Annotated in this window: 114 protein-coding genes (1 of these 114 only partly in view); 60 read left to right on the top strand and 54 right to left on the bottom strand. The window is 56.5% G+C overall.

Annotation, left to right across the window (positions count from 1 at the left end):
• Positions 1-342, top strand: the end of a protein-coding gene (locus tag BM069_RS08795) for a YegS/Rv2252/BmrU family lipid kinase (protein ID WP_093323043.1). The gene continues 663 nt to the left of window position 1, outside the view; the window shows 342 of its 1,005 coding nt (coding positions 664-1,005); the start codon falls outside the window, past its left edge; the stop codon is at positions 340-342.
• On the opposite strand, the gene BM069_RS08790 is transcribed toward BM069_RS08795, so the two are convergent.
• The 5 genes from BM069_RS08790 to BM069_RS08770 form a co-directional block, all read right to left on the bottom strand.
• On the bottom strand, positions 343-2,436 hold the full coding sequence (locus BM069_RS08790; RefSeq protein WP_093323041.1) for a molybdopterin oxidoreductase family protein: 2,094 nt from the start codon (positions 2,434-2,436) through the stop codon (positions 343-345). It lies immediately after the preceding gene.
• Positions 2,437-2,553: 117 nt separating this feature from the next.
• The gene (locus tag BM069_RS08785; protein ID WP_093323040.1) at positions 2,554-3,285 is read right to left on the bottom strand and encodes an amino acid ABC transporter ATP-binding protein; all 732 of its coding nucleotides are present in this window, start codon (positions 3,283-3,285) and stop codon (positions 2,554-2,556) included.
• The gene (locus BM069_RS08780; protein WP_093323038.1) at positions 3,285-4,121 is read right to left on the bottom strand and encodes an amino acid ABC transporter permease; all 837 of its coding nucleotides are present in this window, start codon (positions 4,119-4,121) and stop codon (positions 3,285-3,287) included. Before BM069_RS08780 ends, BM069_RS08785 begins: the two co-directional genes overlap by 1 nt.
• 1 nt (position 4,122) lies before the next feature.
• A complete protein-coding gene (locus tag BM069_RS08775; RefSeq protein WP_093323036.1) occupies positions 4,123-4,935 on the bottom strand; it encodes an ABC transporter substrate-binding protein in 813 nt (270 codons plus the stop codon).
• Positions 4,936-5,052: 117 nt separating this feature from the next.
• Positions 5,053-6,093: a LacI family DNA-binding transcriptional regulator gene (locus BM069_RS08770; RefSeq protein WP_093323034.1), complete on the bottom strand. Its 1,041-nt coding sequence runs from the start codon at positions 6,091-6,093 to the stop codon at positions 5,053-5,055.
• Between the two features lie 175 nt (positions 6,094-6,268).
• Here BM069_RS08770 and BM069_RS08765 point away from each other — a divergent pair, with 175 nt between their 5' ends.
• The 8 genes from BM069_RS08765 to BM069_RS08730 all read left to right on the top strand — a co-directional run bounded on the left by BM069_RS08765 (position 6,269) and on the right by BM069_RS08730 (position 14,646).
• Positions 6,269-7,489, top strand: a complete 1,221-nt coding sequence (locus tag BM069_RS08765) for an ABC transporter substrate-binding protein (protein WP_212611533.1) — start codon at positions 6,269-6,271, stop codon at positions 7,487-7,489.
• 112 nt (positions 7,490-7,601) lie between these two features.
• The gene (locus tag BM069_RS08760; protein WP_093323031.1) at positions 7,602-8,534 is read left to right on the top strand and encodes a carbohydrate ABC transporter permease; all 933 of its coding nucleotides are present in this window, start codon (positions 7,602-7,604) and stop codon (positions 8,532-8,534) included.
• Positions 8,527-9,468: a carbohydrate ABC transporter permease gene (locus BM069_RS08755; protein ID WP_244503578.1), complete on the top strand. Its 942-nt coding sequence runs from the start codon at positions 8,527-8,529 to the stop codon at positions 9,466-9,468. Before BM069_RS08760 ends, BM069_RS08755 begins: the two co-directional genes overlap by 8 nt.
• Positions 9,469-9,471: 3 nt before the next feature.
• Positions 9,472-10,554, top strand: a complete 1,083-nt coding sequence (locus BM069_RS08750) for an ABC transporter ATP-binding protein (protein WP_093323030.1) — start codon at positions 9,472-9,474, stop codon at positions 10,552-10,554.
• A 29-nt stretch (positions 10,555-10,583) separates the two neighbouring features.
• Positions 10,584-11,330 carry a sugar phosphate isomerase/epimerase family protein gene (locus BM069_RS08745; RefSeq protein ID WP_093323028.1) on the top strand — a complete coding sequence of 249 codons (747 nt, stop codon included), beginning with the start codon at positions 10,584-10,586 and terminating at the stop codon, positions 11,328-11,330.
• 3 nt (positions 11,331-11,333) lie between these two features.
• Complete coding sequence (locus tag BM069_RS08740) at positions 11,334-12,464, top strand: Gfo/Idh/MocA family protein (RefSeq protein ID WP_093323026.1); 1,131 nt, start codon at positions 11,334-11,336, stop codon at positions 12,462-12,464.
• Entirely contained in the window at positions 12,464-13,522 is a 1,059-nt protein-coding gene (locus BM069_RS08735) for a sugar phosphate isomerase/epimerase family protein (protein WP_093323023.1), read from the top strand. Before BM069_RS08740 ends, BM069_RS08735 begins: the two co-directional genes overlap by 1 nt.
• A complete protein-coding gene (locus BM069_RS08730; RefSeq protein ID WP_093323021.1) occupies positions 13,522-14,646 on the top strand; it encodes a Gfo/Idh/MocA family protein in 1,125 nt (374 codons plus the stop codon). The genes BM069_RS08735 and BM069_RS08730 overlap by 1 nt, the downstream gene beginning before the upstream one ends.
• Before the next feature lie 55 nt (positions 14,647-14,701).
• Here the strand turns inward: BM069_RS08730 and BM069_RS08725 are convergent, their stop codons facing one another.
• Positions 14,702-15,877, bottom strand: coding sequence for an acetyl-CoA C-acyltransferase family protein (locus tag BM069_RS08725; RefSeq protein ID WP_093323019.1), 1,176 nt, complete (start codon positions 15,875-15,877; stop codon positions 14,702-14,704).
• Between the two features lie 131 nt (positions 15,878-16,008).
• On the opposite strand from BM069_RS08725, the gene BM069_RS08720 reads away from it, so the two are divergent.
• The 3 genes from BM069_RS08720 (at position 16,009) to tdh (ending at position 19,097) form a co-directional block, all read left to right on the top strand.
• Positions 16,009-16,566, top strand: coding sequence for a helix-turn-helix domain-containing protein (locus BM069_RS08720; protein ID WP_093323538.1), 558 nt, complete (start codon positions 16,009-16,011; stop codon positions 16,564-16,566).
• Between the two features lie 294 nt (positions 16,567-16,860).
• Positions 16,861-18,048 carry a glycine C-acetyltransferase gene (locus tag BM069_RS08715; protein ID WP_093323018.1) on the top strand — a complete coding sequence of 396 codons (1,188 nt, stop codon included), beginning with the start codon at positions 16,861-16,863 and terminating at the stop codon, positions 18,046-18,048.
• Between the two features lie 14 nt (positions 18,049-18,062).
• Entirely contained in the window at positions 18,063-19,097 is a 1,035-nt protein-coding gene (tdh, locus tag BM069_RS08710) for an L-threonine 3-dehydrogenase (protein ID WP_093323537.1), read from the top strand.
• A 190-nt stretch (positions 19,098-19,287) separates the two neighbouring features.
• On the opposite strand, the gene BM069_RS08705 is transcribed toward tdh, so the two are convergent.
• Entirely contained in the window at positions 19,288-20,514 is a 1,227-nt protein-coding gene (locus BM069_RS08705) for an L-lactate MFS transporter (protein ID WP_093323017.1), read from the bottom strand.
• Positions 20,515-20,807: 293 nt separating this feature from the next.
• On the opposite strand from BM069_RS08705, the gene BM069_RS08700 reads away from it, so the two are divergent.
• Positions 20,808-21,764, top strand: coding sequence for a PLP-dependent cysteine synthase family protein (locus BM069_RS08700; protein WP_093323015.1), 957 nt, complete (start codon positions 20,808-20,810; stop codon positions 21,762-21,764).
• A gap of 29 nt (positions 21,765-21,793) precedes the next feature.
• Here the strand turns inward: BM069_RS08700 and BM069_RS08695 are convergent, their stop codons facing one another.
• Positions 21,794-22,450: a hypothetical protein gene (locus tag BM069_RS08695; protein ID WP_093323014.1), complete on the bottom strand. Its 657-nt coding sequence runs from the start codon at positions 22,448-22,450 to the stop codon at positions 21,794-21,796.
• A 218-nt stretch (positions 22,451-22,668) separates the two neighbouring features.
• Between BM069_RS08695 and BM069_RS08690 the strand changes: the two genes are divergently transcribed.
• Positions 22,669-23,226, top strand: coding sequence for a TetR/AcrR family transcriptional regulator (locus tag BM069_RS08690; protein ID WP_093323012.1), 558 nt, complete (start codon positions 22,669-22,671; stop codon positions 23,224-23,226).
• Here the strand turns inward: BM069_RS08690 and BM069_RS08685 are convergent.
• On the bottom strand, positions 23,220-26,591 hold the full coding sequence (locus BM069_RS08685; RefSeq protein ID WP_212611525.1) for a translocation/assembly module TamB domain-containing protein: 3,372 nt from the start codon (positions 26,589-26,591) through the stop codon (positions 23,220-23,222). The genes BM069_RS08690 and BM069_RS08685 overlap by 7 nt on opposite strands.
• A 32-nt stretch (positions 26,592-26,623) precedes the next feature.
• A complete protein-coding gene (locus BM069_RS08680; RefSeq protein ID WP_093323010.1) occupies positions 26,624-28,438 on the bottom strand; it encodes an autotransporter assembly complex protein TamA in 1,815 nt (604 codons plus the stop codon).
• Positions 28,439-28,614: 176 nt separating this feature from the next.
• Between BM069_RS08680 and BM069_RS08675 the strand changes: the two genes are divergently transcribed.
• The 6 genes from BM069_RS08675 to BM069_RS08650 all read left to right on the top strand — a co-directional run bounded on the left by BM069_RS08675 (position 28,615) and on the right by BM069_RS08650 (position 35,280).
• Positions 28,615-29,346 carry a lysophospholipid acyltransferase family protein gene (locus tag BM069_RS08675; protein WP_093323008.1) on the top strand — a complete coding sequence of 244 codons (732 nt, stop codon included), beginning with the start codon at positions 28,615-28,617 and terminating at the stop codon, positions 29,344-29,346.
• Between the two features lie 52 nt (positions 29,347-29,398).
• A complete protein-coding gene (locus BM069_RS08670; RefSeq protein ID WP_244503577.1) occupies positions 29,399-30,256 on the top strand; it encodes a flagellar motor protein MotB in 858 nt (285 codons plus the stop codon).
• A gap of 106 nt (positions 30,257-30,362) precedes the next feature.
• On the top strand, positions 30,363-31,670 hold the full coding sequence (locus tag BM069_RS08665) for a flagellar hook protein FlgE (protein ID WP_093323007.1): 1,308 nt from the start codon (positions 30,363-30,365) through the stop codon (positions 31,668-31,670).
• A 41-nt stretch (positions 31,671-31,711) separates the two neighbouring features.
• Entirely contained in the window at positions 31,712-33,157 is a 1,446-nt protein-coding gene (gene flgK, locus BM069_RS08660; RefSeq protein WP_139216171.1) for a flagellar hook-associated protein FlgK, read from the top strand.
• 3 nt (positions 33,158-33,160) lie between these two features.
• Positions 33,161-34,171: a flagellin gene (locus BM069_RS08655; protein WP_093323004.1), complete on the top strand. Its 1,011-nt coding sequence runs from the start codon at positions 33,161-33,163 to the stop codon at positions 34,169-34,171.
• The gene (locus BM069_RS08650) at positions 34,168-35,280 is read left to right on the top strand and encodes a flagellar basal body P-ring protein FlgI (protein ID WP_093323002.1); all 1,113 of its coding nucleotides are present in this window, start codon (positions 34,168-34,170) and stop codon (positions 35,278-35,280) included. Before BM069_RS08655 ends, BM069_RS08650 begins: the two co-directional genes overlap by 4 nt.
• A 98-nt stretch (positions 35,281-35,378) precedes the next feature.
• Here BM069_RS08650 and BM069_RS08645 read toward each other — a convergent pair whose 3' ends face one another.
• From BM069_RS08645 to fliF, 5 genes are all read right to left on the bottom strand, one after another.
• Positions 35,379-35,693 (bottom strand): DnaJ family domain-containing protein, encoded by a 315-nt coding sequence (locus BM069_RS08645; protein WP_170846714.1) that lies wholly within the window; start codon positions 35,691-35,693, stop codon positions 35,379-35,381.
• 98 nt (positions 35,694-35,791) lie between these two features.
• Positions 35,792-36,529, bottom strand: a complete 738-nt coding sequence (fliP, locus tag BM069_RS08640; protein ID WP_093322999.1) for a flagellar type III secretion system pore protein FliP — start codon at positions 36,527-36,529, stop codon at positions 35,792-35,794.
• Positions 36,526-36,807, bottom strand: coding sequence for a FliM/FliN family flagellar motor switch protein (locus BM069_RS08635; protein ID WP_093322997.1), 282 nt, complete (start codon positions 36,805-36,807; stop codon positions 36,526-36,528). The genes fliP and BM069_RS08635 overlap by 4 nt, the downstream gene beginning before the upstream one ends.
• Positions 36,800-37,396, bottom strand: coding sequence for a FliH/SctL family protein (locus BM069_RS08630; protein WP_093322996.1), 597 nt, complete (start codon positions 37,394-37,396; stop codon positions 36,800-36,802). The genes BM069_RS08635 and BM069_RS08630 overlap by 8 nt, the downstream gene beginning before the upstream one ends.
• Positions 37,393-39,042 carry a flagellar basal-body MS-ring/collar protein FliF gene (gene fliF / locus BM069_RS08625; protein WP_093323534.1) on the bottom strand — a complete coding sequence of 550 codons (1,650 nt, stop codon included), beginning with the start codon at positions 39,040-39,042 and terminating at the stop codon, positions 37,393-37,395. The genes BM069_RS08630 and fliF overlap by 4 nt, the downstream gene beginning before the upstream one ends.
• Before the next feature lie 126 nt (positions 39,043-39,168).
• Here fliF and BM069_RS08620 point away from each other — a divergent pair, with 126 nt between their 5' ends.
• The 10 genes from BM069_RS08620 (at position 39,169) to BM069_RS08575 (ending at position 49,312) form a co-directional block, all read left to right on the top strand.
• Entirely contained in the window at positions 39,169-39,660 is a 492-nt protein-coding gene (locus tag BM069_RS08620) for a flagellar basal body-associated FliL family protein (protein WP_093322994.1), read from the top strand.
• Positions 39,661-39,675: 15 nt separating this feature from the next.
• Positions 39,676-40,224 (top strand): hypothetical protein, encoded by a 549-nt coding sequence (locus BM069_RS20200; RefSeq protein ID WP_425288673.1) that lies wholly within the window; start codon positions 39,676-39,678, stop codon positions 40,222-40,224.
• Positions 40,225-40,252: 28 nt separating this feature from the next.
• Positions 40,253-40,897, top strand: a complete 645-nt coding sequence (locus BM069_RS08610; RefSeq protein WP_170846713.1) for a MotE family protein — start codon at positions 40,253-40,255, stop codon at positions 40,895-40,897.
• Between the two features lie 59 nt (positions 40,898-40,956).
• Positions 40,957-41,826 carry a flagellar motor stator protein MotA gene (gene motA / locus BM069_RS08605; RefSeq protein ID WP_093322992.1) on the top strand — a complete coding sequence of 290 codons (870 nt, stop codon included), beginning with the start codon at positions 40,957-40,959 and terminating at the stop codon, positions 41,824-41,826.
• On the top strand, positions 41,823-44,117 hold the full coding sequence (locus BM069_RS08600; protein WP_093322990.1) for a hypothetical protein: 2,295 nt from the start codon (positions 41,823-41,825) through the stop codon (positions 44,115-44,117). The genes motA and BM069_RS08600 overlap by 4 nt, the downstream gene beginning before the upstream one ends.
• Positions 44,118-44,311: 194 nt before the next feature.
• Positions 44,312-44,959: a transglycosylase SLT domain-containing protein gene (locus BM069_RS08595; RefSeq protein WP_244503576.1), complete on the top strand. Its 648-nt coding sequence runs from the start codon at positions 44,312-44,314 to the stop codon at positions 44,957-44,959.
• Positions 44,960-45,022: 63 nt separating this feature from the next.
• Positions 45,023-47,047, top strand: coding sequence for a flagellar biosynthesis protein FlhA (gene flhA, locus BM069_RS08590; RefSeq protein WP_425288676.1), 2,025 nt, complete (start codon positions 45,023-45,025; stop codon positions 47,045-47,047).
• Positions 47,047-47,817, top strand: coding sequence for a flagellar biosynthetic protein FliR (locus BM069_RS08585; protein WP_093322986.1), 771 nt, complete (start codon positions 47,047-47,049; stop codon positions 47,815-47,817). Before flhA ends, BM069_RS08585 begins: the two co-directional genes overlap by 1 nt.
• Entirely contained in the window at positions 47,814-48,902 is a 1,089-nt protein-coding gene (locus BM069_RS08580; protein ID WP_093322985.1) for an EscU/YscU/HrcU family type III secretion system export apparatus switch protein, read from the top strand. The genes BM069_RS08585 and BM069_RS08580 overlap by 4 nt, the downstream gene beginning before the upstream one ends.
• Positions 48,899-49,312, top strand: coding sequence for a hypothetical protein (locus BM069_RS08575; protein WP_093322984.1), 414 nt, complete (start codon positions 48,899-48,901; stop codon positions 49,310-49,312). The genes BM069_RS08580 and BM069_RS08575 overlap by 4 nt, the downstream gene beginning before the upstream one ends.
• 9 nt (positions 49,313-49,321) lie before the next feature.
• Here BM069_RS08575 and BM069_RS08570 read toward each other — a convergent pair whose 3' ends face one another.
• The 9 genes from BM069_RS08570 to BM069_RS08530 are packed head-to-tail and all read right to left on the bottom strand — an operon-like array spanning position 49,322 to position 53,900.
• A complete protein-coding gene (locus tag BM069_RS08570) occupies positions 49,322-49,831 on the bottom strand; it encodes a hypothetical protein (RefSeq protein WP_093322983.1) in 510 nt (169 codons plus the stop codon).
• Positions 49,832-49,843: 12 nt separating this feature from the next.
• Positions 49,844-50,542 (bottom strand): flagellar basal body L-ring protein FlgH, encoded by a 699-nt coding sequence (gene flgH / locus BM069_RS08565; RefSeq protein WP_093322981.1) that lies wholly within the window; start codon positions 50,540-50,542, stop codon positions 49,844-49,846.
• Positions 50,543-50,585: 43 nt separating this feature from the next.
• On the bottom strand, positions 50,586-51,008 hold the full coding sequence (flgA, locus tag BM069_RS08560; RefSeq protein ID WP_093322979.1) for a flagellar basal body P-ring formation chaperone FlgA: 423 nt from the start codon (positions 51,006-51,008) through the stop codon (positions 50,586-50,588).
• 1 nt (position 51,009) lies between these two features.
• The gene (gene flgG / locus BM069_RS08555; protein WP_093322978.1) at positions 51,010-51,795 is read right to left on the bottom strand and encodes a flagellar basal-body rod protein FlgG; all 786 of its coding nucleotides are present in this window, start codon (positions 51,793-51,795) and stop codon (positions 51,010-51,012) included.
• A gap of 11 nt (positions 51,796-51,806) precedes the next feature.
• Positions 51,807-52,523 (bottom strand): flagellar hook-basal body complex protein, encoded by a 717-nt coding sequence (locus BM069_RS08550; protein ID WP_093322976.1) that lies wholly within the window; start codon positions 52,521-52,523, stop codon positions 51,807-51,809.
• Between the two features lie 2 nt (positions 52,524-52,525).
• The gene (locus tag BM069_RS08545; protein ID WP_093322974.1) at positions 52,526-52,795 is read right to left on the bottom strand and encodes a flagellar biosynthetic protein FliQ; all 270 of its coding nucleotides are present in this window, start codon (positions 52,793-52,795) and stop codon (positions 52,526-52,528) included.
• Positions 52,795-53,088, bottom strand: a complete 294-nt coding sequence (gene fliE, locus BM069_RS08540; protein ID WP_093322973.1) for a flagellar hook-basal body complex protein FliE — start codon at positions 53,086-53,088, stop codon at positions 52,795-52,797. The genes BM069_RS08545 and fliE overlap by 1 nt, the downstream gene beginning before the upstream one ends.
• 15 nt (positions 53,089-53,103) lie before the next feature.
• Positions 53,104-53,490, bottom strand: coding sequence for a flagellar basal body rod protein FlgC (flgC, locus tag BM069_RS08535; protein WP_093322971.1), 387 nt, complete (start codon positions 53,488-53,490; stop codon positions 53,104-53,106).
• A gap of 26 nt (positions 53,491-53,516) precedes the next feature.
• Positions 53,517-53,900 carry a FlgB family protein gene (locus BM069_RS08530; RefSeq protein WP_093322970.1) on the bottom strand — a complete coding sequence of 128 codons (384 nt, stop codon included), beginning with the start codon at positions 53,898-53,900 and terminating at the stop codon, positions 53,517-53,519.
• Between the two features lie 86 nt (positions 53,901-53,986).
• Here BM069_RS08530 and BM069_RS08525 point away from each other — a divergent pair, with 86 nt between their 5' ends.
• Positions 53,987-55,315 carry a FliI/YscN family ATPase gene (locus tag BM069_RS08525; protein ID WP_093322968.1) on the top strand — a complete coding sequence of 443 codons (1,329 nt, stop codon included), beginning with the start codon at positions 53,987-53,989 and terminating at the stop codon, positions 55,313-55,315.
• A gap of 38 nt (positions 55,316-55,353) precedes the next feature.
• Here the strand turns inward: BM069_RS08525 and BM069_RS08520 are convergent, their stop codons facing one another.
• The 6 genes from BM069_RS08520 to BM069_RS08495 form a co-directional block, all read right to left on the bottom strand.
• Complete coding sequence (locus BM069_RS08520; protein ID WP_093322967.1) at positions 55,354-56,139, bottom strand: DUF1217 domain-containing protein; 786 nt, start codon at positions 56,137-56,139, stop codon at positions 55,354-55,356.
• On the bottom strand, positions 56,139-56,540 hold the full coding sequence (gene flbT / locus BM069_RS08515; protein WP_093322965.1) for a flagellar biosynthesis repressor FlbT: 402 nt from the start codon (positions 56,538-56,540) through the stop codon (positions 56,139-56,141). The genes BM069_RS08520 and flbT overlap by 1 nt, the downstream gene beginning before the upstream one ends.
• Positions 56,537-56,911: a flagellar biosynthesis regulator FlaF gene (gene flaF, locus BM069_RS08510; RefSeq protein ID WP_093322964.1), complete on the bottom strand. Its 375-nt coding sequence runs from the start codon at positions 56,909-56,911 to the stop codon at positions 56,537-56,539. Before flaF ends, flbT begins: the two co-directional genes overlap by 4 nt.
• An 81-nt stretch (positions 56,912-56,992) precedes the next feature.
• Entirely contained in the window at positions 56,993-57,835 is an 843-nt protein-coding gene (locus BM069_RS08505; protein ID WP_093322962.1) for a flagellin N-terminal helical domain-containing protein, read from the bottom strand.
• A gap of 210 nt (positions 57,836-58,045) precedes the next feature.
• On the bottom strand, positions 58,046-58,405 hold the full coding sequence (locus BM069_RS08500; protein WP_093322961.1) for a hypothetical protein: 360 nt from the start codon (positions 58,403-58,405) through the stop codon (positions 58,046-58,048).
• Positions 58,392-58,697: a rod-binding protein gene (locus BM069_RS08495; RefSeq protein WP_093322959.1), complete on the bottom strand. Its 306-nt coding sequence runs from the start codon at positions 58,695-58,697 to the stop codon at positions 58,392-58,394. Before BM069_RS08495 ends, BM069_RS08500 begins: the two co-directional genes overlap by 14 nt.
• Before the next feature lie 113 nt (positions 58,698-58,810).
• Between BM069_RS08495 and BM069_RS08490 the strand changes: the two genes are divergently transcribed.
• The 3 genes from BM069_RS08490 (at position 58,811) to BM069_RS08480 (ending at position 61,841) form a co-directional block, all read left to right on the top strand.
• Positions 58,811-60,214 (top strand): flagellar hook-length control protein FliK, encoded by a 1,404-nt coding sequence (locus tag BM069_RS08490; protein ID WP_093322958.1) that lies wholly within the window; start codon positions 58,811-58,813, stop codon positions 60,212-60,214.
• An 8-nt stretch (positions 60,215-60,222) separates the two neighbouring features.
• Entirely contained in the window at positions 60,223-60,906 is a 684-nt protein-coding gene (locus BM069_RS08485; protein ID WP_093322956.1) for a flagellar hook capping FlgD N-terminal domain-containing protein, read from the top strand.
• 110 nt (positions 60,907-61,016) lie between these two features.
• Complete coding sequence (locus BM069_RS08480) at positions 61,017-61,841, top strand: phosphotransferase family protein (RefSeq protein ID WP_093322955.1); 825 nt, start codon at positions 61,017-61,019, stop codon at positions 61,839-61,841.
• Here BM069_RS08480 and BM069_RS08475 read toward each other — a convergent pair.
• The 5 genes from BM069_RS08475 to BM069_RS08455 all read right to left on the bottom strand — a co-directional run bounded on the left by BM069_RS08475 (position 61,811) and on the right by BM069_RS08455 (position 67,131).
• Positions 61,811-63,136, bottom strand: coding sequence for an NAD(P)/FAD-dependent oxidoreductase (locus tag BM069_RS08475; protein ID WP_093322953.1), 1,326 nt, complete (start codon positions 63,134-63,136; stop codon positions 61,811-61,813). The two genes, BM069_RS08480 and BM069_RS08475, sit on opposite strands and share 31 nt — an antisense overlap.
• Complete coding sequence (locus BM069_RS08470; RefSeq protein WP_093322952.1) at positions 63,133-63,951, bottom strand: ABC transporter permease; 819 nt, start codon at positions 63,949-63,951, stop codon at positions 63,133-63,135. The genes BM069_RS08475 and BM069_RS08470 overlap by 4 nt, the downstream gene beginning before the upstream one ends.
• Entirely contained in the window at positions 63,948-64,838 is an 891-nt protein-coding gene (locus BM069_RS08465) for an ABC transporter permease subunit (RefSeq protein ID WP_093322950.1), read from the bottom strand. Before BM069_RS08465 ends, BM069_RS08470 begins: the two co-directional genes overlap by 4 nt.
• A 3-nt stretch (positions 64,839-64,841) precedes the next feature.
• Entirely contained in the window at positions 64,842-65,966 is a 1,125-nt protein-coding gene (locus BM069_RS08460) for an ABC transporter ATP-binding protein (RefSeq protein ID WP_093322949.1), read from the bottom strand.
• Positions 65,967-66,045: 79 nt separating this feature from the next.
• Positions 66,046-67,131, bottom strand: coding sequence for a polyamine ABC transporter substrate-binding protein (locus BM069_RS08455; RefSeq protein ID WP_093322947.1), 1,086 nt, complete (start codon positions 67,129-67,131; stop codon positions 66,046-66,048).
• Positions 67,132-67,279: 148 nt separating this feature from the next.
• Between BM069_RS08455 and BM069_RS08450 the strand changes: the two genes are divergently transcribed.
• The 3 genes from BM069_RS08450 (at position 67,280) to BM069_RS08440 (ending at position 70,201) form a co-directional block, all read left to right on the top strand.
• Complete coding sequence (locus BM069_RS08450; protein WP_093322945.1) at positions 67,280-68,002, top strand: GntR family transcriptional regulator; 723 nt, start codon at positions 67,280-67,282, stop codon at positions 68,000-68,002.
• A gap of 86 nt (positions 68,003-68,088) precedes the next feature.
• Positions 68,089-69,477 carry an aspartate aminotransferase family protein gene (locus BM069_RS08445; protein WP_093322944.1) on the top strand — a complete coding sequence of 463 codons (1,389 nt, stop codon included), beginning with the start codon at positions 68,089-68,091 and terminating at the stop codon, positions 69,475-69,477.
• 157 nt (positions 69,478-69,634) lie between these two features.
• Positions 69,635-70,201 carry a L,D-transpeptidase gene (locus BM069_RS08440; protein WP_093322942.1) on the top strand — a complete coding sequence of 189 codons (567 nt, stop codon included), beginning with the start codon at positions 69,635-69,637 and terminating at the stop codon, positions 70,199-70,201.
• Here BM069_RS08440 and BM069_RS08435 read toward each other — a convergent pair whose 3' ends face one another.
• Entirely contained in the window at positions 70,202-71,461 is a 1,260-nt protein-coding gene (locus tag BM069_RS08435; RefSeq protein WP_093322941.1) for a lytic murein transglycosylase, read from the bottom strand. It lies immediately after the preceding gene.
• 89 nt (positions 71,462-71,550) lie between these two features.
• A complete protein-coding gene (locus BM069_RS08430) occupies positions 71,551-72,255 on the bottom strand; it encodes a helix-turn-helix transcriptional regulator (RefSeq protein ID WP_093322939.1) in 705 nt (234 codons plus the stop codon).
• An 83-nt stretch (positions 72,256-72,338) separates the two neighbouring features.
• Here BM069_RS08430 and BM069_RS08425 point away from each other — a divergent pair, with 83 nt between their 5' ends.
• Positions 72,339-73,079 carry a glutathione S-transferase family protein gene (locus BM069_RS08425; protein ID WP_093322938.1) on the top strand — a complete coding sequence of 247 codons (741 nt, stop codon included), beginning with the start codon at positions 72,339-72,341 and terminating at the stop codon, positions 73,077-73,079.
• Positions 73,080-73,116: 37 nt separating this feature from the next.
• Here the strand turns inward: BM069_RS08425 and rnr are convergent, their stop codons facing one another.
• The 4 genes from rnr to dapE form a co-directional block, all read right to left on the bottom strand.
• Complete coding sequence (gene rnr, locus BM069_RS08420; protein ID WP_093322936.1) at positions 73,117-75,378, bottom strand: ribonuclease R; 2,262 nt, start codon at positions 75,376-75,378, stop codon at positions 73,117-73,119.
• Between the two features lie 106 nt (positions 75,379-75,484).
• A complete protein-coding gene (locus BM069_RS08415) occupies positions 75,485-76,072 on the bottom strand; it encodes a TIGR04282 family arsenosugar biosynthesis glycosyltransferase (protein ID WP_093323531.1) in 588 nt (195 codons plus the stop codon).
• Positions 76,073-76,092: 20 nt separating this feature from the next.
• Positions 76,093-76,515, bottom strand: a complete 423-nt coding sequence (locus BM069_RS08410; RefSeq protein ID WP_093322935.1) for a GNAT family N-acetyltransferase — start codon at positions 76,513-76,515, stop codon at positions 76,093-76,095.
• Entirely contained in the window at positions 76,512-77,657 is a 1,146-nt protein-coding gene (gene dapE, locus BM069_RS08405; RefSeq protein WP_093322933.1) for a succinyl-diaminopimelate desuccinylase, read from the bottom strand. The genes BM069_RS08410 and dapE overlap by 4 nt, the downstream gene beginning before the upstream one ends.
• A gap of 312 nt (positions 77,658-77,969) precedes the next feature.
• Between dapE and BM069_RS08395 the strand changes: the two genes are divergently transcribed.
• Positions 77,970-79,538, top strand: a complete 1,569-nt coding sequence (locus BM069_RS08395) for a choice-of-anchor L domain-containing protein (protein WP_244503574.1) — start codon at positions 77,970-77,972, stop codon at positions 79,536-79,538.
• Between the two features lie 9 nt (positions 79,539-79,547).
• A complete protein-coding gene (locus tag BM069_RS08390) occupies positions 79,548-80,642 on the top strand; it encodes a Hint domain-containing protein (protein WP_093322929.1) in 1,095 nt (364 codons plus the stop codon).
• Here the strand turns inward: BM069_RS08390 and BM069_RS08385 are convergent.
• Positions 80,639-81,016, bottom strand: a complete 378-nt coding sequence (locus BM069_RS08385; RefSeq protein WP_093322927.1) for a hypothetical protein — start codon at positions 81,014-81,016, stop codon at positions 80,639-80,641. The two genes, BM069_RS08390 and BM069_RS08385, sit on opposite strands and share 4 nt — an antisense overlap.
• Before the next feature lie 286 nt (positions 81,017-81,302).
• Here BM069_RS08385 and BM069_RS08380 point away from each other — a divergent pair, with 286 nt between their 5' ends.
• Complete coding sequence (locus BM069_RS08380; protein WP_170846712.1) at positions 81,303-81,983, top strand: Hint domain-containing protein; 681 nt, start codon at positions 81,303-81,305, stop codon at positions 81,981-81,983.
• A 133-nt stretch (positions 81,984-82,116) separates the two neighbouring features.
• Entirely contained in the window at positions 82,117-83,196 is a 1,080-nt protein-coding gene (locus BM069_RS08375) for a transporter substrate-binding domain-containing protein (RefSeq protein ID WP_093322924.1), read from the top strand.
• Here BM069_RS08375 and dapD read toward each other — a convergent pair whose 3' ends face one another.
• A complete protein-coding gene (gene dapD, locus BM069_RS08370; RefSeq protein ID WP_093322923.1) occupies positions 83,197-84,024 on the bottom strand; it encodes a 2,3,4,5-tetrahydropyridine-2,6-dicarboxylate N-succinyltransferase in 828 nt (275 codons plus the stop codon).
• A 180-nt stretch (positions 84,025-84,204) separates the two neighbouring features.
• Here dapD and BM069_RS08365 point away from each other — a divergent pair, with 180 nt between their 5' ends.
• The gene (locus BM069_RS08365) at positions 84,205-85,038 is read left to right on the top strand and encodes an LOG family protein (RefSeq protein ID WP_093322921.1); all 834 of its coding nucleotides are present in this window, start codon (positions 84,205-84,207) and stop codon (positions 85,036-85,038) included.
• Between the two features lie 63 nt (positions 85,039-85,101).
• On the opposite strand, the gene BM069_RS08360 is transcribed toward BM069_RS08365, so the two are convergent.
• The 3 genes from BM069_RS08360 to rlmN all read right to left on the bottom strand — a co-directional run bounded on the left by BM069_RS08360 (position 85,102) and on the right by rlmN (position 87,047).
• Positions 85,102-85,311 carry a hypothetical protein gene (locus tag BM069_RS08360; RefSeq protein WP_093322920.1) on the bottom strand — a complete coding sequence of 70 codons (210 nt, stop codon included), beginning with the start codon at positions 85,309-85,311 and terminating at the stop codon, positions 85,102-85,104.
• Positions 85,312-85,413: 102 nt separating this feature from the next.
• Positions 85,414-85,797 (bottom strand): phage holin family protein, encoded by a 384-nt coding sequence (locus BM069_RS08355; protein WP_093322918.1) that lies wholly within the window; start codon positions 85,795-85,797, stop codon positions 85,414-85,416.
• A 62-nt stretch (positions 85,798-85,859) separates the two neighbouring features.
• A complete protein-coding gene (gene rlmN, locus BM069_RS08350; protein WP_093323529.1) occupies positions 85,860-87,047 on the bottom strand; it encodes a dual-specificity RNA methyltransferase RlmN in 1,188 nt (395 codons plus the stop codon).
• Positions 87,048-87,199: 152 nt separating this feature from the next.
• Between rlmN and BM069_RS08345 the strand changes: the two genes are divergently transcribed.
• Together BM069_RS08345 and BM069_RS08340 are read left to right on the top strand one after the other, a co-directional pair.
• A complete protein-coding gene (locus BM069_RS08345; RefSeq protein WP_093322916.1) occupies positions 87,200-87,505 on the top strand; it encodes an antibiotic biosynthesis monooxygenase family protein in 306 nt (101 codons plus the stop codon).
• Positions 87,506-87,508: 3 nt separating this feature from the next.
• Positions 87,509-88,204: a helix-turn-helix transcriptional regulator gene (locus BM069_RS08340; protein WP_093322915.1), complete on the top strand. Its 696-nt coding sequence runs from the start codon at positions 87,509-87,511 to the stop codon at positions 88,202-88,204.
• Here the strand turns inward: BM069_RS08340 and BM069_RS08335 are convergent.
• The gene (locus BM069_RS08335) at positions 88,193-89,197 is read right to left on the bottom strand and encodes a Hint domain-containing protein (protein ID WP_093322913.1); all 1,005 of its coding nucleotides are present in this window, start codon (positions 89,195-89,197) and stop codon (positions 88,193-88,195) included. The genes BM069_RS08340 and BM069_RS08335 overlap by 12 nt on opposite strands.
• 117 nt (positions 89,198-89,314) lie before the next feature.
• The gene (locus BM069_RS08330; RefSeq protein ID WP_093322911.1) at positions 89,315-89,851 is read right to left on the bottom strand and encodes an invasion associated locus B family protein; all 537 of its coding nucleotides are present in this window, start codon (positions 89,849-89,851) and stop codon (positions 89,315-89,317) included.
• A gap of 169 nt (positions 89,852-90,020) precedes the next feature.
• On the opposite strand from BM069_RS08330, the gene BM069_RS08325 reads away from it, so the two are divergent.
• Positions 90,021-91,016, top strand: coding sequence for an asparaginase (locus BM069_RS08325; protein ID WP_093322909.1), 996 nt, complete (start codon positions 90,021-90,023; stop codon positions 91,014-91,016).
• A 189-nt stretch (positions 91,017-91,205) separates the two neighbouring features.
• Here the strand turns inward: BM069_RS08325 and BM069_RS08320 are convergent, their stop codons facing one another.
• The 3 genes from BM069_RS08320 to serB form a co-directional block, all read right to left on the bottom strand.
• Entirely contained in the window at positions 91,206-91,520 is a 315-nt protein-coding gene (locus tag BM069_RS08320) for a YciI family protein (RefSeq protein WP_093322907.1), read from the bottom strand.
• Between the two features lie 73 nt (positions 91,521-91,593).
• A complete protein-coding gene (locus tag BM069_RS08315) occupies positions 91,594-92,352 on the bottom strand; it encodes a TSUP family transporter (RefSeq protein ID WP_093322906.1) in 759 nt (252 codons plus the stop codon).
• 3 nt (positions 92,353-92,355) lie between these two features.
• Positions 92,356-93,234, bottom strand: coding sequence for a phosphoserine phosphatase SerB (gene serB, locus BM069_RS08310; RefSeq protein WP_093322904.1), 879 nt, complete (start codon positions 93,232-93,234; stop codon positions 92,356-92,358).
• Positions 93,235-93,353: 119 nt separating this feature from the next.
• Between serB and BM069_RS08305 the strand changes: the two genes are divergently transcribed.
• From BM069_RS08305 to BM069_RS08270, 8 genes are all read left to right on the top strand, one after another.
• Positions 93,354-94,286, top strand: a complete 933-nt coding sequence (locus tag BM069_RS08305) for an L-lactate dehydrogenase (protein ID WP_093322902.1) — start codon at positions 93,354-93,356, stop codon at positions 94,284-94,286.
• Between the two features lie 169 nt (positions 94,287-94,455).
• Positions 94,456-95,604, top strand: a complete 1,149-nt coding sequence (locus BM069_RS08300; RefSeq protein ID WP_093322900.1) for a phosphoserine transaminase — start codon at positions 94,456-94,458, stop codon at positions 95,602-95,604.
• Between the two features lie 82 nt (positions 95,605-95,686).
• Complete coding sequence (gene serA / locus BM069_RS08295; RefSeq protein WP_093322898.1) at positions 95,687-97,282, top strand: phosphoglycerate dehydrogenase; 1,596 nt, start codon at positions 95,687-95,689, stop codon at positions 97,280-97,282.
• Positions 97,283-97,371: 89 nt separating this feature from the next.
• Positions 97,372-98,106 (top strand): metallophosphoesterase family protein, encoded by a 735-nt coding sequence (locus BM069_RS08290; RefSeq protein ID WP_093322896.1) that lies wholly within the window; start codon positions 97,372-97,374, stop codon positions 98,104-98,106.
• A 417-nt stretch (positions 98,107-98,523) separates the two neighbouring features.
• On the top strand, positions 98,524-99,036 hold the full coding sequence (locus BM069_RS08285; RefSeq protein WP_139216169.1) for a hypothetical protein: 513 nt from the start codon (positions 98,524-98,526) through the stop codon (positions 99,034-99,036).
• A gap of 144 nt (positions 99,037-99,180) precedes the next feature.
• A complete protein-coding gene (locus tag BM069_RS08280; protein WP_093322892.1) occupies positions 99,181-100,242 on the top strand; it encodes a polysaccharide biosynthesis/export family protein in 1,062 nt (353 codons plus the stop codon).
• Between the two features lie 11 nt (positions 100,243-100,253).
• Entirely contained in the window at positions 100,254-100,700 is a 447-nt protein-coding gene (locus tag BM069_RS08275) for an arsenate reductase/protein-tyrosine-phosphatase family protein (protein WP_093322890.1), read from the top strand.
• Complete coding sequence (locus tag BM069_RS08270; protein WP_139216168.1) at positions 100,697-102,883, top strand: polysaccharide biosynthesis tyrosine autokinase; 2,187 nt, start codon at positions 100,697-100,699, stop codon at positions 102,881-102,883. The genes BM069_RS08275 and BM069_RS08270 overlap by 4 nt, the downstream gene beginning before the upstream one ends.
• 32 nt (positions 102,884-102,915) lie before the next feature.
• On the opposite strand, the gene BM069_RS08265 is transcribed toward BM069_RS08270, so the two are convergent.
• Positions 102,916-103,209, bottom strand: coding sequence for a hypothetical protein (locus tag BM069_RS08265; protein ID WP_093322886.1), 294 nt, complete (start codon positions 103,207-103,209; stop codon positions 102,916-102,918).
• A gap of 585 nt (positions 103,210-103,794) precedes the next feature.
• Here BM069_RS08265 and BM069_RS08260 point away from each other — a divergent pair.
• A complete protein-coding gene (locus tag BM069_RS08260) occupies positions 103,795-105,081 on the top strand; it encodes an MraY family glycosyltransferase (RefSeq protein ID WP_093322884.1) in 1,287 nt (428 codons plus the stop codon).
• Between the two features lie 52 nt (positions 105,082-105,133).
• Entirely contained in the window at positions 105,134-105,649 is a 516-nt protein-coding gene (gene nusG / locus BM069_RS08255; protein WP_170846711.1) for a transcription termination/antitermination protein NusG, read from the top strand.
• Positions 105,650-106,348: 699 nt separating this feature from the next.
• Here the strand turns inward: nusG and BM069_RS08250 are convergent.
• Positions 106,349-107,392, bottom strand: a complete 1,044-nt coding sequence (locus tag BM069_RS08250; RefSeq protein WP_093322881.1) for a helix-turn-helix transcriptional regulator — start codon at positions 107,390-107,392, stop codon at positions 106,349-106,351.
• Between the two features lie 56 nt (positions 107,393-107,448).
• Between BM069_RS08250 and BM069_RS08245 the strand changes: the two genes are divergently transcribed.
• The 4 genes from BM069_RS08245 to BM069_RS08230 all read left to right on the top strand — a co-directional run bounded on the left by BM069_RS08245 (position 107,449) and on the right by BM069_RS08230 (position 112,615).
• Positions 107,449-109,080, top strand: coding sequence for a metal-dependent hydrolase family protein (locus tag BM069_RS08245; protein WP_212611524.1), 1,632 nt, complete (start codon positions 107,449-107,451; stop codon positions 109,078-109,080).
• Between the two features lie 78 nt (positions 109,081-109,158).
• Positions 109,159-109,989, top strand: a complete 831-nt coding sequence (locus BM069_RS08240; protein ID WP_139216167.1) for an efflux RND transporter periplasmic adaptor subunit — start codon at positions 109,159-109,161, stop codon at positions 109,987-109,989.
• Positions 109,990-110,008: 19 nt separating this feature from the next.
• Positions 110,009-111,262: a dipeptidase gene (locus tag BM069_RS08235; protein WP_093322876.1), complete on the top strand. Its 1,254-nt coding sequence runs from the start codon at positions 110,009-110,011 to the stop codon at positions 111,260-111,262.
• A 153-nt stretch (positions 111,263-111,415) separates the two neighbouring features.
• Positions 111,416-112,615, top strand: a complete 1,200-nt coding sequence (locus tag BM069_RS08230) for an alpha/beta hydrolase (protein ID WP_170846710.1) — start codon at positions 111,416-111,418, stop codon at positions 112,613-112,615.
• A gap of 93 nt (positions 112,616-112,708) precedes the next feature.
• Here the strand turns inward: BM069_RS08230 and BM069_RS08225 are convergent.
• Positions 112,709-113,007, bottom strand: a 299-nt coding sequence (locus BM069_RS08225) for an integrase core domain-containing protein (RefSeq protein ID WP_139216166.1), incomplete at its 5' end; no start/stop codon positions are given.

Raw genomic sequence — 113,007 nt, 5'->3', positions numbered from 1 at the left:
GAGGTGCGCGACCTAGACCTGACGATTATGGCAATCGGCAATAGCAGGTTTGCGGGCGGCGGATTTGATGTGACGCCGTTGGCGGACGTTTCAGACGGCAAGCTCGATTTTGCAATGTTGGCACCGCCTGGTTTGGTGGAGGGACAACCCGATTTGATCTCGATCTTTGAGCGCGACGACCCGACAGAAGCCTTTATGTTCCGCGCACAATTCGAAAAGGCACTGATCGAGACCAACACGCCCTATCACATCAACCTGGATGGTGAACCGATGGTCGACACGCGGTTCGAGGTGGATATTCTGCCCGGTGCACTGCGTCTTGTACCGCCGGGCAAAGGGTGATTATCCAGCCAACCGCACAGCCACCGGCACGCCGTTAAACGCAGCATTGCCGCTGACAGGGTCGATGCGCGCATCATCTGTCAGATCGTTGATTGATACCGTTTGTGTCTTGGTCGCCGCAGCGATGTTGCCGTGGCGCTGGCCCCAGCCCTGCGGGATAGACACCACACCAGGGGCCATGTCCTCGGTGATTTCGGTGGGCATGGTGACTTCGCCAACGCGGCTTGCAACAACCACGTCGGCGTCCTCGGTCAGTCCAAGGCGTTCCGCATCCGTCGGGTGGATTTGCACAGTGCAGCGGTTGCGCCCTTTGACAAGGCGCGGGCTGTTCTGGGTCCAGCTGTTGTGGCTGCGCACCTGACGGCGACCAATCATCATCAGCGGGAAAGCATCAGATGTGGCGGCGCTGAACTCTGCCAGACGGGGAAGATCATCCAGAAACACTTGCGGTGCCAGGTTAATCATGCCGTCCGGTGTTTCGAGGCGCTCCGTGACGTTTGGCACCAGCGGACCGAGGTCGATGGAGCCGCCAGCGGTCAACATTGTTTCGACGGTGACGGTATCTGCGTGATGCCCCTGTGGTAGCATCATCGATAGGACTTGTTCGGGCGACGGACCTATCTTGTTGGCGCCGGTCAGTTTTGCCGCCAGCGTCGCGATGACCTCCCACTCCTGCGGATTGCCATTCGGCGTGTCAAAGATCGGACGCGCATAGGCCGCCGTGTTGTGGACCGCGAAGCTGTGGAAGACCATGTCGTAGACGACTTCTTCGAGCGCCACTGTGGCCGGCAGGATCAGGTCGGCGTGGCGGGTGGTGTCGTTGATGTGGATGTCGATCGACATCATGAAATCAAGTTTCTCCATCGCGCGGTCGATGCGCTGGCCGTTGGGAGCGGTCAGGACGGGATTGCCCGCAACCGTGACCATGGCGCGTATCTGGCCTTCGCCGGGGGTTTCCATTTCCTCGGCCATGACAGAGATCGGGAACTCGCCGTTATAGAGCGGCTGGCCAGAGACGCGGGAGCGTTTTTCGGGATAGCTGCGGACCTTGCCCTTGCGGGAGGTCATGCCGACGTAGTCCAGCGCGGGGGTGGTGAACATGGCACCACCTTCGGCATCAAAATTTCCAGTGATGATGTTGAGCGCGTTGGTGGCCCATTGGCAAAGCGAGCCGAAGGCCTGCGTGCTGGCGCCCATGCGGGAATAGATCGCGCCAGTATTCGACGTGGCAAAGTCCCGCGCCAGTCCGCGGATGGTGTCGGCGTCGATGCCGGTCATCTCGGCAGCCTTGTCGGCCGTGAAGGGCTCGGCGGCGGCGCGCAGGGCGTCCAGGCCGACAACGACATCCGACAATGTGTCGAGATTGACGAGATCAGCGGCGAAGATTTCGTTGATCATCGCCAATAGAAGATAGGCGTCGGTCTCGGGCTTGATGAAGTGATGCTCTGACGCCTTGGCGGCGGTTTCGGTACGGCGCGGATCGATGACGATCACGCGGCCGCCGCGGGCCTTGAGTTCGTCCATGCGTTTGCCAAAGCCCGGCGCGGTCATCATGGAGCCGTTGGACACCAATGGATTGCCTCCCACAATCATCAGGAAATCGGTGCGGGCAATGTCTGCCACAGGGATCAGCATCGGGTGGCCAAGCATGTGGATTGAGGCGACATGATGCGGGATTTGGTCGGCGGTGGCGGAGGAATAACGGTTCTGCGTGCCCAGCGCACGCACGAGTGTCGGCAGGTTCAGAAGGTTGCCAAATTTATGCGCATTGGGGTTGCCGAGATAGACGCCAATCGCGTCTTTGCCGTGTGCCTCCTGCACCAGTTGCAGGCGCTCAACAGCAAAGTCATAAGCCTCATCCCAGCTGATCGGCACGAACTCTCCATCAACCTTTTTCAAAGGCGTGGTGATGCGGTCAGGATCGGTGCGGAAATCCTGAAGCGCGGTGGCCTTGGGGCAGATGTGGCCGCGCGACAGGGGGTCGGCGGGGTCGGCCTTGATCGACAGGACTTCGGTTTCATCGTGGGTGATGATCAGGCCGCACATGGCCTCACAAATGTTGCAGGTGCGGTGATGCGTTTGCGTGTTGCTCACGGGTGGCCTCCTCTGGCTTTCGCCCCATTCCGTTGGCTGAATTCTGGCAATCAGCTTAGGAGATCGGAAGCATGAGAGGCGAAAAAATGTGTGTGTCGCGATTTTCGCGACACCACGTCATTTCAGAGCACGGGCGAGAAAGGCTTGTGTGTCAGGGTGTTGCGGCGCGTCAAAGAGCGTCTTGGCGGGGGCTTCCTCGATGATTTTGCCGTCCTTGAGGAAACAAACCTTGTCGGCTGCCTCGCGAGCGAAGCCCATTTCGTGGGTCGCGAGCACCATGGTCATGCCGCTTCCCTTGAGCAGACGCAGGACATCGAGCACCTCTCCGACAAGCTGAGGGTCAAGCGCCGAAGTGATCTCGTCAAAGAGCATGACCTCGGGTTTCATGGCGAGTGCGCGCACGATGGCGACGCGTTGTTGTTGGCCGCCGGAAAGCTGATCGGGGTAATGGTTCATGTGCTCGGCAAGACCGAAGCGAGTGAAAAGCTCAGTGATCTCGGGACGCAGGTCGTCGCGGCTGCGTTTATAGACGCGGCGCGGGGCGAGCATGACGTTTTCGGCGGCCGTCATATGCGGGAAGAGGTTGAAAGACTGAAACACCATACCGATGCGTCGACGCACCGGCTGCGGGTTGAGGCCAGGAATGGCGATGTCTTCGCCATCGAGAAAAATTTCGCCGTCTTCGATGTTTTCCAAAAGGTTGATGCAGCGCAGGAGCGTGGATTTCCCGCCGCCCGATGCGCCGATCAGGCAAACCATTTGGCCTTCTTCGACGTCGAGCGAAATGCCGTTGCAGACTGTCTTGTCGCCAAAGCGTTTGACCACATTTTTTAGGGAAAGCTTGGGCATCAGGAGCGTTCTCTGTTCTGTTTCGCCATCAGGTAGTCGGCATAGCGTGTGGCCGGAATTGTCACCGCGAGAAAGATTACCGCAGCGCCGACATAGGGCGTGAAATTGGCCAGAAGCGACTTGAACACGCCGGCCTGACGGAAGATTTCGACAGGCCCGATGAAGGACAGAAGCGCGACATCTTTTTGTAGCGCAATGAACATGTTCATCTGCGACGGGACCACGCGGCGAATGGCTTGAGGCAGGATCACGAAGCGCATGGTGTCAGCGTCGGAGAGCCCCAGTGATTGCGCGGCGGACCGTTGGGAGGCATGCACGCTTTCGATGCCAGAGCGGAAGATTTCAGCGACATAGGCCGCATAGGTCAGGATCAGCGCCAGAGAGCCCCAGATATAAGGCGAATTCCAAGGGCGCGGCAGGCCGAGACCCGGGATGCCGAAGCCGATCAGATAAACGGTCAGCACCACGGGGATGCCGCGGAAAATGTCGGTATAGGCTGCGCCGAGGATGCGCAGTGGAAAGAGCGCAGGGCTGCGTACGTCGCGGGCAAGTGCGATCAGCAAGCCGAGGATCACGATGGCCGGTGCCGACCACAGGAAAATCATCACGTCGAGCTTGAAGGCCGTGAGCAGCTTGGGGAAGGTTTTGGCAAAGACCTCCCAGTTGAAGAAGCTGGCTTTGACCTTTTCCCAGCCGGGGGCCATTGGCACGAGGATGATCACGGCCAGAAACACCGCGAGCGTAGAGCTGGCGGCGATGATGGCGGAACGGCGGCGGAGGCGGTCTTCGTAAAGTTGGCGGCGGGTTTTGCCCGCCGTCGGTTTTTTGTCAGTCATCTTATTTGATCAGCGGTACGCCGGTGGTCTGTTGCAGCCACTCGGCTTCGATTGCGTCGAGTTTGCCGGAGCCCTTGAGGGACATGATGGCTTCATCCACACAGGCCTTCAGCGGGTTGCCCTCTTCCATGAGCATGCCGAATTCATCGGGGTTTTCGCTGCGATCCGCAGGGAATTGGCCAATGACGGCAGAACCTTCAACAACCACAGCGGACAGGTACAGCGCGGTGGGAAGGTCAAAGAGCGCGGCGTCGATCTGGTTGGCCTGCATGGCGGCGGTCACGTCGGCGTTGTCACCGTAGAGCAGCGGGTCTTTGTTCGGGCCAATGGCGTCCATCAGCATCGGAACGGCGGTGGTGCCGCCCATCGCACCCCAAAGGAGGCCTTTCATCGCGTCAGCTTCGGCGGGGGTATCCGCGACGCTGCCAGACACCAAAACGGCCATCGGTGCGGCGTAGTATGGCACGGAGAAGTCGACAACTTTCTCGCGCTCTTCGGTGATCGAGAACTGTTGCAGGTTCACGTCGAAGTTTTTCGGTCCAGGCTGGATCGCTTCGTCAAAGGACGAACGCACCCAAGTCACGGCGTCTGCGGCGAAACCCATTTCCTCGGCGACGGCGAAGGCTACTGCGGCCTCAAAGCCTTTGCCGCTTTCGGGCGCGTCATCCATGACCCACGGGTAATAGGCAGGGTTGCCTGTGGCGACGGTTAATGTGCCCTCGGTCAAGGTTTTGCCGTCGGCGCAGTGACCTGCGGCAAACGCAGTGGATGCAGAAAGCGCCAGAATGGCGGCTGTGGTGATTAGATTGGTCATGGACGTCCCCTCTCAAAGTGGCGTACGACACACTAGGAAGCGGCGGCGGGCCTTGTCCAGCGGCGGGGCGCATTTTCCTGACGGTTTGGTCAGGAAAATGTGTCTTTGTGCGGAACTTTAGCGCGGCGCTGGTCCCGTGCTCTCGCGGTTGACCAATTGGACTGGCAGGATGTGAACTTGGGCGCGGTTTTCTTGGCCTCGGATCAACTCAAGGATCGACTGCGCTGCCTGATGGCCCATCTTGTTCCGAGGCTGATGTATGGTGGTCAGAGGCGGGTTGAAGACCTCGGTCATTTCGATGTTGTCAAAACCCGCTACGGACGCGTCGTCCGGCACATTGATGCCTGCGCGCGTGAGACCGGAGATCAGCCCGAATGCGATCTGGTCAGAGGCGCAGATCCAAGCGGTTGGTCGGTCCGACATCGCACTTATTGCCTCGGCCGCTGCGCGACCCGCGTCTATGGAGAAGGTGCCCTGCAAAATCCACGGATTGCGGGTTTCGCCGCCCAGCTCGGAAACACGCGTGACAAAGGCGTCGCGTCGCACAGTGGAGAGAACATTGCTTGTCGGACCCATCACGTGCCCGAATCGCCGATGACCATTTTCCCAAAGATGATCCACAAGAGTCGCCACACCGCCCACGTTGTCTGCCCGCACGGACGGGCAGTTCACGTCGTTCACCCACTCGCAGGCGAATACAATCGGACAGGACGGGTTGTTGGCCTGTACCTCTGCAAAATCAGCCTGAGAGATGCTGCCGTCGAGCACAATAAGTCCGTCAGCCTGACCCGCGGCGATCAGGCGGTCCATTTGATCCGGTGTCAGAGGCGCATCGCCACTGTCGGTGACAAGAAGACTGTAGTCTTCGGCGTTCAGCGCACGCTCCAAGCCGGACAAAATGTTGGAAAAGAACGGGTTAGAAAGATTAGGCACAAGCGCCAGAATGGACCGAGTGCTGTTGGTGCGCAGATTTCTTGCCGCGCGGTTGATCCGATAGCCCGTCTCTTTCACCGCAGCAAGCACCGCTTCTCGGGTGTTTTGCGATACTTTTTCGGGATCATTTAGGACACGGCTCACTGTGGCCGTGGACACGCCAGCCAAACGGGCCACATCGACAACTTTCGGGGCGCGGTTCGTCGGTTTTGCTTTTTGCACCATTTAATTCTTGACTCAAATTAAGAGCAGGCTACCATTTTGTAATCGATTACAACAAAACAGCGGTCCAAAAGGCGACCCCAAGAGGAGGGGGAAGCTGGGTGGACATACAGTTTGAAAGAAGATGTAATCGATTACAAGGGCAATCAGGCCCACTAGGGAGGAAGAAATGAATTTCATGAAAGCGACCACCGCTGGCATTGCGTTTTGCGCAGCTGGCGCCGTTTCGGCGGCAGATCTGGAAGTCACCCATTGGTGGACTTCGGGCGGCGAAGCAGCCGCTGTTGCAGAATTTGCCAAGGCGCTCGACGCCACTGGCCACACATGGATTGACGGCGCGATCGCCGGTTCGGGCGGCACAGCGCGCCCCATCATTATCAGCCGCATCATCGGCGGAGATCCGATGCACGCGACCCAGCTGAACCACGGCCGTCAGGCGGAGGAGCTGATTGAAGCTGGTCTCTTGTTGGACATCACAGACGTCGCCGAGGCGCAGGGCTGGAAAGACATTATCAACCCGTCCTCACTGCTGGACAGCTGCACTGTGGATGGCAAGATTTACTGCGCCCCTGTGAACATTCACAGCTGGCAATGGATTTGGCTGAGCCACAAAGCCTATGAAGACGCAGGCGTGCCGGTGCCGTCCAACTGGGACGAGTATGTGGCCTCTGCGGCGGCACTTGAAGCGGCCGGTAAAATCCCGCTGGCAATGGGTCAGCAGGCTTGGCAGTCGTCCGGAGCGTTTGGCGTGATCAACGTGGCCGTAGGCGGCGTTGAGCTGTGGAACAAAATCAACGTTGAAAAAGATGCTGAAGCTGCCGGTGGCGCTGAGATGGCCAAAGTGTTTGAAGCGGCAGCCGCTGCACGCGCAATGGCAGCCAACAGCAATGTTCAGGACTGGAACCAGGCGACCAACCTCGTGATCACCGGTCAGGCCGGTGCGCAGATCATGGGTGACTGGGCACAGGGTGAATTCCAGGTTGCCGGTCAGGTTGCCGGTGAAGATTATACCTGTCTGCCAGGTCTGGGTGTGAACGAAGTGATCTCCACCGGTGGTGACGCGTTCTACTTCCCGAAACAAGGCGACGCGGACATCGAAGCGGCACAAAAAGAGCTGGCCGCATTGCTGGTGAGCCCAGAGGTTCAGGTGAACTTCAACCTGAAAAAAGGCTCTCTGCCAGTACGTGGCGACATTGATCTGTCGTCGGCCAACGATTGCATGAAGAAGGGTCTGGAGATCCTTGCGGCGGGCAACATCCTGCTGTCGGGTGATCAGGTTCTGTCAGCGGACACATCGGGTCAGATCGAAGACCTGATGGTCGAGTTCTGGAACGATCCGTCCTATTCGGCGGCAGATGCTCAGGCGAAGTACGCCGAGATCATCGGCGACGCGGACTAATCGCGGATTGGCAGGGGCCGGCTTGCGCTGGCCCCTGCCCTCTTCGCACCTTTCCTGACACAGATTTCAGCTTGTTTCCGGCACATGCGGACACAAGCGGGGGACGCTCACAATGGCTGTGACTGACAGCGGGGGGACGGAGTCCGCAAGGACACCCGCCAAAAAACCCAACCGCCTTTTCAAGAACTTAACGGCAAAACTCGCCTCTGTTCCGATGATTTTGACCGCCATCGTGGTGTTCATCGGATGTACCGGTTGGACGATCTATCATTCGTTCACCAAATCACGGCTTTTGCCCGCGCCAGACAAGTGGGTCGGGCTGGACCAGTATGAGCGCCTTTGGAGCACACGACGGTGGTTGGTCAGCATTGAGAATTTGGCGATCTACGGGATTTGCTCGCTGGTTTTGAGTCTTGTGATTGGCTTTACCTTGGCAGCCTTGCTGGATCGGAAAATTCGCGGCGAGAGCGTATTTCGCACCATCTTTCTTTACCCATTTGCCCTGAGCTTTATCGTCACCGGACTTGTGTGGCAGTGGGTTCTGAACCCGGACTTCGGCATTCAAAGCGTCGTGCAGAGGTGGGGCTGGGAGAGTTTCACGTTTGATCCGCTCAACAACGCAGACATTGTGATTTACGGCATCCTGATCGCCGGTATCTGGCAGGGATCCGGATTTATCATGGTGATCATGCTGGCCGGTCTGCGTGGCATCGACGAAGACATCTGGAAGGCAACCCGCGTTGAAGGCATTCCGGTGTGGAAAACCTATATCGTGGTGATCATTCCAATGATGCGACCGGTTTTTGTGACGGCTTTGGTGCTGATCGCTGCGGGGATCATCAAAGTTTACGACCTTGTGGTGGCGCAAACCTCGGGGGGGCCGGGGATATCCTCGGAAGTGCCTGCGAAATACGTCATCGAGAAGATGTTCCAATCCCAAAACCTCGGTCAGGGCTTTGCAGCCTCCACCATGATGCTTGTGAGCGTGCTGGTGGTGCTGATCCCGTGGGCCTATCTTGAATTCGGAGGCAAGCGCCGTGACTGATGCAACCGCCAACAAAGGCGTCACGCCGCGCGGGGCCAAGCCACGTCGCCGTTTGTCGCCGACCAATATCATGCTGTACGGCACGCTGTTTGTGGCCTCGGTTTACTACCTTCTGCCTTTGTACGTGATGATCGTAACCTCGCTGAAAGGCATGCCGGAGATCCGGTTGGGCAATGTGTTCTCGCCACCCGTTGAGGTGACGTTTGAACCGTGGGTGAAAGCCTGGGCAGAGGCTTGCACCGGTATCAACTGTGACGGCCTGAGCCGCGGGTTCTGGAACTCGGTGCAGATTCTGGTGCCATCTGTGGTGATCTCGATCGCGATTGCCTCGGTCAACGGCTACGCACTGTCCTTGTGGAAGTTCAAAGGCTCGGAAGTTTTCTTCACCATCCTGATCTTTGGCGCGTTCATCCCATACCAGGTGATGATCTATCCCATCGTGATTTTGCTGCGGGAAGCGGGCGACGTTCTGTCGGCCATGACCGGCACGAAAATCCGCCTTATGGGCAGCGTCTGGGGGCTGGTGATTGTACATACGATCTTTGGCATGCCGATCCTGACGCTTCTGTTCCGAAACTATTTCGCCTCTGTACCCGAGGAGTTGTTCAAAGCCGCTCGCGTGGATGGAGCAGGTTTCTGGGGGATCTATTTCCGGATCATGCTGCCGATGGCGCTGCCGATCTTTGTGGTGGCAATGATCCTTCAGGTCACTGGCATCTGGAACGACTTCCTTTTCGGGGTGATTTTCACCAAGCCCGAGACCTATCCGATGACGGTTCAGCTCAACAACATCGTCAACTCGGTTCAAGGCGTGAAGGAATACAACGTCAACATGGCTGCGACCCTTCTGACCGGCCTTGTTCCCCTCATCATCTATTTTGCCTCTGGCAAACTCTTCGTGCGCGGCATCGCGGCTGGCGCAGTAAAGGGCTGACTTATGACCAATGTAACTGTGAAAGACCTCACGCTTGAATTCGGCGCGGTGCGCGTTCTGGACAAGCTCAATCTGGAGATCGAGGAAGGCGAGTTTCTTGTGCTCCTCGGGGCTTCGGGCTGTGGCAAGTCCACGCTTTTGAACTGTATCGCCGGACTGCTGGACATCACTGATGGGGAAATCCACATCGGTGGGCGCAATGTGACATGGGAAGAGCCCAGCGAGCGCGGCATCGGCATGGTGTTTCAGTCCTATGCGCTTTATCCGCAGATGACGGTCGAGGGGAACCTGTCCTTTGGCCTGAAAAATGCGAAGGTGCCCAAGCCCGAGATTGCCGAGCGCGTGGCACGGGCGGCGGAGATTTTGCAGATCGAGCCGCTTTTGAAACGCAAGCCTGCCGCCCTGTCTGGCGGTCAAAGGCAGCGGGTGGCGATCGGTCGTGCGCTGGTGCGGGACGTTGATGTTTTCCTGTTTGACGAGCCGTTGTCGAATTTGGACGCCAAGTTGCGGGCGGATTTGCGGGTGGAGTTGAAGCTGCTGCACCAAAGACTGCAAAACACCATGATTTACGTAACCCACGATCAGGTCGAGGCGATGACGCTGGCGGACCGGATCGCGATCATGCGCGGCGGTGTGGTGCAGCAGATCGCCAGCCCTGCGGAAGTCTATAACCGCCCGTCCAACAAATACGTCGCCGGCTTTATCGGCTCGCCAACGATCAACTTCTTTGAAGGAGACATCGCGGAGGGCGGCGTCGAATTTGCGACTGCGGACACCAAGATGCCACTCACGGGCTATGAGGCCTCGCAGGGTGCGTTGTCGGCGCGTCCTGCCTGGCTGGGCATTCGGCCGGAATCTGTGATCACCGGTACGGATGTCGACACACAGCCGTTCACCACAGAAATCACGGTGGAATTGTTTGAAGCCATGGGCGCGGACACGCTGGTTTACACGACTTTGGCAGGCACGCCGTTCCGGTTCCGCATGAGCGGACAGGCACGAGTGGCTGCTGGTGACACGCTGCGCATCGGGTTTGATCCGGCGCAGGGCTCTCTTTTTGACAAGACAACCGAGGAGCGTCTTTGACGTCCCTCTCAGAATTTTCGGAGACTAAAATGGGTTTTTCATTCCAACTGTATTCCTCGCGCGATGTGGCAAGCCAAGAGGCCTTTCTCGGGCGTTTGGCGGAGCTGGGATACAGTTCTGTTGAGGGCTATGGCGGCGTTTACGGCGATGCGGACAGTTTTGCGGAGGCGATGCGCGCCAATGGGCTGACGATGCCAAGCGGCCATTTCGGCATCGACGATCTGCGCGACAATTTCGACGGTGTCATGGCGCTGGCGGATGCACTGGGGATCGAGCATGTGATCGTGCCTTATCTGAATGCCGAGGTGCGCCCGACAGACACGGCAGGCTGGCAGGCCTTGGCGCAGGAATTGGCGGCGATCGGCGAGAAGGTTCAAGCAGAGGGCAAATCGTTCAGCTGGCACAACCATGATTTCGAATTCGAGACACTGCCTGATGGCAGCTATCCTATGGAGGTGATGCTTGAGGCGGCACCGAAAATCGGCTGGGAAGCCGATTTGGGTTGGGTTGCACGGGCCGGGCTTGATCCTGCACCGTTCGTGGAAAAATGGGCGGATCGTCTGGTGGCCGTTCATGTGAAGGACATTGCCAAAGAGGGTGAAGGACTGGATGAGGACGGCTGGTCCGACATCGGCGAAGGGGTCGTGGATTGGGCCGGATTGCTGAAGCTGATCCGCGCAAAAGCCCCTAACGCCATTTTGGTGGCGGAGCAGGACAAGCCAAGCGATGCGGACCGGTTTGCCACCGTGTCGATGACCAATCTGAAGGGAATGTAAGTGATGAGTAAAGCGGTCAAAGTCGGCATCATTGGATGCGGCAATATTTCGACGACCTACATGCGCATGGGGCGGTTTTTCCGCGACTATAAGGTTGTGGCCTGTGCGGACCTGAACATGGACGCGGCAGAGGCTCGTGCGGCGGAATTTGGTTTGCGGGCACTGAGCATTGAAGCTCTGTTGACCGATCCGGAGATTGAGGTAGTGGTGAACCTGACCATCCCGAACGCGCACTATGAGGTGTCGAGCAACATCCTGAAGGCCGGCAAGCACGTCTATTCCGAAAAGCCGTTTGTGTTGACCGCCGAGGAAGGCGCGGCCCTGAAGGCTTTGGCGGCGGAGAAAGGCCTGCGGATCGGATCGGCACCGGATACGTTCATGGGCGGTTCCCACCAGAAAGCGCGCGAGATGATCGACGCGGGTGAGATCGGTGCGGTGACTTCGGGCACGATCCACGTGATGAGCGGCGGCATGGAGCATTGGCATCCGAACCCCGATTTCTTCTTTGAACCGGGCGCGGGCCCGATCTTTGATCTGGCGCCTTATTATCTGTCCAATCTGGTGCAGCTTCTGGGGCCAGTGTCGCGTGTGGTTGCGATGAGCAGCACACCCAACAGCCACCGCACGATCGGCTGCGGGCCGAGGAATGGTGAGAAGATCCCTGTCACGACGCCGACCACCGTGCATTCGATCCTGCAATTCGCCAACGGGGCTGTGATTTCTTATGGCACCAGCTGGGATGTGAAGGATCACGGACATTCCAACATGGAGCTTTATGGCGAAGAAGGCACTTTGTACGTGCCGGATCCAAACTTCTTTGGTGGGCAGTTGCGCATGGCCAAGGGCGACGGGTCGGAGGTGCTGATTTCGACGGGGCATCCGTTCAGTCAGGCCAACGACGGCGATCAGGCGAACTATCGCGGCGCGGGTCTGGCGGACATGGCGAAGGCGATCCGCGAAGGGCGGCCGCATCGCTGCAACGATGATCTCGCCGGTCACGTAGTCGAGGTCATGGGGGCCATTCTGCAAGCAGGCGAAACCGGCGCCATGGTGGAGATGAAAACCACCTGCGAGCGCCCTGCCCCGTTCAGCGCGGATGATGCGTTCGCGATCATGGAACTGGAGGAGACCTGATGCCGAGTTTGATCAAGGGACCCGCGCTTTTTCTGGCGCAGTTTGCAGATGACGTCGCGCCGTTCAATTCGCTTGATACGATTGCAGATTGGGCGTCGGGGCTGGGCTATAAGGGGCTGCAAATCCCGTCGGGCGATGCACGGCTGATGGATTTGGACAAGGCCGCGGAAAGTCAGGACTACTGCGACGACCTGAAGGGGATGTTGGCGGAGCGCGGGATCCAAGTAACAGAGCTGTCGACGCATATTCAGGGGCAGTTGTTGGCGGTACACCCTGCATACGACAAACAGTTTGACGGGTTTGCGCCTGCGGCAGTGCAGGGCAATGACAAAGCCCGCACACAATGGGCGCATGATCAGTTGATCAAGACTGCGCAGGCCTCGCGCAATTTGGGGCTGGATGTAACAGTGTCCTTCTCCGGCTCGCTGGCGTTTCCGTATCTTTATCCGTGGCCACAGCGGCCTGCGGGGTTGATTGACGAAGCCTTTGACGAGTTGGCACGGCGCTGGAAGCCGGTGATGGATGCCTATGACGAGTTGGGCGTGGACATTGCGTTTGAGCTGCATCCGGGCGAAGACCTGTTTGATGGGGCGACGTTTGAGATGCTTCTGGAGCGGCTGGACAACCATCCGCGCTGCACGATCAACTATGATCCGAGCCACTTCCTTTTGCAGCAGCTGGACTATCTGGCGTTCATCGACATCTATCACGAACGCATCAAAGCGTTTCACGTCAAAGATGCGGAGTTCCGCCCCGATGGGCGGCAGGGCGTCTATTCCGGCTATCAGCCGTGGGTCGAGCGTGCGGGGCGGTTCCGGTCTTTGGGCGACGGGCAGGTCGATTTCCGCGCGATTTTCTCGAAGCTGGCGCAGTATGGTTATGACAGCTGGGCGGTGCTGGAATGGGAGTGCTGCCTGAAGGATTCCGCGACAGGCGCCGCAGAGGGGGCGCCGTTCATTATGGATCACATCATCGATGTGACCGAGAAGGCGTTTGATGATTTCGCAGACAGCGGGTTGAGCCGCGAAGACACCCGCGCATTGCTGGGGCTGTCGTGATGCGTCGGTTGCGGCTTGGTATGGTGGGCGGTGGTGAAGGCGCGTTTATCGGCGCGGTGCACCGAATGGCGGCGCGGCTGGACGGTCGGTGGGAGTTGGTGGCGGGCAATCTGTCCTCCACCCCCGACAAAGCGGCACGGTCGGCAGAGGCGATTGGGTTGGCGCGCAGCTATGGCTCTTTTGAGGAGATGGCGCGCGAGGAAGCGGCGCAGGAGGACGGCATTGATGCGGTGTCCATCGTGACGCCGAACCATATACATGTGCCGGTCGCCAAGGCGTTTCTGGCAGCAGGCATTCACGTGATCTGCGACAAGCCCCTGACCACCGATCTGGAAACAGCACAGGCGTTTGCAGCGGAGTGCGCTGGATACGACGCGCAGTTTTTCCTGACGCACAATTACACCGGCAGCCCGCTTGTTCGGCAGGCTCGACAAATGGTGTCAGAGGGGATGTTGGGAAACATCCGGCTGGTGCATGCAGAGTATTTGCAGGATTGGCTGAGCCGTCCTGCGGACCCCGAGAATGTACAGGCTGCGTGGCGCACGGACCCTGCGCGCACAGGCGGCGCGGGAGCGATCGGGGACATCGGCACGCACGCCTATAACCTCGCTTGTTTTGTGATGGGTGAGACCGCGAGCCAATTGGCTGCAGATTTGCAGAGTTTCGTGGGCGGGCGCGAAGTGGATGACAACGCCAATATCCTGCTACGATTTGGGTCTGGCTCACGAGGGTCGATCTTTGCCAGCCAAGTTGCAACAGGCACAGAAAACGGCCTGAAATTGCGCATTCATGGCGACAAAGGCGGGCTCTTTTGGGCGCAGGAGAATCCGAACGAGTTGATCTTTACTCCTATGGGGGGCGTGGAGCAGCGGATCACGCGCGGAGGCGCAGGCGCGATGTCGGCAGCAGAGGCCGTGACACGGATACCGGCGGGGCATCCCGAGGGGTATCTGGAGGCGTTTGGCACGCTTTATCGCGAGATCGCGGATCACCTCTCAGGGGCGGATTCGGCTGGATTAGAGACTGTTCCGGGGATTGCCGAAGCGGTGGCGGGCATGGCGTTTATCGACGCCTGTCAGCGGTCGTCAAAGGCAGATGCCGCGTGGTGTGACCTGACCTCCTAAGGTCACGATCACGTCGGGATGGAGGCGGCGCGGGGTGATCCCCGCGCCGTTTCATTTAGATGCGCTCGATTGCGATGGCGATGCCCTGACCGCCGCCAATACACATGGTGATCAGGCCTTTGGAGCCGCCGGTGCGTTCCAGTTCATACATCGCCTTCACAGTGATGATCGCGCCGGTTGCACCAACCGGATGGCCCAGTGCGATGGCGCCGCCGTTCGGGTTCACCTGGGCCGGATCAAGACCCAGACCTTTGTTCACGGCAATCGCCTGTGCTGCGAAGGCTTCGTTGCTCTCGATGACGTCAAAGTCGGCGATCGACAGGCCTGTGCGGGCCAGCAGGTTTTCCACCGCTGGCACCGGACCGATGCCCATGACCTCGGGGCGCACACCCGCGTGGGCGTAGCCCAGAACGCGGAATTTCGGCGTCAGGCCAGCCTTTTCGGCGGCATCTGCGCGAGCCAATACAATCGCAGCCGCACCGTCGTTGATGCCAGAGGCGTTGCCCGCGGTCACGCGGCCGTCTTTCTTGAACACAGCGCGCAGCTTGCCAAGGCTTTCCATGGTGGAAGCCGTCGGGTGTTCGTCGCGGGCAAAGGCAACCATGTCGCGGCGCACTTTGACCTCAACCGGCACGATCTGCTCGTCGAAGTACCCTGCCTCAATCGCAGCCGCGGCACGTTCCTGAGACGCGAGCGCAAAGGCGTCCATGTCTTCGCGGGTCACGTCATGTTCGTCCGCAACATTTTCTGCCGTGACACCCATATGTCCGGTGCCAAACGGGCAGTTCAGCGCGCCGAGCATCATGTCGAGCGTCTTTACGTCGCCCATCTTCTGGCCCCAACGCTGGGATTGCATGATGTAGGGAGATTTCGACATGTTTTCCGCGCCGCCAGCCAGTGCGAAGTCCGCATCGCCTAGCATCAGGGATTGGGTGGCAGACACAATGGCCTGTGCGCCGGAGCCGCAAAGGCGGTTCACGTTCATCGCGGGCGTTGTGTCCGGAATACCGGCCTGCATGGCCGCTACGCGCGACAGGTACATATCGCGAGGTTCGGTGTTGATGACGTGGCCGTAAACGACGTTGCCGATTTGGCCGCCTTCTACGCCAGCGCGGGCCATGGCTTCTTTGGCCACGGCTGCGCCAAGGTCGATGGGCGCGGTGTTGGCAAGCGAGCCGCCGAAAGTGCCGATGGCGGTGCGGGCGCCGCCCAAAATTACGATGTCAGACATGGGGTTCCTCCTGAAGATTTGCGCACACTATGCAGGTGCAGCATCGCGGAGTCTTTCAAAACGGTGCGTCACAGAGTTTCTACGGGAGTGCCAAGATTGACAAACGGGATTGGTTCGCCGCATCTGAGGGCATGGACAACGACTTGCCGATCTTGGATCTTTTGCCCGCGCGTTTGCGGGAAGCCCGCCGTGAGCAGGGGCTGTCGCTGGATGCGGTGGCCAAACTGTCGGGCGTAAGTCGGTCGATGGTGAGCCAGATCGAACGTGGCGAAAGCAGCCCGACGATTGCGACACTGTGGAATCTGACACGCGCCCTGCAGGTGGATTTTGCCGGTCTGCTGGATGCGGAGGCGGGGGACAAGGTCGATGTGCTGCGCGCCTCTGATGTGCCAAGTTTTGACAAGATGGGCGAAGGCTGTTTGATCCGTGTATTGTCACCACCTGAGGAGGCTGGCGGGCATGAGGTTTATGACATCCGGTTCGAAAAAGGCGGCAGCTTGAAGAGCCAGCCGCATGCGCGGGGCGCTGCCGAGCAGTTGACCGTGTTGTCAGGTTCTGTGCGCGTGACCAGCGGCAGCGCGGCGCAGGATTTGGCCGAAGGTGACACCGCGCGTTATGCGGCAGATGTGGCGCATGCGATCGAGGCGGGTACAGCGGCGCGCGTGTTTTTGATTGTGAAGAATGCTTGAGGCATTGTGCAGAGGGCTGCGCCTGCCTGGGTAGGCGCTTTCGATCTGCTTGAGATGCGCGGTGCGGCTGCATCTACTCTGAACGTTTCTGATTGGTGCAGCGTCCCAAACGCGCCTGCCGGGGGGCAGGCAGGCGCAGCCCTCCCTGTCGGTCGGGAGATTCTTTGCCGCCTTCATGCTACACTCACACACGCACTTCCCTAATTGCGGATTTTTGTCCGTTATCTTGAAATTCCATCTTTTCGGACGCATGTCCGTTATGATAGATGAAGTTCCATCATTATGGAGAATCCCATGTCCGACGCATTCCTGAACGACATCCGCGACACGTTGAAAACCATCGAGGCTGAAGGGCTGATGAAACGTGAGCGAATGATCACCTCGCCTCAGGGCGGTGAGATTCAGGTGGGCGACGCGGATGTCATCAACCTCTGTGCCAACAACTACCTTGGTCTGGCCGACAATCCGGCATTGATTGATGCGGCCAAGGGCGCGATGGATCCACGCGGGTTTGGCATGGCCTCGGTGCGGTTTATCTGTGGGACGCAGGACATCCACCGCGAGTTGGAACAGAAGCTGGCGGATTTCCTGAACAAAGACGACGCGATCCTGTTTGCTGCCTGCTTTGACGCCAATGGCGGGCTGTTTGAGCCGCTTTTGACCAAGGAAGACGCGATCATCTCTGACAGTTTAAACCACGCGTCGATCATCGACGGGGTGCGGCTGTGTAAGGCGAAGCGGTATCGTTATGCCAACAACGACATGTCCGATCTGGAAGAGATGCTGAAACATGCCAAGAACGAGGGCGCGCGGCATATCATGATTGCGACCGATGGTGTGTTCAGCATGGACGGCTATCTGGCGAACTTGCCGGAGATCACGCGGCTGGCGAAACAATATGGCGCTGTGGTTATGGTGGATGACTGTCACGCGACGGGGTTCATGGGGCCGAACGGGGCCGGCACTCCGGATCATTTTGGTGTGGATGTGGACATTCTCACAGGAACTTTGGGCAAAGCACTTGGGGGGGCCATCGGCGGTTATATCGCCGGGCCGCAGCCAGTGATTGACCTGCTGCGGCAGCGGGCGCGGCCCTATTTGTTCTCCAATTCGCTGCCGCCAAGCATTGTGGCCGCCGGAATCGAAGCGATCCGGCTGGTCGAGGACGGCGCTGCGATGCGCGCGAAGCTGTTTGAGAACGCCACCTACTGGCGAGCGGGACTGGAGAAGCTGGGTTTTGACATTCTGCCCGGTGAGCATCCGATCATTCCGGTGATGCTGGGTGAAGCAACGCTGGCGCAGGAAATGGCGGCGAAGCTGTTTGAGGAAGGTGTTTATGTTTCGGGCTTCTTCTTCCCCGTGGTGCCGCGTGGGCAGGCGCGGATCAGGACGCAGATGAATGCGGCGCTGACCCGTGATGAGCTGGACCGCGCGCTGGCGGCCTTTGGCAAGGTGGGTAAAGAGTTGGGGATCATCCAATGAGCAAGCCAAACACGATGACTGCGCTTGAGAAATCCAAGCCCGAAGAAGGGCTGTGGAAAGTACAGGCGCCGGTGCCAGAAATCGGGCCGGACGAAGTTCTGATCAAAATCAACAAGACGGGCATTTGCGGCACGGATATTCACATCTGGAACTGGGATGACTGGGCCAGCGCGACCGTGCCAACGCCGATGATCACCGGCCACGAGTTCGCCGGTGAGATCGTCGAGATGGGACGCAACGTCGAGGGGCTTGCGATTGGACAACGGTGTTCCGGAGAGGGCCATATCATCGGCCACGAGAGCCGTCAGGCGCGGGCGGGCAAGTTCCATCTGGATCCCGGCACGCGTGGCATTGGTGTGAACATTCAGGGCGCTTTTGCGCAATACCTGCGGCTGCCCGCGTTCAACGTCGTGCCTCTGCCGGACGATGTGCCGGACGAGATCGGCGCGATTCTGGATCCGCTAGGCAATGCGGTCCACACGGCGCTGAGTTTTGATCTGCTGGGTGAAGATGTGTTGATCACCGGCGCGGGGCCGATTGGCATAATGGCGGCGGCGGTCTGCAAACACGCGGGCGCGCGCCATGTGGTGATCACGGACATCAACCCTGACCGCCTGGAACTCAGCCGGCATGTGGTGCCCAATGCGCGAACCGTCAATGTCGCGACAGAAGATCTGAACGACGTGATGCACGGGCTTGGCCTGAAGGAAGGCTTTGACGTTGGCCTTGAGATGAGCGGTAGCCAAGTGGCGCTGGATCAAATGGTCGAGGCGCTGGTGATGGGCGGCAAGATCGCCTTGTTGGGCATCCCGCCCGGAAAATCGCCCGTGGATTGGTCACGTATCGTGTTCAAGGCGATCACCATCAAGGGCGTCTACGGCCGCGAGATGTTTGAGACATGGTATAAGATGATTGCTATGTTGCAGAACGGTCTGGATGTCAGCCGTGTCATCACCCACGAGTTGCCGCTTGGCGAATTCCGGTCAGGTTTTGAGGCCATGAAGTCCGGCAAATCGGGCAAGGTGGTTTTGGACTGGCGGGGCCTCTAGGGGCAGGACGCTACGCACAACTTAAAGCTTTGCCTCACGTGAAAAGCCGGACCCGAGGGTCCGGCTTTCTCTTTGCCAGCGCTTCTTGAACCATCGATGTGCTCAGCGCCTTCTGGCAACCTCATCGATAGCCGAAGCAAAACCCCGCCCGAGGCAACCTCGGGCGGGGTTTTGATTGGCGTGGGGCGTCTTAGACGCGGACCAGTTCGCCTTCGGCTTCTTTGGCCGCAGTGCGAGGTGCTTTGGTCATGAAAGCAATCGCCGTCGCCGCGACCAGCATTGCTGCGCTGATCATATAGGCGTTGGTGAAGGAGCCTGTGGCGTCAAAGCTCATGGATGCAATGACCGGACCCAGCGCACCGGAGAGACCCCAGCCAAGATACACGAGGCCGTAGTTGGCGCCGTAGCCTTTGAGGCCGAAGTAATCTGCGGTCAACGACGGGAAGACGCTGAGCAGTGCGCCGTAGCAGAGGGCACCGGTGATGGCGCCTGCAATCAGCATGGCTTCGGTGGAAATGCTCATGAAGAACCACATGTTTGCGGCTTGCAACAGGAAGGCAAGGATCAGCGTGTTCACACGACCGAGTTTGTCGGAGATCAAGCCACCCAATACACGACCGGAGGCATTTGCGATGGCAAGCAGGCTTACCAGATAAACCGCACCCTCAAGGCCAACTTGGAGCGAACCGATTTGAGTGATGTTGCCGATCAGCATGACGCCGGCACTGGAAGCCAGAGCGAACATAATAAAGAGGAAATAGAATTGACGGGTCTTGATCATCTCACGCCAGTTCATTTCCGCACCAGTGCCGGCTGCGGCGGGGTTCCAATCTTCGGGACCTTCTGCAACATACCCTTTGGGCGGGTTCACAACTGTTGCACCGAGGCTTACCGAAATCACGATGATACCAGTGCCGAGGATGATGAATGCCGTCTGAATGTCGAAGGCATTGACCAGTGCTTTGGTCAGTGGGGCCACATAAACGGCACCAAGTCCGAAACCGCCAACGATCAGGCCGGAAACCATGCCTTTCTTCGACGGATGCCACCACTTCATGGCCGCCGGTGTGACACAGGCATAGGCAAAGCCAATACCGGTACCAACAACGACACCAAACGTCAGCATGACTGCTGTCGGGTTGGTGAGGAGACCCGTGAGGATCATGCCAGAGCCAACAAATGCGCCGCCAAGCATGATAATCCGGCGCGGGCCGAATTTGTCTTGCAGCACACCTGCGGTCAGGGTTGCGATTGAAAACACCACGATGGCGATGCTGTAAGGCGTCGAAGCCTGTGTCGCAGTCCAGCCGAGGTCGTTTACGAGGGCGTCTTTGAATACGCTCCACGCGTACAGCACCCCGATTGATAGGTTAATTCCGATCCCAGCAAGCAGAATCGTCAGAGGTCGTTTAGACATCTCACACTCCAAAAATTTGCGCGTAAGACCTCCGCCTAAGCGGCGTTAACATATGGGTAAATCGACGAACGATTCAATTTTTAGACATTCTCAGCGGGGTCGGCTGGGATTGGCCGATCCCGCTGATTCGGCATTGTTTCTCAGGCAACGAATGGCCGATGACGGAGGGGCAACCGAGAAATCATCACGGTTTTCACAGCCAGCGGGAAGGTGATGTGGTTGAGCTGTCGGCGTTTACTTAAGATGGGATGACCGCCATGATCGCTCGGCATCGGACTGCGGAGGAACTGTACATGGCGGCGGATTCACTTTTGGACGTGATTGGTGGAACGCCTTCAGTATGGTTGGATCGCATGATCGTGAAGCGCGGACTGAACGGGCGCATACTGGCGAAGCTGGACTATCTTAATCCTGGATTTTCCAAAAAGGACCGCGCCGCCAAGGGCATCATTGAGATGGCCGAAGCACGAAGCGACTTGCGGCCAGGACAAACGGTGGTGGAACTGACCAGCGGAAATATGGGAACCGGTCTGGCGATTGTCTGTCAACTCAAGGGCTATCCCTTTGTTGCCGTGATGAGCCGCGGAAATTCCATCGAGCGGGCCCGTATGATGACAGCTTTGGGGGCAGAAGTTGTGTTGGTCGATCAGTTACCGGAATCGATTCCCGGACAGGTATCTGGCGGAGATCTTGCAGAAGTCGATCGGGTCACGCAGCTTATTGTCGCCGAACGAGCAGCTTTTCGGGCGGATCAGTTTCATCACGCTGGAAATGCGCGGGCGCACTTTGAAACCACCGGACCCGAGTTTTGGCGTGACAGCGGCGAAAGCCTGACCGCCTTTGTGGATTTTGCCGGCTCTGGCGGAACCTTTGGAGGAACAATGGCGGCCTTAAAAACCTTTGACCCAGAAATAAAAGGCTATGTGGTTGAACCCGACGGGGCAGCGGCTTTGGCGGGCGACGCTGTCACTAGGCCGGCCCACCCTATTCAAGGCGGCGGCTATGCAATGGCGGACTTGGATTTTCTCAGAGATGTGACGGTGGATAGATACCTCACCGTTGCGGGTGATGTCGCCCGAGACACAACACGCGCTCTGGCGCGCGAAGAGGGGATTTTTGCAGGGTTCTCAGCCGGTGCAAATGTGGCGGCTGCGCTGGAACTGCTTGCAGGACCGGAGGAAGGCGGCGTGATTGGCGTGGTGATTTGCGACAGCGGGCTAAAGTATCTCTCTACCGATCTGTGGGAATAACAGGCGCGCGGAACCCGCGCGCCATGGCGTCAGGTTGAGATCACTGCGCCGGTTTCGGAATTGTAGATGATGTTTTGTGTGTGCGTCTGATCGGTCTTGCATGTAACCCAATACGGCACGCCGATCGTGCATGAAGCGTTTTTGCCGTTTCGCAGACTTGTGGCGATCTGGTTGTAATACATCAACTTGTCGGGTTGATCAGGGAATATAAACGCATAGTCCACGCACCACTGCCAGCTGACATATCGGAAGAATTGCCCCCGCGGGACTTTAAACGATTTGGATGAAGACTGTTCCTCGACCACCGTTACGGTGGTTTCAGCGGTGACAGAACCTGAGATTTCACCGCTGAGCCCTTTGGCCGCGCCGGACAATTTTGCATCCAGAGACGCCGTGTGACTGGTGGTCGTGGAAGTGGTTTCGATCTGCTGGATTTTGTACTCGGCGTCTTGAGGGTAGCCTGTGCTTTTCAAAAGGTTCCAGTATCCGCGGAATCGCACCACCATCGGGTTGGGCACCGGTGGATGGTTGTAGATGAATGGCCAAATTTCCGCGAAGCTCTGTCCTTCTCCATCCACAAGATTGGGGTGGTATTGATCCCACGGCAATTGCACATCCTGAATCTGATACGGAGACCGCTGTGGGGCAGGCATTTCAAAATTCGAAATCGGAATCGGGAACTTCATATGTATCTCCATCTAATAAGTTTGTTCTGCGCTCACTAACCGCGCAGTGACGAAAGCCTGCCTCATGACTTCGCTTCACTCAAGCAAAGGTTGAGAAAAATTGCGAAACTTCCCTCTTAAGGTATGAGGCTTCCAGCGGGCTTGTTCGAAGGGATTACAGGACCTATTGTCCCGCGTTGAACGGTTGTTCAATGCCACTGACATAGGGACAAAGCAGGATGCGGGACAAGATACTTGAGGCCACAGCGGCGATGCTGGTGGAACACGGCACACAGGCTTCGATGGCACGTATTGCCAGCCGGGCTGGCGTGGCGACAGGATCTTTGTACAACCACTTTGAAAACAAGGACGTGTTGATCCGCGCTGTTTATGACGACTTGGCCCGCGACGTGGAACAGAACCTTATTGTTGGTGATCTGCCGGATGCAAATGCTCCGGAACGATTGGCACGATACATCGACAACCAAATCGCCTATTTCTGGGCGAACCCACAAAGAGCTATGCTTTTTGACTATCTGTCAAATGTTCCGCTGCTGCCGGTGGACGAAGTGCTCAACAGCTTTGAACGCACCTCTCGTTTTATTCGTGAACTGCTGCAAGAGCTTCAGCGCGATGGATGGCTGATTGACGGCGATGTCAGCGTTATGGGTGGATTCATAGGCGGGGCGATCCGCAACACGCTGAAATGGCAACGGATGCTGGGGGCAGATCTCACGGATGCCAAATGCACCCAATTGCGGGAAATGTGCCTGCAATCCCTGCGTCGGGATCAATAGTCGCGCTGATAGAAAACACCGATTCCGGTTTCGTTTTCGGAGTTCACGCGCCCCTTAACTGTGACCTTGTCATTGACGTCGAGATTAAGGTCGATGGTGCTTTTGCCACTGCTGTCGACACCGATCTCCGTATAAAGGTTTTGCCCCAAATATCCACCGGTGGTCAGGCCGGCCCCGCCGCCGTCGCTGGTCAGGGTAAACAACCCACCACCGCCGCCCCCACGGCTCATTGCGGCAACGGTGGTGGCAAGCTGAATGGCCTGAAGCGGCGAAATGCTGGAAATATCGCGCCCAAAGAGAAGCTGCGACAGAACTTCGTCCTCAGGCAAATCCGGATCCGAGCTAAGCACGATTTCGGGATCATCGAGCCCCCCCTCGACGGTCAGGCTGATGGTCGCATCTTTCTGCTCGGACACCGCGACAATGCGTACTGTCGGATCAAATCCGCCAGCAAGCGCAATCAGGCCTTCTGTAATCTCCAGAGACTTACCAAGGAAATTCATCCGCCCACGGGTCAGCTCGAGGCCGCCTTCGGGAATTACATTGGCAGTGGTTCCGCCAAGTTTCAGGGCCCCTTCGAAGTCGCTGTCGAGACCGAGGCCTGATACGTTGATGCGATCGCCCGTGCGCACAGAGAGGTCAAGATTGAAAGGCGGGCTGCTGTTGGAGCTGCTGCTTTCGGGTTTGATCAAACCGGCACGCAGCCGCGTGGAATGCGCACTATGAGGCTCTGAAACGTGGGAAATATCGGGGACACCGCCGATCCCACCAATCGAGGCCTCTGAAATCCGAACGTCCGTTTTGCCCAGCACCAGATCGCCCGCAATCGTGCCGCCACCAGTGAGAGGCCCAGACAGCGTAATCGCTCCCTCAACAGAAGTTTCCAGGAGGCGTCCTTCCTGATGGGTGATGCCAATCAGGCGTACCGGCAGGTTCGCGTTGAAGGGCGGCGTAAGACCGATTGTGCCGTTAACCGCAATCTGCCCTCCGCCGGAATAGGTGGTGGTCATATCCACTGCAGCAACCGAGTTGTCGAGCCTGACGGTCCCGCCGATTTCGCTGAAGGCCATACGTAAATCCGGCAAAGCAAAACGGGCGTCGCCCAGGGAGACAGTGCCGCTGAGCGCGCCCAATTCCAGCGGGCCCGCTAGGCGCATGTCCAATTGCGCGGTGCCTTGAATAGAGTTTGGGTGCAGCACGGGATTCGCGGCTGCCAAGGGCACGGAACCGGTAAGTTTCAGGTCATTTTTGTTGCCGGTCGGGTCAACCATCCCCGCGCCGTTGATTGCGGAGTTGAACGGGCCGGTTCCTTTGAGTTCGACATCAAACAAGTCACCGGATTGTGCAACTGTGCCTGCGATGGTCGCTACCCCAGGCAAGGACGGCACAAAGACCTCGACCTGCCCCATGCGCAGATCAACGTCAGCCTTCACGCCACCGTCAGGCGGCAAAGTCGCCGTCACCTTTGCAGTGGTTTCCGCGGGTGCTTCAGCGCTGGCATCGAGTTTCCAGGAGCCATCCACAAGCTGCAAACGACCGGACGCTTTGGCCGGACCGGAGATGTCTGGCAACACGAGGGCTGCATCTGTCAGCGCAGCCGCAAAGGTGATATCGCCTGATGTGCTTGAAAGAGCGCCCTCGGCTTCGACCTGCACGGAGTCATTGCCCAACCGAAATTCGCGCACTGTGATGCCGTCAAACGTCCGCGCCGCTGAAACCGACAACGTGCTTTCACCTTTTGTCAGCGCATCAACCTGCGGGATGCCGACAATCAGGTTATTGGTGCGCGCAAACAGCGTGCCGTCAAACACCCCATCAATTGCGGCAAACTCTCCGTCGATGTCGGCAAAAAGGTCACCTCCTAGATCGCGCCCTGCGATGGCCGAGAACCGTGCGATGTCCGGCACCAGAAGGCTCGCGGCACCATCAACGGAAAAGCTCTCGTCGAGCCCATTGATCGTGGCGCCGCCGCGCGCGACCAAGCCGCCGGAAAGCAATTCAAAAGACGAAAGCTCGAGATCCGCGCCTTCGTTCCACAAAAGATTGGCGGCAAAGGTCGCGTCAGTTCCAATTGCCTCAGACAGGCCTGCGTCTTCCATACGCAGGCCAGCCATATCCAGTAAGAGATCGGCAGAGACCCTTAGGGGCGATTTCGGGTTGATGATTCCGGCACCGGTCAAACCGAGGCGAGACAGACCGACCGCTGCGGTGTCCAACCCGTCAACAGTGCCACTTAGCGCCCAACGATCGCCGGTTTCGTGATCAAAGCTGGCGGTAATGTTGGCCGCCTGCAAATAGATCGGGTCGCCCCCCACCGGCAGCAACATGCGCTGATTTTGCGGATCACGCATCCGCAAGTTCAGGCCAAACTGTTGCGGCATGCCGTTGGCCCCAATTTCCAAGTCCCCAGCGAGATTCAACGACGCGGTCCAAAGCGCGAGGTTTTCCAATGTCAGACTCCCGTCCGGGAACAGGCGAGCAAATGTGGTCAGACCAATGTCTGAGCCAAAGAAGCGACGGTATTCTTCATCAAATAGCGGCGCGATATCGCCGCGCAGATCGGCGCTTATTGTGCGCACCAACGCGGCTGCATCGTCAGGAAGAGCTTCCGCCCCAAGAACCACTTGGCCAACCAGACGATCCTGTCCGGCACTCGAAAGGCGGATATCGGCGGAGAAATCATCAATCGGCCCAGCGCCCAATGTAGTCATTTTGATCGCCGGCTCACCAGGAATGCCAGCAAGGGTGGTGACAATTCCGCCGGCCGCTTCGGAAGCGTTGAGGTCGAGACGCAATTCACGGGAGGCATTGGAATAGGCCGCATCGACAAGGAAGTGGCCGGAAGGCCCGTCAAGGCGTGTGGCATTCAGCAAGGCCTCGCCCTCGCCCCCCGACAGGATCAGTTTGGCCTGTAACGAGAGCGCCAGAGGCTCCCCGAGGACGGCCTCGCCAATGTCGATTCTGGTCGCGGCGAGATCGGCGATATTGATACTGACGGGAAGTTCCGGCAGTGAAAAAGGCGTGGCTTCGGCTTTGGGGGCTTGCGGGTCTGGAGTCGTCTTTGGAATGCGATGCAGCGCTATGGCATCTGCCTTAAGCTGATTGACGTCGAAATTCCCCGCCAGCACCGCGAGACGATTCCAATTGAGCGTGACGCCGGATAGAGACAACCACACGCCATCATCATCCGAAATCCTCAGTTCCCGCAGCGTGGCTTCGGAACTGATCGCCCCGCGCAGGCCGATAATTTCGACCTTTCGCCCCGCACCGGAGAGCGAGTCTTCGATGAAGTTTGCCAGCATGCCCTTGTCTTCTTCGCTGGCTTCCGGAGTATCGTCCGACTGCGCAAAAAGTGACAGTGGCATGAGTGCCAAGAGGAGAACAGCAAGCCAGCGCATCAGAAAGCGTGCCCGATGCCGATGTAGAGTTGCGGCCCACCCGTTGTGTCACCCGACACTGGCAAACCGAGGTCGACGCGCAGGGGGCCAAAACCGGTGTTGTAGCGAGCACCAAGACCTGCACCAGCATGAAAGTTGCCAGGCCCTGTGGGGTTGGCGGTCTCACCTACGAAACCGGCGTCATAAAAGGCGACCGCGGAAATCTGCTGCGTGACTTTCACGCGCAGTTCGCCGGACAAACCGAGGAAGGACAAGCCGCCACTGTCGATGCCACCAACAGACACAAAGTTGGACTGATAAGGTTGGCCACGGACCGTGCCACCGCCCCCGGAAAAGAACAAAAGATCCGGCGGCGTTTCTCGAATGGTCGGGCCAATAATGGACCCGATCTGAACACGCGCAGCCGCAATCACCCGATTGTCCATCCCAAAGCCACGATAGAAGCGGGCGTCACCAGTCACATAGAGCGCATTGGTGGCGTCGGAATAACCGAGATACGGAAAGGCCGTGGCGCCAATATAATACCCCCGTGTCGGATCTGCGATATTGTCACGCGCATCGTATTTTACGCGAAACGGAACCCCGTAGATCGAAAAGTCGCGGACGCCAAAGTTGTCGTCCACTTCGGAAATAAAGACACCTAGGCCGATTTCAGTTTCAAACCGCTCTGAATGCACTCGGCGCAGACCGACAGTGGTCCCGACCTGCCGCAGAAAATAAAGTGGCTCGTCTTCTTGTTTGATTTCAAAGCCAACCGTCAGTTCTGTGTCTGCCTCAAAGGTTGCCGGTCGGGAATAAAGTGTCCCGATACGGAAGTTGGTGCCGCCTGACTGAGCCCCGATGTTTTCGATAGAGGCATCAAATCGCAGCCGCTCGGCACCGCCGCGCAGGTTGCGGTGCAGCCAGTACGCCGAAAGGCTTAGGCCATCGCTGCTTTCGAGTTCGGCACCAAATCCGATGCGACGTTTCCGGTCGTCAACAAGGGTGAGCACCATATCAAGCGAGCCGTCAGGATTCGGGGTCTCAGCTTCACGCAGGTCAACCGCGCGGAACGTGCCTGTGCGGCGCAATCTCGTCGCGGCGCGGCGCGCTTCCTCGGGATCAAAGCGTTCACCTGTCGGCAGGTTGGTGATCCGGTGTACGCGGCTTTCGCGCACGTCCGATCCGCCTTGGTAGATCAGGTTACCAAAGGTCAACTCGGGGCCAGGATCAATGGCCACTTCGGCGTCAAGTTCAGCGGAGCGGTGATTGGCAGTGATCGACTGGTCTTTGATATCGGCTTTGGCGTGCCCCTTGGCGCGCCAGCCGTCAACCGCTGCGACAGCGGCATCTTGAATAGCGGCAATTGAGGCAGGCTCGCCACTGGCAAAGGTTTCCGGCAACTCAGTATCCGGAGCGACAGGAGCAACCTGCGCTGTCCCGAATTTGAAATGTGGCCCAGTTTCCACTTCCAGGACAATTTGCCTGATCGAAGTGAGATTGGCAAAGGGCGAAAGATCAGCAGCCTCGCGCCCATCAATGCGGATTCGGATCGAAGGCCCGAAATATCCGGCTGCATAGAGTGTTCCGATCAGACGTTTGTAGTCCGCCTGAGCGGCGGCAACGATGTCCTGGCCGTCTGTTACAGAGTCTTGCTGTGCCTGAAACACCAAAGATGAAGAGGTGAGTGAGGAAAACAGCGGATCGTCCTCGGGCACACCCGACAATCGCGCTTCAAACGCAGATGCAAAACCTGGAAGAAAGAGAGTAGACAAAAGGCAGACAAAACGAAATTTCCAGCAATGGTGTGCAAGCTTGCCTGTTCGCGCTTTCATTCCAAAAACCTTCACACAGCGTCGGCCTTCGCAGCCACATCCGATAATAGAATTAACCCTAGCCCAAGGTCTTGGATTTGACCATATACCGAAACGGGAGAAAAATATGATATCCTTGCCTTGTGCGGCGCGCTTGCCGGTTGCTCCTACCGCTCCCTTATTCAACGGACTTTGACATGATCGCAAAGGCGCCTGTGACAACAATGACGTACCTGCGGTCTTTGGGTTTTTATGTAGTCTCTGTCACCTTGGCGATCCCATTTCTTTTGTTGTTCCCGATCATTCTGCTACCAGCGCCAGTCACACACGCGGTTTGCGCCCTGTATTTGCGGCTGCAGGCCTTCGGGCTGCGCTGTTTTTGCGGCATCTCTTATGAGGTCAAAGGGATAAAAAACCTTCCTGACGGTCCGGTTCTTATCGCGTCCCAGCATGAGAGCACGTGGGAAACTCTTTATTTTCAGCACATTATGGATCGCCCCGTGATGTACGCAAAGGAGCCGATCTTTTCATATCCGGTTTTTGGCCCGATCGCCCGCAAAATGGGTCATATTCCCGTGCCTCAAACCAAAAACACAGACGCGATACGGGACGGCTTTAAGCGCGGTGCAGAGACCATTGCATCGGGTAGAAAACTCTTGATTTTTCCGTCCGGAACCCGCCGCGTTGAAGGGGGGACGAAATTGCAGGCAGGTGTCGGGGCGTTGTATCAGCTGTCCAACGTGCCGGTCGTTCCGGTTTTGGTGAATTCGGGGCAGTGCTGGCCACATAACACTTGGTTGAAGTTTCCCGGAACGATCAAGGTCGAAGTGTTGCCTGCAATCCCTGCGGGTTTGCCGCGCGAAGATGTCATGGAACGTCTGAGGTTGGATTTGGCACGCGATCCCGGACAGCCGCGTGGGATTGAATAAGATCATCCACAAAAACCGGAGGGCATTAAGGCTGAGGTAAGGGCTCCTGCCTATGGGTGGAACTTGCCCGAAACTTCTGGATCCCGACATGGCAGACACGTCCAACCGGCCAATTATCATCAAACGTAAAAAGGTGGTCATCAACAGCGCCCACCACGGCGGGGCGTGGAAGATTGCCTATGCGGATTTTGTAACGGCGATGATGGCGTTTTTTCTATTGATGTGGTTGATCAATGCCACTTCGGAAGAACAACGTCTTGGGTTGGCGCAATACTTCAGCCCGACCATTCCGATCAATCGGATTGCGGGCGGTGGCAGCCACATGTTTGGCGGCAAAAGCGTGACCGAAGAACAGCTTTTGGCGCGATCTGGACGAGGCGGGCTGCCGACCGAGCAAAGCGGCACTCCGGGCACCGAAGACTCTAAGGAAAACGTGACAGTGGGCACCAGCGACGACCTTGCCGCTGTTCAAGATTTTCTTGTCGGTGGTGGAGGTGAGAGTTTCCTGAATGACAACCTGAAAAAGCACGTTGTGACACGCTTGACGGATGAAGGCCTGGTCATCGAACTTTATGATGCGCCAGACGATCCTCTGTTTGCGGAGAATTCGACCTCGCCTACGCCGATCATGATTGATCTGGTCGAGATCATTGCAAAGGCGGCACAATCGGTGGCCAATGACGTGGCCATCGAAGGACATGTGCGTGCGGAGCCCATCATTTTGCGCGAATCGAGCGTGTGGGATCAGTCCACAGGGCGCGCGGAAGCGGTTCGGGTCTTGATGCAAAGGTTCGGCACCCCGAAACACCGTATCAACAGGGTCGTTGGCCATGCGGATCGGGAATTGGTGTCTCATGTGCCACGGGACGTGCGCAACAATCGCATTGAAATCATCCTGCTGCGCGACTGACACCCGGTTTCAATCGCTTTAAACCGCTAAGATTTTATCCGTTAGCGGGCTGTTAAGTGCCGGCGTCCTATCACCGAAGCGGAAAGATACAGCAGAAAGGCGTACCATGTCACTTTCATCCTCGCTCAACGCGGGTGTCGCGGGTTTGGCTGCGAACTCAACAAAACTCAGCGCAATTTCCGACAACATCGCGAACTCCGGGACGTATGGCTATCGCCGAGTCGAAACTGATTTTGCGTCGATGGTCACTGGCAACGGCGGCGGCAGCTATTCTGCGGGCGGTGTGACCGCGACGACCAGCCGATTGATCACCGAAGGCGGCACGCTGGTATCCACCTCCAGCGCCACCGACCTCGCGGTCAGCGGCGGTGGATTTCTTCCTGTTGCCTCTGCCACCGAAATCAACGCGAATGTGACCAACCCGTCCATGATGCTGACCACTACAGGATCGTTCCTGCCGGACTCTCAAGGGTATCTGGTGTCCAGCACGGGTCTGGTTCTGATGGGGTGGCCGGCGAATGCGGACGGCAGCATACCCAACTATCCACGCACGTCGTCGGAATCGCTTGAACCTGTCCGTATTTCGACCACCTCGCTGGAAGGGTCACCAACCACCAGCCTGCAGCTGGGCGTTAACTTGCCCGCCATTGACACCGAAGCCGGCGCAGCCGGCACCCCGCAAACCATGAGTGTCGAGTATTTTGGCAACCTTGGCTTCTCCGAGACACTGGATATCACCTTTTCGCCAACCGTGCCGGCGGCCGGTATGCCCGCATCCAACGAATGGACCATGGTGATCACAGACAGCGCATCCAACGGTGCCGTGATTGGAGAATACGTCCTCGCATTCGATGACAGCCGGACCGACGCGGGTACGCTGGCGTCAATCACCACTGTATCCGGTGGCGCATATGATCCGACAACCGGTACAGCAGTTTTGAACGTCGCCGGTGGGCCGCTGGAGCTGGACATTGGCACTCCGGGAGACAGCAACGGCCTGACCCAGCTCGGGTATGACTTTGCGCCGCTGCAAATCAACAAAGATGGCGCGGCTGTAAGCACGATGACCTCGGTCACGATTGATGAAAACGGCAATGTAAACGCCTATTACTCGAGTGGCATCACCAAGACCATCGCACAGGTTCCGTTGGTCGATATGGCAAACCCGAACGGTTTGGCCACGTTGGACTATGGCACCTATATGCCGACCAATGAAAGCGGCTCATTCTACCTTTGGGATGCCGGCTCTGGTCCGACTGGTGAAATCGTTTCCTATGCCCGCGAAGCCTCTGCAACTGATGTGGCGCAGGAATTGACTGATCTGATTGAAACCCAACGTGCCTATAGCTCCAGCGCCAAGATCATCCAAACTGTGGATGAGATGCTGCAGGAAACCACCAACATCAAGCGCTGATAATACCCAATGACGCGGCCGACTGAGAAAGGAACTTTGCTGTGAGTCTTACAGGAGCCCTGGCCAACGCCATGTCTGGCCTTTCGGCCGCGTCCCGCAACGCCCAAGTCACCTCCAACAACATCGCAAATGCGATGACCGAAGGGTATTCGGTTCGCAGCCTTTCGGTTGCTCAAAACGGGGTTTCCGGTGGCGTCATGGTCACTGGCATAACCCGCCACACTGATCCGGTTCTGCTTGCTGAACGGCGGTCTTCTGACGCCGAGGTCGGGGCCAACAGCGTAACCAACGAATTCTATACCCGTCTGGAAACCCTGATCGGTACACCGGACCAAGCCTCAAGCCTGACGGCAAAATTCTCTGATTTCGAAGCCGCACTGATTGCAGCCACAGCCGCCCCGGAAAGCGATGTGCGGCTCCAAAGTGTCGTGGATTCTGCCGAAAATCTGGTGAAGGACATCAATGACGCCTCAAACGGTGTACAAGACATGCGTGAAGAGGCTGATGCAAACATCAACAGAAGCGTCAACGATCTAAACGATCTGTTGTCCATGACCGAAGACCTGAACAAGAAGATCTCTCAGGCCACAATTCAGGGGCAAGACACGTCTACGTTGTTGGACCAACAACAGCAAGTCGTTGACCAGATCAATGAAATCGTTCCGGTTCGGATAATGGATCGGGAGAACGGCGGCATCGCACTCTTTTCGATGGGCGGCGAAACCTTGATTGACGGGACCGCCCGTGAGGTCGAGTTCACGTCAACGCCAACCATCATGCCGCACATGACGCAAGCCAACGGCCTGTTGGGCGGCCTGTCGATTGACGGAAAACCACTTGATACCACAGCGGGTGGACAGCTTGCCGGCGGCACGCTTTATGCGCAATTTGACGTCCGGGACGAGCAAGCCGTCACCACGCAAGCTGAGCTTGATACCTTGGCCCGCGACCTTGTTGACCGGTTCCAGAGCAGCGGCGCGGACCCAACGCTCGCCGCAGGGGATGCAGGGTTGTTCACGGATGCGGGCGGTGCCTTTGATCCGGCGAATGAAACCGGACTGGCTGGCCGCCTTGAGTTGAATTCTCTGGTGTCGTCCAACGGCGCTGGCGAAACTTGGCGGTTGCGCGACGGATTGGGAGCCAGCACCCCCGGGGATGTGGGCAACAATAGCCTGCTGACGGCACTTGTGGACGTGGTGCAAACCTCGACCGTGCCAGGCTCAAATGCTTTGGGTAGCAAATCCGTTACGATGTCGGAGATGTTTGGCAACATGCACTCTTCCGTATCCACAAGCCGAGTGAACAGCGACACCGCACTCAGTTATGCAGCCGCCCAACAGGGCGCCCTTGTCGGGCTGGAGCTGGAACAGGGTGTGGACACCGATGTTGAAATGCAAAACCTCATGCTTATCGAACAGGCCTATTCTGCGAATGCCAAAATCATTCAAGCCGTCGACGACATGATGAATACGCTTCTAGGGATCTAAACCATGACAAATGTCGGCTTTGGCAACCTCGCACGTCACGTGATGATGCAAACGCAGATGACCTCGGTCAAAGGAAACATGGATCGACTTTCACTGGAACTTGCGTCCGGATTGAAGTCCGACGTCGGCCAGTCTGTCGGCGGCGATTTTCAAATGCTCAATGACATCAACAGGCAACTCACTGTTTTGGACAGCTATGACCACTCTGTTCTCGATGCACGCATGTTCACCGACACATTGCAAATCACGTTGGATCGCGTACAAACAATGTCCTCTGATCTCAGTGCTGATTTGATCACGACCGCCGCGAATGGCACTGGCAGCGCAGCCGCAACCGCAAGCGATGCAGCCATGCAGGATTTTGACACTCTGATCAGCTCTCTGAATGGCCGAACAGGTGACAAAAGCCTGTTCGCGGGTGCCGCGGTAGACGGAGCTGCAACCATAAGTGCCGACGAGATGATGACCCACTTGTCCGCTGCGGTGGCAGGTGCCGCAACCGTGAGCGATGTTATCACGGCGGTGGATGACTGGTTCATGTCTCCGGGCGGTGGGTTTGAGACCGTTGGCTATCTCGGATCGTCTGACTACCTGTCGCCTTTCCAGTTGAGTGAAAGCCAAAGCGCATCCGCAGAGATCAAAGCGGATGACGAGGAACTGCGCATTCTGATGCGAGATATGGCGACAGCAGCGATTGCAAACGATCCGGGACTGGCCCTGAGTCCTGAAGAAAAGCTCGAACTTCTAGACACCGCAGGCCAGTCGTTGTTATCCAACCAGGATGCCCTGACGCACACCCGGGCAGGCCTTGGATATGCCGAAGAGCGGATCGAAATTGCAGAGACCCAGAACGCCAGCTCTCGCACGGCGTTGACAATGGCCCACAACGATATTGTGACCGTCGACTCCACAGAGGTGGCCGGACAATTTCAAGCCGCTCAATACCAGTTGGAAATGATTTACACCGTCACTGCACGGCTCAACAGCATGTCCCTAATGGATTACATGAGATGAAACTTCTCCTAAAAATCGCTCAAGTAGTGAGCGTGTTGATCCTGTTGCCAGCGATGGCCACTGCGAATGAAATTCGCATCAAGGATCTGGTCGACTTCGACGGTGTCCGGTCAAACGACCTTGTAGGCTATGGTCTGGTTGTGGGCTTGAATGGATCGGGCGACAGCCTGCGCAATGCGCCCTTCACCGAAGAAATCATGTCCAACATTCTGGAACGACTCGGAGTCAACGTGACCGGCGAACAATTGCGGCCTGACAACGTGGCAGCGGTGTTTGTGACAGCAACTCTGCCTCCGTTCTCGCGCGCAGGGAGCCAAATAGACGTAACTGTTTCGGCGATTGGCGACGCGGATAGTCTGTTGGGCGGCACGTTGGTCATGACACCGCTCAACGCGGCCGACGGGGAAATTTATGCGGTGGCACAAGGCACCATCATCGCGGGAGGAATTTCGGTTAAAGGCGATGGCGGAGGTGTGGTTCAGGGTGTGCCAACAGCCGGAGTGATCCCGTCAGGCGCTCGCGTCGAACGTGAGATCGAATTCGACTTCACATCGCTACGAAGCCTACGACTGGCGCTGCGGGAACCGGATTTCACCACCGCTGGCCGTATCGAAAATGCGATCAACCAGAACTTTGGCAGACAGGTGGCGTTGATGACCGACGCCGGCACGGTCGAGGTGGATATTCAGCGCACAGGCCAACCCACGGCCGCGCATGCCCTTGGCCAGATTGAAAACATCCGCGTCGCCCCGCAACTTAAGGCGCGCGTCGTGGTGGACCAGCGCTCCGGCACCATTGTGATGGGTGAGGATGTGCGGATTTCACGAGTTGCGGTATCACAGGGCAATCTGACACTGCGCATTCAGGAACAGCCCCTCGTTGTGCAACCCAACCCCTTTGCCAATGGCCGAACAGTTGTTGTGCCCCGCACCGATGCGGAAATCGACAAAGGCGAAACAACCGGCCTTGCCGAAGTCCCGGAGGGCACATCTTTGAGCGAGGTGATTGCCGGCTTGAACGCGCTTGGTGTGGCACCACATGACATGATCGACATTCTCAAATCGATCAAAGCAGCCGGTGCGCTGCATGCGGAGTTTATTGTGAGATAGGTTGCAGAGATGTCTGGCGTCTGGGGAGTTGCCGGACGGGCGGTATCCGGAAACGGTGCCGCCCATTTTTGTACTCGGACACATCCAAACGGCGGCGCCTAGCCATATTTGTTTAGTGCCTCAAGTTCGAGGGCAAGCCGAAGTTGATGATCCGAGATCTGCCGCATCAGGTCTTTGCGTTTGCCCGGATCGGTTTCCGCTTTGAGCGCTGCGTGCAACTCAGAAAGCTGCTTTTTGAGCTGCACGGCAACTGGCACCACTTTGTTTTCCTTCATGATGCGGTCGACTACCGCATCCTTGGGCCGAGAGAGAAACTCCAAAGGGCGCCCTGCCCCCGCAAGATCCTTGAACTCGTCGGAGCGTTCAGCCGACTGCATTGCCATTTCAATGGCAGGGTTTAGAGGATGTGACATCGAATACTGTCCTTGCCTATCACAAGAGCAAGTAAGCAGGCGCCAGCGCATCTTCCAGTGACACACCCAAAAGCGCATCCCTTTCGGCCGGCATCCGCCTAGAAATAGCTTCGCACCAAAGCGCCGGCAATCAGACTCCAGCCGTCTGCCAATACAAAGAAGCTAAGTTTGAACGGCAGGGAAACGATCGCAGGCGGCACCATCATCATACCCATCGACATCAGCACCGCCGCCACAACGAGGTCGATAATGAGAAAGGGCAGGAAAATCAGAAAGCCGATCTGAAAAGCGCGTGACATCTCGGATAGCATAAAGCTCGGAATGAGAACCGAAAGCGGTGCGTCAGGTCCTGGTTGGGTCTCCGCCGCGTCAGGCCGTAAAGAGGCCAATGCGGTGTAGGTGTCCGGATCCATACGGTTGGACATGAACATCCGAAAGGGGTCCATCGTACGCTCAAAGGCGACATCCGCGGTGATCTGTTCTTCGAGCATGGGCGTGATCCCCTGCTCCCATGCGGCCGTAAACACCGGCTCCATCACGAAATAGGTCAAGAACATCGCAAGCGATATCAAGAGCATATTGGGCGGCGAGTTTTGTAGCCCCAGACCCTGACGAAGGATCGAGAAAACCGTCACGAGAAACGGAAAACAGGTGATCATGATCGCGATGCCCGGGGCAAGCGAGATCACTGTGAGCAACAGGAATAGTTGGATGCTGCGCGAGGTCAACGACCCCTCGAGCCCCGAGACAAGTGAAGCTTCCTGAGCCATCGCCGGATCGACCGTCAAGCCGATTAGTGAAACTGTGGCGACGGCGAACGCGGCCGCGCGTCTCATCCCAGACCGTTTTGCAAGTCTGCGAGTTCCGTCAGTCGCACGGCAAGCTGTCCGTCCGCGCTGCCTTCGATCTCTTCCAATTGTCCGCGGGCGATCAGCTTGTCACCGATAAACAACTCAACCGGATCATCCACGCGGCGGTCCAGTTGCAGTACAGAATTCTCGCCCAGCTTGAGGAGATCCGAAATTGCCGGACGCGCCTTGCCGACGGATATCGTGATCTCCACCGGAACCGAGGTGAAGGGGTTGGAAGAATCGGGTGTCATTGGGTCAGCCATTCTGGGCCTCCTTGCGGGTTTCATGCGTGAATGCGGTAAAGGCCTGTTCGACAGCTCCAAGAACCTCGGACAGGTCGATTTCCCGTTCGCGCGCGTCAAATTTGAATTGAGCCTGACCTGACGCCAAGGCGGGATCGGATTTCAGGGTCACAGGAAACTGCAAATCTTCCGGCATCAGGTCGGCAACGGTTTCATGGTCATCAATGGATGTGATGAGGCAGACCTCTGTTGCGCCATGGCTGTCGATGATGCGGTGCAGTTCTTCGACCACGATGGCGCCAACAGATTTGCGGGCCAGCTCCGGCAGCACAGTCATGATTGCTTTCTCCACCATCGGAGCAATGTCGGATAGCACCGCCTCATGCGCCTCATGGTATGTGAACGAAAGATCCTGAAGGTTGGCCGTCAAAGCGCTGCTCAGGGCTTTTTGCCCATCGGCGTTCGCTTGGGTCGCATCCGCCCAACCGGCCTTGTATCCGGTTTCATAGCTGTCCAGCAGCGCCTCTTCTCCGGCGGTGTCGGAGGCGTTCGGGGCATTTGGCGACGCGATACAAGTTCCGAAGTCTTCCAGCAGATGAGAGATCGTCATGACGACTTCTCCTTGCGTCCGTCTTCGAGCCAGCTGCGGAGGATTTCAACGGTTTCTTCCTGCCGGTCGCTGATCAGATTGCGCAGACGCTCCACGGCCTCACCATCAGTGCCGTCGCCTGTTGCGGGGCTGGGAAGGCCGCCAAGGTCGCCGGTCGCCCCATCCATGGCGATCGGCATTGGAAAGCCACCGTCTGCGCCCAAGTCACCTCCAAAATCGCCACCGAGCGGCGGAAGAGGTGCAAAATCGCCCGGCCCGTCCATTGGTGGCAACATAGGCGCACCGCTGCCATCAAGCGATTGGGCCCCGCTGCCTTGAGACGCCAGCAAGGGCCGCACGACAAAAAGGCCGAGTCCAAGCGCCACAAGAGCGAGAATCACCATTTGCACGATGGACATTACATCCAGATTCAATCCGCCCAACATTGAGTTATCGGCCGCTGTCCCCATTGGAGTTGCAGGCAGGAAATTCATAGATTTCAACGTAATCACGTCACCGCGCGGTGCACTAAAGCCAACCGCGGAGGCAACCAGATCACGCATATGCCCCAGTTCTTCGTCGGTACGCGGAACAATGATTTCATTTCCGTCGTCATCCAATTGCGCTTTGCCGTTGATAAGCACGGCCACAGAGAGGCGACGGATGCTGCCGGGTTCGCGCAAGATTTCACGCTGTGTCTCGGACACCTCATAGTTCACGCGTTCCCGCGTTTCGCGATTCTGATTGGTAGACCCGGAGGTTTCATTCGCGTCGCCATCCGGCAGATTTGAGGCGACGGTGACTTGCCCTTCAGAGTTCTGGGAATCGGTGCTGCGCTCTTCGCTTTCGGTGCTGATCGCGACCCGACTGGCAGGGTCAAACGTACGCTCTACGATGGATTCGGTTTCGGTTACTGTGTCGATGCTGACTTCAACCACCGCGTTTCCGGCGCCAACGTGCGCCTCTAGCAGTCGTTGAACAGATGCACGCATTGAGTCGGCGCGATCCTCACCCGCGTTTGTCTTGGTTTCCTCAACCGCTCCTATTAGCCCGCCATTGCCGTCGATTACGGACACATCTTCGGGCGCCAAGCCCGCCACGGCGGACGCTACAAGGAACCGCAATGCCTGCGCGTGTTTCGGAGGCAACGTTCCGGAGGTCGGCGTCACGGTAACGCTGGCCGTTGACTTGATGCTGCGCTGAAACGGGTTGGAGCCGGCGTTTGCGATGTGCACACGGGCCTGGCTGATCAATGGGCTGCCGACGATGGTTCTGGCAAGCTCGCCCTCTTTGGCACGCCAATAAGCGGCATCAAACATTTGCGACGTGGTGCCAAAGCCTGAAAGCGAATCAAGCAACTCATACCCCTGTGTCGTATTGGCGGGCAGGCCTTCGCTTGCCAGTGTCATCCGAAGTTCGTCACGTTGTGCGCCCGCGACATAAATGGCGCCGCCCCGCACCTCATAGGTAACACCGCGTTGTTCCAAAGAACGCACAACGTCCCCTGCAGCTCCGCTTTCCAAGCCACTGTAAAGAAGGGTCATTCTTGGCTGCGTCGCGATTTTCGCAAGCATAAGCACAGCCGCAAACACAGCGATGGTCGCGCCAGCAATGATCAGTTTGCGGCGTGTGTCGAAGCTCGACCAGGTGTTGAGAATCTGTTTCACATTCAACCTCCAAAGAACCGGATTTTCTATCCAGCCCGGCAAGTCGTCTTTTCACGCATCTGACTTAACAATCGGTTAGTTTCTGTATGGTTAGACAGGCGGGAACGAAGAATTTGGATTCCCGATATGAGCACCACAGAGTCGGACATGGAAAAGACGGCAAAGAAGTCCGTCAAACTGCCGCTAATCATCGGAATGGTGCTTGCGCTTTTAGGCGGCGCAGGCGGATTTTTTGCGGTTTATTCCGGCTATCTGCTCGGCGGAACTCAATCCGCAGCTTCAACAGAAAGCGACACAGATTCTTACGATGCACTGCCGGATGTGGGCTATGTGGGGCTTGACCCCTTTATCGTTTCACTGACTTCGGACGGTCCGGCCAACTTGCTCCGGTTTGCCGCCCAGCTTGAGGTTCCCAGTCAACACGTCGAAGAAGTTGAGCGGGTAAAACCACGCATTATCGACGTGTTGAACGGATATCTTCGGGCACTGAGCGCGGAGGACATCGAGTCTCCAGACGCGCTTGTTCAATTGCGGGCGCAAATGTTGCGCCGGGTCCAGATTGTGACCGGATCAGAACGGGTACGTGACCTTTTGGTTATGGAATTCGTGCTGAGTTAAACGGGAGAAACCCAAATGACGATCATTGCAGATATCCTCCTTGTCGCCGGAGCGCTAGGCGCGAGCGTCTATTGCTATGTGCTAGCGCGCCGATTGGCGAAGTTTAACGATCTTGAGGCCGGTGTTGGCGGTGCTGTTGCGGTCCTGTCCACACAGGTGGACGATCTTACGCGGACCTTGAAGTCTGCGCAGGCCACGGCAGGCAATTCCACCAAACAACTTCGTGATCTAACCAAACGGGCAGAAGATGCGTCCAAACGGATGGAACTGTTGTTGGCATCGATGCACGACCTGCCGGATCCCGAGGAATTACAAGCTTTTCAAAAAGCACAATCGACAGCACGCTTCATGCGCCACTCCAACGATGAAATCGGCAAGCCCGCTGAGGACTTCGAAGAGGGCATCGCTTTTGCCCGCGAGACAAATGACCCTGAGAAAGAGCCGGTAGCGGAGGAATCTGAGGATCACCCCAAGGCCAAACGCCGCAAAGACCGCAAAATGCGCAACAAGAAAAACCTCCGCGGTGGCGTGGGCTCAAAAATGACATTCAGACGCGCAGGTTAATGCGTGCGGATCAAAAGGAGGCAGCACGATGTCGAAGAAAAAAGCTGTCAAAAATAAGCAGGTAAAACCTAGCAAGGTCGCGCGCGCCAAAGCGAAGAAACCGGCCAAACCGCCTCGGGGCAGTCTGTTCGTGATCTCAAGCTTTCTGGTGCTGTCCGCAGTTTTACGCATCGGCGTCGGCGCCACCGAAGCCATCGCCCGTGAAGACGGTCCAATGCCATCTCCTGTGGCAGCAATGTCGACCCCTCAAAGCTGTGAGCCACCCGAAGATCTGCGAGCACTGATGGCCACGTTCAAAGAACGGGAACAACGTATCACGCGTCAAGAAGAAGAGATTCGCAACCGAATGCAGGCCCTGTCGGTGGCCGATGATGAAGTCTCCAGAAAGCTCATGCAGTTGGAGCGCGCCGAGGATAATCTGCGCAACGTGATCGCCATGGCCGAAAGCGCAGCGGACGATGACGTGTCACGACTGACGCGAGTTTATGAAACCATGAAGCCCAAGAATGTCGCGGCTCTCTTTGAAGAAATGGATCCTGAGTTTGCGGCGGGCTTTATTGCACGAATGAATCCGGAGAGCGCAGCAGGCGTAATGGCAGGGCTAAGCCCTCGTGCGGCCTACACCATCAGTGTTGTTCTCGCCGGAAGAAACGCAAATGTCCCAACCGACTGAGCAATTCTTAACCACTCTGTGGTTTGAGGAACAAAAGAAACCGACAGGAGATTGCTCAGGTGCTGGGAATCGTAGGCATTATCACAGTGTTCGGCATGATCGTCGGAGGGTTTCTCCTTTCGGGTGGGGACCTGAAAATCGTGATCAAGGCCCTGCCTTTTGAAATGATGATCATCGGCGGTGCCGGTGTCGGAGCATTTCTCGTGTCCAATGAAATGGCGGCGGTCAAACAAACCCTCAAAGACCTGGGACGGATTTTCAAAGGGCCCAAATGGAAAGAAGCGGACTACCGCGACCTGATGTGTTTGATGTTTGAACTGATCAAACTGGCGCGAAAAAATCCCGTGGCGATCGAGGAACATATCGAATCGCCGGAGCATTCCCGTATCTTTCTACGCTACCCCCAAATCCTCGCTGACAAGGAAGCGGTTGCGCTGATTGCCGACACCATGCGTTCGGCGTCGATGAACTATGACGACCCTCATCAAGTCGAAGAAGTTCTAGAAAAGCGCATTGATGCCCACATCGCGGAGATGTCGCATTCGTCCCACGCACTTCAGACAATGGCGGATGGCTTGCCTGCTTTGGGTATTGTGGCTGCAGTTCTTGGGGTCATCAAGACCATGGGATCCATTGATCAACCACCTGAGATCCTTGGCAAAATGATCGGCTCTGCCCTCGTCGGCACATTTTTGGGTGTGCTTTTGGCATATGGCGTCGTCGGGCCGTTTGCGGCAAAAATCAAAGCCACCGTCGAAGAAGACGCTCACTTTTATCGCCTTATTCGCGAAGTGCTCGTCGCGAACCTGCATCAACACTCCCCTAATATTTGCATTGAAGTGGGACGTCAGAACACGCCAGCCCATAACCGCCCGAATTTCAGCGAACTTGAAGAAGCGATCAAGGCGCTGAAGAAGGAGGCCGCATGACCCGTCACCTTTTGGCTGTTTCTCTCATTGCATTGTCGAGCGCCGTCTCGGCTGAAACCGTGTCTTTCCAATCTGGAGAGCACGAAGGGTTCACCCGATTGGTGGCCACGTTGCCTTCTGCGGAGACCGAGTGGCAGATCAGTGGACAAGGGCGGACCTATACGATCACCGTCGAAGGCGAAGACCTGATTTTTGATACTGACGATATCTTCAAACGCATACCGCGCACACGATTGCAAAAGGTTACGACGGATCCGGCCTCCGGCAGTGTGCGCCTTGATCTGGCCTGCGACTGTGTTGTGGAGAGCGCGCGTTTCCAGAACCGGCACGTCATTTTTGATATTCGAAAGGGAGAGACGGAGCCGCAACCGTTGCCCTTCTCTTTCGCCCTAAACCTTCCGCAAGAAACACAAAAACAATCGGCGGATATACGATACCCGACCTGGGCCTCCCCGACTCCTGTTGGCGATTTTTCAAAACCCAAACCGACGCTTCAGCCTGCAATTAACCAAACGGCTCTTGGTCCCGTTGCGGACCCGGGCCTGAGGCTTGACATCTATGCGCGCGACAATGAACAGGTCAGCCGGATCGCTCGGCAGGTGATTGACCAGATAGACCGCGCACAGGATCAAAATCTGTTGACGGGTATCGGTGATGAAGCCCTAGAGGCGGTGCCGGCCAAGTCAGGCAAACACACCCGATGGCAAACCGCCCAGACAGGCACTGTGCAAGATGGACCGATAGGCGAGGACACTCACGTTACGACCTATAATGCCTTGGACATGGCCGCACAGGAAATTGCCGCTGTCCTTGCCGGCAGAAACGGAACATCCAATTGTATAGCGGACGACCGGCTCGACATCGAGGCGTGGGGTGGCTCTGAGGAGTTTTCGACAGAGTTGGGTCGGTTGCGCTCCGAACTTGTCGGGGAATTCGATTTGACGTCGTCCGAAGCGATGGCTGATCTCGCGAAGTTCTATATCGCTCAGACGTTTGGCACTGAAGCGTTGCAGATTCTACGTAATATCCCCGCCGAAGAACGTGATCCGGCTTTGGTTTCAATGGCACAGCTGGTGGAGGCTGGAACGATTACCGGTGTGAACGCTTTTGCTGGCCAAGGGCACTGCGCCTCAAACGCAGCGTTCTGGGCGGCCCTTTCAGGTCAGCCATTGACCGGCAAGGCCGCGATGGACGGCGCGCTGACAACTTTGACCGGGCTGCCTTTGCCACTTCGCGAACACCTCGCACCCTTTTTGAGCAATCAGCTTGTAGAGAATGGCCATGTGGAAGAAGCCGCAATGGTTCTCAATTCAGTTCAGCGCACCAGCCCGGAGCAAAGCCCCGAATTCGCACTGGCTCAGGCGGCAGTTCATGCGGAGCTGGGCGAAGAAGAAAAGGCCGTTGAAAAGCTTGAGAAAGTGGCGTCCGAAAATTCGTCAATGGCCCCTGCTGCATTGGTGGAATTGATTGCAGTACACACAGCGCAAAATCGTGTGTTGCCAGACGAAACCGTGGCATTGGTGAGCGCTTTGGCGGTAGAACACAAAGCCGGGATGATGGGCCCTCAGCTTCGTATCGCCCATGCTCGGGCGCGCATGTTGTCGCAGGATTTCGAGTCAGCTTTTGAGGTTGTCGACGAAATTGCCGCCTTAGATGGCGCAGATGCCGCTCTGGCACCCCGCAGTGAAGTATCGCGTGCTGTGCTGAACAATGCCGAAGATTTCGACGTCATTCACTTCACCGTTTCGGAACGTCTATCTGATCCCGAAACGTTGGAACACGGCACGGCACTGTCGTTGGCGCAGCGGATGCTGGACCTCGGTTTTCTGGACCAGACCAAGCGCATTGTTCAGGCAATGCGCCCCGAACTGTCCAGTGATGATCTACATCTCTTGAAGGCCCGAGTCGCTCTTGCAGAGAACCTGCCGAGGCGCGCGGAAGCGGAGCTTTTGAGCGTGGATGGAGCGCAAGCGGACGCCCTACGTGCCCAAGCGCGATCCAAAGCCGGCGATCATACAGCCGCCGCTGAAATACTGCGCGCAATGGGAGACACCGAAAAAGCCGCGTTCGAGGCTTGGCTGGCAGGTGACGCCAGCGAGTTGAGTGCGTTGCAGTTTGAGGTTTATGAACGCATAGAAACGATGATGGCGTCGGCTGAAGCGGATGAACAACCGTCTGCGCAATTTGGTGAATTGCACAAAAACCGCGACTTGCTGAATGGCAGCATCAATGCGCGCGCAGTGCTCACCGAATTGCTGGAACTGCACCGGATTTCCGGGCCATCCACCTAAGCCCCGGAACTTTCATCCCCCTAAAAATCCTTACCGAATGTAAAGGTTCGGGCACTAGGAAAGAGCTGAACTGGCAGAAAGCTCATGGGATGAAAAGACAGAAGTTTTTCAACGTCTTGGCGTGCAAATCACGTGGGGCGCGCGGTCGATTCGCATTGCGGACACTTGCAGGAACGCTAGGACTTGTTGGCAGTTTGCTGTTTCCGTTGGCTTCGCAAGCGGCGGACGAGACCTGCGACCGTGTCGCGCGCATCGCAGCCAGCGAAAGTGGCGTCCCTGTTGACGTGTTGATGGCGATCACCCGCACCGAAACCGGCCGCCGAAAAAACGGCGCCCTTTCGCCCTGGCCGTGGACGGTCAACATGGAAGGCATCGGCAAATGGTTTGACACCCGTAAAGAAGCCGAGGATTTCGCTCTTTCCGGACTGAAGGAGGGAAAACGCAGCTTTGACGTTGGGTGTTTCCAGCTCAATTACCGATGGCATGGACAGCATTTCCGCGACGTAGAGCACATGTTTGAACCGTTGGAAAACGCGCGCTATGCGGCCGATTTTCTATCCCGCCTTTATAGCGAAAGTCTTTCTTGGGAGGCCGCGGCGGCGGCCTATCATTCGCGCACCCCAAAATACGCCGAAAAATACAAGGTTCGCTTCAAACAGATCTTAGCAAATCTTCAGGACCGTCCGAAAATCGGCCCGATCGCACGGGTAAACTCTGAAGCCGCGGAAGTGGTACGTGAAAATGCCTTTCCCTTGTTGCGAAAAGGCGCGCAGGTGGCCGGCATGGGCTCTTTGGTGCCTCTCGGAAATAGCGGCGGTCGCCCGCTTTTTGGAGGGAGCTGACTCGTGAACGGTATTTCCGCCAAAACGCTCTTCAGCCCGACCATTTTGCTGGCTCTGGCCTTGATGGCGATCATCGTGATGATGATCCTGCCAATGCCCGCTTTTGTGCTCGATATTGGTTTGGCGGCCTCCTTTGCCCTCGCCATCCTGATTTTCACCGTGACCCTGTTCATCGAACGGCCTTTGGATTTTTCGTCCTTTCCCACGATCCTGTTGGCGTCGCTCATGCTGCGATTGTCGCTAAACGTAAGCTCTACTAAGCTGATCATTGGTCAGGGTCATACCGGCACAAACGCGGCCGGAGATGTCATTGAAGGCTTTGCAAACTTCGTCATGGGCGGGAGTGTTTTCCTCGGCCTCGTCGTTTTTGGCGTGCTGCTCATTGTGAACTTCATGGTGATCAACAAGGGCGCTACGCGCATGGCCGAGGTCGGCGCGCGCTTCGCCCTAGACGGGATGCCCGGCAAACAGTTGGCCATTGACAGCGACATGGCAGCCGGTGCGATTGATCACGCCGAAGCCAAAGCACGCCGGGAAACGGAACAGCAGGAAACGACGTTCTTCGGGTCTCTCGACGGTGCCTCTAAGTTCGTGAAAGGTGATGCCATTGCCGGCCTTTTGATCACCTTGATGAACCTTGTGATGGGGCTTGTCATGGGAGTCGCAGTTCATGGCATGCCGATGGGGCAAGCTTTTGAAACCTATGCGATTCTGACCGTAGGTGACGGTCTGGTAACTCAAATTCCGGCTGTGATCATCTCGATCTCCTCTGCGCTTCTGTTGGCGCGCGGCGGCAACAAAGGCTCTGCTGACATGGCGTTGGTCGGGCAACTGGGCGCGCATCCAGCGGCGATCGCGACTGTAGCCGTTCTCATGGCATTGTTTGCCCTAGTTCCAGGCTTGCCCTTTGTTCCCTTTATCGTAGGCAGCGCGGCATTGGCTGCCGTGGCCTATTTCAGACACAAAGCAATTGAGACCGAAAAAGACAGCGGGCAGGAAGAGATTGCGCCGATCGTTGCCAAGGAAAAATCCATGGGGGATGTTCTGGATCTGGATGACATCCATGTGGAATTCTCCACCGATCTCATCAACATGGTGCTGGACCCCGGCACTGGGCTGGATGCACGTATTTTGAACATGCGGACGCACGTGGCCTCGACCTTTGGTCTGATATTGCCGGAAATCCGGCTGACGGACGAGCCTTCGCTGCCGTCGGGCTACTATGTGATCCGCATTCAGGGCGTCGAGCAAGTGCGTGCCAAATTGCAGCCTCAGCGCGTGCTGGCACTGGCAGGCCCAAATCCCACGGCGTTGCCGCTGGGTGAAGACGTCGCAGAACCGGTCTATGGCGCGCCAGCGCGCTGGATTGAAAGCGATGCTCAGGAAAAAGTAGCGCTTTCCGGCATCACCATCGTAACCCCGGGCGAGGTGATGGCCACCCATTTGCTTGAAGTCATCAAACGCAATTTTGGCCGGCTTCTGACGTTCAAGGCGTTGCGTCGGATACTGGACGAAATGACCAATCTGACTGACCAGACCCGCGCTGCCGCCAACCGTAAACTTCTGGACGAATATATACCGGACAAGGTGCCCTTGGATCTGCTGCACAGGGTCTTGCGCCTTTTGCTGGATGAACAAGTTTCGGTGCGCAATATCCCTCTGATTTTGGAGGCCATCTCAGAAGCCCGCCACTCTACCGTGTCGCCGGACTCCATCGCAGAGCACGTGCGTCAGCGACTCGGGTTTCAGCTGGTGTCGGACCTCAAACGCGCGGACGGCACAATCCCTCTGGTACAGCTTGCACCGGAGTGGGAGGACACGTTTGCGACCTATCAGGTCGAAGGCGACGGTGGCGCGATGGACGTTGCGTTGCCGCCTGATGTGTTTAATTCGCTCGCACAATCTGTGGCGGACCGTCTGAACGATGCGGGCAACGATGGGATCTATGCGGCGCTTGTGACCTCTACACGCCGCCGCCGATTCCTGCGCACTGTCTTGAGCGCCAAGGGGATCAGCAACCCTGTGCTTTCGTTTGAAGAGATCGGATTGGACGCACGCCCCTCATTGGTCGGAGTTGTGACGTCGTGATGGAGGATGCCGCCTTCCTTCTGGCCACATGGCAAGCCGTGCTTTGGCACGGGTTCCTTGTGTTCATTCGGGTAGCGGCGGCCGCCTCGTTGGTTCCGGGTTTTGGAGAAACCTACGTCCCTGCGCGGGTTAAGCTTGGTGCGGCCATAGCGATCACCATGATCGTTGCCCCGGCGATTCCCGCATTTGACTCATCGGAGCCCAGTTTTGCTTCTGTGGCGCGTTACACGATGACTGAAGCCTGTGCGGGTCTGATCCTCGGGCTCAGCCTGCGCATGTTTATCTGGGCGCTTCAAACCGCAGGATCGATTGCAGCACAGTCCACTTCGCTGGCGCAGCTTTTGGGTGGCGCCGGTGAGCCTATGCCGGCTGTTGGGCACGTGTTGATGATGGGCGCGATCACATTGGCCTTTATTCTTGGCTTGCATGTGCACCTAGCGCGATTCCTCATCGGCTCTTACATGCTGATGCCTGCGGGCGTGTTTCCTGCGGCGTCGATTGTAAGCGATTGGGGCGTTTCGCACGTTGCGTCCGCATTCGGACTGGCCTTCAAGCTCGCCGCCCCCTTCATGATGGTTTCGGCGCTCTACAACTTGATGCTTGGTGTGATCAACCGCGCCATGCCGCAGCTGATGGTGGCCTTTGTCGGGGCCCCGTTGATCACCTTTGGCGGGCTCTCGATCCTCATGCTCACGGCCGGAACCATCATCGCCGTTTGGTGGCGTCTCATGTCGGGCTTCATGATTGATCCCTCGCGAGGCATGCTATGAGCGGGCAGGACGACGATTCCGACAAGATTTACGAGCCGACACCCAAAAAGCTCGAAGATGCCCGAAAGAAGGGTGACATTCCCAAGTCTCAGGACCTTTCCGTCGTTGCATCTTATGCTGGATTGTTGATCGTGATGTCCGCCGCCGGAGCCAGCACGATTGGCTCTGCCGGAGAAGGGCTTATGGTGCTTCTGGATCAGGCGGATTCCATCGCACCGCTTTTCTTTGACGGCAATCCAGCCGCGCCTTTTGGCGGCATAATGTGGCAACTCGGCACGTCAATCGCCCCGTGGTTTCTGCTGCCAATGGCTGCCGTGGTTTTGGTGCTTTTTGTACAACGGGCATTTTTGTTCACACCGTCGAAACTCAAACCCAAAGGCAGCCGACTGAACCCGCTTGAGACGGCGAAGAATAAATTCGGACGTACCGGACTTTTTGAGTTTGGCAAAAGCTTCGCCAAGCTGGTGATCTACTCCGTGTGTCTCGGTTTTTTTCTTAAGGCGCGCCTGCCGGAAATGACCCACGCCATTCAGCTTGATCCTCAAATGGTGCCCGCAATGCTGGGTCGGGTGTTGATGGAGTTTTTGATGATTGTCGCGATCATCGCCGGCGCGATCGCGGGGATCGACTACCTTTGGCAGTATGGCGAGTTCATGCGCAAGAACATGATGACCCGCAAAGAATTGACGGACGAGTCCAAGGATGCGGAAGGCGATCCCTATATGAAGCAGAAACGCCGCCAGAAGGGTCAGGAAATCGCCAGCAAACAAATGATTCAGGACGTGCCCAACGCCGATGTCATCATCGTGAACCCTACCCACTATGCCGTTGCGCTTAAATGGAGCCGCAAGTCGGGCGAAGCTCCGGTTTGTATCGCCAAGGGTGTTGATGAAATTGCTGCCCGAATCCGCGAGAAAGCGCAAGAAAGCGCAGTGCCCATCCACAGCGATCCGCCAACGGCCCGTGCACTGCATGCTGTGGTGGAGATCGGGCAGGAAATACCACCGGAAAACTATCGCGCCGTTGCAGCCGCCATCCGCTTTGCCGATGAAATGCGCCTTAAGGCGCGGGGGCGCGTTACATGAGTGATGACTTGAAAGATCTGCAATTGATCACCCAGTCGAAGTATCAGAAAGCCCAGGCCAGTATGCAGGTTGTGCAAATGGAGGAGGCCCGTTTGCGGGGCCTTTTGGCGGAACTCACCGAGAAGGAAAACGCAGGGCGCGACGCCTTGGCAGAAGACAGCGCTTTGCAACGGACCGGCGGCGATGTGAACTGGCTGCGCTGGGTGGCCCACAGCCGCCGTATTCTGAACCTGCAACTGGCCAATGTACTTGTGCGCAAAGAAGCCGCATTTCGACGCCTGCAAGCAGAGTTTGGCAAGGCCGACGTTATGGATCGGCTTGTAGAGGAAGAAGCGCACAACAAGCGTGCCGAACGTCAAGCCAAGCTGATAAACTCGATCCTCGATCTGAGCCTGGTCAGTGACCAATAAAGTGCGCTCTCAGGAGATGTCCTGACGCGTGATCTCTAGGATCAGGATGTCCGAGATATCGTCGCCGAATATCGACTGCGAGACCTCAAAAAAATTGCGGCGCAGCTTGTCCAGCCGCGAAGAGTTGGTGAATGGACCGTCAAAGCCGCCGATATTGGCATAGTCAAACATCACCTGTAGCAGCGCACCACGCAGCCTAGGCATGTTGTCCGAAACAGTTTGCAGCGCGGAAGGTTTGGTTTCCAATGCGAGCGTGATGAGGACCAGCGAGGTCATATCGCCGTCCTTAACCACGGGCACAACAAACTGATCCTCCAGTTCAAGGTAACTGAGATCTTCGGTGATTTCCCCTGCAATTAAAGGCATTTCGTTTTCACTCGTGTAAGAAGGCGCGCTCGGATTGACTTCTGTTTGAGAAACCGAATGCGTTTCGGGATTGGGGCGCAGAAAGAAACCCGCGCCGATTCCGACACCAATGCCGATGACAGCAATCAGGATGGGAAGCAGCTTCTTTAACATCGCACTCTCCGATCAGAAGGGCAGCACTGTTTCCAGCGCCTGTTGACCATAGCGGGGTTGCTGCATGTCGCTGATCTGCCCGCGTCCGCCATAGGACACGCGAGCCGAGGCGATTTTCTCAATCGGGATAGAGTTTTGGCGAGAAATATCCTCGGGGCGGACAAAACCGGAGACCAAAAGCTCGCGCAGTTCATAATTCACGCGAATTTCCTGCATCCCCTGAATTTTCAAAACCCCATTGGGCAGAATTTCCGTGATCGTCGCGGCGACTTGAAGCTCCAGTTTTTCCGAGCGGTTAACCGACCCGTCACCAGTGGCAGCGCTGGTCGACCCAAGCTCTACGGCGTTTGCCATCGAGGCCCCGTCCGGCAGATTTTCATCGATGCGTTGTGGAATGCCAAAAAGTTGCGGAACCGTCATGCTTTGCGAACCAGACCTGCTGCGTTCGGTCTTGTTGTCGATGGAGGCGTTTTCATCCAGTTCAATCACGACGGTCAAAATGTCACCCCGGCGCATAGCGCGGCGATCCCCCAGCAGAGACTTCCGGTTCCGGCTCCAGAGAGAGGCCTGATCGGTGTTGCGCGACACCTGTGTGGTTTCCGGCAATGGCGGGGTCATCATCGCGTATTGCTCAGGAGAGTCACTTACCGGCGTAAGCGAAGGTGGTTTGCCAAAATGATCGGAACTGGAGCATCCGGCCAAAAAGGCCATGCTTGTCAGAAAAACAGTTAGAAGTCGCACGGTTTTCTACCTTTCAGTTCATCACCCGGACCGTTCCGTCCGGCATCACGGTGCCCGTCACAGTGGTGCGCGACCCCATGTTCATAACTCGCAATTTCTCGCCAACCCCGGCACGGTCCAGCGCCCGTCCTTCGGTTTCGATCGTCAGACCGTTGCCGGCAAATGTCAGGGAAACGATCTGATTGCGGTCCACTAGTGCCGGCGCCCCGACATCGCCCAGCTTGATGGGGCGACCGGGATAGAGCGATTTGCGGGCTTCTTGTCCGACCACCAACGACGGGTCTTCAAAAACACCCATGATCTCACCCTTTTTCACTCCAATCGCGTTCTGTGTGATCACCGTGTCCGCACGGATGATCTGTGTCGCGACCACGATGTCGGCGCTGGCTTGTGAGGACAGGCAAAGCAAAATGAGTGGGAGAAAGCGGCGTGTCATATTACCTGACCTGTGTTGTTGCCGACAGCATCTGATCAACCGCGGAGATCACTTTGGCGTTCATTTCATAGCCGCGCTGCGCCTCGATCAGCTCGGTGATTTCGCGCACGGAATCGACGGAACTTCCTTCGAGATAGCCTTGGTTCAGAGTGCCAAGACCGTCTTCGCTAGGCTCGGATACAAAAGGCGCGCCGGATGCTTCGGTTTCGCGGAACAGGTTGCTGCCAACCGCCTCAAGGCCCTTTGCGTTCGAGAACCCGACCAGTGTAAATTGCCCCAACAATTCAGACGCAACCGCATCGTCAAAATGCGCATACACTTCGCCGTCAGCGTTGATCGCTATGCTTATGGCATCATCCGGAATGGTGATCTGTGGCGCAACGGGAAAACCATCGTTTGTCACAATCAGCCCATCTGCGCTGCGTTTGAAACCCCCATCGCGGGTATAGCCGGATTCCCCATTGGGCAGTTCAACCTCAAAGTAACCTTCCCCCTCAATTGCAATATCAAGATCACCACCGGTTTCTTTCAACGCCCCTTGTTGAAGGTGCACCGATACCGCAGCGGGTCGCACGCCAAGCCCGACCTGAACACCGGTGGGCAGGATCGACCCATCAGAGGCACTTACTGCACCTGCGCGAGAAACCTGCTGATAGTGCAGGTCGGCAAACTCGGCGCGGCGGGCGTTATAGCCGGTGGTCGACATGTTCGCGAGGTTGTTGGAAATTGTATTCACGCGCAGTTGCTGGGCGCTCATCCCGGTAGCGGCAATTTTTAGAGCTTGCATGATACGTTCCTTTATTGGCCTTTGAAGGATTTCAGTGCTTCACGAATGCGATTGTCTTCGGTTTCAGAAAAGCTCTGACCCATCTCATAGGCCCGCTGCACCTGAATCATTCGGGTGATCTGTTCGATCGGGTTGACGTTGGAGTTTTCAAGAAACCCCTGCAAAACCCGCGGGTTTTCAACTGGTTCTGATCCATCTGGAGACTCAAACAACACGCCGCTCTGACGGTTCAGCGTCGTACGGTCAACGGGCTCAAAAACGCCGATCTGGCCAACCAATTGTCCATCCGCGCTAATTGTGCCGTCGCTTCCCACGTCGATTGAGGTGGCATCCGGAGGAATGAAGATCGGCGCACCGCCAGCGTCCAGGACTAGGTGACCGTCAAAGTTAACCAGATCACCCTGTGCGTTGGGTGTGAAATTACCGGCACGGGTCAGTCGTTCACCGTCAGGTGTTTCGACCATAAAAAACCCGTCACCTTCTACGGCGAAGTCAAACGTTCCCGCGGTTTGGGTCATCGCCCCCTGCACCATCGACGTACTTTGGACATTGGCCTTGGCCATCGAAAGGCTTTCCATCCCGGGTTCCGCATGAACGAATTCGGTAAAGGTGACACCCTCGGCGCGATAGCCGGTGGTCGCCGCATTTGCGATGTTGTTGGCGATCACGGTCATTTCACGACTGAGTCCGGATTGACGGGTCAAACCGGTATAAAGTGCGTTGTCCATCTCTATCCTCCGATGATCAGTGGAATGATCTGATTTTGAAAGAAAGCCACCAGCGTCTGAGCCATGAAACCCATGGTGATCCAGAACACGATCACGATGCACAGCAGCTTTGGCACAAAGGTCAGCGTCATCTCCTGAATTGAGGTCAGCGCCTGAAAAAGGCCAACCGTAACACCGGACACAAGCGCGACACCTAGGATCGGGGTGGCGATGATCACTGCTACCCAAAGACCCTGTCGCAGGGTGTCAAAGAAGATGGCTTCACTGAGCATCAGACCGGCATATTCAGGATAGATTTATAGGCTTCGACCACTTTGTCGCGCACCGTCACGGCGGTTTCGACGGCCAGTTCGGTTTGCGCCAGCGCCTGAACAAGCGTGTGCGCATCCGCATCTCCCGTCATCGACGCCATGGCAACTGATTCACTTTCCCGCAGGGTAGAGGCAAACTCTTGGGCAAATCCGGCAAAGGCCGTTTGCGTCGGGGTGCTCCCACCCTCAGCTGGCCCTGTGGCGGGTTTGGAGGCCGTATACTTCTGTGCGGCCAGGACTGTACTGACGTCCATCCCACTTACTCCTTATTACTTCTGCAACAAATTCATCAGCCCGGACTGCATCGCACGGGTCTGTTCGAACATTTTGAGGTTGGCTTCGTAGCTGCGTTGCGCTTCCCGCGCGTCAGCAATTTCGATGATCAAATCGACGTTGGAGCCGACATAGTGTCCGCTGTCATCCGCAAGCGGGTGGCCGGGATCAAAAATTTGCACGCGCTCTTTCTGGTCAAGACGCACGGGACCAACTTCGACTTTGGGGGTGTCGCCGGACAGAGTGGCCTCAAAACTCACGGTTTTGCGCCGATACCCCGGCGTGTCGGCATTGGCGATGTTTTCGGACGTATGCCGCAAACGTGTGGCCTGCGCGCGCAAACCACTTGTGGTCACGTCCAAGGCTGAGGAGAAATCACCCATTTCTTGGGTCCCTTCCAATCGATTGCTCAGCGACCAAGCGTGGTGCGAATGACGCCAAGCGAATGTTTGTAAATGGCCAGCGCGCGGTCGTGCTGGCGTTTGACTTCAACCGACTTCAGCATCTCTTCCTCCAAGGAAACGCTGTTGCCGTTGGGCGACACCTCAAATGCAGCCTCATGGGCGGCGGCATCGCGCGCTTGCAGAGCCCCGCCCACATGGCCCTCACGGGTTGTCCGCATGGCCGTATTGCCCTCGTCGGCGCGGTAAATCTCCTTGAAGGGAGTGATATCGCGCGCGCGATAGTCCGGCGTGTCCGCGTTGGCCATGTTCTCGGCAACAACAGCCTGACGCGTCGCTGCATGCGTCGCCATGGCGTGTGAAACCTTGAAAATTTCCAGTGTTTTGAACAACGGGGCTTCTCCCTCGGATTACATAAACTGAGGCTTAACTCTGATTCCTTTAGAAAGTGTTTGCGGCAACCGAGTTGGAGAAACCAATGGGCGAGCAAAGCCTAAAATGCCTGACATCGGAACTTGAAAGAGTTCGTAAGTTCAAAGACATAGGACGTGTTTGCGCGGTCGAGGGTAACCTGTTGCGGGTCAAGGGATTGGGGACAATCTCGCGAATCGGCGATGTTCAGGAAGTGCAGCTTCACGATGGTCACAGCATCACCGGAGAAGTGATCCAATTGCATGGCGGCGAGGTCACGATGATGCCGGACGTTGCTCCGGATGGCGTCGCAATCGGCGATCGCGTGATCTTGCGCGATCAAGTCGGGATCGCCCCTTCCGACAGCTGGGTCGGGCGGATTATTGATCCTTATGGTCGTCCGCTGGACGGCATGCCTTTGTTGCGCGGCCCAGAAATGCGGGCCTTAAAAAACCCTCCGCCGCCACCGGCGGAGCGGCGCGGATTGGGCATGCGACTGGAAACCGGAATGGCGATTTTCAACACGCTACTGCCTTTGGTTAAGGGGCAGCGTATTGGCCTGTTTGCCGGCTCAGGCGTGGGGAAATCAACGCTGATGGGTCAATTCGCCAAACATATGGAAGCCGACATTGCCGTGATCGCCCTTGTTGGAGAACGGGGACGCGAACTGCGTGAGTTTGTCGAACAGGTGCTGGGGCCGGACGGGTTGGCCAGATCTGTTGTAGTCGCGGCCACCTCGGATCAATCGCCCTTGGTTCGCCGACGCTGCGCCATGGCCGCAATGAGCGTTGCGGAACACTTTCGCGATCAGGGAAAACATGTGGTTTACATGGCGGATTCGATCACCCGCTTTGCCGAAGCCCACCGCGAAGTTGCTGTGGCCAGCGGAGAAATGCCCGCCCTTCGTGGCTTCCCTCCCTCGACTGCCCACATGATCATGTCGCTTTGTGAACGCGCCGGTCCTGGCCGTGGAGGCCAAGGTGACATCACAGGTATTTTTAGCGTCCTGGTCGCAGGGTCGGACATGGAAGAACCCATCGCAGACATTCTGCGCGGGGTATTGGACGGGCACGTTGTACTGGATCGCAAGATTGCAGAACGGGGCCGATTCCCCGCGGTTGATCTGCTTCGATCTGTTTCGCGGAGTTTACCGGCAGCGGCTACCGCTCAGGAAAATGCGTCGATCACCGAAGTGCGCCGCTTGCTTGGGGCCTACGAACAATCTGCGACGATGATCAGGGCCGGACTATATACCAGCGGCAGCGATCCGGTTCTGGATGTGGCAATCAAAGCTTGGCCGGAGATTGACTCGTTCATGAGCGGCATGAACAGCCCATCCATCCAAGACGCGTTCAACCGGCTTGTTCTGCTGCTGCGTCGTTCTGGTGCCAAATAAGCGCGCCAAACAGCGCAGCTCTCGGTGTCCGTTGCGCGTCAGTATTGCAATAGCGTCAACGCAATCTGACCTGACGACTGTATTTGGAAGGTTTCCATCTGCGACATCAGCAGAAACCGTTGATTGAGAGTCTCAAGATTCTCGGAATCCGCAAATTGCGAAATATTGGAATCCCCCATGAACCCCTCCATCCGCTTGCGCAATTCATCGACTTGCTTGTCGATGTCGAGCGTCGCAAACGAATCCGGCAAACCAAGTGCAGTCTCAAACACCTGACGCAGCGGTTCTGACCCGAGAACCGTAAACCACATCGCGTCCTCGCTCATGTCGTCGCTCGCGATTTTTGCCAATTCGCGTTCAGCATTCAACGCCAAACGCAGGCTTTCGTCCTGCAAGCCAACGGCTGCTTCAAATGACCGCTCATTGTAAAGCCCAACGACGTCGTTAACAAAACTGGTATCACTGGTGTTGGATCCCCTCGGATTGCCAAAACCAAAGGCCTTGGAAAATTCCACATAGCGCGTATCCGCCAGCTTGTTGGCCAGCGCATCGTCCGCTTCGGTTCCCTGTTCCAGAATTTGCTGAACGAAGAAGTTATTGTGAAGATCTTCCTCTAACCCATATGCGCTCAGCGCAACCTTGAGCAGCCGATAGTCGCTTACCAGGTCTTCTGCTGTTTCCACGTTCCCGATGTTGGCCGCAAAATACTCAGTATCACTGACCAGCTCCGGAGACGCTTCGAATGCAGCGGTCTGCGTGTCCATTGTCTGCTTTAGCAGAGACCACGCGGTCAGACCGGTGCCTATGACCATCGGCTGAAACATTACTTGGCCACCGCCATAAGGCGCTCCTCTCGGGGCAGCAGAACACGCAGAGCCTTCAGTCCCTGATAGTGACGACCGCCGATTACACTTTCCGTTGCGAGGGCAAGCTGTTTGCGACTGTCGGGATCCGTAAAGACCTGGCTCAGGTCTTCAATGTGACGCAACAAAAGGCGCTCTACGTCTTCGGGGTTCGTATCTCCGGACAGAACCAGTTGCAGCGCGTAACAGGCACGTCGCACTGGCGTATTGGCCTCTTCCGGATGAATGGCATCGCGCAGACGCAGGATATGCGCATTTGGCGTCATGATAGACAGACGGCTTCGGCGATCACCGTTTTCAATCACCGCACCATTTACCAGTACGCGCTCTTTGGGACTCAGTTTCAGGACCAGGCCACTCATTTTTTTGCTCCGCCTCTCAGGCCGCGCATCACGGCTGTGTTGATTTCTACCAACGGTGCGACATTGGCTTTCCCAGAAAGCACCTTGGACGTGTGTTGTCGGGTAAACTCAGACAGGTAGATTAACTGTTCTTTGAGTTGCTTCGGCATCGGGTTGTTTTCGTTTGCCAAATCGACTGAAAAGGTCGACCAAAGCCTGCGGTTGGCATGCAAGGCGTCGGCAAGTGCAGCAAATCCGGATTTGCCTTGTTTGGTTGAAGAAATCATGCGCTGGGTCAGTTTGCCCAGCAATTCATATTCGGTTTCCTTGAATGACCGCGTCGAGGATTGCGCCGAGCGGTATGCATTCCGGGCGTCTATGGCAGCGTTCACGTCGTAGCCCTACCTTCTGGTTTGATGACTTAGATATGAGAGTGGGGTCGGGGCGCGTTTTGCGTCCCGACCCTCAAGCGCTTATTGGAAGAGCGACAACAGCTGTTGCGGTGCCTGGTTGGCGATCGACAGCGATTGTGTGGCCAGCTGCTGCTGAACCTGAAGCGCCTGCAGTCGTGCAGAGGCTTCTTCCATGTCGGCATCCACAAGAGCACCGATACCGGTGGTCATGCTATCAGCCAGTTTGGACACAAATTCGCCCTGATCGGACAACCGGGACTGGGACGAACCCAGCTGGGCAGCACCGTCCACAGCAATCTCAAGCAGAGCTTCAATCTCAGTGATTGCTGTCTGCGCAGTGGCACTGCTGGTAATCGCAGTACGAGTACCACCAACGATGCTGGCCTCGAAGTCGACACCGTCAACGGAGATCGTCGACACGGTCGGAGCATTGGAGCCCACGCGGTCAAGCGAAGAAATCACGCTAATGCCGGTGCCGGAATTGCCGTCAACGTCGGTCGCCAGAAGGTTCACACCGTTGAACTGGGCACCGCCAACGATGGAGGCAATCTGTTCCTCTTTCGCGGCGAGATCTGCTTCGATTTTTGCGTGGTCAACGTTGTCACCAGACGCCTGAATGGCCAGTTCTTTCATCTCGGTCAGGAGGTCAACGACCTGCTCTGCGGAGTTGGATGCAACACCAACGGTTGCTTCGCCCAGCGACAGCTGATCGCCGATGGTTTTGAAAGAGTTCTGGTCGGATTCCATCACCTTGGACACAGCCCAGATCGCGGCGTTGTCGCTAGCGGTGCTAACGGATTTACCGGTGGAAATCTGGGACTGAACGTCGCTCAGGTTGTTGTTGACGGATTGCAGGGTCTGGAGCGCAACCATTGCGCTGTTGTTTGTCAGAATGCTGGACATGGCATTTATTCCTTACTGAAGACGATTTTTCGTCGTGTCATAGTTCGCGCCCCGATTGGTGGCGCTGTCTCAACGTCATTCTGACTGTTACCGCACCGTTTTTTGTGGTCGGTGCCCCCCTTGAAGGGCGCAGGAAAACCATTGCCCGCGAAATGCTAATGGAGTGCTAAATGCGATCCGGCAGATAGGGCGCATTTGACTCAATCCTGATCACGTTCGCTTTTCGAAAGTGCCGCCGGACGTCATGGAAACCGCGTAGCGCTGGCCCTTCTGATTGTATGTCTCAAGCGAGTTGCGCACACGCGAGAGATCCTTCATGCGATCACCAACGGCGCGTACAGCGGACATGGCGGCCTCCAAAAGTGGCTGGTTGCGCGTGGATTTCTCGCGCAACGACCTGAGTTCCTCTTCCGTTGCGCCTTCGTGGGCCTTCAATTTCTCAAAAAGCGCTTCTTTTCGGTTCAGAAGGTCAGGCAAACGATGCAATTCGCCTGATTTCAGGACTGCGCGTTCTTCGTCCATCAGGGCGTCGATATCTTCGATCAGATTGCTTTGCTTACTCAGGAACATTGTGTCTCTCCTTCAGAGCATTAAAGAAGGCTTCTGCCAGGCCGATACCGCCCGCATCCACCATGGCGCGGGCCTGCTCCATACGCAGGAAGCTGGAAAACTGGTCTTCACCCGCGCCACCACCAAAGGATTCGCTGGTCTCGCCAAGGCCCGCTGATTCAAGCATTTCGGCGAGAAAGGTCACTTCCAGCTCCTTCGCGGCCTCCTGTAGTTTTTCGTCCACACGAGAGGTTTGCGTTGGCGTGGTAGACGGGATTTGCGTCGGGATATTGGGGGTCAGGGATGTAAACATTCAAACTCTCACTAGTTTGCTGCCAGTTTCCTCCTTCTGCACCGGCACCGGTAAAGAAGTGGTAAGGAAGTTTGGACTAGGTGTTCGGGAACGGAAGAACTCCCGGAGCGACCATGTTGACTTTGCCTTTCCTCGCGACCGACGCGACTGCGACTGACGCAACCAAGGCCCCAGAAACCGCCGAGGCCAAAACCACCGACCGTCCCGGACGCGGCGAGGAGTTTTCGGATGTGTTCGACAAGAACGCATCGCAAAAGGGCCCGAACAGCCCCGATTCAGTTGAAAACCAAGAACAGGACGACACACCAGAAAGCGAATCTGGGACACACGACGAGGCACCGGAAGCCAACGGCGAAATTCCAGACAACACGGCCGAAGATCAACCGGATCTGACGACCGTTCTCAAAGAGTTCGCCACCGATAAGCCAGCGGAAGGCACACGGTCTGCGGCTGAAGATGCCTCAGCGTTTGGAAAAACGATTCGCGCATTGGAACGCGCGGTAGAACCTCCGACCCTCCCGACCAAACCCGAACACACAGCCACACCCGCTCAAAAACCGGTTTTACTACCAACCGAGGCCGCAAAAACCACTCCGATCCCGCAAACCACGGCGAGCACGCCGGCGATGCAGGCCGAGGTTGTCGAGCGTCTTGAACCCATGCGTATTCAGGTGAGGGCGACAACAACCGCGGGAAGTGCTGCGGTTCAGGCAAACCTTCAGGCCAACCAGTCGGCGGCTGTCCCGACGGTCGCCAACCCCGGCCTCTCTGCGGAAGCGCAAACTGACGCAACTCAACCAACAGGTGCCGATGTCGAAGCAGATACCGCCGAAGACCGCCTTTTGGTTCAAAGCCGCGACCAGACCACCGCTGCGCCTTCGTCAACGCAATGGCGGGCGGAGGTCACACCTGAGAAGCGGCAAACGTTGCTACAAGCGCGGGCACAAAACGCCCCAGTCACCAAGATCAACGCCGAGGCCGCTGGAGAACAGACCGTTGATACGTCGCACCAACTGCGGGACGACATGCAGACCCGCGTTGTCACCTCCGCTGCCGACATTTCTCAACAGAGCAGAATATCCCAAAACACAGCACAGCCGGCCTATGTCGTGAAACAAGTGGCCGAGGCCGCGCGGGCTGCAGAAAAGGGTGTCATCGAAATCACGATGGACCCGCCGGAACTGGGCCGACTTCGCCTTTCGATGTCCGAAACCGCAGGCACAATGAACATCACAATCTCCACTGAAAACTCCGCCACTTCCGAATTGATGCGCAAGCACATCGATCTCTTGCGCAAAGATTTCATGGAGATGGGTTATGACGATGTGTCGTTTTCATTTGAGCAAGGCGACATGAATGGGCAGCAAAATTCAGAGTCGCCCGAACAGGCCGGAGAAGCCGGCCGTTCAGGCTCAGAGGAACCTTCTGACGCGGCAAACGCCGACCTAGAGCCCCTCACAACACCTTCCTCAAACTTGCCTGCGGCCGGAACCGGCGGGCTTGATATCAGACTATAGGATTTCCAATGGACGTACTCTCCACCACCTCAACTATGACAGCCGGCAGCGCCAATTCGGCAACGTCCTCCTCCAGCACAGCCATCAACTCTGACTTTGACACCTTCTTGAAGATGTTGACCGCACAGATGCAAAATCAGGACCCTTTGGAGCCCACGGACTCAACAGAGTTCACCGCCCAACTGGCGCAGTTTTCTGCCGTAGAGCAGCAGGTTCAAACCAACGAAACTCTCGCCACCCTGAGCGCGCAAATCGCAGCGCTTGGCAACAATAGCATGGCAAGCTGGATCGGGATGGAAGCCCGCGTCGCCGGTCTTGCGCACTTTGACGGACAGACGCCAGTGGAAGTCTATCCAATGGCCAATGGCGCGGCCGACGAAGCCTACCTAATTGTCAAAGATGAGAACGGCAACGAGGTTGACCGTGTGAAGATCGACCCCGCAGCGGAAACCGTTGAGTGGGACGGAATGGACGACGACGGCGCACCATTCCCAGAAGGAAACTATGTGTTCCAGACCCAATCCCTGTCCAATGGGAAAGATCTCGATACGGTTCTCGCCGAATCCTACACCCGCATCAGCGAAACGCAGGCCAGTACCGGTGGCATGGTTTTGGTTGGCACGGGTGGGACCAAGTACCTGTCTGTGGATATTGTTGGCCTTCGAGAGCCAACGGCGTCTGACGAGACTTGATAAGGCGGCCCGCCTAAACTAGCTTCGCGGCGCTTTCATCAAGGAGCGCCGCGCTGACTTCGTTGCCCCCCGATCCACCAATACCTGTTGTTCAGGCCGCGCGAACGGCCTTGAAGCTGACCGGCGAGATTGCTTGGTCTACGCTTTTCGGTGGGCGGACCAATGCCGCGTGGAAAGGCGCCTGCGATGGGGAAGTGTTTGTTGCCAAACTCTATAGCGGCCCCGCGCGAAACCCTTTGTTTCCGAATGATCCCAGGGCCGAGGCGCAGCTGCTGAAATCTCTGTCACCATCGATGCAGTCTCCGGTCTTTCGTGCCCAGATGATCACGGATGCAGGCACTTGCAATTTTTATGACCATATACCGGGAACCACTTGGCAAAGCGGCGTTGCCGAAGTTGCACAACTGATGGCAGCCCTGCACGCGATGCCCTGCCCCGAAGGGTTGCGCCATGCACCGGATGGGTCACAAGAATTGCATGAACAGACCGCCAAAATCCTGTCCAATTGTGCCGAAAGCGATCTCATCTTTGCGGTTGAACCCGCAGGGAATGTTGGCAAAAGCGGTGAAAAAATTCTGCTGCATTCCGACATCGTGCCTGGAAATTTGATACGCAACGACACAGGATTGCACCTGATTGACTGGCAATGTCCGGCAACTGGCGACCCATGCGAGGACATTGCAATCTTTTTGTCTCCGGCCATGCAGCTTCTCTATCGTGGGGACACGTTGACTAGCTCTGAAGTAGAAGCGTTCTTTTCCGCCTACGGCGCGTCAAAAGTCAGGGCACGCTATGAATTTCTTGCACCTTTTTACCACTGGCGCATGGCGGCCTACTGTCTGTGGCAAATGCAAAACGGACGGCCTGACTATGCTCAGGGCTTGGCCCTTGAGCTCGAGGCACTTCAAAGATCAAAGACCTCAAACCCGACATAGGCCGGATACATCAACAAGCGCCGGAACTGCCCAAGTGGGAAGCGCTTGGGCGCCGCACGCAAGATGTCAGGATGCGGCAGGTCGGAACGACCCAAAATATCATTGGCAAGCAGGGCCCCGGCGTAGCTGCCCATTGCGACGCCGTTGCCGTGATAGGCAAAGGCTGCGTAGAGATTGTCTTCGTTGGGCACCGCCCCTGCAAACGGCGTCAGGTCCCGTGAGAGACAGACAAATCCAGTGTGAAACCACGGGGTTTCGACATGGCGCCACTTTGGAAACAACCGTTCAAAATGCGCGCGGATTTTTTCGCGCGTGCTGTTGTGAACCGATTCAGTGGTGGAGATGCCGCCACGCATCCCAAAAAGAAAACGACCGTCCGGCATCAGACGGAAATAGTGAATCAATTTGCGGCTGTCATACGCCATTTGAGATGAAGTCCAGCCTTGGGCTGACTGCTCTTCTTGAGAGAGTGGACGGGTGACGATGATACTGGACTGTGCCGGCAAAAAGCGCCCCGCCATCCAAACCGGAATTTGCTCGGAAGAATATCCATTGGTGGCAATGACCAGTTTGTTGGCACGCACCTGTCCGTTGGGCGAAGCCAAAACCCAATGCGCGCCGTCGCGGGTGGCCCGCAGAACCGGGGAATCACAATAAATCCTGGCCCCCGTCGCCTCTGCGGCCCCCGCCAAAGAGCCCACAAACTTGCGGGGATTTAGGGCAAATCCCACTGGCAGGGTGACTGCGCCGTGAAACGCGCCACCAAACCCATTCTGCCGCAATGCATCCTTAGGAACGACCGTTGAACTTGTCCCAAAAAGAGAATCGATGTGGGCGGCTTCTTCAGTGAGCCTCGCCATGGCGGCGGGTTTGTGAGCGAGGATGGTTTCGCCATCGCTGTGGCGATCCACGTCCCAACCGGCATCGACGATGATTTGATCAACAAAGTCGACCGCCGCCTTTTCCGTCATGTAAAAATCGCGGGTGGCGGCCTGGCCAAAGGTTTTGGACATCCGCCCTTCACCCATCATCGCGCCGCCCAGGCAGCAGAAACCGCCATTGCGGCCCGACGCGCCCCATCCAACCTGTTTTGCGTCCAGAACAACCACCGACACACCAGCCCGCGAAAGACGCAAAGCCGTGTTCAAGCCGGTGACACCGGCCCCGATAATAGCAACCTCAGCGCGCTCTTCGCCGTGCAGAGAAGTGCGTGTGGGCAATGGTACAGTGTCCGCCCAGAAGCTTTGGGCAACGGGGCCGTCGCCATAGGAAAAGGGATCGCAGATGCGCTTCATGACACGCGATCTGCGGCCTGCTCTTCCCGTCTCTGGCGCACGGCCTGTTGTTTGGTGATCAGGGATGCGGTGATGACACCAACCGTCACCAGCGCAATCATAATCGTCGAGAGCGCATTGATTTCCGGACTGACGCCAAGCCGCACCGAGCTCCAGATTTTCATCGGCAAGGTGGTGGCGGCGGGACCAGATGTGAAGGATGCAATCACCAAGTCATCCAGCGACAATGTGAACGCCAGAAGCCACCCCGAAATCACCGCTGGTGCGATGATCGGAAGTGTCACCAGGCGAAAAGCCTGAAAGGGTGAACACCCAAGGTCAAGCGCGGCCTCTTCAAGGGATTGATCGAAACTGACAAGGCGCGAACTAACCACAACAGAAACATAGCACATTGCAAACGTGGTGTGGGCCAACACAATCGTGCCAACTCCACGGTCTACGTTCAGGCCGATGAACAGCAAAAGCAGCGACAAACCGGTGATAACTTCTGGCATCACAAGCGGTGCATAGATCATGCCGGAAAACAGTGTTCGGCCGTGGAAACGTCCTGCGCGCACCATCACATAGGCCGCCATTGTCCCCAGAATGGTGGCGATCGAGGAACTGATCACAGCCACTTTGAGCGTAACCCACGCCGCATCAAGCATCGCCTGATTGGACAGCAATTCGCCGTACCATTTTGTCGAGAACCCCGCCCAGACCGTAACCAGTTTGGATTTGTTGAAACTGTACACGATCAGGATGATCATCGGCACATAAAGAAAGGCAAAGCCAAGCGTAAGGGCCGTTGCATTGAACCAGCTGAACCGTCTCATCCTTCCGCCTCCCGCTGTTTTTGCTCGTTACGCTGGAAGAGAATGATCGGAATGATCAGAATCAGCAGCAGCACTACGGCTACGGCGCTGGCAACGGGCCAATCGCGGTTGGAGAAGAATTCGTCCCAAAGGACTTTACCGATCATCAGGGTTTTGGACCCACCCAGAAGCGACGGGATCACGAATTCGCCGATCACAGGGATGAACACAAGGAAACACCCTGCGATCACGCCCTGCTTGGAAAGCGGTGCAGTGATGAGCCAAAAGGCCGAGAACCGAGAACAGCCAAGGTCTTCGGCAGCTTCCAAAAGGCTGTTGTCCATACGGTCAAGTGAGGCATAGATCGGCAGGATCATGAACGGCAAGTAAGTGTAAACGATGCCGATGTAGACGGCGATATTGGTATTTAGGATCACCAGCGGTTCGGACACAACGCCAAGCCACATCAGGAATTGGTTCAACACGCCTTCTTTGGCCAGAATGCCCATCCAAGCATAGACGCGTATCAGAAAACTGGTCCAGAATGGCAGGATCACCAGCATCAAAAGCATCGGGCGCCATTCTTCGGGCGCGCGCGCCATGCCGTAGGCCATGGGATACCCCACCAAAAGCGTCAATGCCGTCGCAATCAGCGAGATTTTCAAGCTGGAGAGATACGCTTTCCAATAGAGTTCATCCTGCGTCAGCCAGATATAATTTTCTAAATCAAGCTGGCTGAAAAAGGCCTTGATGCCTTCCCATCCCGCCGCAAGATCAAGTTGCGGAGTATAGGGAGGGATCGACATTGCAAGGTCGGACAGCGAAATCTTGAGGACAATGGCAAAGGGCACCAGAAACAGCGCCAGAAGCCAAAGATACGGAACCAATATGAGGGCAATACGGCGCATCTGCTATTGCTCCAGAAACACGCCGGCAGTGGCGGTCCAGCTCAGCCAAACGGAATCTTCCCACGTGAAACTACGACGCGAGATGCGGCGGTTGTTCGCGGTCTGGGCTTTGATGACCTGCCCACCGGGAAGTTGCACGTGATATGTGGAGATGTTCCCGAGGTAGGCAATGTCAAGCACCTGCCCCTGTACCGCATTGGCGGCATCAACGGGCTTTTCCGCCGAGATAGAGACTTTTTCCGGGCGAATGGCAAAATGCACGGACTGGTCCTTACCAAACGTTTTGGAAGTTTCGCCCACAATCTCAGGCTGTCCTTCGGCCCATGTCATCCGCAGTTGTGCGCCCTCTGCGCGCACTGTGCCCGTAATCATATTCACGTCACCGATAAAGTCGGCAACATAAGTCGAATTCGGCGCTTCATAGATTGCGTCAGGTGTGGCGACCTGCACGATTTTACCGTGGTCCATCACCGCGACGCGACTGGCGACGGTCATCGCTTCTTCCTGATCGTGGGTCACGATCACAAAGGTGGTGCCAGTGCTCTCCTGAATGTCCATCAGTTCAAACTGCGTTTCCTGGCGCAGCTTTTTGTCCAAGGCACCAAGCGGTTCATCCAACAGCAGCAGCTTTGGTGCCTTGGCAAGAGACCGCGCCAGTGCCACACGTTGCCGTTGACCGCCGGAAATCTGATGTGGTTTGCGGCGGGCGAATTTTTCAAGGCGCGTCAGGCGAAGCATCTCATCGACGCGTGCGCCCATCTCGTCCTTGGGCATCTTGTCTCGCCTCAAGCCAAAGGCGATATTTTCCCAAACCGACAAATGCGGAAAAAGCGCGTAAGATTGGAACATCATATTCACCGCACGCTGGTTCGGCGGAACAGGTGCCATGTCCTGACCCGACAGCAAAATCGTGCCGTCAGAAGGCGTTTCAAACCCTGCCAGCATGCGCATCATCGTGGTTTTGCCACAGCCCGACGGGCCAAGCAGCGCGAAAAATTCCTTTTCAAAAATGTCCACCGTCAGATCATCAATCGCGGTGAAATCACCGAAACGCTTGGTGACATTTTTGAACTGGATAAGCGGTTTTGCGTCAGGATCATCCCAAGGGGCAAACACGTCGAGCGCCATGGTATCGGCCTCCGGAGCTGGTCAGAGATATGAGTGGGAAACCCGCGCCATTTGGCACGGGTTTCTAGGATCTTAGGGCTTAGGTGCCCGATTTGATCTTGGTCCAGGTACGGGTCACGGTACGCTGGGTTTTTGGTGGGTAAGGCGTTGTAGTATAGAGGTTTTCCAAAGTCGCCTCGTCCGGGTAAATCGCGGGATCCCCAATCACGTCCTCTTCGAGCATCGGCTGGGAAGCCTTGTTCCCGTTGGCGTAGTAAACATAGTTCGACGCCGCCGCCATGTTCTCTGCATCCATGATAAAGTTCAGGAACTTATGCGCAGCATCAGGGTTCGGCGCATCAACCGGAATGGCCATCTGGTCAAACCACATCATCGCACCCTCGACCGGCGCATTATACGCGAGTTCCACACCATTCTCTGCTTCCCAGGCGCGATCGCGAGCCTGAAGAACATCTCCGGACCAACCGAGCGCCACACAGATATCGCCGTTTGCCAGACCGTTGATGTATTCGGAGCTATGGAATTTTTGAACATAGGGCGAAATCGCCGTCAGCACTTCTTCAGCCTTGGCAATGTCTTTTACGTCGTGGCTGTCGGGGTTGAGACCGAGATATGCCAGCGCAGCGGGGATCATTTCATCTGCTGCGTCCAGCATGTGAATGCCACATGCCTGCAATTTCTCAGCATTTGCCGGATCAAAGATCAGCGCAAGTGAGTTGATCGGAGCATCTTCGCCCAAAATGTCGGCAACCTGACCTGTGTTGACGCCCAGACCCGTGGTGCCCCACATATAGTTTATGGAATACGCATTGTCGGGGTCATATTTGTTGGTCCGCGCTTCGATTACGTCCCACATGTTACCCGCATTGGTCAGCTTGGACTTGTCCAGTTTCTGGAAAGCACCGGCAGAGATTTGACGTTGCAGGAACGTGCCCGACGGAACAACAACATCATAGCCCGACTTACCGGCGAGCATTTTGGTTTCCAAAACGTCGTTGGAGTCAAAGACGTCATAGATCAGCTTGATGCCAGTCTCTTCTTCAAATTTGGACAGCAGGTCTTCGTCGATATAATCGGACCAGTTGTACACGCGCACTTCTTCTGCAGATGCGGCCATCGCGCTCAGCGCAACACCAGCCGTGAGTGTCAGCAGAGTTTTCTTCATGGTGATCTCCCGTTGTGCCGGGCTCTCTGTCCCGGTTGTGTTCTTGCAAGATTAATTTGATCAAGTTTTTTTGATATGGCAACATAGTTGTGCATATTGATCCCAAAATCTGATTTTAACCCGCAACAAAAACGAACGGGACGCACAAATGGAAGGCAACTTGCCACAAGATCAAATGAGCCCGAAAACGGCAACGCTTCCCCCTCGGGCTCCGGCGCATCAAAAGGTATATCACCAACTGCGAGAAGCAGTGCTGTTTGGCGAGCTCGCTCCGGGGCAACCAGTGACGATTCAAGGGCTTGTAGAACGCACCGGTGCGGGAATGACTCCGATTCGGGAGGCCATTCGAAGGCTAACGTCCGAGGGCGCGCTCGTCTTTCAGGGGAACCGAAGAGTGCTTGTACCAATGCCGACCATTGAATCCATCGAGGAGCTCATTTTCCTAAGGGAAACGCTTGAACCTCAATTGGCTGCGCGCGCGGCCGAAAGAGCAGATGAAGCCGACATAACGGCTCTACGGCGCATTGATTCGACGCTGGATGAAGCAATCACCCGCGGTGATGTCGCCGCATACTTGCAACAGAATCACGCCTTTCACATGAAGCTATATGCTGTTGCGAATGCCCCGATTCTGTCTGAGGTGGCAGGAGGGGTATGGCTTCGTTTTGGCCCTGCGATGAGAGTAGTTTGCGGACGGATGGGCACCCAGAACCTGCCGGACAACCATAAAACCGCTATCGACGCATTGAGTCAGGGCGACGCTGAAGCTGCTGCGGAAGCGATCCGCATGGATGTGGTTCAAGGCATGGAGCAGCTTCTCGAGGCTCTAAATAGCGCAGAGCCTTTTGCCGAAGCGATTGACTCAAAATAATTTGATCATATTCTATGCCTGACGCTTGGTCTGCCCTAGGAAAGGGGAGGGGCCAAAAAGGGCGATTTCTTGAGAGGGTAAAGTCGATGAGCATGATTACGAATCACATGCCAACAGAAGAGTTGCAGGCGTTGGATGCCGCGCACCATATGCATCCATTCACCACGCAAGACGAGTTGGCCCAACGTGGCGCCCGTGTGATCACACGCGCAAACGGCGTCACATTGACTGACAGCGAAGGTCACGACATCCTTGATGGAATGGCGGGCTTGTGGTGCGTGAACATCGGGTACGGGCGCGAAGAATTGGCCGAAGCCGCCGCGCGTCAAATGCGTGAGCTGCCATATTACAATACGTTTTTCATGACCACACACGTGCCGGTCATCGCGTTGTCCGCCAAACTGGCTCAATTGGCCCCTGAAGGGCTGAACACTGTGTTTTATGCTGGTTCCGGCTCCGAGGCGAACGACACCAACATCCGACTGGTGCGTCACTATTGGTCGGCGATGGGCAAGCCCGAGAAATCCATTATCATTTCCCGTCAAAACGCCTACCACGGATCGACCCTTGGCGGAGCGAGCCTTGGCGGCATGGTTCCGATGCACCAGCAAGGCGGGCTACCTTTGCCAGACAAGCACCATATTGGGCAGCCAGATTGGTGGTCTGAAGGCGGTGACATGAGCCCCGAAGAGTTTGGGCTGATGCGGGCTCGGGAACTGGAAGAAACCATCCAGTCCTATGGCGAAGACCGTATCGCAGCCTTTATCGGCGAGCCCATTCAAGGTGCCGGGGGTGTGATCATTCCACCAGAGAGCTACTGGCCTGAAATTCAACGAATTTGTGACAAATACGGCATCCTTTTGATCGCGGACGAAGTGATTTGCGGCTTTGGGCGTACGGGCAATTGGTTCGGGTCTGAAACTGTGGGCATCCGTCCTGACATCATGACCATCGCAAAGGGGCTGAGCTCCGGCTATGCGCCCATCGGCGGATCTATTGTGTCGGACAAAATTGCCAAAGTGGTGAACGCCACCGAGTTCAACCACGGCTACACCTATTCGGGCCATCCGGTGTGTTCCGCTGTGGCTTTGGAAAATCTGCGGATCATGGAAGAAGAGCGTGTGGTCGAAACCGTGCGTGAGAAAACCGCCCCTTACCTCAAGCAAAAATGGGAAGCTCTTGCGGACCATCCGCTTGTTGGCGAGGCCAAGATCGTTGGCATGATGGGCTCTATCGCCCTGACGCCCAACAAGGAAAGCCGCGCACCCTTTGCCGCAGAAAAAGGCACCGTCGGCTATAAATGCCGCGAGCACTGCTTTGGTAGCGGGCTTGTGATGCGTCACGTGGGCGACCGGATGGTGATTTCCCCACCGCTGGTGATCAAGCCGGAGGAGATCGACACCCTGATCGAACGGGCGACCATGGCTTTGGATAAGACATATGACCAGATCAAAGCCGAGGGTCTTTATAAGTAGGCGGTGTGACGTCGGTATTCCGTCGGTCGCATGGCTGCTGCGGTTTATGAGACACATTCATGTGAATTTGGGCGCGGGAGAGGTCTCCTGCGCCCAAATTTTTTGCCCGAACGGTCAAGTCATGGCAGAATTTTCTCGAACGAGTAGGAGACGAGTGATGCTGAGACGTACATTTTTGAGCGCAGCAGCGGCAGCCGGCGCCACGATGAGCACCCCGATGATCGCCCGCGCCGCCGCCGCCCCCTTTGAGCTTATGGACCACCTCAAGCCACGAGAGGTGAAGATCGCACGAAAATACAAATATGAACCCGGTCAGATCGTTGTCACCTTACAAGCGTTCTACCTCTATCACATGCAGGACGAGCGAACCGCGATCCGCTATGGCGTGGCTGTGGGCAAGGAAGGTTTGAACTTTCGCGGCGACGCGACCATTGACCGAAAAGTGGAATGGCCGAATTGGACCCCAACCAAAGAGATGATCGAACGCAATCCCGGGTACGCACGATGGGAAAACGGCATGCCAGGCGGGCCGAACAACCCATTGGGGAGCCGCGCTCTCTATCTGTATCAGAACGGTAAGGACACATTGTTCCGCATCCACGGCACAAATGTTCCCGGCTCGATCGGGACGCCGTCGTCAAACGGCTGCATCCGCATGTACAATCCGCATGTCGAACACCTTTTCAACATTGTGCCACTGGGAACCAAGGTGAGCGTCTTTTGATCACCGCAAGCTGTTGAGCAGGCGCAAAGACGCATAGCCATCCGGCGTCATGCCGCGGGACAGTTGATAGTCTCGTACAGCGTTGATTGTCAGAGGGCCGATCTTGGCGTCGATTTTCTGGGTGTCAAATCCAGCTTGGGTCAGACGCTCCTGCAACTCAATACGCTCATCAAAAGTCAAAGCACGATCGCCACGAGGCCAGGAGCCTTGGATTTTGGGGGCGCCGGCAATGCGGTCGCTAAGATGTCCCACCCCGATCACATAGGCATCTGCGGTGTTATAGGTCTCAATCGCGTCGAAATTCTTGAAAATCATGAAAGCCGCACCTTCAGCGCCCGCCGGCAAAAGGATCGACGCCTTCCCATGATTGGGCACTTTGCGGCCGGTCATATCACGGATGCCGATGCGGGCCCATTCGGTGGGCATCTTGAGGATCTCGCGGTTGGCGAGCGTATAATCAAAGCCGTCAGGAATGCGAACCTCCACGCCCCAAGGCTGGCCGAGAATCCAGCCGGAATTCTTGAGGTAGGCGGCCGTCGAGGCCAGCGCGTCAGCGGGGTCGTCAGACCAGATGTCACGACGCCCATCGCCTGTGAAATCCACTGCGTGTGCCATAAACGATGTCGGCATGAATTGTGTGTGACCCATCGCACCAGCCCAGCTACCGGTCATGTTCGCCGCCTGCGTATCGCCATTTTGCAGGATCGTCAGCGCGGCAGTGAGCTGCTCCTCAAAAAATGCCGCGCGCCGACCATCATAGGCCAATGACGCCATCGCAGAGATAATCGGCGTGCTGCCCCGAAACGTTCCATACGCGCTTTCAAGGCCCCAAATCGCAACGACGACCTCCTTGTCTACGCCATAAGCGCGTTCAATTTTTGTGAGGGTTGTGTTGTGCCTCGCCAGCGCCGCTTTACCGTTTTTGACGCGCAGATCGCTGGTGGCGCTGTCGAGATAGTCCCAGATGGTTTTTGTGAACTCACTTTGGTTGCGGTCCCGTTTGATGACATCTGCGTCATACGTCACCCCAGACATCGCGGCATCAAAGGTTGCAGGCGTCACACCAGCTGCCAAAGCGCGCGGACGGTAGGCGGCGGTCCAATCACGTAATCCGGCATTGGTCGGCGAAACAACAGCTACGGCTTGTGTGACATTTGTCATCACCAAATCCGGACGCAGCACCGGACGCAAAGAGGTCGCGGGTGCCTCAGCGTATGACGCCGTTGCGCAGAATATCAGTGCCAGAATGCCTGCTCGCATGGTCGGTGCTCCTGCTCGTTTTGCGCAAATGGTAACGCCGCCTGCGATTCTGACAAAGCACCCAAAAGTCATACGCGGGGAATTGCCGATCACGTCTGAGAATGAGGCGGCGCTTCGGCATCCAGCCGGTTTTTGAATTCGCGTAGCATCGGGATGCGACGAGGGCGAAAGGAGCGATCAGTCACAGTGAACCCGCGTAGTCTATCAAGGCGGAACACACGATAATCTTGCCGCAGATGGCAAAAGGCCAACAGGCAATGTGTGCCGTCCAGAAAGGTGATCGTGAGCGGGTCCAACTCGCGGGCGGTTGGAATGCCATTGGCGTCAGCGTAATCCACGGCGATGGTACGCTCCTCCCAAGCCGCCTGTCGAAGCGCACTGGCATCGATTGTGATCGGCGGGGGTTTGTAGAAACGTTTCGCGGTCAGAACCGCGTGCTTAAGTCGATGCGCCTGAGCCGCAGGAAGACGCGATTTCAGCTTTGTTAGAGCCGATTTTGCAGCCCTAGCCAGCGTGGGATCGCCGATTTGAGTGACTTCCGTCAAACCGACCACCAGCGCCTCGATTTCTTCTGGCACAAATCCAAGGGGCGGCAGCGTTGCATCCTCAATCAGAGTGAACCCAAAGCCCGCCTCTCCGTCGATCACCGCTCCGAGCCCACGCAATGTGTCGATGTCCCGATAGATCGTGCGGTCCGATACGCCGGTTTCCAACGCAAGCGCCTGCGCAGTGGCGGGCGTCGGCAAGTCGCGAAGAGCTTGCATCAATTGAAAGAGACGATCGGTACGAGGCATGACTTATGCATAGTGCCTCATACTGACAAAAATTGACAGCAGGCCGCGTTAGACCGGCTGCATCATTTCAAAAGGAGAAAGAGATGCAGCTGATTATGTTTCCGGGCAATAATGTCCTGCCGAGTCATTCACCGTTCTGCATGAAAGCTATTTGCCTGCTGGAAATGGCCGGCATCGCGTGGCAGCCGGAGATTTCTGTGGACGTTTCGGTGCAACCATTGGGCAAACTGCCTGTTCTGCGGGTCGGCGATCAACTGATCCCTGACAGCTCAAACATCGAAGACCTGCTGACGTCAGAAGGCGCGGATTTCTATGCGGACCTGAGTACGGAACAGAAAGCCATTTCCCACGCGATCAAGAGCATGGTGGAGTACAGTCTTGTGCTTGGCCTTGTACACGACCGCTGGTTGGACCCTCAGGTCTGGCCGATTATGCGCGAAGAGTTCTTTGCTGAAGTCCCATCGGAGGCCCGCGAAATGGTGGCTGAGCAAGGGCGGGCCCCGGTACGCGCCGGTCTTACCTCTCACGGAATTGCGCGGTTCTCGGCGCAGGATCGGAAAAAGCGTCTAGGGCGTGATTTGGCTATGTTAGAGACTGTTTTGGGTGACAAAGCGTTTCTGTTTGGCGACACCCCCACCGGCGCAGACGCGGCGATTGCACCTGTTCTGGATATGATTCTGCGACTCCCAGCCGAAACCGATCTGCGCAAAGCGGTTGAAGAAGTTGCCGCCTTTACGCCCTATGTGGCGCGGGTACGATCCGCGATCTATCCAGGTGGGAATATGCGTGGTTGCGCCGCGCCCAAACAAGCGCTTGCGAGCTAAATACAGTCTCTAATATTGCGTAAAACGTATCTCGCCGTCATTTGCGACGGCGGGACACTTTGCGTTTGACCTTGTCGGATTTACGCTTGGCCTTGGTGGCTTTGCGGCGTGCGGGGCCACCGCTGCGACCACGACCACCGCGCCCAGCGCGTTTGATGATCTCGCCATCCAACGACAGGAGTTCCAACGCGATGCCACCGGTCACAGGTGCTGCCTCGGTCAGACGGGTGGTGACACGTTGGCCCAGACCAATGACAATGCCTGTATCAGAGCCGATCAGCGTGTTGGTTTCCTGATCGTAGTGGAAGTATTCACGCCCCAACTCGCGCATCGGGATCAGACCATCCGCGCCGGTTTCGTCGAGTTTCACAAAGACACCAAAGCGGGCAATCCCGCTGATGCGGCCGGTAAACTCATTGCCGATGCGTTCGGACATATAGGCCGCCAAGTAGCGATCGGTGGTGTCGCGCTCTGCCAACATCGAGCGGCGCTCTGTGTCAGAGATATGCGTGCCGGTGTGCTCCATCCGCTCGACCATCTCGGGCGTTAGGCCGTCATCCCCCCAGCCGTGAGCGGAGATCAACGCGCGATGTACGATAAGATCGGCATAGCGGCGGATCGGCGAGGTGAAATGCGCGTAGGCGCGCAGAGCGAGGCCGAAGTGGCCGAAGTTCTGCGGTGTGTAATAGGCCTGCGTCATTGAACGCAGAGTGGAAATGTTGATCAGCTCGGCATCTTCGGAACCGGCTGCGGCGTCCAAAAGTGCATTGAGGTGGCGGGTTTGCAAAACCTGCCCCTTGGCAAGGTTGTACCCCGCTGTCTGCGCCGTCTCACGCAGGGCATCGAGTTTCTCCGGCGCGGGTTCTTCGTGTACGCGGAACAGTAGAGAGGACTTCTTGGCGATCAGGGTTTCGGCGGCGCAGACGTTGGCCAGCACCATGAATTCCTCGATCAGCTTATGCGCGTCAAAGCGGTCACGGAAGTTGACCGAAGTGACAACCCCCTTGTCCGACAGCTCGATCTTGCGCTCCGGCAAATCAAGCGCCAGCGGCTGGCGTTCGTTGCGGGCTGCCACCAGCGCGTCATAAGCGGCATAGAGCGGGGAAATCACGCTCTCCATCAACTCGGCGCAGCGCTCGTTCGGACTGCCATCCTGCGCTTGTTGCACCTCGCCATAGTTCAGCGACGCAACAGAGCGGATCATCGCACGGCAGAAACGGTGGCCGATCTTCTTGCCTTTGCTGTCGATTTGCACTCGCAGGGCGAGAACCGCGCGCGGCACGCCTTCGTGCAAGGAGCAAAGATCGCCCGACAGGCGGTCCGGCAGCATTGGCACAACGCGGTCAGGGAAGTAGCTGGAATTGCCGCGCTTGCGGGCCTCGCGATCCAGTGCCGTGTCGGGGCGCACATATTGCGCAACATCGGCAATCGCCACCCACAGCACATGTCCATCGGCGTTTTTCGGGTCGTCATCAGTGTGCGCCCAGCAGGCGTCGTCATGATCGCGCGCATCTGCGGGGTCAATTGTAACAAAGGGCATGTCACGCAAATCTTCGCGGCTGCCAAGTGGAGCGGGTTTTGTGGCGTCGGCCTCGGCAATCACCTCGTCGGGGAAACGGTCCGGAATGCCATGTTGATGAATGGCAATCAGCGACACGGCCTTCGGTGCAGAGGGATCGCCAAGACGCGCCACAACCTTGGCGCGCGGCAGACCCATGCGGCCTTTGGGACCAGCCTGTTCGGCCTCCACCAACTCGCCGTCTTTGGCGCCGTTGATCTGATCTGACAGCACCATCCATTCTTTGTTGTCGCCCTTATCGATGGGCATGACACGGCCACCTTCTGCGGTCTGGCGAAACACCCCAAGCACACGGCGCGGGTTCGTCCCGATGCGGCGGATCAGGCGGGCCTCATAGGCGTGATCCTCACCCTCTATTTCGGTCAGGCGACCAAGGATGCGGTCGCCCTGTCCCAGCGCCGGATCGGAGGCGCGGGTGATCACGAGGATATTGGGCGCGTCGCCTTCGCCGTGCCACTCCAGAGGACGGGCCAAAAGATCACCATCGTCATTTGGACCAGCAATTTGCAGCACCGAAACAGGCGGCAGCTTATCGGGATCGCGGTAAGTCTTGGCGCGCTTTTGCGAGTGGCCTTCGGCTTCCAGCTCTCGCAGCAGGCGCTTGAGATCAATGCGCGCAGCCCCTTTGATACCAAAGGCTTTGGCAATGTCTCGTTTTGTGGTGAGGGTCGGGTTCTCGGAAATCCATTCAAGGACTTCCTCTTTGGAGGGCATACGCATGGCTTTGCCCTATCACGCAAGGGGGTTCAGGGGAAAGGGGCGTTGCTTCTCCACCCCCGTGGCGCGTCTACGCTGCACCCGAGACTACAATTGGGACAGGTCAGGTTTAATTTGGTTGGTCTGGGGGCGGCCCGCCCCGAAGCGCCTGAAGATCCTGCACCGTATCCACATCAGACAGCGTGGCGATCGTCCCAATTCGGTGGCCCGTCAACGTCGCAACCGTATCTGCAAGCGCGTGCTCCGTGGACCAGCGTACGTTTTCAAACAACCCGCGCGGCGGCGGCGCGCTGCGTTTCAGACCGACAAGCCAGTATCCACCATCCGGCGCAGGTCCAAAAACCGCTTCATGATTGCCAAGCTGCCGAAAAGCGGTGTCGATATGCGAGCGTGAAATGCCCGGAATGTCTGCGCCAACAATGCAGACCGGGCCGGGCGGCATTTCCCGCAGAATGCGTCCCATCCGATCACCGAGATCACCGCGCCCTTGCGGGATACGCGGCAGATCAGCCGGCCAAATGCGCGACACAAGGCCTTCGCTGTCGGGAGCAACGGCCAAAACCAGTTGCCAGCGAGGATCACGCAGGCGGCGCAGGAGGCCCGCGCTTTGGTGACGGAACCACCAGGCGGCGGTTGTCATGCCGATGTCCCGACCAAGACGCGTTTTCACCCGCCCCGGGCGCGGCTCCTTGAGCATGACGACCAGATACTGCGATTTCACAGCGGACGTTCCATATCGCGATGATCAATACCGGCATCGTCATAGACCGGACCAAAGGTGACAAAGCCCAGCGCCTCATAAAAGCCAATCGCGTGGCACTGAGCACCGAGGACCGCGCGCGTGATATCCGGCTGCGTTTGAAAATGTGCGACTGCGGCTTTGATCAATGCCGCACCCAGACCACTGCCCCGCGCCTCCTTGAGAACACAGACCCTGCCGATTTTGCCGGTATTGCCCTTGGTAAGCAGACGGGCCGTGCCCAATGGTTTGCCGTCCTCAGTCGCGAGCAAATGAACGGCTTGGCTGTCCAAGCCATCAAGTTCATCTTCAACAGACACGCCTTGTTCGTCGATGAAAACCACGCGCCGCACCTCAAGGCAGGGTTGGTATTCCGCGACCACGGCGATTTGCCATGTCATGCGAAATAATCCGCAAGAATGCGGGTATAAATGTCCTTGAGTTGATGGATTTGCGCCACGGGAACATTCTCATCCACCTGATGCATGGTCTTGCCAACAAGACCAAATTCCACGACGGGGCAATGATGCTGAACAAAGCGGGCGTCAGACGTCCCGCCTGAGGTCGAAAGCTCTGGAGTGCGGCCGGTTTCGGCCCGCACGGCAGTGGCTACCAAATCAGACAACGGGCCTGGAGGGGTGATAAAGCTTTCGCCGGAAACCTTGACCCGCATATCGATGGCCACACCGGTCGCCGCTGCGGTCTCATTCACAAGGCCCTGCATCCAATCGGTCAGGGACGCGCCGGAATGGATGTCGTTAAAGCGGATGTTGAGTGTCGCCTTGCATTCCGCGGGAATAACGTTGGTCGCCGGATTGCCGGTGTCCATCGTGACCACCGCCAATGTAGACGCGTCGAAATGATCGGTGCCTTCATCAAGCTTATGGGAGGACATTCGATCCATCAGGCGCGCCATGGCCGGCAACGGGTTGTTGGCCCGGTGTGGATAGGCCGAATGCCCCTGCTTGCCGCTAAACGTGAAATAGGCAGTGAGCGAGCCGCGGCGACCGATTTTCATCATCTCACCCATCTCGCTCGGGCATGTCGGTTCTCCAACCAAACAGACCGACATCTTTTCATCTTCGGCCTCTAGGTAGTCCAAAAGGGCGGTTGTCCCATCCACAGCATCACCCTCTTCATCTCCGGTAATGGTCAGCACAATCGCACCGTCCGGCGGTGTTTTAGTGACGAAATCAATGGCAGCAGCAGCAAAAGCAGCGACGCCAGACTTCATGTCGGTGGTTCCCCGTCCAAACATTATCCCATCGCGGATTTCCGCCCCAAACGGATCAGCACTCCATGCCGCGGCATCGCCAATCGGCACCACATCGGTGTGGCCATTGAAACCAAACGTCTTGCCATGGCCTTTTGTACCCCAGCGGGCAAAGAGGTTGGAGACATCCCCGCGATCAACACGCACACACTCAAACCCTGCCCCAGACAATAGATCCTCCAACAACACCAGCGCACCACCTTCGTCCGGCGTCACGGAGGGGCAGCGGATCAGATCAGCGGTCAGTTGGGCGGCATCAGTGTGGGACATGTCATCCTCTTGGTGTGAAATGGCTTTTGAAACAGGGTTTCGCACAGCTTGGCAGGACCGGAAAGACACAATTGCGTTCGCATTCCGCAGCAAATTTCCAATATTCCCTTAACAGTTGAGAAGATTTGATGTTTAGTCGACGCAATAATAATTGACCGAGGCAGGTCACCCGCAGTTTCCGCCCCACAAAGGGCCCGCATCAATGACGCCGAAAACGGCGCGTGATGGTTTGGAGTCGCACCACAGGCAATTGGTGCGCGTGCTGTTTGGTCCTGTCTTTGGCAACAAGGCAGAGATTGAAGGCAAAGCGGTATGCCAAGACTACCCGTAGACCGTGGTGCAGACGCGGAAGACATGGCGAACACCATCTTCGGAGAGGGTGTAACGGTCGTCGATGCAACATATACCGGCGACAACAGAGCCTCCGGTGTCTATTCCAATGGCGACTCGGTCTCACCAGGCGTGACGCCCGGCGATTCCGGCGTGATCCTGTCTACCGGGAACGCCCGCAACTTCAGCAATGGAAGTGGTGGGTTCAATCAGGACACCAACCAATCTTCCAACATGAACGGCATCGACAACGATGCAGGCCTGAATGCGCTGGCAGGCGCCAACACGTACGACGGTGCCATTCTGGAAGTGGATTTCATCCCGACCGGTGACACCATGACGATGCAGTTCGTCTTTGCCTCGGAGGAATACCCGGAATACGTCAATTCGATCTATCAGGACTTTGTCGCCGTCAACATCAACGGATCATTTGTTCCGATGGAGATCGGCAATGGCGACGTTGACCCTGGCAACATCAATGGCGGCGAAAACGAAAGCCTGTTCATCAACAACACCGGAGGCGCCTATAACACCGAGATGGACGGCTTTACGCTGACAATGACGCTGACAATTCCGGTCAACGCGGGCGTTCTCAACACCATACAGTTCATCATCGCCGACGTGTCCGACAGCAGCTACGACAGCTCGTTGCTTATTGCGGCAGGATCGGTGCAGACGGCGCTGGTTGCCAACACCGACACCGTGAACGTGGGTCTGAATGGCACGCGCACGGTGGATTTGCTGGCCAATGACGAAAACACCACCGGCGGCACGCTGACAATCACTCATATCTCGGGGCAACCTGCGGTGGTGGGTGTACCCATCACGCTGGGCAGTGGTCAGATCATCACTCTGAACGCGGACGGAACCGTCACATTCGAGGGCGACGGTGACGAAGAAACCGTCAACCTGACCTATACCGTAGAAAGTTCCACGGGCACAACGGACACCGGGTTTATCACAATAACGCAGGCGCCTTGCTTTGCGGCGGGCACCTTTATTTTGACGCCCTTTGGCGAAGTTCCGGTGGAACATATTGCAGTGGATGATCTGGTGGAAACACTCGACAACGGGCCGCAACCGGTGCGATGGCACGGCTCGCGTACTGTGCAGGCGACCGGAAAATTCGCACCCGTTCTCATTGCAGAAGGCACATTTGGAGATCACCGCGCCCTGACTTTGTCGCCCCTGCATCGGGTGTTGATCGGCGGCGCATGGTCGGAATTGCTATTTGGCGAAGACGAGGTCTTGGTGAAAGCCCGCGATCTGGTGAACGGCAAATCAATCCGCCAAATCGAGGGTGGAACGGTCGAATATCACCATCTGCTTTTTGACGACCATCAAATCGTTTTCTCGGAAAAGCTGGCCACCGAAAGCTACCTGCCCGGCCCGCAGACATCGGCGAGTTTTGATCCCGAAATCGTCAACGAACTGTGCACGCTTTTTCCTGAGCTTAAGGACAGTGATGGCACCGGATATGGACAGATGGCGCGACCCGGCCTGAAAACATTCGAAGTGGCAGCAATGGCCAACTGGGCCTTGGCAAGTTGAGGTGATGGCATGAGTTGGCTGGCCCTTATCGACAAAACGCGCACGCTGTTCCGACTGGACGGACTGGCGCGCTATGGCAACAAACCTGGCGCGGATCTTGTCGCGCTTCGCAAACCGATGCCGACCGGCAGCCTCGTGATCGAAACGCGGGTGTCACCATATGACAAACCACAGATGCTTTTGGGATATGCTCCGCAAGCAAGACGCGGCATCCGTCTATCCTTGCAGGCAGTGCCGGGCGGAGGCGTGGTGCTGGTACTGAATCGCGGAACCGAAACATTTCACACTGCTGTCAATCTCGACACAGGCGGGCGTGCGGACGTGATCCGCATCACCTATAGCTGGGATCTCAATCAATCTCGCGGCAGACTGTCGGTGGAAAGCCCCGGTACGTTCAGGGTTGCAGTCAAAGATCTCGTTGATCCGGTTGCACTTTCGCCCCAAGACATGTGCGAATTCGTGCACGACGAGTTGTCGCGCGTTCTGTCGCCGGATGTGATCTATACCGCGCTAAGCGATCGGGTTGAACCGATCGGCCCCATGCCAACAATGACCACCGACACTCCGGTGATGACCGCTGATGGCTACCGCCCTGTCGGAACCTTGCAGCGGGGCGACCTGGTGCAGACCGCCGAAGGTGAGATGGTGCCGGTCCTGAATTCCATAAAACGCACAGTGCCTGCTGCGGGTCAGTTCACCCCAATCCGCCTGCGGGCGCCGTTCTTCGGATTGCAAAACCCGATTGTGGTCAGCCCGACGCAAAGGCTGGTGATCGGCGGCTCTCGGGTGGAATACACGTTTGGGTCCGAGTATGTTCTGGTGCCCGCCGGTCACTTGTTGCACGGCACGGCCGCGAAACCCGTCAAGAGCGACCCTCTCGTGACCTATTGCCAGCTCATTTTGCCGGACCACGAGGCCCTTCTGGTTGCAGGAACTTACCTTGAAAGCCTTGACCTTGGCCGCATTCGACGGCGCAAGGACGTCCTACGGGCAAGTCTTCTAGGACAATTCATGCGGGTAGATCTGCCCGAGCACTCCCAGACGGCCTATCCGGTATTGCGAGAGTTCGAAGCCCTGACCTTGGCGGCGCAACGCGCTGCCTAGTGTTCCGGCTGATCGGTGCTTTCGCTTTCCTCGCCGTGGAAAAATGGTGTCATCTGCGCCACCACCACCGAGTTTTCATCCAGAGCCCGCTGCATCAGGTCCCGCTCGTCCTGAGGAATGTCGTGCCCCAAAGCTTCCCGCTCATCGATTGTGCCGTAGCCGGTGACATCTAGCGGGTTCAAATCCGCTTGCTTCAGAATTGCCACGGTTTCACGCACAGCTTCGGCCTCATCCACACCGCTGGCATAGATCATCAGCGCGCCGCCGGTGGCGCCATCAGGCAGACCGTCGTCTTCTTTGCGACCAACCTGCACCAGAAGGGTAAAGACCTGCTGGCGGGATTTTTTCTTCGGGGCGGATTTTGATGTGTTCATGGGGTCTGCCCTTAACGCGGCACCGCCCGAAAGGTCAACAGACGGAGTGACGCGTGACGCCAACGCCTAAAAATTTAGACAACTTAAACTTCAAGACTCACGTCTTGGTAACTCCTGCTAGGCAATCTTGCGGTCAGATCGCAAAAATTGGGGCGCCAAATTTGCGTTGGCGCAAGATTTCCATTTGCCGGAACCGCCACACTTATCGGCAAACACACACGAAAAACCCGAGTACCGGACCGTTGCCATGCGTTTCGGACCTCATGCAACCGGCAAGGGACAAGCAATGACACAGTCACAATATCAGCCAATGCGCGCTGATGAGGTGGTGAAAGATCTGGGTGGAACTTCGCTGACTCGCATCGGCAACACGGCGCAAGCTCCGGCGCGCTCCGTGCCCTGTTTTCTGTCAGGCACGCGAATCGTGACACAGGCCGGTCTTGTGGTGATCGAAGACCTTACACCCGGCGACCGAGTGCTAACCCGCGACAACGGATATCAGACATTGCGTTGGATCGGCATGTCATCCCGCCACGCCCTAGGTGCAAACGCGCCCGTGGAAATCTCGGCGGGCACGTTTGGAAACCACGAAGACGTCTGTTTTTCGCGCAATCATCGCGTTTTGGTCCACTCTAGTGAAGCCGCGACATTGTTTGGCGAAGGCGAAGTGCTCATCAAAGCCGGTGATCTAATCAACAATACGTCCGTTCGTTTGCTAAGCAGCGGGCAGCCCGTGACCTATGTGCATCTCCTGTTTGAGCGCCATGAGATCGTTCGTGCGAATGGTCTGGATTGCGAAAGCTACCACCCCAGTCACGAAACTCTCGACAGCTTTGATCCGGCAACGCGAAAAGAAATCTTATCGCATATGCCGAATTCCGATCGGTTTATGGGATACGGGTATGGACCGGCGGCACGGGTATCCTTGCGCGCACAAGAGGCAAAAGCCTTGCTCCACGCCGCATGACAAAGCGGTTTTCCGAGTTTTTGCGACTTTTTGCCCCCATGCAAGGCGACTTCCCCTAGGTTATCCAAACGGATCAGTTGACCGCATTTTTGCTTGCAGTTTAAGGGGATTGGAAACCAGGATCGGACTTGTCATGAAAATTATTTCCATGATCGCTATGACGATCATCACATTTCTGAGTTCTTTCTCTGCAAGTACTGCGCAGACACAAGATCCTTTGATCTTCGCGACTGTTGATAGACCTCCCTTTGCTATGCTTGAAACCGAGTCCGGCGTACCAGAAGGATTCAGCATAGACCTGATGACAGCAATCGCCGACGAAATCGGAAGAGATTTGACTTTTGCACCTGCTGAAAGCTTTGGGGCAATGTTGGATGCGGTAAAATCCGGCTCTGTTGATGGTGGGATCGCCAACATTTCGATCACGGCCTCACGTGAGGCCGAAATGGATTTTTCCCAGCCCATTTTCGAAAGCGGTATCCAGATACTCATGCCCGCAGAAGTCAGCACGTTTGGCCAGATTGGCGGGCTTCTGACGCGCGAAATCGGCACCGCCATTCTTGTCGCGTTGGGCCTGCTTTTCGGCGGCGGCATGATGATGTGGGTGTTTGAGCGCAGACATCAGCCATATTTTGACCGCCCCGCCAAAGACGCCTTGTTCCCGTCTTTCTGGTGGGCGCTCAACCTGGTTGTGAACGGCGGATTTGAGGAGCGCATGCCGCAATCCAAACCAGGGCGGTTTTTCGCGGTCATACTTGTTGTGGCAAGCCTGTTTGTCGTTTCGGTTTTTGTAGCGACCATCACCGCCGCTGTGACTGTTGAAGCGTTGCAAGACAATGTGGACAGCATTAATGACCTTGATCGCCGAAACGTGGGTACGGTGGTAGGATCGACAAGCGCCGACTTCCTGAACCAGCGCGATATTCGATTCACCGGCTATATCTCACCGCAAAAAATGCTGATGGATTTTGATGCAGGTATCATCGACTCGGTGGTTTTTGACGGTCCTATCCTCGCCTATCACGTCAGCGCCAACCCCAAATCCAAAGCGCGTGTGATCGAGCGGGTCTACCGGCCTGAAAACTATGGCATCGCGCTGCCTACCGACAGCGCGATGCGGGAAGAAATCGATCAGGCTCTGCTAACCATACGGGAAGATGGCACCTACGACGCGCTGGTAAAGCGATGGTTTGGCGCCAACTTCCGCTACTGATCAGTCGCGCAGCAACTCGTTGATGCCGGTCTTGGAACGCGTCTTTTCGTCGACACGCTTCACGATCACAGCACAGTACAGGCTAACACCGTTTTTGGACGGCATGGAACCTGAGACAACCACCGAATAGGGCGGCACTTCGCCGTACATCACTTCGCCGGTTTCGCGATCCACAATTTTGGTGGACTGGCCGATGTAAACACCCATGCCCAGAACCGAACCTTCGCGCACGATGCAGCCTTCGACCACCTCAGAGCGCGCACCAATAAAGCAGTTGTCTTCGATAATGGTCGGGCCGGCCTGCATCGGCTCCAGAACGCCGCCGATGCCAACGCCACCGGACAAGTGAACGTTTTTACCGATCTGCGCGCAGGAACCAACGGTGGCCCAAGTGTCGACCATGGTGCCTTCGTCCACATACGCGCCAAGGTTCACGAAGGACGGCATCAGAACCACGCCAGGCGCGATATAAGCGGATTTGCGAACCACGCAGTTCGGCACGGCGCGGAAGCCTGCGTCTTTCCACTGGTTTTCACCCCAGCCGAGAAACTTGCTGTCGACCTTGTCCCACCAGCCGCCGCCTTGCGGGCCACCAGACTGAATTTCCATGTCCTTGATGCGGAAGCCGAGTAGCACGGCCTTTTTCGCCCACTGGTTCACGTGCCAATCGCCGCTCTCCAGCTTTTCGGCCACCCGAAGGCTGCCGCTGTCGAGTGCATTCAACGTGTCCTCAATGGCTTCACGGGTTTCGCCAGTGGTGGCGGGCGTGATGGTGTCGCGCGCGTCCCATGCGGCTTCGATGGCTTGTTCCAGTTGGGCGTTGGACATTGTCTTTGCGTCTCCGTTTGCGGGGAATTCCAATGGGATTTCGCGTTTCTTAGCGGCTTAATCCGCCCACGTCACCTTGCAAAGCGACGCAATCGTGTTTGGTCGCGGCCAAGGCGGCGCTGGTCAGGCTGCTTTGAAAGCGGTAGCCATGGGATAATCGCGTGACCAAGGACTATTGTAATGACCGAAAACCGTTCCCACCCACTTTCAAATGCCCGCCTTGACCGAGTCACTGCCAAACAGGTGCCAGACACCCCGCAGACCCGTGCGCCGCAGTACCGGCTGGCCTTTGCAGATGAGGATTTCCTATGCCGCCCCGAACTGCGCCCTGTTCGCCTTCAGTTGGAATTGCTGAAGCCTGAGCTGGCGCTGGATGAGGACGGTGTAGAAAGCACCGTGGTGCTGTTCGGCGGCGCACGCATTCCGGAACCGGCGAAGAAAGATACTGCCCGCACACAGACGCTCGCGGATTTGTCGCGGTTCTATGACGAAACCCGCAAGTTCGCCCGCATCGTCACTGAACAGTCGGACGGCAAGAAAAACGTCATCGTGACGGGCGGCGGCCCTGGCGTGATGGAAGCAGGAAACCGCGGCGCGATGGACGCGGGCGGGCGCTCGATCGGTCTGAATATCGTCTTGCCGCATGAGCAGGCGCCGAATGAATATGTGACGCCGGAGTTGTGCTTCAACTTCCACTATTTCGCTGTGCGCAAGATGCATTTCCTGATGCGGGCCAACGCGATCTGCGTCTTTCCTGGCGGCTTTGGCACCTTAGACGAGCTGTTTGAATCGCTGACGCTCATTCAAACCGGTCGCATGCATCGCGTGCCGTTCCTGCTGTTTGGTCGTGAGTTCTGGGAGAAAATCGTCAACTGGGAGGCGCTGGCGGACGCAGGCACCATTTCGGCCGATGACCTCGACCTTTTCCAGTTTGTCGAAACCGCCGAAGAGGCGGTCAAAGTGCTCAACACCTGGGAGGATTACTCCCGCCGCGGCGAAATCCCCGGCCGTTGAGAAAGATCAGGCGTCCCGGCATTGCCCCCGGGGCGCACCCATTTTGTCGGTGCGTGCGTCGGCTTAGTGGAAGCTCGCCGGAAGCACGCCAAGTTCGATGCCTTGGGGCAGCTTGGTCACAACCTGTGCGCCTGCGACGTCTTTAATCGCGTAGCCATAGCCCTTGAGGCGGAATTTCCATTCGCGATTGCTCAGCGAGTTGGATTTTTCGCGGGCCAGAATGTCCAGTACAGGCGCGTCGATCATTGCGCCGCCGATATCTGCATGTGCCATGTGTCAGTCCCTTTCTGTTTGTTGACAAATAGGAAACTGACTGTTGATCAGGGCGCAATTGGTCCTCAATTGTGGAAAGTTTTGGACAATCCGTCCGATTGTTTACTTTTTCGGGGTGTTGAGACCGGTGATCAGGTATTTCGGCACCAGAATGCCAGCAATCATAGACCCGATCCAGACCAGCACCGTTGCTCCCGCATGTGCCACCAAGCCATCGATTGTCATGCCATCCACAAGAATGCTTGTGATCCACAAGCCGACAAAGATCACGATCAGGGACAGACCGCCCAGTAGCTGGGGTGCCTTTTTCTCCGACACTTTGCGCAGAATCGGCAAGAGGATCATCGACACGACGGTGAAGACCAGAGTGGCAACGACAATGCCAAGCAGATTGATCGAAAATCCGCCAAGCAGGATGTTGGCCAACATCAAGCCAACTGCATTGGCAATCAAATGCGCGGCGGCAGCGAGGATAAACTTGGGCATGAACACACCTTTCAAATGAAATTTGCGTTCAGCTTAGCGTGAAACGAGCGCCGATCCAGTCTTTAGGACAGACCTGCCTCAGCCTCGATCTGCTTACGCGACTTGCGCGCCCGCTCCGTGGCCGATTTCAACTGACCACAAGCCGCCATAATGTCCTCTCCGCGTGTCTTGCGGATCGGGGAGGCATAGCCGGCCTGATAGATGATGTTGGCAAAGGCGCGGATGCGGTTGTTTGAGCTGCGCTTATACGGCGCGCCGGGCCATTCGTTGAAAGGGATCAGGTTGATCTTAGCCGGAATGTTGTAGCGCTTGATGTGGTCGATCAGTCGATGCGCGTCCTCGTCCGTGTCGTTCACCCCGTCCAGCATCACATATTCAAAGGTGATGCGCTCAGAGTTGGAGACTTTGGGATAATCCGAGAGTGCTTGCAGCAACTCGTCGATTTTCCAGCGTTTGTTGATCGGCACCAGAACATCACGCACATCATCTGTGGTTGCGTGGAAAGAAATCGCGAGCAAGCAGCCAATTTCCTCAGCCGTTCGGGCAATTTCCGGCACCACACCGGAGGTCGACAAGGTGATACGACGACGGGACAACGAAATGCCTTCGGGGTCCATCGCGATCTTCATCGCATCGCGCACATTGTCAAAATTATAAAGCGGCTCGCCCATACCCATCAGAACGATGTTGGACAAAAGGCGGGTTTCGTTCTTTGGCTCGCCAGGGATGGGCCATTCATTCAGATCGTCGCGCGCGACCATCACCTGACCGATAATTTCGGCGGCGGTCAGGTTACGAACCAGCTTTTGCGTGCCGGTGTGACAGAACGTACACGTCAGCGTGCAACCCACCTGCGAAGAGATGCACAGTGTGCCACGATCCTCTTCAGGAATATAAACCACCTCAACCTCGTGACCGCCCGCGATCCGCACAAGGTATTTGCGCGTGCCGTCCTCACTGACCTGCCGCGTCACCACCTCGGGAATAGCCACTTCGAACTTTTCATCCAGTTCGGCGCGATAGGCTTTGGACAGGTTGGTCATCTCGTGAAAATCACGCACGCCCCACTGATAAATCCACTGCCAGATCTGGCCGACCCGCATCTTGGCCTGCTTTTCCTTGGTGCCGTTTTCAATCAACACCTCGCGCAGTTGGTCACGCGTCAACCCGACAAGGTTGATCTTGCCACCTTCGGGCAGCTTGCGGGGAATGGTCATCACGTCCTGCGTGATTGGCGCGGAGGTACTCATGGGTTCAGACTCATCTGGGAATTCAAGCGGTGCAGATACACCATATAGGGCAAATTGCAAATAATACACGGGCTAGCGTTTCTGCTGACAGACCGTGTCAGTTGGCCTGTGCCAAGGATCGGACATCAACAACCACTCAAAGGAGAGAGAAAATGTCTGTTCTGGAAATCGTACGTTACCGCGTCAAAGAAGGTGTCACACCGGAGGCTGCGCTGTCAGCATGGGAGAAATCCCAAAGCTTTGCCAATCAGCAGGCCGGTTTCGTCAGCCGCAAACTGGCCCATACCAAAGACGGCACTTTTGCCGATGTCACGGAATGGGCCAGCATGGAGGCTGCGATGAAAGTAATGGAGGAATTCAAAGTCGACAAATACCCTGAGCTGGCCGACCTTGTCGCGGTGCTGGATCAGGACAGCGTCGAGATTCAGCACTTCACCATCACAGGACGTGAAAACTAAGCTATGCGCCGGACCGACCGCCTTTTTGACCTCATCCAGATTCTGCGCAACGGGCGACTGCACCGCGCGTCTGATTTGGCAGAGCACATGGAGGTGTCGGTCCGCACCATTTATCGCGACATGGACACGCTGGTCGCAAGCGGCATTCCGGTCGAGGGCGAGCGCGGGGTGGGCTACATCCTGCGGGCACCGGTGTTCATGCCGCCGATGGCGTTGACGCAGGTCGAGTTGGAGGCGCTGCACCTTGGCGCAGCTTTGGTAAGGCAGACCGCGGATGCCGAATTGCAAGACGCCGCCAATCGCGTGTTGGCCAAAGTGGATCAGGCGATGCCAAACCCGATGTTCGGCACCCTTGACGGATTTGGCAAAGAAATTTTTGCCGCGCCCGAAGTGGAGGCGAGCTTCGAACTCATGCCTCTCATCCGCCGCGCCATTCGCGAGCGGCTGGTTTTGGCGATCGAATACCTTGCCTTAAATGGCAACCGCACCCGCCGCCGCATCAGACCTTTGCAAATGGAATACTGGGGTCGCGCGTGGACAATGACCGGCTGGTGCGAGGTCCGCGAAGATTTCCGCGTCTTTCGCATCGACCGGATCGAGACCTGCCTGGACACCGGCGAAACCTATACCGAGGAAAACGGCAAGGATCTCGCCACCTACCTCAAACGGTTTTATGCAGAGCATCCGTCAGGCGGCTGATTTTGCATCCAGCGCCAGTTGCGCCTCATAGGATTTCAAACACCGCCGCGCGGTTTTGCCGGATGTGGCAACATCCATAAGATCGGGGAACACGCGCAGCAACTCGTCGCGCGCCTCGTGCTGAAACTGATCCAGAGTCACTTCGCCAGGATGAAAACTCTCGGTCAACAGACCATCCGATAGGACGATCTGGTGCCGGTCAAATAAGAAGTGAAAATACTCCGGTTGCGGCACATAGTTGACCTGAGTGACCCCACACCACCCCACAAGCTGTTTGGCGGGGATCAAAACTTCACGCGCTTCAAACAACATTTCGAAACTGGCATCGCGCATCCAGATCCGGTGGTTTGGCGACACATACAAATCGCGACTTGGCTGACCTTTGCCCATCGCCCCACGAGGAATCTTGATCGGCGCGGCCTTTTCAAACGCCTGCCCGCGCGCATCGGTGGTATAGCTTCCAATCCAGCGCAGAGGCGCAAAACCACCGTCCCGCACCATGACCTGATCGCCCGGACGCAGATCCTCGACCGCGACCTCACCCTGTCGGGTGGCAATTTTGGTGCCGATGAGAAAGCAGGGGATTGTGCCTTCATTCAGAGGGCCAGCAACCCAATTGCCATTCTCATCCAGCTGTACCGATTCGTTCTGGTTGTTGCCGGTTGACCCGATTTGCGTGGACGACATGCCGGCGGCCGGCCCTGTTGTCGGGGTCACAACGCTGTCAAAGGACACAAAGTCAATCACGACGCCATCAACAACTAAGGCGATCGCCCCATTCTTGTGCACGGCTGCATCCAGAGAATAGACGTCCTGCCCGAACATGGTGTCATCAAAATTGCCAACGCCGTTAACAGATCGGACACCTCCATTTGGATGGTACACAACGATCTGAATACCGGACACGTCCGTACCCGCATCCACAGAGACTTCGATAAAGTCCTGCGTCCCCGGGCCACGGTATTTTATTTCGGTAAACCTTGGGTCTGCCATACCTATGCCTCACGCCTGTTGGTGTCGCCGGTTTGTCCGGCGATCTCCCCCTGGTGACGATGTGGCAGTGATGACCCTGGCAGGGATCAGCCGGCCCGCGTTAACGGACCGATTGGTTTATTGGCAGCGTTTTTTCGCGTCTTCGACCGCAGCGGTGAACCCAAGAAGCGAGAACGTGTCCTTGGTTTTGGTCCCGCGCGAAGACTGCGCCGACAGAACCGCAGATTTTCCACGCATCATCGCGGTCACGATTTCACCGTCAATCGAATCCGATCCGGCCCATCCCCATTCACCCTCGGTAAAAAGCGTGAAGGTTTTCCCGTCGATGTCCACGCCAACGGTTGACCCCGCCGCGAATGGATAGCCACCCGTAAAGGCGATCTGAGCGGACACATTTTTCTGAGGCACATAGGCCACCATGAGCAAGATATCGCTGCGTTTCACGGCAACGATGTTTCCGTTCTTCGTGTTGACGCTTTCCTTCGCGGTGCTGACCGCCCAGCACTCTCGGTTGCCGCCATTTTCTTCTACGAAGACACTCCAATCGGTGTTCGCCGCGACTTGATTTTCACTGGTTTCCTGCGCCTGAGCGCCAAATGCCGCCAGCGACAGTCCTGCTGTCGCAATAAAGGCTTTCACAAAACGTGATCCCATTCTCAACAGCCTCCAAGCTGTGACTTGCCTCAATTATCTGCCCGCCCCGACTTATGCGCCGCTTCTAGTGGGCTGGACATTTTTGTCTCGATGCGGTGAGTCTAACCTAAATGCGCCCATAGGCGAAAGGCCTGTCGGCACAAAATTGCCCTCAATAATGAGAGATATTATGACTGATCCGGTGTTGATGACGGAAATTTGGCGCGGAGACATTCTCGAGAGCGTTCATCACGGCCACGCCGTGGTCTGCAATGGCGCAGGTGAGATTGTGCACGCATGGGGCGATCCCAACGCGATTGTGCTGCCACGCAGTTCCTCAAAGATGATCCAAGCGCTCCCATTGGTAGAAAGCGGCGCGGCGGATAAAGCCGGTTTGACCGAAACGCATTTGGCTCTGGCCTGCGCCAGCCACAACGCGTCGGCCATCCACAACGACATGGTGCGCGACTGGCTCGCGGCGCAAGAGTTGAGCGAGGAAGACCTTCGCTGTGGCCCGCAAGAACCCCGCGACATTGGCATCCGCGACGAGTTGATCCGCTGCAACGATCCGGTCTGCCGCGTTCACAACAACTGCTCGGGCAAACACACGGGCTTTTTGACGTTGAACAAGCACCTTGGTGGGCATTCCGAATACTGCGACATCGACCATCCGGTGCAGCAGGCCGTTCTAACCGCGCACGAAGAGCTGACTCAGGAAACCAGCGCAGGCTACGGCATCGACGGATGCTCCGCGCCCAACCATGCCGCCACCCTGCACGGTATGGCACGCGCCATGGCGTTTTTTGCCACCGCGCGCGAAGGCAACGGCACCCGCGAAACCGCCGCCGCCCGCCTGCGCACGGCTATGGCAAAGCATCCCGAATACGTTGCCGGCGAAGGCCGCGCCTGCACCAACCTGATGCGCGCGATGGGACACACCGTGGCCGTAAAAACCGGCGCCGAAGCCTATTTCATCGCGATGCTGCCGGAACAGGGATTGGGCGTGGCGCTCAAGATCGTGGATGGGGCGACTCGCGCATCCGAGAACGCCATCGCTGCTATTCTCGCCAAACTCGGTGCGCTTGATCCGGCGCATCCCGAGGCCAAGAAATACCTTGATGCTCCGATCCAAAATTGGGACGGGCTGCAAACAGGTGTGATGAAAGCAGGTGCAGCACTTCTTTGAAGGCACAGCGCTCCCGCCCGCGACAGACATCCTTTCGGGTGCCCGTCGCGGTTGGGCGTGGCTCAGCTGCGCTGAGCCTGTTTGAGTACTTTCGCAAGAAAGAAGTAGGGGACTAATTTCTTTCTTGCCCAAATACTCCCGCCGGAGGCTCCTGCGACGGCAAAAATTGCTGCCGCGGGAGACGGCGCGTCACATTTCCATCGCTTCCGCGACTTCAACAGTCCCCTGTCCACCCTCGAGGATCGGACAGCCTTTTGCGATCTCGCAGGCGGCATCGATATCCGCCGCGTTGATCAACGTATATCCGGAAACAGGATTGGACCCGCCGTCATCCGCCACGCCAGTGGCGCTAACGGTTTTGGACATGCCCGCAGGGTTGCCGCCATCAATCAGGTCAGCACCAATGCCTTCCATCCAAGCGCCCCAGGCGGCCATGACTTTTTCACCTTCCTCAGGGGTCTCGGGGCGGCCTCCGCCGTGGTAAATGAGCATAAATTTGGGCATGGGATACTCTCCTTGGGAACAACAAACTGAGCGATCAGTGTCCCATGATTCCCGAATTTACCAAAATTCGGCGTCAGAGAACGTCCCACAGGAGTTTCATTGCGAGCACCACGGACGTCACCACAAGCAACGGTCGGATCAGGCGCGCGCCCTTTGCCATCGCCATCTTTGCTCCAAGGCGAGCCCCCGCCACTTGCATAAGCCCCATGGCGAGTCCAATCGCCCAAAGGGGTTCTGCAACAAGGATAAACCCGGCCAACCCGCCGACATTGGAGGCGAAGTTCAAAAGCTTGGTATGCGCCGTGGCCTTGAGAATGCCGTACCCGCCCAGCGCAACAAAGGCGATCATATAAAAGCTGCCTGCACCCGGTCCCAACAGCCCGTCATAGGCCCCAACCAACGGCACTGCTGTCCATGTGAACGCCAGCGGCGACAGTCGCGCCGCACGGTCAAGCTCTCCTGGGTCTTTGCGCAGAGCAAAGAAGAGAGCTATGCCAATCAGCAGAACCGGCAAGATCAGGCGAATCCAGTCGGTTGGCAAAAATGAGACCAGCAAGGCCCCAGCAAGCGAGGCCAGCCCCGCAAGCAAGGCGGGCAGCCATTGTTCCTTGAGGTTCACCAGACCGCTTTTGGCGTAGCTGTAGGCGGCGGTGCCGGACCCGAACATACCTTGAATTTTGTTGGTCGCCAGCGCCTGCACCGGTGGCACACCTGCAATCATGAGGGCCGGCAAGGTGATCAACCCGCCACCGCCGGCAATGGCATCCACAAACCCCGCGAAAAACCCGGCTGCCAAGAGTATCAGCAGCGCCTCTATACCAAATTCAAACATGGATCAGCCTTCGGAAAACTCGGTTTTGGAATAGCCTTGGATGTAGAGCAGCGCAGTCAAATCACCGTGGTTGATGCGAATGTCACATTCCGCCGCGACTGAAGGTTTTGCATGCAGCGCAACACCGGCGCCGGCCAATCCCAACATGCCCAGATCATTGGCGCCATCGCCCACGGCCATCACATCGCCATGGGTCAAACCAAGGCGCGTTGTGATCTCTTTCAGGGCCTGAACCTTGGCCTCACGGCCCAAAATCGGACGCCCGACATCTCCGGTCAGCATGCCGTTATCGGTCAACAGCGTATTGGCGCGATTTTCGTCAAAGCCGAGATCCGCAGCCACCTTGGCGGTGAAAGCGGTAAAGCCACCGGAGACCAACGCCGCATAGGCGCCGTTGGCCTTCATCGTGGCCAAAAGCGCCTTGCCGCCGGGCATAAAAGTGATGCGTTCGGCCAGAACTTTGGCAATGACAGACTCATCGAGACCTTTCAGCAAGCCAACACGCTCTGTCAGCGCGCCGTCAAAATCCAATTCGCCATTCATCGCCCGTGCGGTGATGTCTTTGACCCGATCACCAACGCCAGCTTCATCCGCCAGCTCGTCAATACACTCTTGCTGGATCATGGTGCTATCCATATCGGCCAGCAGCATCTTCTTGCGTCGCCCCTCGGCAGGCTGGATCACTAGGTCTACACCCAGTTTTTGCAGATCGCCCCAGACATCCCACTGATTGTCAGGCATTTCTGACAGGGCAAATTCTGCCGCCTCGCCCGGGGCAAGCCATTGTGCGTCACCACCTCCCCACGCATTGCGCAGGTTCTCGACCAGCGCAGGATCAAGGGTCGGATTGGCAGGGGAAGTCAGGAGAGTTGCGACAAACATCAGCGGGCCTTTTGCTTAATTCAATGCAGCTATGCGCCATAGACCATGCCGCGCGGCTTAACACCAGACCGGGATTGCGTTATCGCTAACACGAATCCTGTCAAGCAAGGAGCGACCTCATGAAAATCGGAATCGTCGGTGCCGGACAGGTTGGCGCCTCCGCCGCCTATGCCGTTGCTTTGCTAGGCTCGGCGCGGGAAATCGTCCTGATTGACCTTGATCCGGCCTTGGCCGCAGCACAGGCCGAAGATATTAGCCACGCAACACCATTTGGCTCTGCCACTGATATACGTGCGGGTGAGTACGCCGACCTGACCGGCGCCGAAGTTATTATCATAGCTGCCGGTGTCAGCCAGAAGCCCCGTGAAACCCGCCTCGATCTGTTGGCGCGAAATGCCGAGGTGTTCCGCATCGTGACCGGCGAAGTTCTAAACCACGCGCCGGACGCGATCCTGCTGATTGCGTCAAACCCTGTTGATATCATGACCGGCATCACGGTGCGCCTGACCGGCTTGCCTGCGCATCGCGTGATTGGGTCAGGCACCATTCTGGACACGGCGCGTTTCCGCGTTTTGCTTGGCCAGCACCTCGATGTCGATCCGCGCTCCGTGCATGCCTATGTGCTTGGCGAACATGGCGACAGCGAAGTCCTGTCGTGGTCTTCCGCAGCCGTCGGCGCATCCATTTTTGGAGACGTGGCCCTGGCGCGCGGAAAACCGGTGACGGAAGACGTCCGTGCACGAATTGACGTTGGCGTGCGACGTGCCGCCTATCGCATCATCGAAGGCAAAGGTGCGACCTATTACGGTATCGGGGCTGGGCTAGCACGTTTGGTCGCGGCGATTGGCGGCGATGAGCGGTCCGTGCATTCCGTGTCGATCATGACACCCGAGATCGAAGGCGTGCGCGACGTGCCCCTCTCCCTGCCCCGCATTTTGGGGAAAGGCGGTGTTTTGGGCGACGTCATGCCGGAAATCAGCGCCGAAGAACGACTGGCGCTAAAGGCATCCGCCCAGATGCTCAAAGACACACTAGATGCGGTGCATGTGTAGCGCGCCAACCTTCCCAAGTTTCCGATAGTGGTCATTTCGCGCCGGATTTGACTCAAGATTGGTCGCGAATGCGATATTTTTCCTGTTGTGCAGCCGCAGCATCCTCTCTATCCCCGTCGGTGGGACACCTCTCCCCAACGAGAGGCAGATATCTGTAAGGATAGCATTGATGGCTACTCAGCAACCGGCAACGCGGCCGGCAAATCCGCGTTTTTCTTCTGGCCCCTGTGCCAAACCCCCCACATTTGATGTCACCAAACTCGCAGACGCCGCTCTGGGTCGCAGCCACCGTGCCGCTATTGGCAAGGATAAGCTGAAGGCCGCGATCGAAGGCACCCGCGAAGTTCTGGGCATCCCCGCAGACTACCGCATCGGCATCGTGCCCGCGTCCGACACCGGCGCTGTTGAAATGGCACTTTGGTCCATGCTTGGCGCGCGCAAAGTTGAAATGCTCGCATGGGAAAGCTTTGGCGCCGGCTGGATCACCGATGTTGTGAAACAGTTGAAAATCGACGCCGAGGTGAAGACCGCCGACTATGGCCAGATCGTGGATCTCGCCACTGTCGACAGCAAAAACAACGACGTTGTCTTCACATGGAACGGCACCACCTCCGGTGTGCGTGTGCCAAATGCCGACTGGATCGCAGACGACCGCGAAGGCGTGACCATTTGTGACGCCACCTCCGCCGCTTTCGCCATGGACCTGCCATGGGACAAGCTGGATGTGACAACATTCTCTTGGCAGAAAGTGCTGGGCGGCGAAGCGGCGCATGGTGTGATCGTTCTGAGCCCGCGTGCTGTTGAGCGTCTGGAAAACTACACCCCCGCATGGCCGCTGCCGAAAATCTTCCGCCTGACCAAAGGCGGCAAGCTGATCGAAGGCATCTTTACCGGCGCGACCATCAACACGCCGTCGATGCTGGCGGTCGAAGATTACCTGTTTGCGCTGGACTGGGCCCGTTCTGAAGGCGGTCTTCAGGGTCTGATCGCCCGTGCCGATGCCAATGCGCAGGCGGTATTTGATTTCTGCGCTGCCAATGATTGGATCGCCAACCTGGCCGAGGACGCCGCGACGCGCTCCAACACCTCTGTATGTCTGAAGTTCACGGATGACCGGATCCAGGACGGTGCAGCCTTTGCCAAAGCCGTCGCCAAACGTCTTGAGGCCGAAAACATCGCGCTGGACATCGGCGCTTACCGCGACGCGCCGGCCGGCCTGCGCATCTGGTGTGGCGGCACGGTTGAAACCGCTGATCTGCAAGCGATGCTGCCTTGGCTCGCATGGGCCTTTGAGGCCGAGATCGCAGCTCAAGCGTAAGCGAATTTTGCCCGGCGACACCGCCGGGCCTCCCCTTATTCCATTCAGGCCGAACCGGCCCCCGACATAAAGGACGCTCAACATGGCTCCCAAAGTACTCGTCTCTGACAAACTCAGCGAAACCGCCGTTCAGATTTTCCGTGATCGCGGCATCGACGTCGACTTCATGCCCGACCTCGGCAAGGACAAAGACAAACTGGCCGAAGTGATCGGCCAATACGACGGCCTCGCGATCCGCTCCGCCACCAAGGCAACCGCCAAGCTGCTGGAAAAGGCCGACAACCTGAAAGTCATCGGCCGCGCAGGCATCGGCACCGACAACGTCGACAAGGAAGCCGCGTCGAAAAAAGGTGTGATCGTGATGAACACACCGTTCGGCAACATGATCACTACCGCCGAACACGCGATTGCGATGATGTTCGCCGTGGCGCGTCAAATTCCTGAAGCCAGCGAGTCTACTCACGCCGGCAAATGGGAAAAATCCAAGTTCATGGGCACCGAGCTCACGAACAAAACCCTCGGCGTGATCGGCGCAGGCAACATCGGCGGCATCGTCTGTGACCGCGCCCGTGGCCTGAAGATGAAAGTGATCGCATACGATCCCTTCCTGTCTGAGGAAAAAGCCGCGAAGATGGGTGTCGAGAAGGTCGAACTCGAAGAGCTGCTGCCGCGCGCCGACTTCATCACCCTGCACGTGCCGTTCACCGAGCAGACCGCCAACATCCTGTCGGCTGAAAACCTCGCCAAAACCAAAAAAGGCGTGCGCATCGTCAACTGTGCCCGCGGCGGTCTGGTGGACGAAGAGGCGCTCGCAGAACTGCTGAAATCCGGCCACGTTGCCGGCGCCGCCTTTGACGTGTTCAAAGAAGAGCCCGCCAAGGAAAACGCCCTATTCAACCTGCACAACGTTGTCTGCACACCACACCTTGGCGCAGCCACAACTGAAGCGCAGGAAAACGTGGCGCTTCAGGTGGCCGAGCAGATGTCGAACTATCTGCTGACCGGTGCCGTTGAAAACGCGTTGAACATGCCATCCGTGACTGCTGAGGAAGCCAAGGTCATGGGCCCGTGGATCAAACTTGCCGATCACCTCGGCGCGTTCTCCGGTCAGATGACGGATGAGCCGATCAAGGCCATCAACATCCTTTACGACGGTGTTGTCTCTGACATGAACCTCGCCGCGCTGAACTGTGCTGTTGTGGCGGGCATCATGAAAAAGGCTAACCCCGACGTGAACATGGTTTCCGCGCCCGTGGTTGCAAAAGAGCGTGGCATCAAGATCTCCACCACCAATCAGGACAAGTCCGGCACCTTTGACGGCTACATCAAAGTGACCGTTGTGACCGAGGCGCGCGAACGCTCCATTGCGGGCACCGTGTTCTCCGACGGCAAGCCGCGCTTTATCCAGATCAAAGGCATCAATATCGATGCCGAGGTCGGTGCCAACATGCTCTACACCACCAACGAAGACGTACCGGGCATCATTGGCACATTGGGTCAAACCATGGGCACCAACGGCGTGAACATCGCGAACTTTACGCTGGGCCGTGCGGACGTCGGCGGCGAAGCCATCGCGCTTTTGTACGTGGACGCGCCCGTGCCTGCCGAAGCCCGCGCACAGCTCGCGGAAACCGGCATGTTCCGTCAGATCAAACCGCTGGCTTTTGACGTGGCCTAAGCGATCCGTTGAAGAAAATCAAAGCGCCGCCCCTGTTTCGGGCGGCGCTTTTCGTTTAGCCATTCAGTTAGATGAAATGAGTGCCTTTTATGAACCAACCGATTTACGCCATTGGCGATATCCACGGCCACCTTGACCTGCTGGACGACATGCTTGCGCGCATCAAAGCCGATGGCGGCGCTGATGCCCATATCGTGTTTCTTGGTGATTACGTGGATCGCGGCCCCGAAAGCCGCGGTGTGATTGAACGCCTGCGTCGGGGTGTAGAGGCCGGCCGCAACTGGATCTGCCTCAAAGGCAATCACGACCGGATGTTTGAATGGTTCATGGAAGACACCCCACGCCACGACCCGCACTTGCTGGTGGAATACTCCTGGCTCCACGAAAAGCTGGGAGGTGTTCAAACTCTCGAAAGCTACGGTGTGACGGTCTCAAAACAAGAACGATTGAGTGCTCTGCATGAAAGAGCCAAAACGGCGGTTCCGGAAAACCACGTTGCCTTCCTAAAATCCCTGCGCCTTTTTCATGAACAGAATGGCCTTCTTTTTGTGCATGCTGGCATCAAACCCGGGGTGCCGTTGGGGGAGCAAAGCGAGAATGATCTGGTCTGGATCCGGCAAGGGTTTATCGACGATGCAACCCCTCACCCGTGGCTGGTTGTTCACGGCCACACCGCACTGAAAAAGGCAACCCATTTTGGCAACCGCATCGATCTTGATGGCGGGGCCGCATTCGGCCGCCCTCTTTGCGCCGCGGTTTTTGAAAATGGGCAGGTTTGGCAGTTGACGCCTGAGGGTCGTGCCGCCATGTCGCCCAACAAATGACAGCCCCGAAAAATTCAAAGCTCGTTTCGAACGAAAGTCGCTTTTCACACCTGACGGAAGAGCCACTTTGCCCACACATCGACCAACGCCGCAGCAAGGCCAAGTCCCGCAACAAACGCAACAAAAATACTGATAAGTGATAGCAAATCCATCGTGACCTCCGCTGTCTCTCAGGCAGAGATAATGATTGGACTTCGCTATTCTTTAGTTAAAGCAGCCACATCTTTGCTACGATCTGACAAAAATCGCATGTGTATGCCAATTTGCGAACTTATCGGCGCGGATGCGGTCGACAAATTTTAGGCCAACCAGCCATATTCAAAGTCTCCAGCGCATTTGCATTTTGTCCCTTCAACGCTATGGTGAAGCGTTCCTTACCGTGTGTTCCGAATGTTAGATTTTATCAAGAATGCTTGTTTGGCTTCTGCACTATATGTTGCGGCGTTCGCCATAAGCATGCCGGCGTCAAACTGGATCGCTGACGTTGGGTCGATCGAGTTCGCAAACGAAGCACAGCTAATCTTTCTCCCGCATGGCGTTCGAGTTCTGACGGCTTGGCTTTTTGGGTTTACCGCTGCTCCGATGCTTTTGCCCGGCGTTTGTCTGGCTTTCCTTAGCATCACAGGAATTGACGGATTCTCGCTGTCGCATTTCTTCGCGGCGGTCTTGCAGGTCAGCATAGCACCCGCACTTTTCCTTGCGTTGGGTGCAATTGGATTTCCGCTTGGGGGCAAGGGCGGAGGTCGGGTGAGTTGGATCGGTGTCGTCTTGATTGGTCTGATTGCTTCAGTTCTGACCTCTTCTTCCACCAACTTCGCCTTGGGTTTCAATCCGGAAGACTTCGCCGCCTACATCATCGGAGACATGTCAGGTTTGTTTCTGTCCATGTTCGGATTGCTCGCATTTTTTCGACTTCGCCGCCGCTTCTGATATCATCCAGGTCAAATATCATGCGCAACGCGAAAAAACCGAAAGATCAAAGGATTGCTTAGAAATCAGCGACCTATTATCAAATTGACATCTAGCAACCGGATACGGATATAAAAGCTACATTGAATCGAGGGTAGGTTATTTATGCGTTTTTTCGCCTCGCTGGCTATCGTCGGCTTTCTTTTGGGCTGCAGTGATGGAACGACTTCCATTCCACTAACCGAAGCCGAGCAAGATGCGCAGAGCACCGAGCAATATACAGTCGTGCGCCTTACCTCAGCGAACATCGGTAGCTACGATCAGCCCGCCCGGCCCACCAAACGGGCTTCCTTGCCCAAAACCGACAGCTGGTCATATGTGATCGGTGCCGGCGATATTCTCAGCATTCTGGTTTATGATCATCCCGAGTTGAACATGCCGGCAGGCCCGGACATGAACGCCATCGACAACGGCTTTCTGGTTCAATCTGACGGCACATTTTTCTATCCGCACATAGGAAAAGTTTCGGCAGCCGGACGTTCCATAGAGGCTGTCCGAAATGACATCACTCAAAGACTGCGCACCATTATTCCCGAACCACAGGTGGTCGCAAAAGTCGTGTCCTACGATTCACAAAAAGTCGTAGTTGGCGGCGAAGTCGAAACTCCGAACCATCAGGCCCTGACAACGGTTCCTTTGACGCTGCTGCAGGCAATCAACGCGGCTGGCGGCTATACAGAAGAAGCCGACACTGCCCGCATTTCTCTGCAGCGGGCGGGCAAGCGTTATACAGTCGACTTGGACGGATTTCTAAAATCCAACTATTTGGAAAACAACCCAACGCTGCAACCAGGCGACATCGTCAACGTGCCTGAACGCCGTGTTGAAGAGGCCTTTATCTTGGGCGAGGTTGACGAACCGGACGTTGTCGACCTTTCGGAGGAGCAAATCTCGCTGACGCAAGCTTTGACCTACCGCGGTGGCCTCGTGCACGTGCGAAGCGACGCTCGGGGGGTCTTTGTCTTTCGCGGTTCCCCTCAAAAACCGACGGTTTTCCAACTCGACACCACAACTCCAAATGGCTGGATTTTGGGCACCCGATTTACACTAATGGAAGACGATGTTGTATATGTAACCCGGTCGCCGCTGATTGAATGGAACGACACAATTTCCCGCATCCTCCCGACCATCATTGCGGTAAATTCGGCAAGTGACATTGTGAATTGATTTAGGATCCCATGGAAAAAGTATTGGTTGTTTGCGTTGGGAATATTTGCAGATCTCCGGTCGGAGAGCGTGTGCTGCAAAAGATGGCCCCAGGCCTATCGGTAAGTTCCGCAGGCATTGCGGCCCTTGAAGGTCACGCTGCGGATGAGACCGCCGAACGGGTTGCACGTGATAATGATATATCACTTGCCGGACATGCCGGCCGACAGTTCACCTTTGATCTCGGCTCTCAAGCGGACCTGATTTTGGTGATGGAAAAGGGCCACAAGGCGCACATCACGCGTAAATTCCCGGAATTATCGGGAAAAACGATGCTGTTTGACCAATGGGCGAAAGCGGAAGACATTCCAGACCCTTTCAAGCGCTTGCAAGATTTTCACGAAGCGGTTTTTGATCGAATTTTTGCGGCCGCAAGCGCTTGGGCCAAAAAACTAACGCCGAAGGGGGCGACCAAGTGAGCCAGCAAAACTCCCGAACTCAAGCCCCCGTTGCAGACGACGAGATTGACCTTCTCCAATTGATGAAATCTCTTTGGGCCGGCAAGTGGACAATCCTTGGCTGTACGCTTCTGATCGGCTGTATCGGCACCATTGTCGCACTGAACACGCCACCGACATATCAGGCAGACGCCCTCCTGCAACTGGAAGATAATAAGGCCAATCTTTCAGTACCCACCGCTCTGACAGAACTGTCAGGAGAAGTTCCCCAAAGCACAACCGAAATAGAGATTCTAAAGTCGCGTCTCGTTATCGGCCAAGCCGTGTCGAACCTAAATCTGGATTGGCAGGCCGGGCCAACCTTTGCTCCCGGACTGGGTTATCTCCTGACACGCCTTCCGTTTGAGCTTCCCGACTATGAGTTCTTGCGGCCCTACGCGACTGGGGGAGAAAAGCTACGCCTCGATCTTTTGCGCGTACCGCCGGAATGGTTGGACGAAGACATCTGGCTAAAAGTCCTGCCCGATCAAACCTTTTCGCTTAGTTTGCCAAACGACCAGGAGCTGCAGGGAACTGTGGGTGAAATCGTTTCCGACACTGAGCACGATTTTGCAATCCGTGTCGGTGAGATGGAAGGCGACGCCGGCAAGGTTTTCAAAGTGAGCCAGATCCCCGAATCCAAAGCCGTTGCAAACGTCCGCTCCAACCTGAGTGTCAGCGAGAAAGGGCGGAACTCCGGTATTCTGGAGCTCCGTTTCACAGCCGGAAGTCACGAGACAGCACAGAGCACGCTTCATGCGATCTCTCAGACCTATGTTGCCCAGAATGTGCGCCGAAGCGCCGCTGAGGCGCAAAAAAGTCTGGAATTTGTGGAAAGCCAGCTGCCAATAGCTCGTAAAAAGGTCGAGGCTGCCGAGGATGAACTCAACCGCTTCAAACAATCTGAAGCCACAGTGGATCTGGGACTTGAGACAGAAACCCTGCTCACGCAAATCAGCCTACTGGACAACGAGTTGCGGCGTCTCCAAGTCGAAGAGCTAGAGCTCAAGGAACGCTATACGCCTAATCATCCCGTCTATGCCCAACTCCTGGACAACAAGAATTTGATCCAACAACGCATTGAACAATTGCGGGAAGAAACGGTAGATCTACCGCAAATTCAGCGAGATGTGATCGCCCTGACCCGCGCTTTGGAGGTCGACCAGGATTCCTATCTCCAAATGCTCAGGCGTGCGCAAGAACTGCGCGTTCTTCAGGCCAGTTCCTTGGGCCACATTAGAATAGTGGACCAGGCCCAATCTAAGAGCCTGCCAGTTGCGCCTCGCAAGAGTAGAGTTTTGGGCCTAGCGCTTATCCTCGGAATTGTCATTGGAACAGCGATCGTTCTGCTGCGCAACGCGTTGCGCCGCGGCGTGCGGTCAAGTGCGCAGCTCGAAGAAGTCGGTCTACCAGTCTTTGCCACAATCAACCGATCCAAAATTGAGGAACGCGCCGGCCGCTCCAAAGGCGCCAGGTCAATTTTGGCGATTTCTGATCCGACTGACTTGGCTGTGGAGGCATTTCGAAGCCTTCGAACCAGTCTGCATTTTGGAATGTTGGATGCCTCGTCTAAATCGGTGGCAATCACTAGCCCTGCGCCAACTGCGGGGAAGTCCTTTATCTCCACCAACTTTGCTGTTGTCGCGGCGCAGTCCGGTCAACGTGTTTGCCTGATTGACGGTGATATGCGGCGCGGGCGGTTGTACAAATTTTTTGGTGCCAAGAAAAACGACGCTGGGCTGGCCGACATCCTTGCCGGAGACACGCCACTCGAAGACGCCAAAGTAGCAACAAAGGTTGACGGGCTGGAATTTATTCCCTGCGGAAAATACCCCCCGAACCCGGCCGATTTATTGGCCAGACCCGACTTCAAAGACTTGCTCAAGGATCTAAATTCTCAGTTCGATTTGGTTATCGTGGACTGCCCACCTGTACTAGCCGTCACCGACGCCTCAATCATTGCGCAACACACAGGTGTTTCTCTATTGGTTGCTCGTTTTGATGAAACTCCTGTTGGTGAAGTCGAAGCGGTTTTGAGGACGTTCGAGAACGACGGATTGTCCTTCACCGGCGCCATTCTGAATGGATTCGACCCAAAGAAATTGATAGGTGGCAGAGAGTACTCTTTTCAGAACTATAGATACGACTATAAATCACGTGAATAGCTATCAATCTCATGCCCGAATGGGCAAAAAGCTTAAAGCGACAGTCGATACAGACCGCTTCTGACGGATCCGGAGCGGACGATCGCCCCGTCATCTACCAATCGCTTCAAACAGTGATAAAACGTAGGCTTGGAAATGGTCGCGCAGAGGTCGTGGTGCATGATGTTCGAACTCGGAACCTCAAAAAGTTCCTGCTCTCGCATTTTCGTCAACGCATAAATGACTTTCTTCTCATCATTGGAAAAACGATCCAGCCCAAGATCCCGCTCCATCGCGAAAACAAGCTCCTGAGGCTTAGCGAGATTGCAAATGTCGTCTTTGCTCACGATGAGCTCTCCAATTCATGAGTGTAAGCTCGCAAGATATATCCCCAGATTCTCAATGCGTGCCTACAAATCTTAACAGATTTTTATCAACCATGGCTACCGTTTCCAATAACCTGGCTTAAGACTAAGTGGATCACGTCAAGCTCGACGCAAAGTCGTAAAAATACGCCACAACACAACAGATCTGAAGAACAGACCCGCTCCTGCTTCCGGTACAGACGAGCCCTCTTGATTCGAGTTCTGCACACCGACTTATGTCCATTTATGACCGGACGACCTCGGCACTTGTTGTCAATGCCACATTTTTGCCTACATTTAGGAACTTTCCCTAGGTTCACATCTAAAAACGTTAATATTTGGTAAATAGGCCTTGCCGCAAAAAGCTGATTCAAAGTAGTCTCAACATGAGAACAAGGTGAAGTGATTGGCACGAAAGCCAAAAACGATTTGCATCATGCATCGCTAAACCTAAAATGGTTTCTCAGGTTTGAACGAAATTGATGAAAGAATTTCCAATTTCAAGGATGTGAATTTTTGAGGTGCCTTATTCCGGCCCCAATTGTATTGAGTTGGAGGTAAATTGCCATGCTCGCGACGCTGCCCGTGGCACTGTCAGTAATGATTGCAGCCATTTTTAGCTGGGTGACCTCCCTAATCATCCTGAAAACACGTTCTGCCCACGTCCGTTACACCTCCAAGGGACACGCGGGCCTTGAGGTGCAAAGTATGCACGAGCACCCCACCCCGCGCATTGGCGGCGTGGCAGTTGCTTTGGGGCTCACTGCGGCGGCTTGCGTTCACATGAGTCTGGATCAACCGATTGTTCTGGTTCTGCTGGCTGCAATGCCTGTGTTTTTTGCTGGCCTGGCAGAGGACATCGGACTGACGGCCTCTCCTCGCTTGCGCCTGGCGGCGGCGGCCACCAGCGCTGCATTGGCGATTTATGCAACGGGCGCATCCATTCAGGATGGAGTCGCACCAGGTCTTGACGATCTGCTTAAACTCACGTTCTTCAGCGCCATTTTAACGGTCTTCTCAGTGGCCGCGCTCTGCCACGCCTTTAACCTGATCGACGGCATGAACGGGTTGGCATCGACAATGGCTTTGGCCGCCTGCGCATCTTTGGGCGCAATTTCCTACTCCGTTGGCGATGCCCAAATCCTTGCCCTTTGCGCTGCGACCTTTGCGGCTACGACTGGCGTCCTTTTGCTCAACTATCCCTTTGGGAAGCTATTTCTAGGAGATGCCGGAGCTTACAGCCTCGGGTTTGTGATTGGCTGGATCGGCGTGCTGCTGATCCACCGCCATCCAGAAATTTCGGTTTGGGCTGTGCTTTTGTGTGTCTTCCTGCCCTTTGCCGATACAACCGCGGCCATTCTGCGCCGGATCAAAAAGCGGGCTCCGATCGGACAGCCGGACAAGCTTCACTATCACCACATCGTCAAGCGTGTGATGGATCAGTGTCTAAGAGACGAGGTTGCTCAAACCTGGTCTAATCCCCTTGCGACCTTGTTTATGCAGCCCGTCATTGTGCTGCCGGCAGTTTGGGCAGTCTTCGCTGCCAAGAGTGACATCGGGGCGCTTCTTGGTCTGGCATTTTCCTTTGGGCTGTACTTCGGAACGCGCAAAAAGCTTCTCGACAGTTTCAAAGCTGTCGCGCGATCCTTGAAGGGTGCACCGGACTTTGCCAAGCCTGCAAAGCACCCAACCACGCTCAGAATCAATCAATCCGACGATACCGGAACGCCAAGCTACAAGCTTGAACCGGTTCATGCGGATCTCAAACGTAAGACGGCGCAACGCGAAGCACCGGTTTTGGAGACTCGTACCCTCGAAAACACCTTCAAGGCTGCTGTGAACGAAGACGCCTAATCTCATAATCTCACAGAATTTGAGCTGCAGCCCCAAGACGATGGATTACAAAATGCTCAAAGACTGGTTCGCCATCCAAGTCAAACCCAACCGACATGACGTGGCAAAGATCAATTTGGAAAGACAGGGCTTTCACGTCTTTGCGCCCAAGCTTGTGACCTCAAAGCCAGGCAAAAAGCCGCAACCATCCAACAAACTGCTTTTTCCGGGCTATGTGTTTATGCAGGCCACCAATGACCCTGTCACCTGGCGCAAAGCTGGCAACACATTTGGCGTTCAGCGATTGGTCAGTGGCCTTGGGTCACTGCCTGCCGTCCTGCCGGAAGGTTTCGTGGAGTCCATCAAGGCAAACTGCGGCCCAACCGACGCCTACCAACCCCGAGACAATCTCTCTCTAGGCGACAATGTGAGGGTCATCTCCGGCCCGTTTCAGGGTATGATTGCAGAGGTTGCCATTCTTTCCAATTCGGAACGTGTCGGGCTTTTGTTGGAAATACTGGGCCGAGTCACACGCACAGAAATTGCTCGCGACCGACTGGATGCAGTCCCTCTTCGCGACGCCGTCTGACTAACATCGCGATCTGACGAAACCCAAAGAAGCCCCGCCCACCAGCCTCAAAGGCGAGTAACCGCAAGGCTTCTTTTGCAATTTTGGGAAGTGGTGCCGCTGATAGGACTCGAACCTACGACCCCATCATTACGAATTTTGACGTCGAGTTATTGGACAGAACCTGATGCCGCCGCAGTCAATCGCATAACACCTTACGATTGCTTGACTAATTCTGGCCTCTTCTTTGTATACCCTTGCATCGCCTTTCAGAACGTATGACGAACACGCCCTACTAATGCCCTACTAATTGACCCCACCCCATCGACGGGTCTCAAGACCCTCAGCGTACTAGCCAACCCCACTCCGACGGAGTTGGAGACCAATCTCGAAATATCTAATAAGAACAAAGGCTTCCCGCAGTTTTCATGGAATGCACTCTCGCCCTAGGTGCCTCCAATGACCGCTGTGCGGGCTTCTTAGGCCTCCAGCCGATTGGCTCGAACGGTCGCGACAGGCCCAAGTCCAACCCTTGGTGCTAGTTGCAGCTAATGGCAGAAACGAGCCCCTAGTGCGCATTCGAAATTTGCGCACCACCGACCGAGAACGGCCGAGACCGGACCTTCAACGCAGTCACGATTCAGAAATGCCGCAAAGATCTAAGGCGACCTTCAAAACGGTTCATGGTCCAGGCTTTCTCGGCAGCAACGCAAGGTGGTTTCAGGCCCGAAGCACCCTCGACTGTGCTAACTCCTGTAAGCTAACAGTGCTCCTGCCCTGCCTATACTTCCCGGGAGACATGCCTTCCCACCTTTTGAATACTCGGCAGAACGCGGAAGATTCAGGGAACCCGACCTGATCACCAATTTGAGCCATCGTCATGTCTGTCTCGCTTAGGAGACGTCTCGCCCTTGCGCAACGGCATGCGTCCAATTCTCTGTGAAAAGTTGTCTTGTGCTTTGCGAATTGTCGCTTCGCCTCGCTCGGGCTCAACGAAATCAGTTTGGCGAATGTCTCAAGGGTTATGTTTGGATCGCTCTGGTGAAGCTCGAGAAGCATCGACACCTGCGACATGAAGCTTGTGTCGCGGACATCGTTGATTTCCGGTGTCTGGCTGGCTTGCCCCTGATCGAGCAGCAACAACCACGTGCTGGGGAAGCGGAACTCTACACCGGAACGTGTCCCACCCATAACGCGGCTCGCTGAATGTATGTCTTTGGGCAACGCCTCGGGATCGCAAATGCGCGCCTTAAACGCACTGGGCTCCCATGCGTCTCCGCAACATTCGCGCAACAAGCGGTACAGGAACCCAGCAAAATACCCATCTGCTTGAACCGGATTGCTTGATGGGCGAAAAGATCTTTGAGAGCGCAAGGTTGCTTCACGCCCTTTCACGACCAGTTCGTAGTCCGCAAGAGTGGTCAGGCTTTCGGCCTCAATGACCATTGTTGTCAGCAAGTTCCCTAGTGTTGCCTCGCCCATTTCCAGGTTTTTCAGGTTTGGAAGCGTTTGGATTGCCGTACCCGAACCTATGTGAAACCCGAGAAACGGATTATCAACGGCTGCTGCAACCCTGTCTATGAAATCGTACCAACTTTGACCGGACATCATCTTTTTGCCTTCAAGAATGTCGGCAGACGTCACGCCACTGGGTTCGAGCATAGTGGAGGTGTCGGCACCTTCCCTCAGGGCGACGGCGAGAAAGGGTTGCGCCATGGCGGACACGACAACTGGTACAACAGTTTGTTTTGTTTTCTGCTTCATCAAGAGCGCGTCTCAAAAGGTTCAATATGGACCAAAATTATTTCATTAGATCTGCAATGATCGTGCATGTTTCAGCGCGTATTGCAATTGTGTTCTGTACGGATAAGCGCTCGACTACCGCGAAACCTGGCGCAAGCAAAAAGACCATTGAGAAAAGGTTCAAACATATGACACGGAAACATCGCATTGCACTGAATGTGCATACGACACTGGTTGCAATCGCTTTTGCTGTTGCGCCCTGTAGCAGCTTTGCACAGCAGGAAGCGCCGTCAGTCACCTTATTCAAGAATGTCATGGTGTTCGACGGAACCACCAATGGCCTGCTGGACCTCGATGTTCTTGTCGTCGGGAATAAAATTCACACCGTTGCAGAAGATATTCCGGAAGCAGGCACTTGGGAGGTCGATGCTGGCCCAAGCGGGCCGTTGTACTCGCAAATCCATAGTGGCGGATCGGGATATACTTTTTTTGTCGAGGGCGAAGAAGGCACGCAGACAGTCGAATTGGCGCCCAATATCATTGACGGCGGTGGGCGTACCCTGATGCCAGGCATGATCGACAGCCATACGCACCTGAACCTTTCAATGGATAATGGGCGTCCCGGCATGGAGATGGCGAGGTGGGACTACATGGCGGCGCACGCGTCGTCCGCCGCGCTTGAGTGGTTCTACGATGGCTTTACGACTGTGCGTGATATGGGGGGCATGGCCGACGGGTTGCGACGCGTCATCGACAAAGGTCTTATGGAAGGCCCCCGAATTTACAGTGTCGCCGGGATGATCAGCCAAACGGCCGGACACGGGGACCTTATGTTCGAAAGCCAAACTGATCCTCTGCAAAGCAGCACATTCAGGAATGGCATTTACCACCTTGCCAACAGCCCAGATGAGGTGCGCGCCGCTGTAAGAAAGAACTTCAACGCCGGTGCGACACATATGAAGATCATGATGGCTGGGGGTGTTGCGAGTAATAAAGGCCCATTTGATGCATCGCAATACACCGATGCCGAAATAACTGCGGCCGTGGAAGAGGCAGCTACGCGCGGAACCTACGTTGCCGCGCATTTATATCTGGACAAAGCCATACGCCGCGCGCTCGACCTTGGCGTTATGTCCATCGAACACGGCCAATTTATGCAAGAAGAAACCGCCATGCTGATGAAGGAAAAAGGCGCCTTCATTTCTCCTTACATCGCGGCGGTCATGAGCGAAGACATCCTGACGCATCCTGTGTATGGCAACCCGAAAACATTCGAGTATGCGCGTACGCTGATGATGAAGGAAGGCACCAAGAATTTTGCTGAGGTTATCCGCAAAGTGCAGCCGAACATCGTGTTTTCCATCGATATTGTCAGCACAAATGGGATGGCGGCGCGGCACCACCGCGATCATGAGAAATGGATTTTTGCAGATACCTTCGGCAACTATGCGACACTGAAAGCGATGACATCGACAGGTGGCAAGCTGGCCGCTCTGACAGGCGGCAGCAATCCTTATCCGGCCCCGCTGGGGGTGATCGAGGAAGGCGCTTATGCCGATATTCTGCTTATCGATGGCAATCCGCTGGAGGACATCACCGTCCTTGGTGGCAACCCCAAATGGTTCAATGCTGAGCCGCGCACGCGCGGTATTGAGACGATAAACCTGATCATGAAGGATGGCGTGATCTACAAGAACACGCTGAACTGAGCGGTGGGCGGGGCGGTATACCTCGTCCGCACCGCCCATTCGCGAGCCACCCCAAAACAACAGACATTGGAGAGACACGTGAGGAAAAAACTGCGGCGCGCAGCACTGTTCATGGCTTTGCTATGCGCTCCTTTGGCGCACGCACAGAACAGCGATCTGGGAGAGTTCAGTGCAAAAGGCAACGGCATCGTTGTTCCTGCCAAAAGCTGGGATGTATCTGCGGCCGCTGAAAACCAGATCGAAACGGTACATTTCATTGAAGGCCAGATGGTCAAACAAGGCGATCTGCTGGTGACGTTCGACCAAGTGTTTAAGCAATGGGATGCGCGTATCGCTGAACTGGACCATATACAGGCTTTGTCCGATCTGGAACTAGCTCGGGCGGACCTTGCCAGAATGGAAAAGCTAGGCGCAACCTCCGTTCCCGAAGTCCATATCATAGAAGCGCGGGCGCGGGTGAAGTCTACCGAAGCACATGTCGAAATCACGGATCTGAATGCGCAAAAGGCAAAGGCTTTGTCTGACCTTCAGTTAATCTACGCGCCCTTTGATGGTCAGATGAGCGCACCGCGCTTTCGTGACAATGCCAACGTCGTCGCGGAGTCACCGGAAATAGGGACCTTGTACCAGCTTGACCCAATCCATGTTCGTGTCGAGGGCACGTTTGAACGCCACGAAGCGCGCATCCTCGCAGGCGAAACACATGACAGCGTTATGGAAGGCCTCGTTCTCGAGTTAGAGTTGCCGAGTGGAACCGCGTTTCCGCATCAAGGCAGGCTGGTCGCAACCCCCTTTGAATTCGATCCGGAAACAGGGATTGGCTATAGCATTGCTGAGTTTCCAAACCCCGAATTCCTGTTGCGCCCGGGCATGAAAGTTCAGGTCACATCATACGAAAAAGAGAACTGAGCGAGAGAGGGTAACAGCGGTGAAAAAACTGACGACAACCACGATCGCAATTGCCATGCCGTTCTGTGCTTTCGCGCACGATATCCCGCACGGACACGAACACGTGGACGGCGGATATAACGCGCAGGCGGGATTTGTTTCCGAAGACGACGTTACAGCCCCTCTGTTTAACCCGCGTGGCAAATCGCCCGAAGTCCTTGCCGCACGTATTGAGTTTCTTGCGGAGGCCTATGATCTCGTCCGCACGCCGGAGGAGCAGGCATGCGCGGATGCGGCACGCGAAAAATATGCAGATGCTATCGCCATCAATTCGCTCATGCCGGCTTCTGTCGGGATTATTGACAATGACGAAGAGAGTTTCACGCGAGCCTTACGCCGCAACATGGACGCCGGAATGACCCTCACTTCGGGCTCGGTCTATGCCTTCCCGGATGCCATCCCAAAAGGTCAGACTGCCTACGACGTGATCGCCAATTCCGATGTTATCATCGAAGAAGTAGGGGCAGTGAAAATCGCCACCACTGAAGATGTGCGTCAGGCGAAACTGAATGGCAAATTAGGGGTGATGTACAACATTCAGGGCTCAGACTACGTGGCGGATGATATGAAGGGACACGCCGAACGTTCCTATGAGGGGGGCGTGCGCACGGCGAACTTCGTTTATAACGCCAACAACATGCTCGCCGGTGGGGGCAGCGCGCAGGACATGGGCCTCACGGAGCTGGGGCGTAAGTGGGTCAAAGTGGCGCAAGCCAATGGCATCGTGATCGATGTGTCCCACTCGTCCAACCAGACGGCAATAGAAGCTGCTGAAATCGCCACGAAACCCATTATTGCGTCTCATTCCAACGCGTCAGGCTTGTTCGAAACAGGCCGCAATATTTCTGACGAGGCCATCAAGGCCGTCGCGTCGACCGGCGGTGTGGTTTGCCCGGTCGGTGCTGGTCTGTTTCTTAACGCCGAAGGTAACGCATCGCCGGAACGATTTGTCGAGCACGTGGTCTACATTGCCGACATGATTGGTCGCGACCGGGTCTGCTTTTCAACGGATTATGTCCACAACTACGTCGCTTTCCTCGAACGCGACATTACCAACGTCGACATCTACCCGCCGGAACTGGGGATGGGCGGTCCTGCTAGCAACATCGCACCGGAAAACATATGGGACATCGCTGCCATCCTCGAAAATGACCATGGATGGACCGAAGAGGACATTCGCGGGTTCCTCGGTGAAAACTTGATGCGAGTCTACGAGGCGAACTGGGCCAAGTGAGTGGGTTCAACCCACACGAACAAGAAAACTGATCCACAGAGAGGTAAACCAATGGGTAATCGCAAGCTATCACTGCCAGTGTTCTTAGCAATTGCAGGTTTCGCTACTGCCGCCATATCCAATACAGAAAAATATTCTTCGCATTGGGCGCTGATGTCTGACGCCTATCAGCGCGTTGATGACATCTTGTCGTCGGGGGGGGGCGCCGAAGCGCTGGATCAACTCAACAGCGAGATGGCCCAGTTGAGAGACGCCTGTGACGCACTCAGCGAAAAACGCCAGAATGCGGCATGCCACGAAGATGTCCGGCGGCTGCTATCCATCGCGACCTTCAACGCGGATCCTGACGATCCGAACCGAAACAAGTTCTTTCCCACGCATATTCCTGATTTCGTCAGCCCCGAAATGCGCGAAATCATGATCAACTGGACACCCAATTGGCTCACGGGCAGTTGGGAGGGGTATCCGGACCCGACAGATTATGGAGCATGGCAGTCACTGCATGATGAGCTTATCGACCCCATGGAAGCGGCCGGTAAGCAACTGCTGACGACGCTCGATCTGACCACGGAAGTGCAAGAGCACGGCGGTGTAAGAACGGTCATGATCAAGCCCAGCGAAAACCGCCACCCGGGCAAAGTGTTGCTCCATCTTCACGGCGGGGCTTTTTACGGCAACACGCCCGAAACGACGTTTGACCGAACGGCACCGCTGGCCAGCATCATGGGCATCGACATCATTTCGGTCGATTACAAACTCATGCCCGCACCAGACTGGGATATTCTGGATCAGCGCGATCAGGTGATCGACGTCTTTGACGCGCTCACTAGTGACGGGGGCGACTATGCGCCCGAAGATGTCGGCATCTTCGGATGTTCGGCGGGAGGTGGACTGGTTGCCATGTCTACGAACGAGATGTCGCATCGTGGCGGCGCACTGCCTGCGGCGGTTGTTATGCAGAGTCCTCAAACAGATTTCTCATTCAACAGCGATTCAACCTGGACCCTGCGCTACCATGACCCGCGGACCAACGTTGATCACCTGGTGGACTCTGTCTGGCCGATGCTGGGCGTCGTTGGGGACAAAGTACAGGACCCACGCTACTCGACTGTTTATGACAATTTTGAGGGCCGCGACTTCCCCCCAACAATGGTGCAAGTCGGGACCAAGGAAATCCAGATGAGCGATGGTATCCGTATGTACGGCGTCCTGCGAAGCGCCGGGCACGAAGCGGAACTAGACGCCCACGACGCGATGCAACACTGCTTCCATGGTCATTGGGGCACGCCTGAGGCTGCGGAAGCTGTCCGTCGCGTGGCTGAGTTCTTCGAAGTGCATCTAATCGCAGAGTAATGCGCTCAGATGCTGAGCGATAAAGCTGTTAGAACAAGTCGCAAGCGCTCGTATGGTAATCCCCCCATTTTTAGAGGGGCGCGTCAGTAGAATCTAAGCTGCTTTCAATTTCTGTATCTGCGTCACGCCACCGATCCCCATGTTTGGTCTTTCGTTGTTGTATGTCCAGAGCCAGTGAGTGGCGTGGTCTTGCACCTCCTCGATGCTGTTGAAGTGATACCGCCCCAGCCATTCTGTCCGGACTGTCCTATTGTAGCGTTCGACATAGGCGTTCTGCTGCGGCTTTCCGGGTTGGATGTAGATTAGGCCGATCCCGGCGTTCTCGGCCCAAGTCTGCAATCGACCACTGACGTATTCAGGGCCATTGTCCACGCGAATGGCCAAAGGCTTTC

The sequence above is a fragment of the Shimia haliotis genome (assembly GCF_900114415.1).
In the GTDB taxonomy this organism is placed as follows: Bacteria; Pseudomonadota; Alphaproteobacteria; order Rhodobacterales; family Rhodobacteraceae; genus Shimia; species Shimia haliotis.
This window is presented reverse-complemented; position numbering and strand designations above follow the sequence as displayed.

Excerpts from the sequence above, each read along its gene's own strand:
- BM069_RS08785 (WP_093323040.1), bottom strand. The coding sequence starts at position 3,285 with ATGCCCAAGCTTTCCCTAAAAAATGTGGTCAAACGCTTTGGCGACAAG.
- BM069_RS08780 (WP_093323038.1), bottom strand. The coding sequence starts at position 4,121 with ATGACTGACAAAAAACCGACGGCGGGCAAAACCCGCCGCCAACTTTAC.
- BM069_RS08775 (WP_093323036.1), bottom strand. The coding sequence starts at position 4,935 with ATGACCAATCTAATCACCACAGCCGCCATTCTGGCGCTTTCTGCATCC.
- BM069_RS08770 (WP_093323034.1), bottom strand. The coding sequence starts at position 6,093 with ATGGTGCAAAAAGCAAAACCGACGAACCGCGCCCCGAAAGTTGTCGAT.
- BM069_RS08765 (WP_212611533.1), top strand. The coding sequence starts at position 6,269 with ATGAAAGCGACCACCGCTGGCATTGCGTTTTGCGCAGCTGGCGCCGTT.
- BM069_RS08760 (WP_093323031.1), top strand. The coding sequence starts at position 7,602 with ATGGCTGTGACTGACAGCGGGGGGACGGAGTCCGCAAGGACACCCGCC.
- BM069_RS08750 (WP_093323030.1), top strand. The coding sequence starts at position 9,472 with ATGACCAATGTAACTGTGAAAGACCTCACGCTTGAATTCGGCGCGGTG.
- BM069_RS08745 (WP_093323028.1), top strand. The coding sequence starts at position 10,584 with ATGGGTTTTTCATTCCAACTGTATTCCTCGCGCGATGTGGCAAGCCAA.
- BM069_RS08740 (WP_093323026.1), top strand. The coding sequence starts at position 11,334 with ATGAGTAAAGCGGTCAAAGTCGGCATCATTGGATGCGGCAATATTTCG.
- BM069_RS08735 (WP_093323023.1), top strand. The coding sequence starts at position 12,464 with ATGCCGAGTTTGATCAAGGGACCCGCGCTTTTTCTGGCGCAGTTTGCA.
- BM069_RS08730 (WP_093323021.1), top strand. The coding sequence starts at position 13,522 with ATGCGTCGGTTGCGGCTTGGTATGGTGGGCGGTGGTGAAGGCGCGTTT.
- BM069_RS08725 (WP_093323019.1), bottom strand. The coding sequence starts at position 15,877 with ATGTCTGACATCGTAATTTTGGGCGGCGCCCGCACCGCCATCGGCACT.
- BM069_RS08720 (WP_093323538.1), top strand. The coding sequence starts at position 16,009 with ATGGACAACGACTTGCCGATCTTGGATCTTTTGCCCGCGCGTTTGCGG.
- BM069_RS08715 (WP_093323018.1), top strand. The coding sequence starts at position 16,861 with ATGTCCGACGCATTCCTGAACGACATCCGCGACACGTTGAAAACCATC.
- tdh (WP_093323537.1), top strand. The coding sequence starts at position 18,063 with ATGACTGCGCTTGAGAAATCCAAGCCCGAAGAAGGGCTGTGGAAAGTA.
- BM069_RS08705 (WP_093323017.1), bottom strand. The coding sequence starts at position 20,514 with ATGTCTAAACGACCTCTGACGATTCTGCTTGCTGGGATCGGAATTAAC.
- BM069_RS08700 (WP_093323015.1), top strand. The coding sequence starts at position 20,808 with ATGGCGGCGGATTCACTTTTGGACGTGATTGGTGGAACGCCTTCAGTA.
- BM069_RS08695 (WP_093323014.1), bottom strand. The coding sequence starts at position 22,450 with ATGAAGTTCCCGATTCCGATTTCGAATTTTGAAATGCCTGCCCCACAG.
- BM069_RS08690 (WP_093323012.1), top strand. The coding sequence starts at position 22,669 with ATGCGGGACAAGATACTTGAGGCCACAGCGGCGATGCTGGTGGAACAC.
- BM069_RS08685 (WP_212611525.1), bottom strand. The coding sequence starts at position 26,591 with ATGCCACTGTCACTTTTTGCGCAGTCGGACGATACTCCGGAAGCCAGC.
- BM069_RS08680 (WP_093323010.1), bottom strand. The coding sequence starts at position 28,438 with ATGAAAGCGCGAACAGGCAAGCTTGCACACCATTGCTGGAAATTTCGT.
- BM069_RS08675 (WP_093323008.1), top strand. The coding sequence starts at position 28,615 with ATGATCGCAAAGGCGCCTGTGACAACAATGACGTACCTGCGGTCTTTG.
- BM069_RS08670 (WP_244503577.1), top strand. The coding sequence starts at position 29,399 with ATGGGTGGAACTTGCCCGAAACTTCTGGATCCCGACATGGCAGACACG.
- BM069_RS08665 (WP_093323007.1), top strand. The coding sequence starts at position 30,363 with ATGTCACTTTCATCCTCGCTCAACGCGGGTGTCGCGGGTTTGGCTGCG.
- BM069_RS08655 (WP_093323004.1), top strand. The coding sequence starts at position 33,161 with ATGACAAATGTCGGCTTTGGCAACCTCGCACGTCACGTGATGATGCAA.
- BM069_RS08650 (WP_093323002.1), top strand. The coding sequence starts at position 34,168 with ATGAAACTTCTCCTAAAAATCGCTCAAGTAGTGAGCGTGTTGATCCTG.
- BM069_RS08645 (WP_170846714.1), bottom strand. The coding sequence starts at position 35,693 with ATGTCACATCCTCTAAACCCTGCCATTGAAATGGCAATGCAGTCGGCT.
- fliP (WP_093322999.1), bottom strand. The coding sequence starts at position 36,529 with ATGAGACGCGCGGCCGCGTTCGCCGTCGCCACAGTTTCACTAATCGGC.
- BM069_RS08635 (WP_093322997.1), bottom strand. The coding sequence starts at position 36,807 with ATGGCTGACCCAATGACACCCGATTCTTCCAACCCCTTCACCTCGGTT.
- BM069_RS08630 (WP_093322996.1), bottom strand. The coding sequence starts at position 37,396 with ATGACGATCTCTCATCTGCTGGAAGACTTCGGAACTTGTATCGCGTCG.
- BM069_RS08620 (WP_093322994.1), top strand. The coding sequence starts at position 39,169 with ATGAGCACCACAGAGTCGGACATGGAAAAGACGGCAAAGAAGTCCGTC.
- BM069_RS20200 (WP_425288673.1), top strand. The coding sequence starts at position 39,676 with ATGACGATCATTGCAGATATCCTCCTTGTCGCCGGAGCGCTAGGCGCG.
- BM069_RS08610 (WP_170846713.1), top strand. The coding sequence starts at position 40,253 with ATGTCGAAGAAAAAAGCTGTCAAAAATAAGCAGGTAAAACCTAGCAAG.
- BM069_RS08600 (WP_093322990.1), top strand. The coding sequence starts at position 41,823 with ATGACCCGTCACCTTTTGGCTGTTTCTCTCATTGCATTGTCGAGCGCC.
- flhA (WP_425288676.1), top strand. The coding sequence starts at position 45,023 with ATGGCGATCATCGTGATGATGATCCTGCCAATGCCCGCTTTTGTGCTC.
- BM069_RS08585 (WP_093322986.1), top strand. The coding sequence starts at position 47,047 with ATGGAGGATGCCGCCTTCCTTCTGGCCACATGGCAAGCCGTGCTTTGG.
- BM069_RS08580 (WP_093322985.1), top strand. The coding sequence starts at position 47,814 with ATGAGCGGGCAGGACGACGATTCCGACAAGATTTACGAGCCGACACCC.
- BM069_RS08575 (WP_093322984.1), top strand. The coding sequence starts at position 48,899 with ATGAGTGATGACTTGAAAGATCTGCAATTGATCACCCAGTCGAAGTAT.
- BM069_RS08570 (WP_093322983.1), bottom strand. The coding sequence starts at position 49,831 with ATGTTAAAGAAGCTGCTTCCCATCCTGATTGCTGTCATCGGCATTGGT.
- flgH (WP_093322981.1), bottom strand. The coding sequence starts at position 50,542 with ATGGCCTTTTTGGCCGGATGCTCCAGTTCCGATCATTTTGGCAAACCA.
- flgA (WP_093322979.1), bottom strand. The coding sequence starts at position 51,008 with ATGACACGCCGCTTTCTCCCACTCATTTTGCTTTGCCTGTCCTCACAA.
- flgG (WP_093322978.1), bottom strand. The coding sequence starts at position 51,795 with ATGCAAGCTCTAAAAATTGCCGCTACCGGGATGAGCGCCCAGCAACTG.
- BM069_RS08550 (WP_093322976.1), bottom strand. The coding sequence starts at position 52,523 with ATGGACAACGCACTTTATACCGGTTTGACCCGTCAATCCGGACTCAGT.
- BM069_RS08545 (WP_093322974.1), bottom strand. The coding sequence starts at position 52,795 with ATGCTCAGTGAAGCCATCTTCTTTGACACCCTGCGACAGGGTCTTTGG.
- fliE (WP_093322973.1), bottom strand. The coding sequence starts at position 53,088 with ATGGACGTCAGTACAGTCCTGGCCGCACAGAAGTATACGGCCTCCAAA.
- flgC (WP_093322971.1), bottom strand. The coding sequence starts at position 53,490 with ATGGGTGATTTCTCCTCAGCCTTGGACGTGACCACAAGTGGTTTGCGC.
- BM069_RS08525 (WP_093322968.1), top strand. The coding sequence starts at position 53,987 with ATGGGCGAGCAAAGCCTAAAATGCCTGACATCGGAACTTGAAAGAGTT.
- BM069_RS08520 (WP_093322967.1), bottom strand. The coding sequence starts at position 56,139 with ATGTTTCAGCCGATGGTCATAGGCACCGGTCTGACCGCGTGGTCTCTG.
- flbT (WP_093322965.1), bottom strand. The coding sequence starts at position 56,540 with ATGAGTGGCCTGGTCCTGAAACTGAGTCCCAAAGAGCGCGTACTGGTA.
- BM069_RS08505 (WP_093322962.1), bottom strand. The coding sequence starts at position 57,835 with ATGTCCAGCATTCTGACAAACAACAGCGCAATGGTTGCGCTCCAGACC.
- BM069_RS08500 (WP_093322961.1), bottom strand. The coding sequence starts at position 58,405 with ATGTTCCTGAGTAAGCAAAGCAATCTGATCGAAGATATCGACGCCCTG.
- BM069_RS08495 (WP_093322959.1), bottom strand. The coding sequence starts at position 58,697 with ATGTTTACATCCCTGACCCCCAATATCCCGACGCAAATCCCGTCTACC.
- BM069_RS08490 (WP_093322958.1), top strand. The coding sequence starts at position 58,811 with ATGTTGACTTTGCCTTTCCTCGCGACCGACGCGACTGCGACTGACGCA.
- BM069_RS08485 (WP_093322956.1), top strand. The coding sequence starts at position 60,223 with ATGGACGTACTCTCCACCACCTCAACTATGACAGCCGGCAGCGCCAAT.
- BM069_RS08475 (WP_093322953.1), bottom strand. The coding sequence starts at position 63,136 with ATGAAGCGCATCTGCGATCCCTTTTCCTATGGCGACGGCCCCGTTGCC.
- BM069_RS08470 (WP_093322952.1), bottom strand. The coding sequence starts at position 63,951 with ATGAGACGGTTCAGCTGGTTCAATGCAACGGCCCTTACGCTTGGCTTT.
- BM069_RS08465 (WP_093322950.1), bottom strand. The coding sequence starts at position 64,838 with ATGCGCCGTATTGCCCTCATATTGGTTCCGTATCTTTGGCTTCTGGCG.
- BM069_RS08460 (WP_093322949.1), bottom strand. The coding sequence starts at position 65,966 with ATGGCGCTCGACGTGTTTGCCCCTTGGGATGATCCTGACGCAAAACCG.
- BM069_RS08455 (WP_093322947.1), bottom strand. The coding sequence starts at position 67,131 with ATGAAGAAAACTCTGCTGACACTCACGGCTGGTGTTGCGCTGAGCGCG.
- BM069_RS08450 (WP_093322945.1), top strand. The coding sequence starts at position 67,280 with ATGGAAGGCAACTTGCCACAAGATCAAATGAGCCCGAAAACGGCAACG.
- BM069_RS08445 (WP_093322944.1), top strand. The coding sequence starts at position 68,089 with ATGAGCATGATTACGAATCACATGCCAACAGAAGAGTTGCAGGCGTTG.
- BM069_RS08440 (WP_093322942.1), top strand. The coding sequence starts at position 69,635 with ATGCTGAGACGTACATTTTTGAGCGCAGCAGCGGCAGCCGGCGCCACG.
- BM069_RS08435 (WP_093322941.1), bottom strand. The coding sequence starts at position 71,461 with ATGCGAGCAGGCATTCTGGCACTGATATTCTGCGCAACGGCGTCATAC.
- BM069_RS08430 (WP_093322939.1), bottom strand. The coding sequence starts at position 72,255 with ATGCCTCGTACCGATCGTCTCTTTCAATTGATGCAAGCTCTTCGCGAC.
- BM069_RS08425 (WP_093322938.1), top strand. The coding sequence starts at position 72,339 with ATGCAGCTGATTATGTTTCCGGGCAATAATGTCCTGCCGAGTCATTCA.
- rnr (WP_093322936.1), bottom strand. The coding sequence starts at position 75,378 with ATGCGTATGCCCTCCAAAGAGGAAGTCCTTGAATGGATTTCCGAGAAC.
- BM069_RS08415 (WP_093323531.1), bottom strand. The coding sequence starts at position 76,072 with ATGCTCAAGGAGCCGCGCCCGGGGCGGGTGAAAACGCGTCTTGGTCGG.
- BM069_RS08410 (WP_093322935.1), bottom strand. The coding sequence starts at position 76,515 with ATGACATGGCAAATCGCCGTGGTCGCGGAATACCAACCCTGCCTTGAG.
- dapE (WP_093322933.1), bottom strand. The coding sequence starts at position 77,657 with ATGTCCCACACTGATGCCGCCCAACTGACCGCTGATCTGATCCGCTGC.
- BM069_RS08395 (WP_244503574.1), top strand. The coding sequence starts at position 77,970 with ATGCCAAGACTACCCGTAGACCGTGGTGCAGACGCGGAAGACATGGCG.
- BM069_RS08390 (WP_093322929.1), top strand. The coding sequence starts at position 79,548 with ATGAGTTGGCTGGCCCTTATCGACAAAACGCGCACGCTGTTCCGACTG.
- BM069_RS08385 (WP_093322927.1), bottom strand. The coding sequence starts at position 81,016 with ATGAACACATCAAAATCCGCCCCGAAGAAAAAATCCCGCCAGCAGGTC.
- BM069_RS08380 (WP_170846712.1), top strand. The coding sequence starts at position 81,303 with ATGACACAGTCACAATATCAGCCAATGCGCGCTGATGAGGTGGTGAAA.
- BM069_RS08375 (WP_093322924.1), top strand. The coding sequence starts at position 82,117 with ATGAAAATTATTTCCATGATCGCTATGACGATCATCACATTTCTGAGT.
- dapD (WP_093322923.1), bottom strand. The coding sequence starts at position 84,024 with ATGTCCAACGCCCAACTGGAACAAGCCATCGAAGCCGCATGGGACGCG.
- BM069_RS08365 (WP_093322921.1), top strand. The coding sequence starts at position 84,205 with ATGACCGAAAACCGTTCCCACCCACTTTCAAATGCCCGCCTTGACCGA.
- BM069_RS08360 (WP_093322920.1), bottom strand. The coding sequence starts at position 85,311 with ATGGCACATGCAGATATCGGCGGCGCAATGATCGACGCGCCTGTACTG.
- BM069_RS08355 (WP_093322918.1), bottom strand. The coding sequence starts at position 85,797 with ATGCCCAAGTTTATCCTCGCTGCCGCCGCGCATTTGATTGCCAATGCA.
- rlmN (WP_093323529.1), bottom strand. The coding sequence starts at position 87,047 with ATGAGTACCTCCGCGCCAATCACGCAGGACGTGATGACCATTCCCCGC.
- BM069_RS08345 (WP_093322916.1), top strand. The coding sequence starts at position 87,200 with ATGTCTGTTCTGGAAATCGTACGTTACCGCGTCAAAGAAGGTGTCACA.
- BM069_RS08340 (WP_093322915.1), top strand. The coding sequence starts at position 87,509 with ATGCGCCGGACCGACCGCCTTTTTGACCTCATCCAGATTCTGCGCAAC.
- BM069_RS08335 (WP_093322913.1), bottom strand. The coding sequence starts at position 89,197 with ATGGCAGACCCAAGGTTTACCGAAATAAAATACCGTGGCCCGGGGACG.
- BM069_RS08330 (WP_093322911.1), bottom strand. The coding sequence starts at position 89,851 with ATGGGATCACGTTTTGTGAAAGCCTTTATTGCGACAGCAGGACTGTCG.
- BM069_RS08325 (WP_093322909.1), top strand. The coding sequence starts at position 90,021 with ATGACTGATCCGGTGTTGATGACGGAAATTTGGCGCGGAGACATTCTC.
- BM069_RS08320 (WP_093322907.1), bottom strand. The coding sequence starts at position 91,520 with ATGCCCAAATTTATGCTCATTTACCACGGCGGAGGCCGCCCCGAGACC.
- BM069_RS08315 (WP_093322906.1), bottom strand. The coding sequence starts at position 92,352 with ATGTTTGAATTTGGTATAGAGGCGCTGCTGATACTCTTGGCAGCCGGG.
- serB (WP_093322904.1), bottom strand. The coding sequence starts at position 93,234 with ATGTTTGTCGCAACTCTCCTGACTTCCCCTGCCAATCCGACCCTTGAT.
- BM069_RS08305 (WP_093322902.1), top strand. The coding sequence starts at position 93,354 with ATGAAAATCGGAATCGTCGGTGCCGGACAGGTTGGCGCCTCCGCCGCC.
- BM069_RS08300 (WP_093322900.1), top strand. The coding sequence starts at position 94,456 with ATGGCTACTCAGCAACCGGCAACGCGGCCGGCAAATCCGCGTTTTTCT.
- serA (WP_093322898.1), top strand. The coding sequence starts at position 95,687 with ATGGCTCCCAAAGTACTCGTCTCTGACAAACTCAGCGAAACCGCCGTT.
- BM069_RS08290 (WP_093322896.1), top strand. The coding sequence starts at position 97,372 with ATGAACCAACCGATTTACGCCATTGGCGATATCCACGGCCACCTTGAC.
- BM069_RS08280 (WP_093322892.1), top strand. The coding sequence starts at position 99,181 with ATGCGTTTTTTCGCCTCGCTGGCTATCGTCGGCTTTCTTTTGGGCTGC.
- BM069_RS08275 (WP_093322890.1), top strand. The coding sequence starts at position 100,254 with ATGGAAAAAGTATTGGTTGTTTGCGTTGGGAATATTTGCAGATCTCCG.
- BM069_RS08260 (WP_093322884.1), top strand. The coding sequence starts at position 103,795 with ATGCTCGCGACGCTGCCCGTGGCACTGTCAGTAATGATTGCAGCCATT.
- nusG (WP_170846711.1), top strand. The coding sequence starts at position 105,134 with ATGCTCAAAGACTGGTTCGCCATCCAAGTCAAACCCAACCGACATGAC.
- BM069_RS08250 (WP_093322881.1), bottom strand. The coding sequence starts at position 107,392 with ATGAAGCAGAAAACAAAACAAACTGTTGTACCAGTTGTCGTGTCCGCC.
- BM069_RS08245 (WP_212611524.1), top strand. The coding sequence starts at position 107,449 with ATGATCGTGCATGTTTCAGCGCGTATTGCAATTGTGTTCTGTACGGAT.
- BM069_RS08230 (WP_170846710.1), top strand. The coding sequence starts at position 111,416 with ATGTCTGACGCCTATCAGCGCGTTGATGACATCTTGTCGTCGGGGGGG.